This window comes from Pseudomonas sp. S35, assembly GCF_009866765.1.
Lineage (GTDB): Bacteria > Pseudomonadota > Gammaproteobacteria > Pseudomonadales > Pseudomonadaceae > Aquipseudomonas.
This window is the reverse complement of sequence record NZ_CP019431.1, coordinates 2,694,657-2,809,999: the sequence shown is the minus strand read 5'-3', so window position 1 is coordinate 2,809,999 and position 115,343 is coordinate 2,694,657. Positions and strand designations below refer to the sequence as shown.

Here is a 115,343-nt window from a genome sequence, read left to right as displayed (position 1 = left end):
TGGATGGCCAAGTCGCTCTTGCCATACTGTTCGGCGACCCGCGCCATCAGCAGGCGTAGCAGCCAGCGCTGGCGACCGGTGTGGATACCAGGGCGCGCAGCCAGCCAGGCGAGCGCCTGATCCACGCCGTCACTGTCAGCTTGGGCGATGGCCTCGCCTTCGAGCGACAGAACGTCGCCGTCGCCTGCCGCAGCAGCCACCGACGTGACGGGCAGCCACTGCTGGGGTTGGTTGCCGCTGACGTGCTGGGCAATCCATTCGCGGGTGGTTTCGTCGGCGAAGGGGCTGCCGTCGCTCCAACACAACACCTCAAGCCCCGGCAGGCGTTCGAGGAACATGCCCAAGTCATGCTTGGTGATATCGGCCCAGCGATCCTGGGGCGCAGCTTGCTTGCTCAAGGCCTGATACAGGTACCACTGCAGATCCAGCCAGAAATGGTTCACTCCTTCGGCGTAAATCCGCTCGACCTGATCGATCAACTCGGCCCAATTCTGTTGCAAGTACAAACGCTTGAGCTGTGCCCGATAGTCCCCTCTCGGCGGTGTCAGGCGCGTGTGGTTGTTCGCCTCTTGAGGCGGCGGCTGATGTACCGTGTCCCAGCGCAGGCTCTTCATCAGACGGTGAGCTGCCAGCCATCCCAAGGGTTGCTCACGCAGGTAGCCAGCCAGAGCCCGACCGCTGTCCAGCAGGTCGCGACCGGATTTGATCGGCATGCCGGGCGAGGCATTGGCTTGCACGGATGACACGTGGCTGGCGGTGTTCTGCGGCACCAGTGCCTCCGTCCCGCCGGACTGTGCCAGCCGCGCGGACAAGGCGCTATACATCGGTTCCAGGTTCGGCCGCTGCGCCTGAGGCCACGTATGCAAGCCATGCTCAAGCCAGGCAAGCGCCGCAGCGGTGCGCTCGGCTTCGGCCTTGACCACCTCCGGGTACAGCAGCAGTGTGTCCAGCACCTTGCTGCTGGCCAGCCATTCCAGGGCCATCTTGCGGCTTTGAGGGCGGGTCGGCAACACCGCGTCGGCAAAGCGCTCAATCAACGCCGCCAACAGGCTGAGGCCATCGGCCAACCCGACTTCGCCCTCCTTGTGCAAGCGCGCCCACAGGTAGTAAGTGGCAACGCGCAGGTCTTTGCAGCTGTGATGCAGTAGCTTTTGCGCCAGTTGGGCAACCTGCCCGGCATCGGCACCGGAGAGCTTGCTGACTTCCTCGCGCATGCGTTGGAAGTCATCGTCATAACCAGGGTCTTTGCCGACGGGAAACTCGGCGCTGATCGGTTGCAACCAGGGTTGCCAGTGGCCGGCATGTTCGTGGGCAACGCAGAGTGCATCGCGGGTGCCCAGGCAGCGGGTGATCAAGGTGCGCAGGCTCATGGGAAACTCCCGTTTTGTGCGTAGGCTGCCTGGCTGTCGGGCTCGCTGAGAAATATCTGCGCAGGCAATTTGAAGCCTCTTAACTTGAGCAACGCCAGCGGCCCTGCTTCCAACTCGGTGCGCAGGTGCCACGTCAGGCTTACGCCATCGGGCGCCTTGAGCAGCAGGCGATAGCGGCTGTCAGCGTCGTCCAGCGGCGCGACGTGGGCGTTTTCCAGCCAGCGGATCAGGCCCCAGGTACCGGGGTAATCGCCGAACAATCGCTCACCGGCATGCACACTGGTCCAGCTCAGGCTTACGCCGGGATAGTCGCTGTGGCCCGGCCATTGAAAACGCTGCCAGCTTTCCTTCTGGTTGAAATACTGATGCCGGTCGCCGTTGAGGATGAACGTGGTCTGCACCACATCACGCACGGCTTTGCCTTGCAGCTCGAAACTCAGGCCCATGCCGCCGTCGGTGTAGAGCACATCGGCAAGGTTGCTGAGCTGGTTGATGGCGCCGAGAAATTGCGGGTTGAAACGCAGGCCCTGGCTGTGGTGTGGATCGGCGACCCACTGGCTGCCCTCCTTGCGCAATACACCGCTCAGTTGCCGTTGCAGAAACTGCTCGATGCGCCCGGAGTCCGCGCGGATCATCTGCCCCAGCATCGGCAACGAGGCGTCGCTGGCCGTGGCTGCAAACGGGTAGCGGCTGGCGAAGGCCGCGTTCCACGGTTTGACGATGGAGCGCTGCCACTGGCTGTTCAGGCCGGCGGCGGACGGTTGCAAGACCCGCTGCCAGGCCTGTTCCAGCGGCTGCACGAACAGCGTCTGCGCCGCCCCGCTCCACTGCGCGCCCAGGCTGGCGGCCAGCAGGCTGCCGTAGGCTTGGGTGTCGGTCAGCTCAACACGGCGGCCTTGAAACACGGTTTGCGCCAGGGCCTGGGTCATCTCCAGCGGATCGGGTGCGGTGCTGACTTGCTGGAGTTTTAAGCGCACTCGCGTCACTTGGGTGAGGAATGCCTGGAGGCTCAGGCCGTCCGTGTTGTTCTTATCCAGCAGTGCCAACAACGGGCCGAAGGTCGCCACCAGCGGGCCCTTGATTTCGTGCACCGCAACCTTGTCCTGGCCGATCAGCTTGTGTGCGGATGCCACCAGGGAGTCAGCCAAGGCCTCGGTGCGAGTGCCAGCCTGCGCTTGATAGGCCACGGTATTGATCAGCGCAATCAGCGGCGATTGGCGCACATCGCTCATCAGCGTCAACTGGTCGATGGACTCGTCAAGGCTCGCGGCCGGCTGCCAGCGCAGACTGTTGAGCAGGTCCAGCCAAGCGCTGGCGTAGTCCTGGAAGTAGCGCTCGGTTAGCCTTTTGCGAAGCTGGTCGGGGCTCAATCGGGTGTCGATGTCGGCGGGTTGATCGCTGAGGACCCAGTCGATTTCCTCACGGCGGGCGTCGGCGATGTCATCGATCGCTCTGCGCACCTGGCCCTCCCAGGCCTGCCGGGAAAAGACGCCAGGCACGCTGGCATCGGTGGAGAACAGCGCGAAGGCATCGGTGTCGCCGACCAGTTGGTGCAGGTCCAGGGCCGGATAGTGAGTGGTGGTGTCATTGAGCAACTGTTGGTACAGGTTGGCCTCGGCATTGCGCTGGCCCAGTTGGCCCAGCAGGATCTGCCGCGCATGCGCGACCAGCCGCGTGTCAGGCTCGATGCGCCAGGCTGGGTTGGCGGCCAGGTGCTCGGCGTAGAATCGCCAAAGCGTGGGCGACTGGGTATGCCAAACACCTGGCTTAACACCTGGGCGGGAGGACTCAACGTTGCCCAGGGTTTTGACCAACAGATCGGCATCAGTTTTGTCCGGACGCGCCATCATCAGGTAGGCCTTGAGCGGGTCGTAGGCCTCACGGGCGCGCACGGCACGTTCGGGGTTGTCCGGGGCTAGCTTGACCAGCCCGTTGAGCTGCTGACGAAGAGCGGCGGCGGCCGGGTCGCGGATCAGGCGGTTGTTGGCCTCGACGTAGCGTGGCCACAGCGTTGCCAGCAGCGCGGGGTTTTGATTCAGACCGAAACGCTGATACCACGGCGCACCGTGTTGAACGCGATCATCCAAACGCGCCAATTCGCGGACCAGTTCGTTAAGGGCCAAGAGCTGTTCATCAGCATCGCAAGCGTGCTGCAAGGCCTCAATTGAGGCTTGCACCTGCTGGATCTGCGCGCGGTTGCTGATAAAAGACAACAGCAGCCCTGCGCTCCACAGCATGGCCACGCCGAGGGCCAGCGCATACCCGATTCGCGGCGCGCTCCAGCCGAATCGACGGTGGTTGAGGGGCTTGTCATCGAGAACACCCTGCCAGGCGGCATCCACCGGCCAGAAATGTTCGGGCATGTTGTTGATCGGCAACACCGGCAGACTGAACCACACCCCACGCAACGGCACACCCGCGGCCAACTCGCCGGCCAGGGGCGTCAGGGTGTGACGCCAACGGCCAATGCCCTCGCCCTGCATATCCCGCGACAAGCGCAGCAGGAAGTCATGGTTCATGACCTCGCTCATCTGCGCCAGGCCCTCGCGGCGCAACGGCGCAACTAGACGCGCCAGCGCATTTTCCAGCATCGCCGGCGTAAAGCGAGCAGGCAAATGGCAGCCGACCGGCTGCGTCTTGCGCCCGGCCTGAAGCCATTGGCTGTCGCAGACCTGCCACAGGTACAACGGCAATTGCCAGCCAAGGCGTTTGGCCAGGCGTTGCAACTGACGCACACCCGCGCCCATCGCCGCATCGTCGGCGGCCTGGGTTTTGTCCAGCGCCCAGACCACCCCGTCCAGCGCACGCCCGCGGCTCAGACCCTCCCAGCGCTCGGGGAATGATTGATCCAACGCCGCCTGGGCACTGCCGCCCCAGAGCAGAACGGTGCGTTGGCCTTCCAGCCAGAAGCGCTTGGTCAGGGTTGGGGCGACGGCTTCGATTTTTGTGGGTTCGCCGATGACCAGCAATAGGCGGGTTTTGGGGCGCCAGAAGAGGCCGTTGCGATGGCGCAAATGGGTACGCAGCTTGCCCACCTCTGGCGCATCTGGCGCATCTGGCGATTTCGATTCCGGGCCCAATGGCTGGGTCGGCACTTCAACGGCCAGGCTTACCATCCGCAGTGCCTGGCGAACCGCCAAACGGTCCCACGCCAGCAGAATGACCGGACACAACCAGCAGAGTGCGAACCACACCCCCAGGCTCAACAGCGCCAACTGCTTGATCGAAACCTTCGGCCAGCCCAAGTAATCGCTGCACAGGCCATACAGCAGGGCTCCCAGCAGCACCAGCAGCGTCATGATCAGCACATAGCCCAATCCCACGCGTACCAAAGAGCCTTTTCCAACGTCCTTAACGTTTGCCATAAGGCATCGCCACTCCCATCGCTAATCGCTTGGTTCCATCCTGGCTCAGCCAACCACATGGCTGACCAGCCTCCCCGGCTTGCAGCAATGCCAGGGACATCCCGATAAACGGCGTCAAATCCGCCAGCACGCCCCATTGCCCAGCCAACTGATGCTCGACCGCCGACCAGCCGCCAGCCAAAAATCCTTGCTGGCTGGTGCTATCCAAGGCCAGGCAATGAGTCGGCGGTGCATCCAACGCCGCATAACGCTGCACCTGCGCGCACACCTCGGCGGGCGACTCGCTTGCCAGGTATTCACCGCGATGCAACAACTGCCGCCCCTGCCAACTTACCCGCCAGGCAAAACCCGCCTCCCCTGGTAGATCTCCCTCTTCGGCGTGCGCCACCGACACCACACCGGCGCACAACAGCCAGTCGTCCTCGCCACGAAAATCGCGGTAGAAGGTATCGATCAGGTCATCCAGGTCGGCCAGGTTGTGCAAGGGCAAACGCGCCTCAGGCAATGCCACTTCCGCACGGGCCAACGTCTCCACGAACGCGGCATGGCTGCTCTCATCCCCTACCCAGGCAATCGCCCGAAGCTGCGGCCAACATTCGGACCGGTCCGGAAGCGCCAAGGTTAAACGCGCGAGATGCCGCGCCAGCGCCGTCTCACGTTCGGTGATCACGCTCAACGACAAGGGGCAGCGCAGCAGGGGCTGCGTGGTACCGGGTATCGAGCAAGGGATAGCCAGCGGGACGTCTTTCATCATGCTCAGGTAATGCGTTTGCACGTCGCCTGCCGGCCCCAGCAACACCACATCCTGCACCGGCAACCCCAGGCAACGTCGCCGCCACCACACCTCGGCAGCCGCTTGCCGTGTGCGCAAGTACACCTTGCGGTTGAACAGTTCGATCTGCCGCACCAGTACGCGCAGCGCCAACAACAGTGCCCAACCCAGCGGCAGCACCGCGCTCCAAAGCCAACGTTCCAGGTTCCGCTGCTCGTTGGGCCACAGGATCAACAGGACCGCCGATTGCAACCCAAACAGCAGCCCGAACCCCAGCCACCAGCGGCGCCAGCGCGGCTCGCTCGGCTCGATAAAATCCGGATATTCAGGAGGACGGTTCATGGCGCAACCGTCATCAAGCTGGCCGCTAGGCTGCTGACTAACTCGCAACCACAGGCACAACGATGACCGTGCAGCGCCACCGGTCTGCCGTCCATGGTGGAACCTGAAGCGCCTTCGGCGATGCGCGTCATGCCATGCAGATTGCAGCGGGCTTGATCATCCACGCAGGCCACCGGTTTACCGAAGGCTTCGTAATGCCCCTCCAGGACTTCGCCGCCAAAGGGCTGCAGCGCGTCACCCACGCGTATGAGAGGCAGCATCAGACCACCCCGCCATCGAGCTCGAACAAACTGCCGGCCTTGCGCAACATGGCGCTGGTCTGCTCGATGCGTTGCAGGTAATCATCCTGTGCAATCTGGCGTTTGAGCTCGGCCGCCACCTGACCCACATGGGCGGTCGGTTGCAGGAGTTGCTCGGCGCCCGGCAAGAACGGCAGCACCACGCCGCGTGCCTTGTCGATGACCTGATAACCGATGGTCGCCCCGCCGATACCGACAGCCAACCCACCCAGCCCACCCGCCACGCCTTTTCGCTTGATGCCGTATACCGTCGCTCCGGCCAGCATCGCCACACCCAGCACCCGGCCGGCCACCACCACTGGCGAGAGATCCCGACTGTTGTCGTTGCCGAAATAGGTCATGCGATAAAAGAAGTAACCCGCCCACATCTCCCGGGTTTTCAGTGTGTCGTACATGAACCATGCACGTGAGTCGTGTACCTGATCATCGAACAACGCCACCAGCAAGGCCATATCGGGATCAGCACTGGGCGTGCCTTGGCTGTCACGGAACAGCTGCTCACTGCGGCGCTTGCCCTCCGCGCTGAGGGCCGCGTGATCCTTGGTTTCATCATCCTCATTGAGCAGATAGACCGCATCGCGCAGCCACACATCGGTGACGGTACCGGCCAGGCTGGTTTGCTCACGTTTCCTGCCCAGGTAATCAGACTTGAACTCAGCCGCAGCCTGGCTGAGCTGGGTCTGATCGATCTGGGGTTCATAGATCGGTGGGCCGGGGAACTGAGGGTTAGTCACGCGTGCTTTCGCAGCGTTTACCTTGTTTTTTTCATATTGCTTGCGGTCCTCATTTTGCCGGTAAGGCGTCGCCTCGTTGGCCTGGGTGAAGAATGGCTGGCGCTTGAAACTGTCGTTGTCATCTTGCTCGTCATTGACATAACGACCAATGCGCCAGCCCGTGATCCAACCCAGTTGATCGGCCAGGGTTTCTTCTACAGTGGTGTTGAGACGTTGCGGGGTGTACTCCCACGGGGGGGTGTTGGTTGATTTTTCGGCAGCGATGCTTGGGAGGGTTTTGTTTCGCCAGGCGTTGAAGCGTTCGATTATGAGAGGGCTGATATCAAATTCCGTATTAGTCGCCTCAGACATAACGCGCCATAGCCGCTGAGTAAGCAGCGTCTTCGGCAATACGGCCTCAGGTACCTGCAACGGCGCACCCACCGCAAAAGCAGCGGCATACAAATCATGTAGGACAATCTGAGAAACCAACTGTTGGGTACCGCCACGGGCTTTACCCTGATCATTCTTCGGGTATCCGCCGCCCACGTCAGAATGTACGCCTGGGTAGACCACTTCATAAGTATTTTCCGGGTAGCTACCGTCCTCGTTACGGATAGAGTCCAACGGGAAACACGAGCGCTGTTCAAAGCCCGCGACAAAATGCCGACAACACTTGACCAACTTCGGAAAACGCTGCGCATCCGGCAGCAACTGGCTGTCATCAGCCCAATCCATATGCCCGGCAAAAAAAGGTGCCGCATGGGCAATGCCCACCGAGGCCACGGTGTCCAGTACGCCGAGAAACTCGACGCTGACGGGCAAACCGATCAGGCTTTGATCGGGCTGCGTTGCTCCAGGCGGGGTGTCGAACAACTGGCTCAACCAGGTCACAAAGGTACGGGCTTCGGCTGCTCCCCGTGAGAAGCCGTACACAAACAGTTTGACGCCCAGCACGCGAGGCTTGGCCAATTCCGTTTTGCCCTGCAACGTGGCTAAAAAACTGTTTATCGTCCGTCGGCGATTACCCCGCCCCAGCGCACTCATCAGCGGAGCCTTCCAAGTGCTCATGGCGTCGACCATGGTTTTGGCAACGGCGTTATCTATTTCTTTTTTATTGTTAAGTGCAAATGACAGTGCGCTGGCTACCTGCACCAATGCCCAATTGATGCGATCTTCACCACCTGTGGCATATTGAAGCCCGCTTTCGCTGTAGTCCAACTCGCCAATTTCGGGAAAAGGGGTGCCGACACCTGGCATGTAATAAGAAAAATAACCTGACATCATGGCCTCATCATCTTGAATTGATGCGTGATAGAGCTTGGCGATATTGCTCGGATGATTTTTCTTGGTATCGTTTTCATCATTATTATTAGTACCATCAAAAAAAAGACTAATATGCAAGCTATGACAGCATTCAGAATGTCGCCTTTGACCTCTTGCATTAACACCTTGACGAAAAAAATTTTCCTCACGAGTTTGCTTCTCGTAGTTATCAGACACGACCAGCATTCTCGTCGGAAAACGGCCACCCAATGGAAAACCAGGAGGAACCCAAACACTACTATTGGGCTCTTTTTTTATTGTGGACATATAGAGGGCTCCTTCATTTGCTTAGGTTCTTTAATTGGGTTTTTCGGTGAACCATAACCCCAACAAGAAGTTGTGACTTTAATCTGATTACAAACCAAAAAATGCACTTTTAAACCACAAGACTCAGTACCCGACCACTCAGGAATATCAACTACAACTTTATTGCGTCGATAATTATCTTTGTGTTTAGCTTGAGCGGCTCGATAACCATCCGTTCCTAACGGGGGCCATTTTGAATATGCAAAAGGATCCGGATCAACCTCCCACTCGACATAGGCTTTTAACCCAGGCCGCCATTTAATCGGCATAACAATGCAGCATGAACTTCCACCACCACCATGCGCCCTATAGCCATTGACCGAAAACCAATTAATTGCGCCCAACGTGTGGTTAACTGCCCGTATATTCCCTCCCGCCATTTCATTATCGGCAGAAGAACATCCAAACAACGCCAGTCCAAAAAAGGCGTACACACCCAGTCTTATAACCTTCATAATCATTAGCCTTACTAATCTGCCACCCTCTAAATCCAACGCAAACGCCATGAAAAAGCCCTCTAGCAAAAAATTCTTTTCATGCTCTCTACAAAACAACACAAACCTTCATCATCTACACTCCTTAGGCACCACCGCCAACCAGAAAAACCACTTCTTACAATCGAATTGAATCTTAATTTTTACATACGGCCGGCTCCTTCATTTGCTTAGGTTCTTTGATTGGATTATTGGGCGAACCATACCCCCAACAAGAAGTTGTGACTTTGATCTGATTACAAACCAAAAAATGCACTTTCAAACCACAAGACTCAGTACCTGACCACTCTGGAATGTCCACTACGGCACTGTGCCGACGGTAGTTTGCTTGATGCTTCTGCATAAACAATCTAAATTCGTCTGTCCCTAAAGGCGGCGAAGGAGCAAATGGATCCGGATCAACCTCCCACTCGATATGGGCTTTTAACCCAGGCCGCCATTTAATCGGCATAACAATGCAGCATGAACTTCCCCCACCACCATGTGCCCTATAGCCATTGACAGAAAACCAATTAATTGCGCCCAACGTGTGGTTAACTGCCCGTATATTCCCTCCCGCCATTTCATTATCGGCAGAGGAACATCCGAGTAACGACACTCCCAAAAACCCGTACAGACTTCGCAACAGCATCCTTCTTATTGATAAACCCATAACCTGAAACCTCCGCTGCGCAAGAAAATTTATCGCCCTTGTACGTTGCATCGCCTCACAACCCGTAATTACTTCCACCCGAACAGAACGACACATCAAGATCCCGACTTCTGAGTTCAGCCTCATCCGGACCACCCTCGTTGCGGCAATACTTATCGCGAAAATAACTATTGAGTTCCCGCTCCCATGCAAGCTTGTTTTGATGGTCGCTATACAACATCACGGTATCGACCACAAAATCTGCCGGCATGCTGAGCAACGTAGCAAAAGGGCACACCACACCTAGATAACAAAACATGGGAGTATAGTCGTAGCCACCGCGCCCCTTCAATGTAAGCAGCCGCCAGTCATATTGAACGCCGAGGTAGTAATAGCCCGACTGCCCATAAGATTTAGACTGCTCACCTCGTTCCATGAGTGTTCCGCAGCCAGCAACAGTGGTTAGCAGGCCAAACAATATGATCAACGCCAACCGTTTAAGCACACCCACCTCTTGCCTGGTAAAGAATTCAGCATTCCGAATACGCTGTGTATCCGATGGTATGGATTTGAATCTCACAATTTCCCCCTTACGTATTCAGTTAAATCACCAAAATAATTGTCCTCATTTGCTTGCACGATAAACGCGTACAAAGTGGCGAAACTTGATTCCTGGCTTGTTTCCAAGTGATCAAAATTCCCACCCACCAGCAGGTTCTGCGCATCACTGATACAACCGATCAAATCGCATTGCTGATCACTGAGGTCCATGGCCGAGCCAACTTGAACATGCTCCTCGTGCATCTGGCAGTTACCTTGCAGCCAATGCGGCTGCTCGTCCCTGTCCAGCCAGCCCCAATAGCTCGCGAGCCTTAAGTATTCAGCACGTTGCTCATGCGTGAGGATCCGGTTCATTAACAACGGAAAGATGCGCGGGTCGTAATAACGCAACAGACCCGCCTGACCACCCCACTTGATTTGCAAGAGGACTTGTAGAGCACGGCTCAGGGCATCAAACGATAACGGTGAGATCAGCACCAGCAAGCGAGCATCCGTGGCGCACCGGGTTATCAGCTCTTCAAACCAGGCTTTATGTTTCCACTGCGCAAGATCCAAGCGCATTAACAAAGGCGCCTGCTCCAGGAGTTTTTCTTCCGGCGTGCCGCTGAACAATGAGAACCATGGAACGTCTGGTCTCAGCATTTTCATCGCAGGGATAGCGCAGTTGTCCCAGGCGGTTTGGTCGAGCAATACGTCAACGTGTTGTATGCCGACTCTGGCACCTACCCGCTCGATCTGTTCTTGCCATTCTGTTGGCGTTGCCATCTTCATGCCCCCTCTCAATCTTCGCGCATCAGTAAACCGGCGGCCTTGTTGCGCGCCCGTTCAAGGCACTCCTGGCAGACCGACCGCGGTAATTCAGGCATCGGAAAACGCTGGCTCGCCGGTTTTTCCCAGACGTGCTGTCCCTTGAGGTTGAGCTGGCCGGGGCTATGGATATCGATGGCGCCACTGGCTGTGATGCGGATATAACCCCCACCACACCCCAGGGTGATGCCATTCTTGGCCGTCAATTGCAGGTGACCTTGCACGGTCTGCAGGGTGATATCGTGCTGGGCGATCAGCTTCATCACGTCGCCGTGGGATTCGATTTCCAGGGGGCCCTTTCCGGAAACCAGGCGCATGCCTTCTTGCTGGGCCAATAGCGAGATGGCCTGGTTCGCGTGTATAGACAGGCGTTCGGCAGCGGCCAGGTTGATCTCGTCGTCACTTTGCACGTAGAGCGCTTCACCGCTTTTGAGCAGCAGGCTCGCAGGCGTCACCGCGCCAATGCCGTTGGGAGCGCTGAGCAGCATGGCCGGAGCGCGCAAATCTTTTGCATCGGCCTGAAACTGGTCCAGGCCCTCGGTGTTGGGGCGGCGGCTGTGGTGGGCCTGGGCAATTGTCTGCCATTCGGCCAGCTGTGCTTTCGCACCTTGGACGAGGGCAGTGGCCGGCTCCATGCTCAGTACATCACCCATGGCTTTCGCCTGTTCATCAGCACTGATAAACACCCCCTTGCCCCCCCGAATCGCGCCCCAACCATCGCTGCGCAGCTCAAACCCCTCCCCGCGCTTTTTCCTCTTGCCATCCACCAAATGCCCAAGATTCAGCTGGCTCTTGCCACTGTGCTCGGTACTGAGCTTGATGTGCTCCTGGCCCCGTGTGTCGTCCAGGCGCAGTTTGTTATTGGTTGGGGTGCGCAGGACGTTGCGTTTGTAGTTGCGCAAGGTCACGTGGTCGACGTGCTGGCTGTCGTGCAGGGCGTGGGCGATGTAGGGGCGGTCGGGGTCGCCTTGTTCGAAGGCCACCGCCACTTCGGTGCCGGCGATCAGCGGCAGGTGCAGGCCGTGGGTGTCTCCGGCGTAGGGCCGGGCCAGGCGCAGCCAGAGGCTTTCCTGGCCGAGCGTCCAGCTGTCGCGGTCGAACAGGAAGTTCACTCGATAGCGCCCTTCCAGGTCGATATGGGCGTAGGGGTCGTTGGCCTGGTTGCTGGTTACGCGGGCGGGGATAGTGCCGGCGATCAGGGGTTTGTTCTTGAGCTCTGGACGAAAGCACACGCTTTGCGAATAAGGGATGGCCTCGAAGGTGGCGATGAAGCTGCTGTCACGGGCGGCGACGGTGGTCAGGCCGGTAATGACCGCCCCTGGCTTGAAGGCCTGGGGCGCGCCGCCGGTGACTTTGAGCACCTGGCCTGGCGCCAGGGTGGCGCTGCTGGTGATGCCGCCGAGGTGGGTCTGAGCGTTGAGGTAGCGCTCGTGGCGCAGGCGTGCGTAGAAGTAGCCGCTTTCGCTGAGCAGGTCTTCGTCCTGATCCAGCCGGTCGCCGAGCGCTGTGTAGGGTTCGGCGTAGTGGTAGGCCTCGCCGTAGGTGGTTTTGGCGCCGCGGGTCTGGTCAATCTCGCCGCTCAGGTGCGCGTGGGCTTCGCGGTGGTGGTAGGCGCGAACATGCACTTGTTGCTCGACCACCTGGTGGTTCGATTGCAGGTTCCACACGCCGTCCTGGGCAGTGCTGCTAAGGCCCGATTGCGGGCGGTAGGGCAGTTCGACGTTGAACTGGTACAAGCGTTGGTCGTCGCAGAACTCAACCACATCGATGCCCAGGCGTTCATCGCTGCTGAAGCGGTACCAGATGCCCACCTCGGCCAGCAGGCGGGTGATGAACGCCAGGTCGCTTTCGCCGTATTGCATGACCTGTTCGCGCTTGGGGTAGTCGCGTTTGAGGCTGAACAGAAAGTCCTGGCCTTCAAAGTCGTGGCGGCTACGCAGGATGCTGTCGACGATCTGCGGCACCGATTGGTGCTGGTAGATGCGGAACTGGCGGCCGCGTGCGAGCAGGGCCAGGCGGGGCTGCAAGGTGATTGCATAACTGGCCTGGTCGTTGGAGCCGCACTGACGTTTGAAACCGGTGACCACGCCGCGCAGGGTACGCAGGGGTTTTATGGGGGGCGGCGTTATCCCCAGCAAGGGCAGTTTTTGTGCCGGGGCGTGCAGGCTGAAGCAGGCGTTCCGGCCGAGCAGGGTTTCGGCGGCGAGGTCGCGCTCGGTGCTGGTGAATTCGATGTGGTAGGCGAAGGGTTCGCTTAGCCGTTCCTGGCTGTTGAAGGCCAGGACGTCTAGGTGGGCGTTGACGTTGCGAACGCTCAGGGTGTGGCGGCTGTGGTCGAAGAAAGTCAGCATGTTCACACCTGCGAGGCGACGGACTGAACCGTGTCGTGAAGGTCGTCGAAGTGCAGGCTGATACCGTCTTCGGCGCTATAACCGAAGCGCACCCCCTGGGTGCATTGCTGGGCTGCTCGACGCTCCAACAGTTGCTGGCTGAGTACCGGCAGGATCTGCTCGTTGAGCAGGCTGTCGATGTTGCGTGCGCCCGAATCAGGCAGCAGGCAGGCGGCAACCAGCGCGTCATTCAGGGCGTCATCGATCTGGCAATCCAGGCCGTAATGGCGTTGCAGGCGTTTGGCGACCTGGGCCAGCTTGATGGCCACGATGCGCTTGAGTGCATCAGCTTGCAGCGGGCGATAGATGAGGGTCTGGAAGCGCGCCAGCAGCGCAGGTTGGAAGTGGTCGCTCAGGATCGGCCGCAGGCGTTCGTGCAGCATGCTGTCCGGTGCGTCGGGTTGCGCCTGCACACAGCTGTGCAACAGGTCGCTGCCGAGGTTGGAGGTCATGAGAATAACGGTGTTGCGAAAGTCGATCTCGCGGCCTTCACCATCACGCATGAAGCCGCGATCAAAGACCTGATAAAACAGGTTGAGTACGTCGCGATGAGCCTTTTCCACTTCGTCGAGCAGCACGACGCTGTAGGGTCGTTGCCTTACCGCTTCGGTTAAGACCCCGCCTTGACCATAACCGACGTAGCCCGGTGGCGAGCCTTTGAGCTGGCTGACGGTGTGGGCTTCCTGGTACTCGGAAAAGTTGAGGGTGATCAGCGATTTTTCGCCTCCGAACAGGCTGTCGGCCAAGGCTAGGGCCGTTTCGGTCTTGCCTACGCCGCTGGTGCCGACCAGCAGGAACACACCCAGCGGCGCCTTGTCATCGGTGAGCCCGGTTTTGGCCGCTCGCAGGCGCTGTGCCATGACGCCCAGTGCCGAAGCTTGCCCGATCACACGTTCTGCGAGTCGCTGTTCCAACATCAGCAGGTTGGCCTGTTCGTCCTTGAGCAGACTACCCAGCGGCACGCCGGTCCAGTCGGCGATCACGTGCGCCACGCTGCGTGCGTCCACATCCAGCGACAGCAGCGGCTGGTTGCCCTGGATCTCGCTCAATTGCCGTTGCAGGTGCGCGCAGGTCTCGTGCTGCGGTGGCTGCGCCTGGCGCGCATCTATCAGTTGTTGGGTGAGGTCGAGTTCCTGTCGGTATTGCTGCTCCAGATCGAAGTACTGGCGTTGCAGGTCGGCGTGTTGTGCGGCAATCACCGCCAGGCGTTCATCTGCCTCCTGGCCGCCCAGTCGCTGATCCTGTTCCAGCGCTTGCCCCTCCAGTTCCAGGGCCACTTGCCGGGCGCTCAGGTGGGCCAACGCCGGCGGTTCGCAGTCCAGGCTCATGCGTACGCGGGCGCTGGCGGTGTCCAGCAGGTCGACCGCTTTGTCGGGCAGTTGCCGGCCGGTCAGGTAGCGTCGCGACAGACTGACAGCTGCCTGCACCGCCGCATCCTGGATATGCACACCATGATGGTTGGCGTAGCGCGCCTTGAGGCCTCGTAGCATCAGGCAAGCATTCGTGTCATCCGGCTCATCGACCTTGACCCTTTGGAAGCGCCGTTCCAGCGCGGCGTCGCGCTCGAAATACTGTTTGTATTCGCTCCAGGTGGTCGCGGCGATGGTGCGCAATTCGCCACGGGCCAGGGCCGGCTTGAGCAGGTTGGCGGCGTCGGCGCCACCTGCCTGGTTGCCAGCGCCGATCAGGGTATGGGCCTCATCGATAAACAACAGCACCGGTCTTTCGGATTGCTGTACGGCATCGATCACGTTTTTCAGGCGTTGTTCGAACTCGCCCTTTACCCCTGCCCCGGCTTGCAACAGGCCCAGGTCAAGGGTGCGCACACTGACCGACTTGAGGCTGTCCGGCACCCTGCCCTGGGCAATGCTCAAGGCCAGGCCTTCAACCAGTGCAGTTTTGCCGACGCCAGGCTCGCCCACCAGAATGGGATTGTTCTTGCGCCGACGACTGAGGATGTCGATGACCTGGCGAATTTCGTCGTCGCGGCCAAATACCGGGTCGATCTTCCCTCGCGCCGCCTGGGCAGTGAGGTTGTGGGTGAATCGGTCCAGCACTGTTTGCAACGTATCATTTGGGCTGACACAGGGCGGGAGTATGGCGAGCTCGCCGGAGGGGTCAGCGGCACTGCCCGATGGGGCAGGCACTTGCAGTTTTGGACATTCCTCGGACGTGTGATCCAACAGTCCCGAGAGACGCTGCAGTTGGACCTGGCTGAGGCTGAGCAAAGGCCATGCGGCCTCACACGCCAACAGGCCAGGTGTTTCCATCAACGCCCCCAGAAGATGTACTGAGCGCAGGCTGTCGTTGGTGTCGTCCAGCGAGGCGAGCACCCAGGCATTTCTGATCAGTTGCTGCAGCGGCTCCGACAACTGCGGTTTGCTCTGCACACTGCGCGGCAGCTGATCAATATGTTCGAGCAACCCATACCACAGCGCCTCCAGATTCCACTCGTAGCGACGGGCTATCACCGTCAGGTCACCGTCCCCCTGGCCCAGCAGCTTGAGCAGCCAATGCTCAACGGTGATCTGCGCATGTGCACGGTTCTGGCACAACGAAGCCGCTGCACTCAATGCCTGTGCACAGTAGGGATTGAGACGGCGAAGCAAGCGGGTGGAGTTGGGGGCCATACGGTTGCATCCTTATTCGAAGAGTCATCAATAAATGGCGTCTGGCATCGATGGGATTGGCTGCACGTCCACGAACGGACGCTCAACCCAGCACACCGGGAGCCGGCAGGCGATACCCCGCCTGCCGCTCCATGCGTATCAAGCGCTTTGGCGTTCGTTCCAGGAATCGGAGTGGATGATGTTGCCGTCCTTGTAGGTCCAGGTGACCTTCTCGTAGCGCAACTCAATCTGTTCCAAGTGGTTGTGTTTCTCTTTGCTCGGGTCTTTGACGTCGTGCATTTTCGGCGCGACTTTCACCACCTTGACGTTCTCCAGCTTGGTGATGAAGTACTCGACTTCCTGCCCGGCGTCGTCGATGCGGTACCACTTGAACTCGGCGCTCTTGAGGGTTTGCCCGGTGGTCACGGCCTTGTAGAAGTAGGGGCTGGACGCATCGATCTCCTTGGTGAACAAAAAGGGGGTGTGAACCCGCGCGCCGGTCAGCTTCCCGGTGTTGTTGTCGGTGGGGATGTACAGGCTGTGGTCCTGGGCGACCACCTCGATACTGCCCACACGCTTATCGACATTCACCGAGCCTTTGATTTCGGCACCACCATCGTCTTGCAGCCAGAGGTAAACGGGAATTGCCATGTGAAGCTCCTTTTCTCGGAAAATTAAACGTCGCGGGATGCGACAGGGGGTTGTCTGCCCGGACCAGGAGTGGCGAGCTCGCAGGCCCCCGCCTCTGGTACCAGGCGGATATCGACGCGGCGATTGGCGGCACGCCCCGCCTCGGTGTCATTACTCGCTATCGGATGAGTGGCGCCGAAACCCTGCACTGCAAAGCAACTGGCGGGGATGCCCCCCATGTGCTGCATCCAGGCATGCACGGCGGCGGCGCGGGCGTGGGAAAGCCGAAGGTTTTTTTCGGAATCGCCGGTGGCATCGGTGTGCCCCGCGATAACGATCAGCCAACCTGGCTGAGCCTTGATATCGACCAGCGCTTTGATCAGGACGTGGGTCGAGCCCGGTTTGAGCTGGGCACTGCCGGGAGCGAACAACGACAGGCTGTCCAGCCGTACTGCACTGGCGCTCCGCTCGGGTTTTCCAGCCGGTGGCGGCTCACTGTGAGCAGCCAGCACGGCCTGGAGCGGTGCGCGCAACTGCTCGCCGCGATACAGGCCCAAGCCAAATGCCAGGGGCACGCCGTGTCGGTAGTAAGCGTCCAGGCGCTGGGCGTGCTGGCGGAGCACGCTCACCGCATTTTCACGCCAAAGAAACTCACGTTGATGACGTTGGGTCGGCTGGGGGATAGCCGAATAGCGCCGCAGGTCATCACTGATCTGGCGCGCCAACAGAGTGTTCTGCCAAGCCGAACTGGCCAGAGCGATGACGACTGCGCCGGTGAACAACCACAGCGCAACCACGCTAGCGCGTTGCAGTGGGGTGCGTAGCGGACGCAGTGCAAGCAAGTTGAGCACTGGATCGGGAAATGGCAACAGCACATCCGCCGTGACCTGCCGGTTACCCGCAAGCGCCACCCTGCTGCGCAACCATTGCTGCCACAGGCCTCCTGGGACCGCCTGGGGCAGTGACGCCATCAGCTTGATCGCACACGTCGTTGCCAAGCAATTGCGCGAGTTGCGAATAACGAGGTAGGGCAGCACCGCTTCATTCAACCAGGCCACAGCGCTGTTCAGCTGTACGCTCGCATGCATCCGTGCAGCCTGTACGGACATATCGGCGCGCTGCCGCTGCCATTCATCCAAACCGACACATGCACCGGCGTTACGGACACGGACTTCGGCGTGGCCGTTGTCCCAACAGAACCATGGTTCCTCACCCTGCAAGGTTTGCAGGTAGCTCGCCAGCAACAGCGGCAGCGCAATGCCACGCTTGCGAGCCTGGGCAAGCTGATGGCTGAAACCGCGCACCTTGCCGGCGAGGACTGCGCCGTCACTGTGAACGCCTGGACTGACGATAAACATCACGCCCAGTTGCCCGGCCCACCCCGGACGCAGCGCCAACAGCCCGTCGGTGACGGCTGGCAGTTGCTCCACGTTCGGTACACGCACATAGCAACCCAAGGCCGTAACCCGCAGGGCCAGTTGCTCGGCCGGGATCTCACCGAACAGATTGTCCAGGCAGTCTCCGCAGACCAGTACCACTGGGTAACGAAACGACGTCGCAGGCAATGCCATGTTATCGGCCAACCTGAACGACCCAGGCGGGCGCTCGGCCCGGCGGTTCTGCGACACCCACGCCCAGGCGACACAACACACCGCGATCAACACCCCGAGTGCACGCGCCCACAGCGCAAGCGGAATGACGACCAGTAAAGCGAAGGCCAATAAGCCCGCCCACAGGTAAAGGATTCGATACAGGTTGGAGGTCATCGTGCCCTCACCCCTGACCAGGCATGAGCGAAGCCATCGCGTCGTTCAACAGGTGGTCCAACCCCCACCCTGTAGCCGCAAGCAACAAGCCCATCGACAGGATCTGGATCAGCGGCGAGCGCAGCCAGGACAGGCCCGCAAGCACACATCCACTGGGCGCTTGCGTAACAAGGGTATGCCTGACCTTGAGTGGCGTTACCCGCGCGTCAAGGGCGACCTGTAACTGCTCACGTTCAGGATCCTCCAGGTCACGGTAGCGCCCGCGAAAACCCAGCATCAATACCCGCTGAAATGCAGTCAGCACATGCTGATCAGGCGCCGCTCCACGCAATACTTCGCGTAGGTCTTCATACAGAAACTCACCCGCCTGGTGACGGTTGAAAAACTTGGCCTGCAACGGTTCGCTGGCCCAGGACGCCCGCGCCTCATCGCTGGCGAAGGTCAGCACAGTCTCATCGAGCAACGCACATTGCGCGTGGCTGATGTGATCGATGCTACGTTGACCAAGACCCGCCAGCTTGAGCTGTTGGCACACCTGCTCCACTTGCGCTGTGCAAAGCTGCGCCAGCTCGCGGCTATTCTGCACCGAGGCTCCCTGGCGCAACTCAACCACCAACAGATAGGTGTCCTGCAACAGCGCATCGATATCCACCGCTGCCGAATTCCGCTCTTCGAAAGACGTCACTTTCATGAGCGCAGCACCGCGAACAGTTCAAGCTTGACGTCGGCCAATGTGCTGGGGACGTAGAACGCGCAAACGCCTTCGTCCAGCATCGCTTGCCCGCTGGGATGGCCGAGATCAAGGGCGAAATATTGATTTTCCAGGCGCAATGGAATCGCCGCCGGCACATGGCTGAGCGACTGCAACGGCACCCCATCGAGCGCAGCATTGACCAGGTAGTTGACAGCGTCGGGTGTGCCGATCTTGCATAAGCGCGGGAACTGATCCTGCAACTGCGCCGCCGGCAGCCGGCAACGCACTGACAGATAAAAGTCGGCAGCATCCCGTTCACGCAAGCGAGGGTCATTCAACGTGACTTGCCAGCGATTGGCCCCACGCTCCTGCAGTAGCAAGGCAATGACCCGCGACGGCAGACTGGCCTCCAGCAGAAGGGAAATGCTGTGCATCAAGGGCGGGAATACGGCATCCAGGTGCGCGTGTCGATAAGCCGGAATCTCATCGACATCGTGTTCCAGTGAAAACGTCAGCAGCCCGCCCGCCAGCTTGATCAGCGCTTGATAGACATGCTCGGGATGCCGCGCCGGAAACGCGCGCAGATCCGCCAGTACGGGCTCATAAGTGTTCAAGGCATTAAGCAGCCAGAACAGCGAGACATCGGCAACGGCAAAGTCGGCCATGCGCTGATTGCTTTCCCGTCGCATCCCCATGAGTCGTTGGCGCTTGGCAGCCAATTGCGTCAACAGGTTGTCCAGTTGATTCAACAACCCAGGATGCGCGGCGAAGCTGAGCAATGGCGGCACGTAACCGGGGTCGAGGCTCCAGGCGCCTTTCCCGTCTCGCACCAGACGTGCGACCGGACACGTTACGTAGTCCGCGTTGTCGTCACTGTGCAAGCGCAGACTCAGCGCGTGTTCCAGCACGCCAATCGACTGCGCCTCGTCTGCGTAGATATCCTGTACCTGGCGCCAATCCTGATGATAACGGGTTGGCCGATCGACTCTACCGCCTTCAAACACGCAGTTGCTGCCGTTGGCTTGCTCTAATGGCAACGCCAATAGCACAGTCACTTCTTGAAACTCATCGGTCAGCAGGGCCGCCAGTTCCAACGCAGAAGGCAGCCGATCCAGGCATTCGCTGTCGACCCATGTGCCGTCGGGCATTCGCACCTGCAATCGAGTGGCCTTGAGCTTGCCCAGTCCTAAGGCATCCAAGTCAAACTCCGCAACCTGCACACCCCAGGGGTGTATCCAGGTCAGTAGTGCAAGCTGGTTATTGGCCCAAGCCTCATAGCGTGTCTGCTGCTGAAATTGCTGCGGCGACAGCAATGCGCCGGCGGCCCATAACGGGCGATCGATCTTCATGGCATCGTTTCCCTACGATTGAATCAGGCCTTGGCCTTGGGCATCTGCGAAACCAACGACAGGTTCACGTCCATGCCCTCGACCTGGAAGTGCGGCACGGCGTACAACTTGACGCGGAAGAAGCCCGGATTGTCCTCAATGTCTTCGACCGTCACCTTGGCATCGCGCAGTGGGTGCGAGGCCTGCAAGTCATCGCCGGGGTCTGTCATCTCGGTGACCAGCCCGCCAATCCATTTGTTCAGCTCAAGCTCCAGCAGACGTCGGTCCTTGGTGGTGCCGATGTTTTCGCGCTGGATCAGCTTCAGATAATGGGCAATCCGTGAGAGCAGGAAGATGTAAGGCAAGCGTGCATTGATTCGACTGTTGGCGGTGGCGTCGGCCGTGTCGTACAGCGCCGGTTTCTGCGCGGAATTGGCCGAAAAGAAACACGCGTAGTCGCGATTCTTGTAGTACGAGAGTGGGATGAAACCGAGATTGGCAAATTCAAACTCACGGGTTTCGGGGATCATGACTTCGGAAGGAATCTTGACCTGATTACCGGTGCCCAAGTCGTACAGATGGATCGGCAGTTCCGTTACCGCACCGCCCGATTGCGGCCCACGAATCTGCACGCACCAGCCATTGGCGATGAAGCTCTTGACCATGTTGGCCGCAAAGGCAAATGAGGCATTGGTCCACAGGTATTTACCGTGATCCGGCCCCTTGACGCTTTCGATGTAATTGAAATTGCGCACTGGAATGGTGTCGGGCCCATAGGGCAAACGCCCAAGGACGCGTGGCATGGTCAGGCCGATGTAACGCGCATCGTCACTGTCGCGGAACGCCTTCCACTTGATGTATTCAGCACGGTCAAAGTAGTTGCCGATGTCCTTGATCGCGGCAACCTCCTCCATAGTCTCCTTGCCGAAGAAGGCGGGGCCGACAGCGCCCACAAACGGCATATGCGCGGCCGCCGACACTTTCGAGATATTACGCAGCAGGGCGATATCCTGAGGGCTTCGGTTGAACTCGTAGTTGGAGATAGCTGCTGCAATCGGCTCGCCGCCGGGAGTGTCGTACTCCTGGGTGTAGGTGTGCAGGTACAAGCCACTCTGGGCGATTTCCGGCGCATCCTCGAAGTCCTGCACGAGGTGATCCTTGCTGATATCCAACAGTTCGATGCGCACGTTTTGACGGAAATCCGTCTGATCAATCAGCGACTTCACGCCACGCCAGGTCGACTCGACACGCTGGAAATCCGGATGGTGCATGACCGCGTCAAGCTGACGGCTGATCTGCATGTCCAGGGAGGCGATGTGTTCGTCCAGCAGAACCTTATCCAAGCGCTCGACTTTCTGCGGTGATTGCTTAAGCAACTTTAAAAACACACTCACCGCTGCGGTTACCCGCTCATCGGCTGACACTTCAGACAACGCCTCAGCATTCTGAAAAACGTCTATACCACCCAGCGTTACTATCGGGTTCAGATTAATCTTGTTAAACAGCGCGCCGTAAATGCCTGCGCACGGCTCAGTTAATACAGTGGCACTGCGCGATTGCTCGCTGGAACTTTCTATAGCCATAACGAAACCTTCCTTTAAAAAATTCGAGTTAAATCAACGATCTTCCATAGGCGCCAAGGCAGCCAACTCCGCCCGTAGTTCATCACTAAGCGCATCATCTTTAAGAATTCGTTCTAACTCGTGACGGAAGGTCACGTTATCCAGCAGATTCGATTTGAGATCGCGCAACAGGTTGCGCATAGCCAACAAGGCCCGCAGTTGCGGGATCTGCCGCGCGACTTGCTCGGGTTCAAAGTCCTTCATGCATTGAAAGTTCAGCTCGACCGAGGCATCAGATGCCTCGTCGCTCAAGGTATCGGGAACGGCGAGCCTCAGGCTGGGCGAGAAGTCCGCCAGGACGCTGTCAACGTTGTTTTTATTGATATTGACCTTGCCCCGTTCGGACAGCGGACGCTGCTCCTTGCCGTTGCTGTAGTCACCCATCACCATCAGTTTGAGTGGCAGTTCAATCTTTTTCTGCGCACCGCCGGTATGCAGGTCAAGTTTGATATTGATCCTGGCTTTGGGCACTTCATTTTGAAAGCTGCTTAAAGTCATAACTCCATCCGTAAGTCACCTTTTCAACAGCACGCGTAGCCATTGAGAAAGAAGAAAGACCGAAACCCACACACAAAAAAATGGATTCCTTACTGAAGAAACCAGCGCACTACACGGCGACTGGAAATCTCTTCGCACTTAGGATGAAGTATCGCCCTTTGTATTTGCCACCCCCCAAACCACGGGCAAGAGCTTTCTGTAACGCTTTGCGGAAACATCCCACAAACCACCCAGATGCCCCCTATTCCTATCAATATTTAATGTTTAATTACCTACATAAGAACACTCCGTCAGAGCTTCAAACTATTTGTAGGCAATCAATGTAGGATTTTTATAAAAACAACAAAGCAGCGGCCACTCTCTTACATCCATAGGCATTGCGCTTATAACGTAAGAGGCGATCAAGGAGGCGCACTTATACCGTTCAATCACAAGAAAACGCTTCAGTGCCGTCGAACAAGCACCGAGGCATAAGCGCAGACGGTTCAGATTACTGCCCGCCACCGCAGGCTCATATCGTAAAAATTGAAGTTTGCGGGTGTGCCGTTTACGCGTCCCGCGCCCTCACCCTCAAATGCCGCGCATACCAAGGACGCCTAGGCACACGCTTGAACAACCCGTTGAGAACATCTTCATCCGCGCCAAACGTAATGCGCAACGCGAGCTTCATGGTCTCCGGGTCCATCTCCATCGACTTGCCCATCTGCAACCCCGGTGCGGTGCTGCAGCCATGGGTGTCCGGGCCGAGCCAGGGATCGCCGACTTCCACCCAACGTCCTGGCGCAAACCACGCGACACCGTTGACTTCCAGCCGGCTGACTTCACCTGGATTGAAGCGCTCGTGGGCGCGGAACCAGTCTTCGATGCGGTCATCGATCCAGCCGTGGAAGTGCCAGAACACCGGGTTTACGTGGGAGGAGAATGGGTCGCCGAGGAAGTCGTTTTCGGCGGCATACCAGCGTGCGGCAAAGTCTGCAGGGTCTCGGGCAAAGGGCACTGGCGCGCCGTTGGAGGGGTCGCGGGGCACCGAGGCCCAGCGCATGTGCAGCCAGTCGTGCAGGCCCAGTTCCATTTGCGAGCCCAGTTGCCCAAGGGTGAATTTGGCCAGGTAACGCGGGTCGCGGTATTGGGACTCCCAGACCTGGAAGTTGCTGTGGTAGGTCTCCTCCGATTTGATGTCGCTGACCCACTGGGTGTATTCGCTGTCGTCCGGGGCCGACCAGGTGGGCGGCAGGGCGAAGCCGTCGTGGTTGTCGAAGTAGCGCACAAAGCCCAGGCGGTCACGCTCCAGCGCCGGTTGCGGTTCGGGGAAGGCGGGCCACGAGGGCAAGTCCTGCATGGCGCGCGCGGCGCCGAGCATGTGCCGGTGCATGAAGAAGAAGTCGATACCCGAGCCGTTGCGGTCTTTGCGTTTGCCGCGGGCATCGCGCTCCTGGCCTCGTGGGCCGGGTTGCCAGCCGATGCCGCGCAGGGCGTCGCGTTTTTCTTCGGAGAGCTTGTGCCATTGGTCGCGGGTGGCGTGCCACAGTTGGTGGAACAGGCGGTGCTCGGGGGCGATCAGCCAGGCGAGCAGGGTCGGATTATGGCCGATGCGCTGGCGGGCTTCGGGGAACAGCTGTTTGTGGGCGATAAAGCGGCTGTCGCGTTCGGTCATCGCCAGGGGACGATCCAGGTCAAGGATCTGTCCGCTGAGTGTGCCGCTGCCGGCGTTGCCGAAGTCGGCCCAGACTTCGTCGAGGGTCATCTTGAACTCATAGGCGGGCCGGCCATCGGCCGAGTCGCGGTCGATCAGGCGCCAATAGAGCAAGGCGCCCTCGCCCGTCAGCACATCACCCAATACGCGGTAGCGCGGTTCGCCTTCGGCACGCAGGTTGGCGGCGGTGTCCAGGTAGCCGCGCAGGCCTCGGCCACGAGGTGCGATGTCGAGCAGCAGTTCCAAGCCCTGCAGCGCCAGCCCCTTGAGGCCAGCGTCATGGCCTTCCAGGCGCAGGCTCCAGACTCCGCGCAAGGTGTTCGCCAAATGCTGGCCAGCGGTGTCGGCCAAATCTACCGTGGCTTCGCCAGGTGTGATCGGAAATTCTTCACGCGTCAACTCGCGATGGGCATAGAACGCTGCCGGCACAGCGGCGCCAGTGAGCGCGAGGCCTGCGATGAACCCACGTCGAGAGATGGTCATTGTCTACCTTAGGAAACGGCTTGATCAGAGCTAGAACGTTTGCTGGCAGGGGAAATTTACCGCCGCCGTCTCGCCCGCCTAAATTTCCCGGTTCATCGCTCGTTCTTCCCAGATAGCAAAGGCCTCAACTGACTGAGATGGCAATGACAAAATCACGTTCGAAAAAGGCGCTGTATATCGGCCTGCCGCTGGCGCTGGCCGTCGGCGCTGGTTGGCTGGTCTGGGATCACTGGTTCAGAGGCAATGCCGGCTACTCGCTGGAGGTGATCAAGCAGGCCAACGAAATGCAGGACCGCCTGCTGTCGTTCGACAGTCACATCACCGTGCCGGTGGATTTCGGCACCGCCGGAAAAGAAGCGGACAAGGACGGCAGCGAGCAGTTCGACTTGGTCAAGGCCAGTCGCGGCCGCTTGTCCGGTGCCGCCCTGACCATCTTTGGCTGGCCGGAGATCTGGAACGGCCCCAATGCGCCACACAAGCCTACCGAAGGGTTTGTCGAGGCGGCACGCCAGGAACAGGAAGTGCGCTACAAAATCATCAGCGCTATGGTGCGCGACTTCCCCAACCAGGTCGCCATCGCCTACACCCCGGATGACTTGCGGCGCCTGCATGGCGAGGGCAAGTTTGCGATCTTCATGAGCATGCTCAACGCCTACCCCTTGGGCAACGACCTGAACCAACTGGACCTCTGGGCCGCGCGCGGCATGCGCATGTTCGGCTTCAGCTATATCGGCAACAACGCCTGGTCGGACTCGTCGCGCCCACTGCCATTTTTCAATGACAGCGCAGATGCCCTGGACGGCCTGTCGGACATTGGCAAGCAAGCAGTTCATCGCCTCAACGACCTGGGTGTGATCATCGATGTGTCGCAGATGTCGACCAAGGCCCTGGAGCAGGTAGCACAGCTGAGCCGTACGCCGATGGTGGCCTCTCACTCGGCACCGCGGGCATCGGTGGATATTCCGCGCAACCTCAGCGACAAGGAGTTGCAGTTGATCAAGCACAGCGGCGGCGTAGTGCAGATCGTGGCCTTCTCCGCCTACCTGCGCCCATTGAGCCAGCCGACCCAGGACAAGCTCAACGCCCTGCGCGCGCGCTTCGACCTGCCGCCGCTGCCCAACCTGGCCATGGCGCTGATGCCCGGCGATGCAATCATCGCGGCCTGGCCCGAGCATAAGTTCGGCGAGTACGCCGGTGAGCTGTACGGCATCCTGGATAAAGAACCCAAGGCAACCCTCAAGGACCTGGGGGATGCCATCGACTACACCGTACGCAAGATCGGTATCGATCACGTTGGCCTGTCTTCGGACTTCAACGACGGCGGCGGCATCGACGGCTGGAACAACGTCGGCGAAATCCGCAACGTCACCGCCGAGCTGATCCAGCGCGGCTACTCCGAAGCCGATATCGCCAAGCTGTGGGGAGGCAACTTCCTGCGGGTGTGGGACCAGGTACAAAAAGCCGCCAAACCATTGGCCAACCGCTAACCACCTAGAAGCCAGTCCATGACCGACCGCCGTACGTTTCTCAAGCAGGCCGGGGTATTTGCCGCCAGCCTGCCGCTTGGCGCTGCCATCCTGCCTCACGCACAGGCAGCCACCACGCAAGACCCATGGACGGGACTCAAGCAACTGTTCAACCAGGACCCGGATTACCTGCACTTCTCCAACTTCCTGGTGGCCTCACACCCCAAACCGGTTCGCGACGCCATCGAGCGCTACCGCGCACAGATCGACCGCAACCCTGGGCTGGCCATGGACTGGGACCTGCAGGAAACCTGGAAGCGCGAAGGCCAGGTGCGCGAATGGGCCGGCCACTACCTGAAGGCTACGCCCCCGCAGATCGCCCTGACCGGCAGCACCTCCGAAGGGCTGGCGATGATTTATGGCGGCATCCATGTGCGCCCGGACCAGGAAATACTGACCACCACCCACGAGCACTACGCCACCAACTACAGCCTGGACTTTCGCGTGCGCAAGCAAGCCACCCAAGTCCGCAAGATCGCGCTGTTCGACACCGCCAACCGGGTGTCCGTCGACGAAGTGCTGAGCAATATCCAACGCAGTATCCGCCCCAACACCCGCGTGCTGGGCATGACCTGGGTGCAGTCCGGCAGCGGCGTCAAGCTGCCCATCGGCGAGATCGGCAAGCTGGTGGACGAGCACAACCGCAATCGCGACGACAAGGACCGCATCCTTTATGTCGTGGATGGCGTACACGGCTTCGGCGTGGAAAATCTCGATTTCCCGGACATGCACTGCGACTTCTTCATCGCCGGCACCCACAAGTGGATGTTCGGCCCGCGCGGCACCGGCATCATCTGCGCCCGTTCGGCGCAGAACAACGACGTGACGCCTATGGTGCCGACCTTCTCCGAAGATACCGACTTCGCCACCACCATGACGCCGGGCGGCTATCACGCGTTTGAGCATCGCTGGGCGCTGGATGAAGCCTTCAAACTGCACCTGCAGTTGGGCAAGGCGTCGGTCCAGGCGCGCATTCATCAGCTCAACAGCGAGCTCAAACAGCACCTGCTGGCGCACCCAAAGGTTGAGCTCGTAACCCCGCAAAGCCCCGAGCTCTCGGCGGGGTTCACCTTCTTCCGGATCAAGGGCCAGGACTGCGACCGGTTCGCCGCAGCCATGATGAAACACCGCGTGGTGATCGACGCGGTCGACCGCGATGCTGGCCCGGTCATCCGCACCGCGCCTGGCCTGCTCAACAACAGCGACGAAATCCAACGCTTCATGACCTTGCTCAACCAACAGGTCTGACGCACTTTTTTCCTTTGATCGAGAGACCTGCATGAACACTGTCACTCACCTGAAACTACTGACAGCCCTGCTCCTGACCCTCCTGTGCGGCGCATTGCTGCCAGGCCTGGCCCACGCCGCCGAATCCCAGCCAGGCAAGGTCTTCAAGGACTGCAAGGATTGCCCGGAAATGGTCGTGCTGCCCGCCGGCACCTTCACCATGGGTACGCCGGACGATGAAGTCGGTCGCGAGCCCGACGAAGGCCCGATGCACCCAGTGACCTTTGCCAAGCCTTTCGCCATGAGCCGCTTCCATGTGACGGCCGGTGAATGGGACAGCTACCTGCGCCAGAGCGGCGTGAAGATCGCCAACGGCGACGAACGCCCCGGCCGCGAGTGCATCGCCAGCAAGCCGCGCTACGCCCAGGGACCGCGGCAACCGGCGGTGTGCATGAGCGTTGACGATGCCGAGAAGTACGTCGCGTGGCTGTCGAAAAAGACCGGCCAGAAATACCACCTGGTCAGTGAGGCCCAACGCGAATACGCCGCCCGTGCGGGCTCCGCCGGTCCTTTCCCATTCCCGTTCGATGAAGGCACCCAATACAGCATCGCCAAACACGCCAACACCTACGGCCCGACTGACGGCTACAGCTTCAGCTCGCCCGCCGGCAGCTACCCGCCCAACGCCTTCGGGATGTACGACATGCACGGCAACGTCTACGAGTTCGTCGCCGACTGCGAGCACAAGAACTATGTCGGCGCGCCTGCCGATGGCAGCGCCTGGATCGCCGACGGCGACTGCAAGGCCCGTCAGATCCGCGGCAACGACTGGGGCGAAGCGCCAGTGTTCTCGCGCTCCGGCAATCGCAACACGATTTGGGTCGAAACCCGCGGCGATTGGCTCGGCTTTCGCGTAGTCCGCGACCTCTGACCCCGCCCCGCCATCGACGGCCCCGTCGTCGATGGCCTGCTCCACCTCCTCCCTCCCGCCCCACCCACTCCCTTCGCACCACTGCACGAGTCGCGCATCGCACACTCGCCGCTAAATTCAGGACCTGCCGCTTCGTTCCATAAAGGTTCGATACCACGGACCCACCGCAAAACCCCAAACGCCGAGGAACGTTTTACATGACTGCCAAACCACGCAGCGCCTTTCGAGAAGTGCTCAGTCTGCTCAAGCCTTATTGGGTCACGCTGAGTATCTCAATAGCCCTCGGCATCCTGGGCGGCTTGTGCGTGACCGCGCTGCTGGCCACGATCAATACCACCCTGCACACAGAAGGCGGACTCAACTCCAGCATGGTCATGGCCTTCGCCGGGTTTTGTGTACTGGGCCTGGTCAGTTCGATCGTGTCCGACATTGGTACCAACTATGTCGGCCAGCACGTGATTGCACGCTTGCGTAAAGATCTCGGCGCCAAGGTGCTGTGTGCACCGGTTGAACAGATCGAACGCTACCGGGCCCATCGACTGATTCCGGTATTGACCCATGACGTCAACACCATCAGTGATTTCGCCTTCGACTTCGCGCCACTGGCGATCTCGTTCACTGTGACCCTAGGCTGCCTGGGTTACCTGGCCATGCTGTCGTGGCAGATGTTTTTGCTGACCACCATCGCGATCATCATCGGCAGCGCCGTGCAGTACCTTGCGCGGCAAATGGGCATCAAGGGCTTCTTCGCTGCACGCGAAGCCGAGGATGAATTGCAGAAGCATTACAGCGCCCTGAATGCTGGCGCCAAGGAACTGCGTATTCATCGCCCGCGCCGCTTCCGCATGTTCAGCCACCGCATCGAAGGCACGGCGAACAAGATCCGTGATACCCATATTCGATCGATCAACATTTTCGTGATCGCCAAGACGCTGGGTTCGATGCTGTTCTTCGTAGTGATTGGCCTGGCGCTGGCCTTGCAATCGTTCTGGCCAAGCGTCGACCAGAAAATCATGAGCGGCTTCGTGCTGGTGCTGCTGTACATGAAAGGGCCACTGGAACACCTGATCGGCACGCTTCCGATCGTCAGCCGCGCCCAGATCGCCTTCCGTCGCATCGCCGAACTGTCGGAGCAGTTCTCGTCACCGGAGCCGCATCTGCTGATCAGCGACCAGCCCCATACCAAACAGAGCATACAAAGCCTGGAGCTGCGTAACGTCAGCTACGCATTCCCGGCTGTAGAAGGTTTCGAACCCTTCAAGCTGGGCCCGTTGAACCTGAATATCGAACAAGGCGAAATCCTGTTCATTGTCGGTGAAAACGGCTGCGGCAAGACCACCATGATCAAACTGCTACTGGGCCTCTACACGCCACAGGAAGGGCACATCATGCTCAACGGCAAGGCCGTCGATGCCCACAGCCGTGATGACTATCGCCAGCTGTTCACCACCATCTTCTCTGACTATTACCTGTTCGACGAGTTGGTGCAGGGCGAGCACGGCAAACAACTGCCAGCAGACGTCGACCAGTACCTGGAGCGCCTGGAGATTGCTCACAAGGTCAGTGTGCGCGACGGCGCCTTTACCACCACAGACCTGTCGACCGGCCAACGCAAGCGCCTGGCGTTGCTCAATGCCTGGCTGGAAGAGCGTCCGGTGCTGGTGTTCGACGAATGGGCGGCCGACCAGGACCCGACATTCCGCCGTATTTTCTATACCGAGTTGCTGCCAGACCTCAAGCGCCTGGGCAAGACCATCATCGTCATCAGTCATGACGACCGTTACTTCGATGTCGCCGACCAGTTGGTACGCCTGGAGTTGGGCAAGGTGATCCAGGCCAACAGCCTGGCCTGACCCCGACACACCACCGGCCCATCGGCCCTGACTCAACGCCCGAGACATGCAATGACTGCCACTCACGATATTCAAGACGACGAACTGCTGGCCCTGCTACTGGGCGACGAGGCCACCGTGCCACGAATCCGCCCACGCGACTCGGCGCTCCCGGCGCCGTTGTCGTACGCACAACAACGCTTGTGGATCGAGCAGCAATACGACCCCAGCAGCAGCGCCTACAATCTGCCTCGGGCGTTTCTGCTCAAGGGCCAGTTGCACGCCCAGGCATTGGAAAGCGCCCTGGCACACGTGATCGAACGCCATCAGATCCTGCGCAGCCGATTTGTTGAGATCAATGGCCAGCCCTTCCAGGAAGTCGATCACCAGGCACGGTTCTGCCTGGATCGCCAAGACCTGCGCACCTACCCGGCCGCCGAGCGCAAAGCCATGCTCGACCGTCAGGTCCAGGCCCAGAACACTGAGCCCTTCGACCTGTCCCGAGGGCCGTTGCTTCGCGCGCAACTGTTGCAGTTGGCCGATCAGGAACACGCACTGCTGATCACACTGCACCATATTGTTTCCGATGCGTGGTCCAACGCGATCCTGGTCCAGGACCTGTGTGAGGCCTATCGCATCAGCACCGGCGCCCGCCCACACCAACAGCTGCCCGCACTGGCGGTGCAGTACGCCGATTACGCTCAGTGGCAGCGGGACAATCAGGCCAGTGGCCAAGGGCTGGAAAGCGGCATCGCCTACTGGCAGAGCTACCTGGGAGATGACTTTCCGGTGCTCGAACTGCCCACCGACCAACCTCGCCTGAAGACGACCGGCCAGCCCGCCGCGCACTGTCATATCCAACTGCCCCAAGCGCTGAAGCAGCAGGTCGACAGCCTTTGCGCACGCGAAGGCATCACGCCGTTCATCGTGTTCCTGGCGGCCTGGCAGATCCTGCTCAGCCGCTACAGCGGCCAGCAAGACTTCTGCGTCGGCGTCCCCAACGCGACACGCCATCTGGAAGAGACGCAGGCGCTGGTTGGGTGTTTTGTCAGTACCCAGGTCTACCGTACGCGCCTCGACTCACGCATGAGCGCGGTCGAATTGCTGCGTCGTTTGCGCAAAGAATCGCAGGCCGCCTTGCAGCATGCCGACATCCCCTTCGAGCTGCTGCTGGATAACCTGTCCTTCGAGCGCAGTGCCGAACACGCACCTATCTTCCAGACGCTGTTCAACTGGCGGGTCGAGGACAACACCGCGACGTTGCTCCAGTTGGGTGACCTGGTGCTGGAGTTCATCGACAGTGACTTGCCGCAGGCCAAGTTCGACCTGTCGATCGATGCCGGCAGCAGCCCCACGGGCTTCTACGCCAGCATTGAATACAATGCCGAACTCTTCGACGCCGCCACCGTGCAACGCATGGCGCAGCATTGGCAGAACCTGATTCAAGCCATCAGCCAACAACCGGAACAGGCACTGGCCGATCTGGCATTGCTCCACCCTCTGGAGCGTCAGCAGATCCTGGTGGACTGGAACCCGCCGGCACTGCATATCAGCAAGCTGCCCGTGCATCAGCGCATCGCGGCGCAAGCGGCCCTGACCCCTGATGCCGTGGCGCTGCTGCTGGGCAATGAGCGTCTGAGCTATCGCCAGCTTGAACAACAGGCCAATCGCCTGGCTCACCGGCTGATCGCCGAAGGGGCTGGGCCGGATATACGCGTTGGCGTAGCCTTTGAGCGCTCGATTGAGATGGTTGTCGGCTTGCTGGCGATTCTCAAGGCCGGCGGTGCCTATGTGCCACTGGACCCGGAGTATCCGCAAGACCGCCTGACCCACATGATGCAGGACAGCGGCGTCGGCCTGCTGCTCACCCAGGCGGCCATCGGCGCGCGCCTGAGTATCCCTGGCCACATCAAGGTGATCCACCTCAGCCTGGACGCTGGCGACCTCAGTGCCTACGCCACCGAAGCCCCGGCCACCCATGTCGACCCGCTGAACCTGGCCTACGTCATCTACACCTCCGGTTCCACCGGCATGCCCAAGGGCGTGGACATCAGCCATGAGGCGCTCACCGGTCATACCGATGTCGCCATCGGCTACTTCCAATTGAGCGCACAGGATCGGGTGCTGCTGTTTTCTTCACTCAATTTCGATGGCTTTATCGAACAGCTGTTTCCAGCCTTGTGCGTCGGTGCGGGCGTTATCATTCGCGGCAATGAGGTCTGGGACAGCGAAAGCTTCTACCGCGAAGTCATCGACAATGGCATGACCGTGGCAGACCTGAGCACCGCCTACTGGTTCCTGATCGCCCAGGAATTCGCCCGCAAAGGTCCCCGCGACTACGGCCAGCTACGCCAGGTCAGTGCCACTGGCGAGGCCATGCCGCCAGAAGGTGTGAAACTGTGGGCCCAAGCCGGGCTCAATCATGTGCGCCTGCTCAATACATACGGTCCGACTGAAACCACTGTGACCGCCAGCTTCCTGGACTGCGCCGAGTACGTCTCAGGCGTCCGGTCGCTGCCAACGCTGATGCCGATTGGCACCCCTTTGGGTGGCCGCAGCATGTATGTGCTGGATGACAACCTGGAGCCGGTCCCGGCCGGGGTGGTCGGCGAACTGTACATCGGCGGCCCATTGCTGGCGCGTGCCTATCACGATCGCCCAGCACTGACCGCCGAGCGCTTCGTGGTGGATGCTTTCGGCCAGCAGCCGGGCGGGCGGTTGTACCGCACGGGCGACCTGGTGCACTACCGCGCAGATGGCGTGATCGAGTACATCGGGCGCGCCGACCATCAGGTCAAGATCCGTGGTTTTCGCATTGAGCTCGGCGAGATCGAGGCCCGCCTGCTGCAATGCGCCGAGGTCCGCGAGGGATTGGTGGTGACACTGGACAGCGCCAACGGCAAGCAACTGGCAGCCTATCTGGTCCCTTGCGACCCAACGCTGGCCAGCGCCGACCTGGACACCCAGAAAGCGCGCCTGGCAGACGTAAGGGCGCAGCTCAAAGCCAGCCTGCCGGACTACATGCAACCGACGTTCTGGGTGCTGCTGGCCCAATTGCCACTGACCCCCAACGGCAAGCTCGACCGCAAGGCCCTGCCCGCTCCCGACCCGGCACTGGCCCATAGCGACTACGTGGCTCCGGCTACAGAACTGCAAACCCGCCTCGCGCACATCTGGCAAGAGGTGTTGAAAGTCGAGCGGGTCGGCCTGCACGACAATTTCTTCGAACTGGGTGGCCACTCCCTGCTGGCTACGCAAGTGGTGGTCCGGGTACGTGAGCAGTTAGGCGTGGAGCTACCGATCCGCGATCTGTTTGGTGCCGAGCATTTGCTTGAGCTGGCCGAAAAGGTTCAGGGCCTGCAAACCGCAGCCAACCCCCTGCAGGACGAACTCGCCAGGACCCTGGCGCTGCTCAAGAGCCTGTCCAGTGACGATATTGAAGATTTGATTTCCCAATAAGGAATTTTCGCGTGCAAGAGTTACTAGCGTCCGTCGGTTCGCTGTCGTCCAAAGAGCGCAAGGCGCTGGCGACATTGCTCAAGCGCCAGGGCATCAACCTGTACAACGTGGCCCCGATCTTCAAGCGGCACAGCGAGGAGCCGGCGGTATTGTCTTACGCACAGCAGCGCCTGTGGTTCTTCTGGCAGTTGGACCCCGACAACACCGCGTTCAATATTCCGGCCGCCCTGCAATTGCAGGGTCCGTTGGATATCGAAGCGTTGCGCCACAGCTTCCAGGCGCTGATCAGCCGACATGAAAGCCTGCGCACTACGTTCACCCAGGCCCAGGATCAGGCAGTGCAGGTGATCCATCCAGCCGGCCCATTCAGCCTGCATGTTGAGAACGCCGAAGGTCTGCCGCCTGCCGAGCAGCGGGTGCAGATCGACGGGTTCGTCGAACGCCTGGCCAGCCAGCCTTTCGACCTGGAGCACGGGCCACTGCTGCGTGTCAGCCTGTTGAAACTGGCCGAGGATGACCACGTGCTGGTGGTCGCCATGCACCATATCGTCTCGGACGGCTGGTCGGTGCCGATCATGATCGAGGAGCTGATTGCCCTTTATCAGGCGCAGTTGCGTGGTGTGGAGGCGACTTTGCCGGCGCTGTCCGTACAGTATGCCGACTACGCCGCCTGGCAGCGCCAGTGGATGGAGGCCGGCGAGCAGGAGCGCCAACTCGCTTACTGGCAGACGCAACTGGGCGGCGAACAGCCGGTGTTGCAACTACCGGCCGACCGGCCGCGTTCGGCGGTGCAAAACCAAGCCGGTGCCGATCATGAAATCCCCATCGATGCAGCCTTGGCCCACCAGCTCAAGCAACTGGCCATACGGGAAAACTGCACGCTGTTCATGGTGCTGCTGGCCTCGTTCCAAGCCTTGCTGTATCGCTACAGCGGCCAGCCACAGATTCGCGTCGGGGTCCCCGTGGCAAACCGCACCCGGGCCGAAGCCGAACGGTTGATCGGGTTCTTCGTCAACACTCAGGTACTCCAGGCACAGCTACACAGCCAGATGCCGTTCAAGGAGTTGCTGGCACAGGTCAAGGCCTGCGCGCTTGGCGCCCAGGCCCATCAGGACTTGCCGTTCGAGCAGTTGGTGGAGGCGCTGCAACCGGAGCGCAGCTTGAGCCACAGCCCGCTGTTCCAGGTGATGCTCAACCACCAATACGAAGAGGCCGGCGTAGCACCGGCGATTGACGGTTTGAAGGTCAAGAACCTGACCTGGAAGCGCCAGACCGCCCAGTACGAACTGACCCTCAATACCCTGGAACAACCCCAGGGCTTGAGCGCCACCCTGAGTTATGCCACTGCCCTGTTCGATGCCGCCACCGTGGAGCGTATCAGCGGCCACTGGCTCAACTTGCTGCACGCGGTGTGCCGCAACCCGGCCCAAGCGATCGGCGAGTCACCGTTGCTCAGCCCCGGGGAGCTGCAAACCCTGCTCCATGACTTCAACCGCAGCCATTACACCGGTGGCCACGGCGACTTTGTCCAGCAGACCCTTGAAGCGCAGGCTCGACACACGCCAGATGCTGTAGCACTGCTGTTCGGCACGCAGTCAATGAGCTACGCCGAACTCAATCGCCGGGCTAACCGTCTGGCACACAAACTGGTGGAATTGGGCGTCAAGCCAGAAGTCCTGGTGGGCATCGCCCTTGAACGCTCGATGGACATGGTCATCGGCCTGCTGGCGATTCTCAAGGCCGGCGGCGCCTACGTGCCGATGGACCCGCAATACCCTCGCGACCGCCTGGCCTTCATGATCGAAGACAGCGCCATCCAACTGCTGCTGACCCAACATCACCTGCTCGACGTGCTGCCGATTCCCGACGGCGTCAGCAGCCTGATACTTGACCAGGACAGTGACTGGCTGGAGGCGTACGGCGACGACAACTTGCCTTGCCGGGTCGAGCCCGAGCACCTGGCCTATATGATCTACACCTCCGGCTCCACTGGCCGGCCGAAAGCGGTGTGTGTCGCTCACGGCCCGTTGACCATGCACTGCCAGGCGATCGGCCAGTTATATGGCATGACCGCCCAGGACTGTGAGCTGCACTTCATGTCGTTCGCCTTCGATGGTGCCCATGAACGCTGGCTGACCACCCTGACTCACGGCGGCCGCTTACTGATCCGCGACAACAGCTTGTGGTCGGTGGAGCAGACTTACGCCGCGCTGCACGAGCATCAAGTCAGTGTCGTCGCCTTTCCGCCGGTGTACCTGCAACAGCTGGCGGAATACGCAGAACAGTTCCCCGAACCGCCACCGGTGCGCATCTATTGCTTTGGCGGTGACGCGGTGCCCAATGCGAGCTTTGAGCTGGTCAAGCGCGTGCTGCGCCCCCATTTCATCATCAACGGCTACGGCCCCACCGAAACCGTGGTGACCCCGCTGATCTGGAAAGCCGGTCGCGATGAGAGCTGCCAGGCGGCCTACGCGCCCATCGGCAAAATTGTCGGCACTCGCACAGCCTATGTGCTGGACAGCGACCTCAACCCTGTACCGTTGGGCAGCGCTGGCGAACTGTACCTGGGCGGCGAAGGGCTCGCCCGTGGTTACTACCAGCGCCCGGATATCACAGCCGAACGCTTTGTAGCAGACCCGTTCAGCCACGGTGGGCGCCTCTACCGTTCCGGTGACCTGGTGCGTTTGCGTGCCGACGGCGTCACCGAATACTTGGGACGCGTCGACCATCAAGTGAAAATCCGCGGCTACCGTATCGAGCTCGGCGAAATCGAAGCGCGCCTGCAAGACCATCCCGCCGTCGGTGAAGCAGTGGTACTGGCAATGGATGGCCCCACCGGCCGGCAACTGGTGGGTTACATCCTGCCGCTGGACCCAAGCCGCAGCCACGCCAATGCCAAAGACCAGGAACTGCTGCGTACCGAGATCAAGGACCACCTCAAGGCGTGCCTGCCGGACTACATGCTACCCAAGCATCTGGTTCTGCTGGACAGCCTGCCGCTGACGCCCAACGGCAAACTGGATCGCAAGGCCCTGCCCGCCCCGGACTTGAGCGTCACCCAGCACACCTATGTGGCACCGCAAACTGATACCCAGCAACGTTTGGCGAACATCTGGCAAGACGTGCTCAAGGTCGAGCAGGTTGGCCTCACCGATAACTTCTTCGAGCTGGGCGGTGACTCCATCGTATCGATCCAGGTGGTCAGCCGGGCCCGCCAGGCGGGCATTCGCCTGACACCCAAGGATGTGTTCCAGCATCAGACCATTCTCGGCCTGGCCGGCGTCGCCCAGGCCATCGACACTCGCGTACTGGATCAAGGTCCGGTTCAAGGGGCCTCACCGTTAACGCCGGTACAGCATGTGTTTTTTGCCGAGGCGGTACCTGAACGCCAGCACTGGAATCAATCGATCCTGCTGATACCGTCCCAACCGGTCGATGCCGACGCATTGAGCCAGGCGCTGGAGCATCTGCTGCGCCATCACGACGCACTGCGCCTGGGCTTCACTGCGCAAAGCGGCCAATGGCAAGCAGGTCACCGCCCGATCACTACGGCCGGACAACCGTTGCTCTGGCAACGACAGGCCACCGACAGTCAAGCATTGCTCGACGCTTGCAACGAGGCGCAGCGTAGCCTGAACCTGGAAGAGGGCCCGCTGCTGCGGGCGCTGTTGGTGAACGTGGAAGACGGCAGCCAGCGCCTGTTGCTCACGGTTCATCACCTCGTGGTTGATGGCGTGTCCTGGCGCATCCTCCTAGAGGACCTGCAAACCTGCTACAGCGCTTTGTTGCAGGGGCACGCACCCAAGCTGCCGGACAAAACCAGTGCCTTCAAGGCCTGGGCCGAGCATTTGCAAACGTATGCCCGCGGTACGGCGTTGCAGGAGCAGCTGCACTATTGGCAAACCCAGTTGCAGGATGCCAGTGACGCGCTTCCGGGCGCCCGGCGTAACGCCAGCCTGGCCGGTAACCAGGGCCAATTCGTCAGTACTCAGCTTGATCCACAGCTGACCCGGCAGTTGTTGCAAGAAGCGCCGGCGGCTTATCGCACCCAGGTCAACGACCTGCTGATGACCGCATTGGCGCGTGTCATCTGCCGCTGGACCAAAGCCCCTTCGGCTTTGATCCAGTTGGAAGGCCATGGCCGAGAGGACCTGTTCGACGCACTGGACCTGACCCGCACAGTGGGGTGGTTCACCAGCGTATTCCCGGTAAAGCTTACCCCAGGCGTGCAACTGTCCGACTCCATCAAGGCGATCAAGGAGCAGCTGCGCAACCTGCCGGACAAAGGTATTGGCTACGGTGCGCTGCGCTTTCTCGGTGACCCGCAGACCCAACAAACCCTGCGCGCCCTGCCCACGGCGCGCATTACCTTCAATTACCTGGGCCAGTTCGACCAAAGCTTCGACGAACACGCCTTGTTCAGCCCTGCCCCCGAAGACAGCGGTGACAACCAGGACCCGAGTGCACCACTGGATAACTGGCTGAGCATCAATGGCCAGGTCTACGGCGGTCAATTGCAGTTGAACTGGACGTTCAGCCGCGACATGTTCGATGCATCGTGCATCCAGCAACTGGCCGACGATTACCGTGACGAACTGCACGCCCTGATCAACCATTGCCTGAGCCCCCAGGCGGGCGCAGTCACGCCTTCGGATTTTCCCCTGGCGAACATCTCCCAGGGACAATTGGACGCCTTGGCCGTGGACGCACGCCAGCTGGACGACCTGTACCCACTGTCGCCCATGCAGCAAGGCATGTTGTTCCATTCAGTGTATGAGGACCGTGGTGATACCTACGTCAACCAACTGGCCGTGGACATTGACGGACTGGACGCGCCGGGTTTCATTCGCGCCTGGCAAACCGTAATCGAACGCCACGACATTTTGCGCAGTGGGTTCCTCTGGGAGGACGGGCTGGTTCAACCGCTGCAGTGTGTCCACAAGCACCTGACCTTACCGGTCCGTGAGTTGGACTGGCGCAACCAGGCGCTGACTCAAAGCGCACTGGAGGACTTGGCCCAGGCAGATCGCGAGCAAGGCTTCGACCTGCAACAGGCGCCGCTGCTGCGCGTGACCCTCGTGCGCCTGGATGAACGCGCCTACCACTTGATCTATACCAGCCATCACATCCTGATGGACGGCTGGAGTAATTCGCAGTTGATGGGCGAAGTACTGCAAGCCTACGCACACCAGCCCCTTGCGCCACTAACCGGACGTTTCAAGGACTACATCAGTTGGCTGCAACGCCAGGATCGCGCAGCCAGCCAGGCGTTCTGGTCCGAGCAATTGCAGCACCTGACTGAGCCCACCCGAGTGGCCAACGCCTTTGGCGGCCGGCACCAGAAGGGTGCTGTTGCACAGGGCCACGGGGTACATCTGCACACGCTTGGCATCGACAGAACCCAGGCCCTGGAGGCGTTCGCCCGGGACCACAAAGTCACACTCAACAGCGTGGTGCAGGCAGCGTGGTTGCTCTTGCTGGCCCGCTACAGCGGCCAGGATACCGTAGCGTTCGGCGCGACCGTGGCCGGGCGCCCGGCAGACCTGCCGGGCGTCGAAAGCCAGCTGGGGCTGTTTATCAATACCTTGCCTATCGTTGCCACACCGCAGCCGAACCAGAGCGTGAGCCACTGGCTGGCGCAGATCCAGGCGCAGAACCTGAACCTGCGCGAGCACGAACACACGCCACTGCATGAGATCCAGCACATGTCGCCCCTGGGCGCGCAGGCGTTGTTCGATAACATTCTGGTGTTCGAGAACTTCCCCGTGGCCGAAGCGTTACAGCAAGCCGCCCCAGGTGAACTGGTGTTTGGCGAGGTCAAGGATTTCGAGCACACCAACTACCCACTGACCATTGCAGTCTCTCTGGGCGACACACTGTCATTGAGCTTCGAGTATGCCCTCGCCGATTTCGCCCCAACGACTGTCCAGCACATGGCCGAGCACTTGGACACGTTGTTGCAGCGCATGCAGGCGCATCCGGACCACGCGCTGGGACAACTGCAGGTGTTAAGCGATGAACGACAGCGCGGCTTGATCAGCCATGCAGAGGGCGGCGTAATCGACGCCACTGCCCAGCAGTGCGCCCACCAACTGATCGAGGCTCAAGCCGCAAAAAACCCCGACGCAGTGGCCATCGTCCTTGACGACCAACAACTGACCTATGGCGCCCTCAACGCGTGGGCCAACCAGCTCGCTGGCAAGCTGCGCGCATGCGGCGCCGGGCCAGACCAATTGGTGGGCCTGGCGGTGGAGCGTTCACTGGACATGGCCGTGGGCCTGTTGGCTATCCTCAAGTCTGGAGCCGGCTACGTGCCTCTGGACCCAACCTACCCACAGGACCGGCTCAGCTACATGCTCGCGGACAGCGGCCTGAAGCTGCTGCTGATTGAAGATTCGTTACTGGCACACCTGCCGGTGCCTGCCTCGATACACACCCTGAACCTGACCGATGGACTGGCGGACTTTGACGTTGAAAACCTGCCGCATCAGGTAACTGCGCAAAACCTCGCGTATGTCATCTACACCTCAGGTTCCACCGGCCAACCCAAGGGCGTGGCCATCACCCACGGCGCGCTGACCGAGTTCTGTGGCATTGCCGGCGACTACTCGCAATTGTGTGCCGACGATCGAGTCCTGCAGTTCGCAACCTTCAGCTTTGATGGTTTCATCGAACAGTTCTACCCTCCTCTATGCCGGGGTGCCCGCGTGATACTGCGCGGCCCAAGCGTGTGGGACACCACGACCTTCTACGAACAGATCTTGCACCACGGCATCAGCATTGCCGACCTGCCGTCGGCGTATTGGCACCTGTTTGCCATGGATTGCGCCGCGGCCGGCCCACGCACCTATGGCCAGTTGCGCCAGATCCACGTCGGCGGCGAAGCCATGTCGGTCGAAGGCCTGCGTCATTGGCAAGCCGCCGGCCTCGGCTCGGTGCGTCTGCTCAATACCTATGGCCCTACGGAAGCGACAGTGGTGTCAAGCACCCTGGAATGCTCGAACCTGGACCCAGACACCTTGTCCGAGCACGGCATTCCCATCGGTCGCGCCTTGCCAGGTCGAAGCCTGTATGTGATGGACAACGCGTTCTGCGCCGCCCCCAGGGGTACGGTAGGGGAACTCTACATTGGCGGTGCCGTCGGCCAGGCGCGGGCGTATCACCAACGACCTGCCCTGAGCGCCGAGCGCTTCGTGCCCAACCCGTTCGTGGTCGGTGGCGAGCGCCTCTACCGCACCGGTGATCTGGCGCGCTACAACGCCGAAGGCAACGTGGAGTATGTGGGCCGCATTGACCATCAAGTGAAGATCCGTGGCTTCAGGATCGAGCTGGGCGAAGTGGAAACCTGCCTGCAAGGCTGTGAAGGCGTACGCGAGGCGGTGGTCATCGCCACCGACGGTCCAACCGGCAAACAGTTGGTGGGCTATGTCGTGGCAACCGTCGCCGCACAGGCAATGGGGCAACGCGCCTTGCTCGCGGCGCTGCGCAGCCACCTCAAGGATCAACTGCCCGCGTATATGGCACCTGGGCATTGGGTGATCCTGGACCGATTGCCGCTGACCCCCAATGGCAAACTCGACCGCAAGGCCTTGCCACCGCCGCAAGACGTCCTGTCGACGGCCCCTACCGCTGCGCCACGTACCGCGCTGGAACAGCAAATGGCGCGTATCTGGCAAACCGTACTCAACGTTGACGCAGTGGGCTTGCACGACAATTTCTTTGAACTAGGTGGCCATTCGTTGCTGGTGTTGCAAGCCGTCAGCCTGATCAACCAGACCTACGGCACCCGACTCAGCCTGCACGACTTCATGGGATACCCGAACCTTGAGACGCTGTGCCAGAACCTGCAGACGCCGTCAGCCCAACTGACCGTGCGCCTCAACCAGCATCAAGGCCCGCAAGCGCCCTTGTTCTGTTTCCATCCGATCTTCGGCATGGTCCACAGCTACCAACCCTTGGCAGTGGCGCTGCGCGAGCAGGCGCCGGTCTACGGCGTGCTCTGTAAAGCCTTCATCGACGGCGCCTGGCACGATATCAGTTGGGCCGACATGATTGAGTTGTATGTGGCCAATATCCGCAACGTCCAACCCCACGGGCCCTACTCCCTCGCCGGCTGGTCCCTGGGCGGCAACCTGGCCATGGAAGTTGCCCATCGCCTGGAAGCTGCGGGTGAGACGGTGGCATTCCTGGGCTTGATCGACACACCGCCACCCGCCTCGGTCGAGGTCTTCTGGAAGACCGTGCAGGCACAGAGCGGCGCGTCTGCGGCGCCTACGCGCAATGCACTGGAATTGTTCAAGCGGTTGTTCCCGGCACAGGCCCAGACGGCTGAGGCGCACTATCAGCAACTGCCGGCGCTTGAGAAGCAAGCGCGCTTCATCGACTGGGCCAAAATACAGTTAAAGGACAGCCCGGAACACCTGGCGAGCCTGTTGCTGGGTGAGCGTGAACTGGCGTTGGGCGAAGTCGTGAGCCAGAAGCTGGACGTGCTCGCACAGGACTTTCGTTATCGCCCGTTGAATGTGCCCCTGCACTGCTGGTGGGCGGGACAAGACAAGTCCCCGGCGCTGGTCAACCTGCTGGAAGAACAGCTCAAAGCGGCATTTGGCGAGAAGTGCCTGGCACTGTCGATGACCTTGGCATGCGATCATGAAGCGATCGTTACCGAGCCTCTGCTGGTTCAATCCCTGAGCCAATCGTTGCTCGGCGCTCGCTGAGTTTCACACCCTGCGGCGACATCAATTACGGTGTCGCCGCGACTTGCTGCAACTCGCCACCGCCCCTTTCATCCACGCAAAAAAATACCCCCAGGCCTTGCGGCCTGGGGGTATCTGGGTCATGCACCAGGATTAGAACTGGTACTTGAGCCCTACCATCACGTTGCGCGGATCGCCGCTGTAATAGCTGTTGTAGAGGCCGTAGCCCGAGTAGTACTGACGATCAAAGATGTTGTTGAAGTTGAGTGAGGCACTCAGGTGCTTGTCGATGTCGTAGCGCGCCAGCAGGCCCACCACGGCGTAACTGCCTTCCTTGGCCTCCGCTTCCAGGGACCCGTCGACGTAGTACGTCTTGCCCTGCCAATTGAGGTTGCCGCCCACGGTCAGGTCTTTGAGCGCACCGTCGAGCTTATAGGTGCTGGCCAACTTGAACTGGCGCTCCGGGCGTTGCGCATCGATACGCTGGTGCTGTTCATCCCGCGGCTGGGAATAGGTAAAGCCCGCCAACACCTGCCAGCCCGGCAACACTTCGCCGGAAGCCTGCAACTCGAAGCCCTTGGTGGTGTTGGTCACGCCTTCATAAGCGTCAAGCCCGTCGTCCGTGCTGCCAACGTACTGTGCGTAGTTGTCCTGCTTGGTCTTGAACACGGCGATGCTGGTGTTCAGTGCACCACCGTAGAACTCAGACTTCAGACCAGCCTCGTAGTTTTTGCCTGCCATCGGCTCCAACACTTTGCCACTCATGTCGATGTTGCTTTGCGGCTCGAAAATATCGGTGTAGCTGACATACACGGAATGCTGCTCGGTCAGGTCGTAGACCACGCCGGCATAAGGGATGACCTTGCCGGTTTTCTTCGCGTCGTCATGGTCTGGGTTCGCTGGGTCTGAGTTGTAGCCCAGTTCGCCTTCGCGTTTGTAGTTGACGACACGGCTACCCAGGATGACGGACAGATCGTCGGTAGGCTTGAGGCGCACCGCGGCAAAAGCGCCGACTTCCTTGATGTGGTAATCCTGAGTAGTCCAGGTGGCGTATGACGTTGGCTTGGGTGGATTATTGCCCCAGCTGTCGAAGTCCACGCTCAGGCGCGCGGAGGTCAAGTCAGCGTTTTCCGAGTAGTAGTCCGAGCGACGATCGCTGACGTTCAGGCCCAGGATCAGGTCGTGGGAGCGACCGAACAGGGAAAACGGCCCGGTAGCATAGGCATCCACCGAGTCGGTGTTGATGATGTAGGTCTTATGGCTGCGGAACAATTGCGCCTGGCGCGTCGTTCGATCTGGGTAAGGTCCCCAGCCGATAATGTTGCCCTGCAGTTGTTCGGTATCGCCTTTCCAGTGGCTGGCTTCGACACGCAGCATCCAGTCATTGTCGAAATGATGCTCGACACCACCAAAGTACTTGGTGCTTTCACTGTCGGCGTAAGCCCATTTGGCAGCCGGGCTTTTCGAACGGGAAAAGTCGGTGCGAGTGCCGTCGGAGTAGAACAGCGGCAACTGGCCAAAGCTGGAACCGTTGGAATTGATCTTCTGATAGTCGATACCACCATAAATCATGGTGTTATCGCTGATATCCGCCTCGCCGATGGCGTAGAACACGTTCTTTTTCGAAGAGTAGTAATCGATGAACGAGTTGGAGTCGTCGTACGCCGCTACCACGCGACCGCGCAACGCGCCGTTGTCAGTCAGGGGCCCGGACAAGTCCATCTCGGTACGATAACGATCCCAAGTGCCGCCGCTGCCGGAGATGTAGCCCTGGAACTCTTTGGTAGGACGCTTGCGTACCAAGTTGACCACACCTGCGGGGCTGCCGACGCCACTCATCAAACCGGTGGCACCGCGAACGACCTCAACCCGGTCGTAGATCGCCATGTCCCGCACGCCCAGGCCGTTGGTGTTGGTGGTGAAGTCTGAGGTGGGCACGCCGTCATACTGGAAGTTATTGAGTGCAAAACCACGGGAGTAGAAGTTGAAGCGCTCGGTGTCATCGTGCATCACTGCCACGCCTGGCGTTTGCTGCAGCACCTCGGAAATAGTACCCAGGCCTTGGTCCGTCATTTGCTGGCGGGTAATCACGGTGACCGACTGAGGCGTTTCACGCAGGCTCAGTGGCAACTTGGTTGCAGTGGTGGCAGCACCGGTGGTGTAGGAGCCCGTGTTTTCTGTGGTCTGGCCCATTGCCAAACCGCCAATTTTCACGGCATCGAGTTGAAGCGCACCGTCTTCCGGCGGCCCACTGAGCAATACCGTATTGTCTTCAATACGATAGGAAATCCCCGTCCCCCGCAGCAACTGCTGCAACGCCGAGGACACATCCAGGTCGCCGCGCAGCGCAACCGCACGCTTGCCCTGGACCAATTCAGGCGAATACAGGATCTGCCGACCGGATTGCTGGCCCAACTCACGCAATGCCCCTTCCAGGGACTGGGCGGCGATGTTCAGCTCTGCCGCAGCCAGGGAGCCGCAGAGGCCCAGGGACAGACCGAGAACTGCCGCGGTGAAGGTAGAACGCCCCATGATTGAATCCAAAGACCGCTGCAGTGCGGTTTTGTTGTGTCGTTCAGCAGACATTTATATGCCCTATTAGAGTGAATATTCGGTAGCAAGCGTTACGAATGAGAATGCTACTTGTTTGAAGTCAGAAATGAGACGAATCATCATCACAAAACCGGAAAGTTTTTTTCACATTGAGGAAGTCGTCAAAAAAAAACCTGCGCGCCCTTGAGGGCGCGCAGGCTGCGAACTCACGCGGTAGCGCTGGCCCGGGATTTGGCGAGCAGCGCTTCACGTTGCTCCGGTGACAGGCTGTTGAGCTTCAGACGCACCTGGGCGGTACGCTCCAGAGCACCGGGAGCGGCCTCGTCGCGAGTCAGTGCGGCGGCGAGTTCAGCGACGCTCGGGTGGTCGAACACCACGCCGGGGTGCACATCCAATTGCAACTGCTTGCGCAGCGCCGATACCAGCTTGATCACCAGCAACGAATGGCCACCGATGGCAAAGAAGTTCTGCTCGACGCTCAGCCGTTCAATCCCCAGCAACTGCGCCATGCCCTCCGCCAGCAGGGTTTGCAGCGCGGTGCTGGGCGCTACGTACACCTGCGCCGTCAGCAGTGACTCGGGCGCCGGCAACCCCTGGCGATCCAGCTTGCCGTTGGCCAAGCGAGGCAGATGCTCCAGGGCGAAACAATGGGTGGGCACCATTGCTGCCGGAAGGCTCGCTGCCAGCGATTCGCGCAGTTCATCGAGCCAACCTTGCGCCGGTGTGCCCTGCGCCTCGATATACGCGACCAACTGCACATCGCCCTCCTCGCTGGCACCGGCGCGCCAGGGCACGACCACGGCCTGGGCGACGCTTGGCAGCGCCAGCAAGGCCTGCTCGATCTCGGTCAGCTCGATACGGAAACCCCGCACTTTCACCTGATGATCACGCCGCCCCATCAACTGCAAGCCGCCCTGAGGCAGGTAACGTCCCAGGTCGCCAGTGCGATACAGGCGCTCGCCAGGATGGCGCGGGTGCTCGATAAAGGCTTCGCGCCCCTGCTCATGCAGATAGCCTCGGGCGACCTGCTGGCCACCGATGTACAACTCGCCAACGGCGCCCACAGGCACCTCGCGCAGGTGCTCATCGAACAGGTAGACCGCGCAGCCGTCGAACACTCGGCCCAACGGTACGCCGGCGCTCAAGTCACTGTCGCGGGACAGCGGCTGATACAACACGCCGACCGTGGTTTCTGTCGGCCCGTAGTGGTTGAACAGCCGGCATTGCGGCGCAACCTTGAAGATCAATTCAACCAGGCCTGGCGCCACGGCTTCGCCCCCCAACACCAGCGTGCCTGGCAGGTAAGTGCTGTCCTGATCAAGCAAGGCACTGAGGTGCGACGGCACTATTTTCAGGCAGTCGACCCCATGAGTACGCAGGAAATCACTGAAGCGCGCCGCGTCCTGCATCTGTTCATCAGCGCCAATGTGCAGCGCTGCGCCCAGGTACAGTGCGCCGAACACGGTCGTGTGCCCCAGGTCTGCCGCCACCGTGGAAGTCATGGCAAACGAGGTGCATGCAGCCAGCCCAAGTGCAGCCGTGGACGCCTGCACGTAGTTGAGCAGTTGCCGATGTTCGACCACCACGCCTTTGGACGTACCGGTGCTGCCGGAGGTAAACAGTACGTAAGCCGGATGGTCCAGCGCTGCCGGCTGCCAATCGAATGAGGTGGCAGGATCAATCGGCGGCACCTGGTCGACGCGCACCAGCGCCGACTCGCCGCAAACGTGATCCGCATCGCTGAGCACCCGCACGGCTGCGGCCTGTTCTATCACCAGCGCCCGGCGGTTCGCCGGCCATTGCGGGTCGATCGGCACCCATGCCGCACCGGCGCGCCACACGGCGAGCAGCGCGACTACCAGTTCCAGCGAGCGTGGCAACACCACGGCGACCACGTCCGTCGGCTGCACACCCTGGGTGCGCAAATGCCGGGCCAGTCGCTCCACACGCTCGTCCAACTGCCGGTGAGTCAATTGAGTCCCGGCAAAACTCAAGGCCGGTGCCTCAGGCGTGCGACGGGCCCATTCGGCAATACGTGTGGCCAGGTTCGGTCCCTCCAGCAACAACGGTGCACCCATGCACTGCTGTTGAAGCGCCTGCTCCCGTGGACTGATCAGTGACAGGTCTGCCAGCGCCTTTTCGGGGTTTGCCACCAAGCTGCACAGCAGGGTTTGGTATTGCTCCAGCAGCGCCTCGGCGGCGGCCTCGTCGTAATGCGCCGGGTCAAAGCGCAATTGCAACGCCTGGACCTGCGCATCCGCCTCGACCCAGCGCAGTTCGAGTTCAAAGGGGGCGACAACCTCGTCCAGCGCCACCACCGACCATCGGCCCCCGACGACCTCCAAGGGCTGTACTGCGGCTTCACGCGCAACGCCACAGGCCAGATGCGCGACGCTGGGCGGCGCTTCAATCGGCCAGTGTTCCTGCCAGGTCAAGTGCGCCTGGGCCTGCGCGTCCAGTACCGGCAACCATTGCCCGAGGCGCTGTTGCAACGGCACATCGATCAGCATCGGCAAGGTTTTTTCAAACACGCCCACGCAGTCGGCAAAAAACTCGTAGTCCAGCCGGCAGTCATGACGCCAGCCCACCTGCATACGGGTCTGGCCGCTGATGCGCGCCAGCAATCCCCACCAGGCCGCCTGCAGAACCTGCCCCAGCGGCTGGGCCACCGCCAGCGCGTAGGCGCCAAGGCTTTGTTGCAACGCAAGGTCAATGGCCACCGCCAGGGTCTTGCATGCAGGCGCAGCGGCCACGCGGTTACGTCGACCGGCCAAGGCTGGGGCAATCCCGGTGCCCAGTTGCCGCCAGTAATCGCGACCGCTTGCGGCGTCTTCGTCCTGGGCCATTTCCCCACGCCATTCGACGTACTGCGCGTACTGTGCAGCGTCCTCATCGACGGCAGTGGGCTGATCCGCGGTATACGCCAGGTGCAACGCGCGATAGAACACCTGCAACCCGTTGCGGTCGCTGAGCAGCGCCGAAATACGCAGTGCCAGCACATGGTGCTGATCGCCCAGGCGGCACAGGTGCAGCACCGCCAATGCCTGCTCGTCTTCGGCAAACCCGTGTTGCTGGAGTTGGCGCATGTGATGGGCAAAGGCGGCTTGATCCTGCATCGCAGCCGACTCGACCACCAGCGGCCAGTCGGAACGTTGCGCAAGGGACTGACGCACGCCGCGATAACTCGGCACGCGAATCAGGCGGGTTGCCAGGATCGGCTGCTGCGCCAACACCTGGTTGGCGGCGCGCTGCAAACGCGCCAGGTCCAGCTCGCCACGTACCTCGATCAGCAACAGCAAGGCAGGATGGCGGCCATCGGCGGCACTGCCCAGGGCGACCTGCTGTTCCGGGCTCAGGGCCTGGTCATGGGAAGCGCTCATTGGCCCACCTCCTCTTCCAGCGCCTGGCGGTGCGCAGATGTCGCGCTCGCGTTCAGATCGGCGCGGTCAAACATATCGCCCATCGCCACCACGATCTTGCGCGGCCCCTCGAACGGGTCGCGTGCATGGGCGGCCAGCATGTTGTCCATCAACACCACGTCGCCCTGCTGCCAATCGAAGCGCACCGCGCACTCCTCGTACAGTTGGCCTACCAGTTCCATGACCTCATCCTCGATGGGCGTACCGTCGCCGTAGTAAACGTGGCGAGGCATGTTGTCGATGCCGAACAGGCCGATCAGGTCGTCGCGCACGTCGGCATCCAGGCAGTGGATATGGTGCAGTTGTACCTGGTTGAAGAACGAACGCGCGCCGGTCAATGGGTGACTGATCACCGCCGGGCAATGGGTACGGGTCTGCAATTCATCATTGTCCAGCCATTGCCACTGGATACCCGCCGCGCGGCACCGCGCTTCGACCTCTTCACGGCTGTCGGTCTTGAAGAAATGCCGCCACGACACATCAAGCTTGTCGGTGAACGTGCGCACGTACAGCAGGCCTTTGCTTTCGAATTTCTGCAGCAGGTCCGCAGGGAGCCGGCGGCACATCTCACGGCAATCGACAATTGGCGTCGCGCCGCCCACGGGCGACGGCAGCTCGCAGTAGAACATCTGCTTGCGCGGCCAGCGGTCCTGGTGGGAGCTCTCGTTATGGAACAGGATCATCTTCTTTTCCGGGTACGGCGTGGAGCGGTAGGTATTCTTGCCACCGTCCTTCTTCGGCAGATCGCCGTAGTTACCATAGAGCCCCGGCTGCAGCGCTTCGGCGAACTGCTCGAACTCCTCGATGCCGTTCAGGGCAAAGCCGCGGAACAGGATGCTGGCGTGACTGGCGAGCTTTTCTTCGACCTGGGCGCGGTTGTTGCGCACCCATTCGATGACGTCCAGGCCGCTGTCCGCCGGCTGCGCCAGCAACGGGAAAACCTGGTCCGGGCGCAACGGCGAGAAACGCACCTGAGCCCCGCCGACCGCTGCTGCAGCCGGCCCCTTCTTGAGGAACTTGTTGAGCTTGTCGAACTTCTTGCTTGCGACCTTTTCCGTGGCAGGCACTTGTTGTGCAGCAGACATGACGAATTCTCCTGAGAGTGTGTGTCGGTCCTGCACCGCTTGCTCGAGAATCGCGATCCAGCTGCGCATCATCCTTTCGATGCTTTCGCGCCGGAACAGAGCGACGGCGTAAGACCAATGACAAACAAGGCTATTTCCTAGTTCTTCAACGAACAGGCCCATCTCGAATTTCGAGTGGCGCTCTTTTATTTGCAGGGGCTCCAGTTCCAAACCATCGACCCGCAAGGTCGCGTTGGGCGTGTTATTCATGACGAACAACACCTGGATCAGCGGGTTGATGCCCTTGATACGTTCGACCGCGCAGGCATCGATGATCAGGTCCAGTGGCAGTTCCTGATGCTCGAAGGCCTGCAACGCATCGCGGCTGACTGCTTGCACGTAGTCGCTGAACGGCTGCTCCTGCACCAACCGCGAACGCATCGGCAAGACGTTCACGAAGAACCCGATCAGGCCTTCCAGCGCCTGTTGCTGACGGCCGGCGATGTCCGTACCGATCACCAGGTCCGAGGTCTCGCAGGTACGGTGCAACATCAGTTGGAACGCCGCGAGCATCAGCAGGTAAGGTGTGCAGTTCAGTTCCTGGGCCAGGGTCTTGATCGATTGATACAACGGCGCCTGCAAGCGGAACTCCAGGCCATCGCCGTCATGGCTCGGCTGGGCCGGTCGCGGGAAGTCATGGGGCAGCGGCAAGCACGCAGGCGCACCGCGCAGAGTGTCGCGCCAGTAGCCCGTGTCGGCCGCCAGCCAGCCTTCGTTGAGCAAGCGTTGCTGCCAGAAGCCGTAGTCGAGGTACTGCACCGGCAACGCTGGCAGTTGCACCGAACCGTCGTACAGCGCCAGCAGCTCCTGCACGAGCACGGCCATCGACCAGCCGTCGGAGATGATGTGGTGCATGGCGAAGAAGATCAGGTGCTCGCCAGGCCCCTGGCGCATCAGATGCACACGCAACAGCGGCACCTGTTCCAGGTCGATGCGCTCGGCGGCACAGTCGAGCAGCCATTGCTGCTGCGCGTGCTGCCTTGCGTCGCCGGCCAGGTCGCTGATATCCAGCAGGCGGATCGGCAAGTCCACCTGCTGCGCGACCCGCACCAGCGGGTTGCCGTCTTCATCTTCGTGATAGCTGGTGCGCAGTATTTCGTGACGTTCCATCAACTGCACAAAACTGCGCTGCAAGCGATACAGGTCCAGATCACCGCGTACCGTCAATGCGGCCGGCAGGTTATAGGCCGCGCTGCCGGTGGAAATACGCTCCACCAGCCAGAGCCGCTGCTGTGCCAGTGACAGCGGCAACACGCCCTCGCGGGGCTGGGCCGTCAGGGCCGGCAATGTGCGTTTTGGCTCGCCCTGCAGGCGGCGCTCTTCCAGGCGTTCAGCCAATGCCCCCAGTTGCGGGCATTCGAACAAGTCCCGCAGTCGCAATTCGTCCAGCCCTTCGGCGTGGGCACAGGACACCACGCGAGTGGCCAGTAGTGAGTGGCCGCCCAGCTCGAAGAACTGATCCCCCAGGCCCACCTGCGGCACCTGCAAGACCTGCTCCCAGATCCCCGCCAGTTGCTGCTGCAACGGTGTGATCGGCGCCAGGTACGACGTGCGCCCCTGGCTCAGGTCTGGCAGCGGCAGCGCCTTGCGGTCCAGCTTGCCGTTGGGGCTCAGCGGCAGGCCGCCCAGCAGGATCAGGTGAGTCGGCACCATGTAGTCGGGCAACAAGGCCTTGAGGTGTGCCCGCAGGCCATCGCGCCAGGCGCACTGCACCTCGGCCTCGGCGTGCACCAGCGCCGCTTCGCGCGGCACCAGCCACGCGGCAATCTGCAACCCGCCGGGCCCTTCCAGCGTCATGACCAACGCTTCGCGAACCCCCGGATACTCCTGCACACGGGCTTCGATTTCGCCGAGTTCGATGCGAAACCCACGGATTTTCACTTGATGGTCGGCACGTCCGACGTATTCGATCACGCCATCCGCACGATAACGCGCCAAGTCGCCGGTACGGTACAAACGACCGGGACCGAAGGGGTCGGGGATAAATTTATCCGCACTCAGGGACGGACGGTTGAAGTAACCGCGTGCCAGCAATTCACCGCCGATCAGCAGCTCACCGACGACACCAACCGGGACCGGGTTAAGCGCATCATCCACCAGGTAGATCGAGCGCCCATCAAGTACCTTGCCGATCGGCATCACCAACGGCAGCGCCGCGGCACCGGACACATAGTCCGCGCAGTCCAGGGCCGTGGCGGTGACGGTCGCCTCGGTGGGGCCATAGGTGTTGTACAGCGCGATGTGCCCAAGACCGGCCTCGCGCCAGGCGTGCAGGCCTTCCGGCGGCATCGCTTCGCCACCGGCGTGGACCTGGCGCAGGCGCCCATAGCTGCGCGGCCCGACGGCTGCGAAGTCGCGGGCCAGCATGTGCCAATAGGCGGTCGTCACGTCGGCCACGCTGATGCCGTGGGCCATGACCTGCTGGTAGAACGTCGCGCTGTCCCACAACTCGCCGCCGCGCAGGACCACGCAGGCCCCGGTGCAGAGCGCCGGATAGAGTTGCTCGACAAAACCATCGAAGTTGAACGTGCCGAACTGCAGCACGCGGTCTTCAGGCGTGAGCTTGAACAGCGCCTGCATGACCTCGACGTGCCGCGCCACAGAGCCGTGGTTGATCCCCACGCCTTTGGGGCGACCGGTGGAGCCGGACGTGAACATCACGTAGGCGAGGTGGGCCGGCTGGGCCAGGTTCGTCAGGTCATTGGAGGGGTAATCCACTAGCCATTGCTCGCGGGTATCCAGGCACAGCACGTGGACATCGGCGGGGATCGGCAACTGCGCCTGCAAAGGTGATTGCGTCAGCAACAGTTGCACACCGCTGTCCTCGATCATCCAGCCCAGGCGCTGGCTCGGGTATTCAGGGTCAAGCGGCACGTAGGCGCCACCGGCCTTCAAAATCGCGAGCAGGCCAATGATCATGTCCAGGGACCGGCCCACCGCCACGCCCACCAGCACGTCCGGGCCAACGCCGAGTTCGCGCAGTTTGTGTGCCAACTGGTTGGCGTGTCGGTTCAGCTCGGCATAAGACAGCTGCTGCTCATCCAGGATCAGTGCAGGTGCCGCGCCGTGCGACTGGGCCCTGGCCTCGAATGTCTGGTGCACGCAGGCATCGCTCAGGGCCTGATGTGCCGGGTTCCAGTCATGCACCATCGCCTGATGCTCGACCGCCAGCAACGTCGGCAATTGACCGAGCGCCTGCTCTGGATCGTTGGCAAATTGCTCGAGCATATGACTCAGATGGCCGAGCAAACCGTCGATGGCCTGCTCGCCGAAGCGTTCGCGCTGATAGCCCAGGCTCAGTGACAGACGCTCGCCGCTGTACACGGTAAGGGCCAGTGGGTAGTTGGTGTGCTCGTGGTTCTGCGCGGCGCTGAACCGCAGTCCACCTGCGCTCCCGCGTTGCAGGCTCTGGGCGACCGGGAAGTTCTCGAACACCAGGATGCTGTCGAACAACGCCTCGCCCGCCGAACCTGCCCAACGCTGAATGTCGTACAGCGGCGTGTGTTCATGCTCGCGTAGCGCCAGGTTCAAGGCCTGGACCTGGGCAATCCACTCGCCTACCGACTGCTGCACCTGGGGCTCGGCGATCAGCGGCAAGGTATTGATGAACAGGCCGATCTGTTCTTCGATACCGGGCAACTCTGCCGGACGCCCCGAGACCGTGGTGCCCAGGGTGACGCAGCGCTGGCCGGTGTAGCGTTGCAACAATAGCAACCAGGCAGCCTGCACGAGGGTGTTCACCGTGACCTTCTGCTCACGGGCAAATTCCGTCAGGCGCCGGGTAGATGAGGCCTGCAGCAGCACATCGGTTTCTGCATAGCCCTGGGCAGGCACGCCCTGGCGCGGCAGGGCCGAGGCCAACAGCGTCGGGCCATCCAGGCGACCAAGACGCTCCATCCAGAAGGCCTGGCTCAAGGCGCCATCCTGGCGTTGCAGCCATTCAATGTACTGGCGATAACGCACGGGCGCCTGGGCCGGTGGCTCACCGGCATAGCGGGCCAGCATTTGCGCCAGCAACTGCGCGTTGCTCCAACCGTCCATCAGGATGTGATGGTTGGTATAAATCAGGTGATAGCGCTGCTCATCCAGGCGGATCAGGGTCAAGCGCATCAACGGCGCCTGGGCCAGGTCAAAGCCTTGCTGGCGGTCCTGGGCAGCGAACGCCTGGACATCCTGCTCGGCAGGCGAACGGTCGCGCCAATCCAGCACGCTCAGCGGCAGTTGGACCGCACGCTGCACCACTTGCAGCGGTTGTTGGCTGCCGTTCTGCCAGATAAACCCGCTGCGCAAAATGTCATGGGCCTCCAGTGTCGCTTGCCAGGCCTGGTGAAAACGCGGCACGTCCAAGCCTTCGACATCGACCGCCAGTTGGTTGACATAGGTGTCGTCGCCCTGGGCATAAAGGGTGTGGAACAGCATGCCCTGCTGCATTGGCGACAGTGGGTAGATATCGTCGATGCCCGACCCTGCCAGCGGTAACTGGTCAAGCTGCTGCTGCGTGAGCTGCGCCAGCGGGAAGTCCGATGGCGTGACTTGCCCGTCTGGGGTGGCGCAGCAATGGTCGATCAGGCCTTTGAGCTCGACCGCGTAATCGTCGGCCAACTGTTGGATCGTCGAGGCCTGGAACATCTCGCTGCTAAAGCCCCAGCTCATCGACAGTTGCCCACCGTAGACCTGGCCTTCCACGGTCAACCAGTTGGCCAACGGCGCCTGGGGGTCCTGTGCCAGCCCGTTGCCTTCGGTAGACGGCGTGAACAACGCCTGCTCGTCGAACTGACGGTCGAACTGCCCCAGATAGTTAAAGGTGATGCGCGGCTGCGCCAGGCCAGCCAACGTCGCGGCGACCGCCGGCTCAGCGAGGTAACGCAGCACGCCGTAGCCCACGCCTTTGTCGGGCACGGCTCGCAGTTGTTCCTTGACGGCCTTGATCGAGGCCGAGAGGGGCTCGGCAGGCGTCAGGTTGACCGGAAACAGGCTGGTGAACCAGCCCACAGTGCGCGTCAGGTCCACGCCGTCGAACACGTCCTCGCGGCCGTGCCCTTCCAGTTGAATCAAGGTGCTGCCCTGCCCGCTCCAGCGGCACACCACTCGGGCCAGCGCAGTCAGCAGCAGGTCGTTGACCTGGGTGCGATAGGCCGCCGGGGCCTGGGTCAGGAGCTGGCGCGTGGTGTCGGCGTCAAGGGTGCAACTGACTTTGCGCTCCAGGGCCTGATGCAAGGCGCCTTGCGGGTTGTCGCAAGGCAGTTCGCGGTGCGATGCGCCGTGGAGCGACGCCTGCCAGTGCTCCAACTGCGGCAGGAAGCGAGGTACAGCCGCTTGCAAGCGCGCGTTCCATTGCTGATACGAAGTGGTTTTGCTCGCCAGCGCAGCCCCTGTGTAGAGCTGCTGCAGGTCTTCGAGCAACACTCGCCAGGACACCCCATCCACCACCAGGTGATGGATGGCCAGCAACAGGCGCTGGCTCCCGTCCGGCATCTCCACCAACAGCGCACGCAGCAACGGGCCTTGCTGTAAATCCAGGCTGCGCTGGGCCTCGGTGCACACATCCAGCAGTGCGTCGGCGCTGTTTACCTGGCGCTGCCACAACAGCGGTGCGTTGCTGTGTTCAGCATATTGTTGCTGCCAGCCATCGGCGCCAAGTTGGTAGCGCAGGCGCAGGCCATCATGGTGCTGCACCAATTGTTGCAGCGCCGCTTCCAGGGTTGCAGCCAGCACGGGCTCGCGAGGCACCAGCAACAGCGACTGGTTCCAGTGATGGCGCTGGGCAATATCCTGGGCAAAAAACCATTGCTGAACCGGGCCGAGGACCACAGCACCACTGGCCAGGCCCTGGTCGACCTGTGGCTCAACGCGCTGGTCGGCGACTTGGGCCAGGCTGCGCACGGTCTGATGCTGAAACACATGCTTGGGGCTCAGGCCGATGGAGGCCTGGCGCGCACGACTGACCACCTGCATGGAGACGATAGAGTCGCCACCCAACTCGAAGAAGTTATCGTCAAGCCCCACGCGCTCCAGGCCCAGTACCTCCTGCCAGATCGCCGCCAGTGCCTTTTCTACCGGGCTGCGCGGCTCTACATGCTGGCGCTGCGGCTGGCTGGCGTCGATGGCCGGCAGCGCCTTGCGGTCGAGTTTGCCATTGGGGGTCAAGGGCAGACGCGCGAGGAACAACAGGTGATTGGGCACCATATAGGCCGGCAACACCTGCTTGAGCGCTGCCTTGAGCAGCTCCCGCAGGCCTTCCTGGCCTGCGGCATCCTCCAGCAAGCCTGCGTTGGACGGTACGATCCAGGCCACTAACTGCTGGCCACCAGGACTGTCCTGGGCGAGTACCGCCAGTTCGCGTACCCCGTCCTGCTGCAGCAAGCGCGCTTCGATTTCGCCCAGTTCAATGCGGAAACCGCGCACTTTGACCTGGTGATCAATGCGCCCTTGGTATTCGAGCACGCCGCCATCCTGGTAACGCACCAGGTCGCCGGTGCGGTACAGGCGCTCGCCATCGATGGCGAACGGGTTGGGCACATAGCGCTCAGCCGTGAGCGCCGCGCGCCCCAGGTAGCCACGGGTAATCCCCGCGCCCGCCAGGTACAGTTCAGCGGCCACGCCCTGGGGCACGGCCTGTAGCTGCGCGTCCAACACGTAACCGGCGGTATGGGTGATCGGTCGACCAATGCTGGCACGACCGCCCGCAGTACGGCGGGCGTATGTCGAGTAAGTGGTGTCTTCCGAAGGCCCGTAGAGGTCGTAGACATGCTCAATGCCCGGCTGTTGATACAGCGCGTCCACCAGTGTTTGCTTGAGCGGTTCGCCGGCCAGGTTGATGATGCGCACACCCGCCGGGATCTGCGCAGTGCGCTGCAAAGCAGCAATGGCGGACGGCACGGTGTTGATCAGGCGCACCTGGTCACGCGCTGGCAAGTCCGGCAGTTCCAGGGCATTGCGCGCGATGATCAGCGAACCGCCGAGCGCCAGGGTGACGAACAGTTCCCACACCGACAGGTCGAAACACACCGACGTCGACGCCAGGACGCCTTGCATGTCTTGCTGGCTGTAGACGCGCTGCGACCAATCGATCAGCGCCAGCACGTTGCAATGCGCAATCGCCACGCCTTTGGGCTTACCCGTGGAACCTGAGGTGTAGATCACATAGGCCAGGTTTTCCGGGACCACACCGCTGGTGGGCGCGGTCACCGGCCACGGGGCTAGCATGGCGGGCACATCATCGAGCAACACCACCTGGGTGCCGGCGATAACCGGCAGGGTCGCAGCCACTGCCTGCTCGGTGAGCAGCACCAAGGCGCGGCTGTCTTCGAGCATGTAGGCCACGCGTTCAGCCGGGTAATCCGGGTCCAGGGGCACGTAGGCGCCGCCGGCCTTGAGCACCGCGAGCAGCGCAATCAACAGGTGCTCGGAACGGGCCATTGCCACACCGACGCGCACTTCCGGGCCCACGCCTTGGGCCGCGAGCAGATGGGCCAATTGGTTGGCCTGCCGATCCAACTGCTGGTAACTCAGGGTCCGAGTGCCGAAGGTCACTGCCAGCGCCTGCGGCTGTTGCGCTACTTGGTCGGCGATACGCTGGTGGATGCACGCGTGCCGGGCAAACGTTTCCTGGCTGGGATTCCAATCGACGATGATGCGCTGGTACTCGACCGGGTCCAGCAGCGGCAATGCACCAATCGTCTGGCGCGAGTCGGCAACCATCCCCTTTAACAGGCTCAACCAGTGGCCGGCCATCCGCTCGATGGTGGCCGGTGCGAACAAGTCATCGGCATAGGTCAGCGCAGCGTGCAGGGTGCCGGATTGCTCATAGGTGTCCAGGGTCAGGTCGAATTGAGTGGTGCGCCCCTGCCAATGCACCGCACTCAACGCCAAGCCCGAGGCGGTACTGATCGTGGAGATGTCCGCCACCTGAGGCTGATGGTTGTACATCACCTGGAACAGCGGCGTGTGGCTCAGGCTGCGCTCGATGTTCAGCGCTTCGACAAGCCGCTCGAAGGGCAGGTCCTGGTGCGCCTGGGCGCCCAGCGCTGCTTCCTTGACGCCTCGCAGCAAGTCGTCGACGCGCGTTTGCCCGTTCAATTCGGTACGCAAGACCTGGGTGTTGACGAAGAACCCGATCAAGCCCTCGACTTCGCCCCGGTTGCGGTTGGCAATGGGGACACCGACGCGAATATCGGTTTGGCCGGTGTAGCGATGCAGCAGGGCATTGAACGCGCCCAGCAACAGCATGAACAGCGTGACTTGGTGCTGTTGGGCCAAGGCGCGCAATTGCTCGACCAACCCAGCCTCGACCGCGAAGGTATGGCGGGTGCCGCGGTAGCTGGGCATGGCTGGGCGGGGGTAATCGGTGGGCATTTCCAGCACGGGATGGTGCTGACCCAGGCGTGCCTGCCAGTACTCCAGCTGGCGCGCCTGCTCCCCCGCTTCCAGCCAGCGCCGCTGCCACAGCGCGTAGTCGCTGTATTGGATCGGCAGGGCCGGCAATTGCGGCGCTTCGTTGCGCTCATGGGCGTCGTAAAAGCGGATGAACTCCTCGATCAACACGTTCATCGACCAACCGTCGGAGACGATGTGGTGCAGGGTCAGCAGCAGTACGTGTTCCTGCGCGTCCAGCTTGAGCAGTTGCACACGCAACAGCGGGCCATGCTCCAGATCGAAAGGCAGCACCGATTGACGGGTCGCGGCGTCATTGACCGCCTGCTCACGCTCGCCAGGCGCCAAATCGCTGAAGTCCACGACGTCCACCGCCAGCGATGGCTCCACGGCTACCTGCAATAAATGCTCATCGGCCTGGCGCTGGAATACTGTGCGCAGGGTTTCATGCCGCGCCACCAGACTGGCGAACGCCTGCTCCAGCGCCTTCACGTTCAGCGCGCCCTTGAGCCGCACCGCTCCCGGCAAGTTGTAGGCACCACTGGCCGGGTCCAATTGCCAGAGAAACCACATGCGCTGCTGCGCGTAGGACAGCGCCTGGCGATCCTGCGCCTCCACCCCTGCCGGAATCGGAAACCGGGAAAAATCCACCCCTTCTTTTTGCAGCGCCTGCAGGAACATCTGGCGTTTTTCCAGGGGCAACCCGATAAACCGGCGAGCAAGTTTCAAGGAGTCTTCAGCATTCATTTGTTGGAGTCCGGAGCAATAGGCAGGAAGCACAAAGGCACGTCGTCCCTATAAAACGAACCGGCGAAGGAAAAATTAGCGGCCGCTGGCGGAGCTGTGCACAGGCCCCACCCCGGCAACGAACTGAAGCACTGCATTCGACGCCAGATCATCGAACAATTGCGATCAGGAGCACGGATTCCGAGAAGCGCCGAATGAGCGCGTTGTGTTTTGGGTCAAACCTTCTAGATTTAAGCATCAAACACCTCTCATCTTTCCTGCTTCTTGGTCCGCAGTAACGTCCAATGGCACTGACACTTCGGAGTCTTGCTATGAACGACATCCGCTCCCCATCGCCCGACGCCCCTGCCCGCCTGCAAATACCGGTGCTCGAATACCCAGCACCGGTGCGGATGGATGAGGCACTGGGCAATCACGTCAACGACTTGTTGCTGTCCTGGGTCAAGCGCGTGGGCATTTTCAAGGGCCAATGGGAACAGGTGAGGGGCTCGAATTTCGGCCGATTTGCCATGTTGTGCCACCCCGGCACCGACAACCCGGACCGCCTGCTGCTATCGGCTAAATGCATCGCTGCGCTGTTCGCAGTGGACGACCACTACTGCGATGATGAGCGAAGCGGCTCCAACCCCAGGTTACTGGGCCCGCGCCTGTCGTTGGCACTGGCCGCGCTGGACAAGGCGCATTTGGCCCCGCCGCATGACAGGGCACTGGAGCAGGCGCTGAAACGCGATCCGGTGCTGCGTGGATTACGCGGCTATATGAACCATTTGGCGCGCTTCGGCACAGCGTCCCAGATGGCTCGCGTCCGGCTGGAGACCATTGCCATGTTCGTGACCATGAACGCTGAAGCCACATGGCGCATCGAACACAGCCTGCCCTGTATCTGGGAATACCTGGCACACCGACAGGTCAACAGTTTTTTACCCTGCATGGCCTTGATTGATGTGGTTGACGGCTATGAACTCGACGCCGAGACTTATTTCGCGGCTCCGGTACGAGAAGTCGTTACCCTCGCCGCCAGCGCGACCATCATCGCCAATGACGTGTACTCCGCCCCCAAAGAGAGCGTGCCTGAAATAGGCGACTTCAACCTGCCTATGTTGCTGGCCCACGAACACCACTGCTCGTTGCAGCAAGCCTTGTGGCTGACAGCTCAGATGCACGACGACATCGTGCACCGCTATGAAGCCAAAGAGCGCCGGCTACTCCAGCATGCGCAGCCGTCACTCAAGCGTTTTCTGGGCGGCGTAAGAGGCTGGCTCGCAGGCAATAATGAATGGCACCGACACAGCGGACGATACCTGGTGTGAACTCAGCCAAGCCGGCGATAACCCAACACCGCCGAGCCCATAACGACCGCGCCCGCCGCCAACGCCACCCAGAACCCGCTGGGGGCGCCAAAGTGGTCGATCATCCAGCCGGAGCTGGCGGCACCGATGGCCACGCCGATGCTGAGGCCGGTGATCAGCCAGGTCATGCCCTCGGTGAGGCGGCTGGGTGGCACGACCTGCTCCACCAAGGCCATCGACACGATCAGCGTCGGGGCGAAGAACAGCCCGGAAATAAAGATCGCTACCGCAAGGCCCGGGATGTTGCTTACCAGCAACAACGGCAAGGTGGTCAACGCGGTGGCCACGCCACAGAACAGGAACTGCCGGGGCAGCGATGCCTTGAGCTTGAGGGTGCCAAACGCGAGCCCCGCCAGGCACGAGCCAATGGCGTACACCGACAGCACGATGCTCGCGGCCGCCGGCTGGCCTTGGTGCTGAGCGAAGGCCACGCTGACCACATCCACCACACCGACGATCACGCCCATGGCCAGCAGCAAGATCATCAGAATCAACACCGAAGGTGACGTGATCAGCCAACCGGCGTGGTGATCCTGATGCTCATGCACTGGCGGTTCGGTCGCCCGTTGCAGCACAAAGGTGGTCACGCCCACCGCCAGCAACAGCGCCGCCACCAGCGGCCCGGCTTCCGGGAACAGCACCACACTCAGGCCGACCGAAATCGGCGGGCCGATGATAAAACACACCTCATCGAGCACCGACTCCAGGGCAAACGCGGTTTGCAGCTTGGGCTGGCCCCGGTACAACTCGGTCCAGCGCGCCCGTACCATGGCCGACATATTCGGCATGCAGCCCGCCAGGGCGGCGAACAGGAACAGCGTCCAGTTCGGCGCCTGCAAACGGGTACACAGCAACAGCATCAACAAGGCTGCGCCGCCAAGCAACGCTGCGAGCGGCAACACCCGGCCCTGGCTGTAGCGGTCCACCAGCCGTGACACTTGCGGTGCGCAAAATGCTGTGGCCAGGGCAAACACCGCCGCCACCGAGCCGGCCAGGCCGTAGCCGCCATGCACCTGGGAGAGCATGGTGATCAAGCCGATACCCGTCATCGACACCGGCATGCGCGCCAGCATGCCGGCCAATACAAAAGCCCGTGCGCCAGGGACCTGGAACAACTCGGCGTAAGGGTTTGCCATCCTGCGTGACCTCTTCCTGAATGCCCGGTACTTGCGATCCGCAACTGACAAGGCAAAATACATACGGTGCGTATGTGGCAAATCATGCGTAACATACGCAGCGTATGTCAATCACTCACTTGCCGATTGCGAGCCCCACCCATGAGCCGAGCCCGTACCGAAATGATCGAAGACACCCGCTCTCGACTGATTGCCAGCGCACGCCAGGCCTTCGCCACACACGGCTATGCGAACACCTCGATGGACGACTTCACCGCTCATGTCGGGCTGACACGGGGGGCGTTGTACCATCACTTCGGTGACAAAAAGGGCTTGCTGGCGGCGGTGGTCGCTCAACTCGACAGTGAGATGGACGCGCAACTGCAGCACATCAGCGACCAGGCCCCATCGCCGTGGGCCGGCTTTTGCGAGCGCTGCCGGGCTTACTTGCGCATGGCCCAGGAGGGCGAAATCCGGCGCATCGTCTTGCAGGACGCACCGGCCGTATTGGGCGATACCGGCTCCGAACAGCACTGCGTGGAATCGTTGCGCTTACTGCTCGAAACCCTGATGCAGACAGGCGTCATTCAACAAGTCCCCAGCCGCGCACTGGCGCAGTTGATCAATGGCGGGCTGGTCAACACCGCGCTGTGGATCGCCCGGGATGAACACCCAGGCACGAAGCTGGATGAAGGTTTGTTGGCCCTCGACCTGATCTTGCGCGGCCTCAAACAGTAAGCCTGTTCACACCAATCGCTTGATCTGCTTATGCCGCCAAACCAACCGATAATACGCCGTCTGCAACCCCAACATCGCCAGGTACGTCACCGGAAACGCCATCCACACCCCTTCCAGGCCGAAGTGCGCATTGAGCAGATACGCCATCGGCAACTGCACGCAGAGCACGCAGAAGATCGAGATCGCCACTGGCATCAGCACCACGCCGCTGGCGCGCATGATCCCGCCGATCACCGCCTGGAAGCCGAACACCAGGATGCTCCAGAGCATGATGTGCAGCAGGTGTTCAGCCTTGACCCGCGCTGCGTCGTCGGTGATGAACAGGCCCAACAGCCAATGTGACAGCGCGTAGCCCAGCACGATCAGGCCACCGGTGAGGCAGGTGTTGATCAGCAACCCGGTGCGCAGGATCGGCCCGATACGCTCCAGCCGCCCGGCGCCAATGGCCTGGGCGCCGAGGATCGAAGCGGTGATGGCAATCGACAGCGCCGGGAACTGTACGTAGTTGACGATCTGCGTCACCGCACCATAGGCCGCCGTCGCCTGGGAGCCGTGACCGTTGACCAGGGCCAGGATGACCAGTTCCGACAGTGACAACACCACCATTTGCAAGCCGGTGGGCAGGCCGATGCGCAGGACTTTGCCAAGGATGACTCGGTCCAGGCGCAACGCCGCAAGCAGTTCGCGGTCCGGCGCCATTACGTGGTGTTTATGGCGCAGACGCAGGATCAGAAACAGCATCGCCAAGGCGTTGCCCACGAAGCCCGCGTACACCGCGCTCTGGATGCCCAGGGGCGGCAGGCCGATCCAGCCACGAATCAACGCAGGGGTCAGCAACAGGCCGACCAAGGTCGAGACTATCAACGCCAGCAACGGCGAAATCGTATCGCTGACACCGCGCAGCAACTGGGTGTAAAGGATGAAGACCAGCAACAGCGGCATGATCAACATCATCACCTGGGCATAGCCCACCGCATCGTCGAGCACGTCGACCGGCGTGCCCAGTGCCTGCAACGCCGGGCGCGCAAACAGACTGCCGAGCACCGCCGCGATCAAGCCCACCAGCGCACCGAGGGTCAGGGTGGCGCCGGTAATCGACTTGACCATCGCGGTTTCCTGCGCGCCCCACGCTTGGCCGATCAACACCGAAGCCCCCGCCCCCAGGCCGATCACCAGGGCGATAAAGAAAAACACGATGGGAAACATCCCCGACACCGCTGCCAACGCCTGGGTGCCGAGCATCTGCCCGACATAGATGCCGTTGAGCGTGCCAGAAAAACTTTGCAGGAAGTTGGACAGCACCATCGGTGCCAGAAAGATCAGGTAGACCTGCCAGAGCGGGCGTTGCAAAGGGCTTTGCATGAAAAACAGGGCCTCGGAGAACTAAAGCGTGCGAGGGTTATACCGTAAGTGGATCCAATGTTCCTGTGCTTTATCAAGGTACGGGATCGAACATCAGGCGGCGCTCGCTTGGCATGTGACTGCCCGCCCAAGCCCCTCCTCCCTGCCTCTTGGGGGAGGGAGGAGTGACAAGGATCGCATCGAGTCAGCTTCGCGCAGACCGGCTAGATGTCAACGTTGATCATCACAATACCCCGCAGCGTCGCCACCACCACACGCATGCCCCCCAGGAAGGCAAGAGCTCGAACCGGCGCCGTCACGTTGACCTGCATTAAGGCATTCAAGTCGCTATCCCAGAACCTGACAACGCCGTCGCCGCCGCCCGACGCCAAGAGCAACTGTTTGCGCTCATCGCAAAATGCAAGGGCCGTCACATCACCGTTGAGGTGAGCGCCTTTACGCTGGGCGAGCCGCTCCAGCGACGGCACGTGCCACATCGCGATCTGGCCTTCATCCGTGCCCGCCGCCAGAAACACGCCATCTGCGCTTTGGGCGGTCGATAGCACGCGGGCTATCTGGCTGCCTGGAATATGCAATGTCCTGAACACTTCAGGAATTAGCCGGTGATGCCTGACCGGCGGGTACTGCGCAATCATGACTTTGGAGTATTTACTGGCAAATACGATCCGCGTAGAGGCCCCGTCTGCCTGACAGGCCAGGCTCAGCAACGGCTTGTCCTCCTCGCCTGTCGTGAGCTGATAATTCCACGCCGCCTGGGGCCGACCGGCGCGGGTATCGAGTTCGATGCGTGTACGCAAATTCCAGGCGCGAATCGCATTGACATGCCCTTCGCACACAGACGCAAAGGCCACAGGCTCGCCGTCGTGCCATACGACATCCAGCTTAATCACATCGCCCCCAGCCTCAATGGTCTGGACTGGAGCTGACGCATCGCCAACGCAGACGAGATAGAGGCTGCCCTGGGACGCCGCAACCAACGTGAGCCTTCCCGCATCCACATAGCCTGATAACGAGCGGATCTGATACGGCGCATTGAGGCTGCGCTGCCAGGCCTGCCGTCCGGTCACAACGTCAACCGCGACTAAAACGCCCCGAGTCGTGCCACCGTAAACGGACGCCGTACACCGCTCGTCGATGTACATGCAATGGATGTCATCGGGGGGAAATTCGGGCGCCTGCGCCACTCCTTCCCGTGCAGACGCATTGTTCAGCGTCCAAATACTCACCGAGCCGACGGAGGCACTGATAACGCAAGGGGCTCCCTCTATCGTGACAGGGGCAGACCAGAACCCGTCGCCGGCACCCCCTTCCAGGCAACATTCAGGCTCCTGCGATACGACCCGTGCAGAGGCGCCTTCCAGGTCCAGGCTAAACCGTTCGAAGCGCTCCGCCCGCCGGACCTGAAGGGTTACCGGCATGGTGTCGCCCAGTAGCCACGCGTCATTGACGGTCTCGCTAGCGCAATACAGCGGCGTGAGTCCTTCGCTATGGGCTCGCCATACGCGGTAAGGGCGCATGGAATCAGCCGTAACGGCGTAGGTCACACCGGCTATCTCCCTCAGTTGGATAGTTTCTACATCTTCACTGTCGATCGTCGTTGGCGTCTCCCACACCACGTCAAGGTCCATCGTCCAAAGACGTAGACCAGGCGCACATCTGGCCCCAGAAAAATGGGTATACCCTCCCGATAGAAGCCGCATGCCGGCGGAGGATTTGAATGCGACAAGTTGGCAAATAGTTGCCAACGAGGCGCCTGTTTTGTGTCGAACCAAACTGAAGTCCGCAAGGTCCCAGAGGTACAGGTCGTTTTCGCAAACGGCTATTTTCGGCAGTTTCGCCGGGTAATACTTGCCTTGATGGGCACTCACACAAAAGTGGCGGCCGTCTTGCTCAACAAGCGTGAGGGCAGTGATTCTGCCGGCATGGGCATCAGCAGGCATCAACGCAAATCGATCCTGCTGATGCCTCAGGTTGGTAGCCCCCAGTTGCGCCCCCCAACTTGCGACCAGCACCTCACCTTCCGGCGTCTGGGTGAGCGCCAGGCGGGTCACCTCCTTATCGAGAAACGGTGCCCAGCCAGCCAACTTATGACCATCGCTGAGCCTGAACACCTCAATCTGCCCGTCTGCACGCCCGACTAAGGCGACAGGGGTATGGGGGTTCCACAACCCCGTACTCAACGCGGTCACGCTGGAGTCACGCGCATCTATCAGCCCGCTGTTCTTCGGGCGGTTCCAGGCCGCCCAGGCCGGCATCCACTGACTGCGCGCTCCGTTGGGAGCGCTTGGCGCCAAGGGCGGTAACGCCCTCTGCATAAGGGCCAGGGCCAGGTAGGCCCTGCGCTCGGGTTCAGGTAGCTCGCGCAACGTGCCAAAAATGCTCAGGTACGTCTGCTCCAGGGAATAACTTGAGGCCGCGCTTACCTTGAGATGACTGCGCAGTATCTCGGGATCGCTGGCCAACAAAAATTCTGGATCGGTGATCAACTCATCAAGCACACCGGCCTTGGCCGCAAACGAGGACGCATGGCGCTTGAGGTAAGGATGAGCGTTGGCCCACAGGCGTTTTCCAATGCTGTCGATGGGCACCGTGGCGAGCAGCGCGTCCCACAATCGGCGGTAGACCCCAGGCTGCTTGCCGGCGATCTCGCGCAGTTGTTCGGCAAGTTGCTCATGGTACAGGCGATACACCGAACGTCCGCTTTCGATGGACTCCACAATGAAAGGGGCGGCAAAGCCCCTGACCTGAATGATGTCTTCATCCGTGATGACGCGATTGCTCAGCGCACTGGCAGCAGCAGGCCACAACTCGACCCACGGCATGCCCTCCCCTTGAGCGAACGCCAACGCGCTCAACACCGTGTATACCGTGGCCGAATCCAAGGCAGCAGCGGGTTTGTCCAGCAAGGCCAGGTACTGCCTGAACGCTTGCATGAGGCCGGTGGGCAGTTGATCTATCCAGCCTTGGCGCGAAGTGTCGACGGCTTCCCCCATGTTCAACAGGGCAAGCACCACCGTATGAGCTACCAGGTAGACATGCCCGGCACGTGAGGCAACCGCCAGGGCGACCTCCCTCGCCAACTCCGACTCTTCCCGGTAAGGCGAGTAACGGCCCGGCTCCGCCTCGGCCCTGAGCCGGCGCTCGACATACAACGCAACGTCGCCGGACTCGAGATGACACGCCTGGTCAAGATTGATCTCAAGGGTATGGGTGCCCAGGGCCTGAAAGCGTTGCTCGCTCGCCGTTGCATCAGGACGAGTGCCGACCAACAGGAATACATGCTGGAGCTCGGACAGAGGCAAGAGCAATTGACGTGCGACGTCCTGGCTGTCATCAGCTTCGTCAAGCGCGTCGATCACAATCACCGTCTTTCTCTGGCGCTTCGCCAAAGACTCCAGCACTGACGCCACATCACGCTCGGGCAAACTGAACCCAGCTGCTATTTGTTCAACGATCTCGGCCAGCACTTTGTTCCGCGCATGCACCGCCACATCGACAATGCCCTCGGGCACGTGGGCGTAGAGGTGCCCTTCAAGCGCTTGCCGTTGTGTATCCTGCGGATCGCGCGGGTTGGCAGACAACGTCACGACACGGCCCAGCAAAGCGGACTTTCCGGTTCCCGCCCCGCCGGTCACCACCAGCACGCATCCCTGTTCGTCCGGCAATGCCAGCCAGTCGCCGATTTGCTGCAGTGCCTTGGCTCGCCCCGTGAAGTAATCCCCGCAGGCATCGAGCTCTACGCCGCGCGCTTTAGGCGACCAATGCATTTCGAACGCCCGCTGACTGGCCAGATCAAGGCCTGCCTTGAGATTCGGCCGATGTCGAGGGTTCGGAAACAGCAGGCAGAGACCGTCTGAATGCAGGGAGCAATACTGCGCCTGCTGCTTGGGAAAGTTAACCCGCAAATACTGTTTAACCGCCTCCATCACCTCTTCCATCGCCAGGTAAGGCTGGTTGGCCCCACCCAAGCGACAGTCAGGATTGCTCAGCGCCAACGCCAATGCCGCGCTCAAGGCACCTTCATCGGCCTGTTCACTATGGCGTGCCGCTGCAATCACGTACGTGGTTGTCTGTACGGGGAGCGTATCTGCCAATGCCACGGCGACTTTCAAAAAGTCCCCAGCGCCAGCCCCCGCATGACACACATCCAATATCAGCAACACTTGGGCAGCGTTGGCCCTGGCGATAATTCGCGCCATGTCGTCAAGGGCGATGGCGGTGGGAAGAAGCTCAGAACACGCCAGCTTCGTCTCACGGGTCAACAGGTAAAAGCGATCCGTTCGTTCCCCATGGCCGGTGTAATAGATCACCAGCAAATCCTGCTCATCGCAGCTGGCGCACGCGTGCGCCAACCACTCTTCCATTTGCCCGCGCGAAGGCGACACGCCGGCTTCAATCAACTGGTAGTTCAGTGAGGTAAAGGCAGCTTTTACCGTGTCCAACTCTTGCGGCACGCGAGAAAGTTGCCCGTGGTATAGAAAGTCACTGGTGCCCGTCGCCAATAAACGTCGACGGTAGTGATCAGAAGGCGGCAGCAATGGCATTCCCCACCTCCTGGGTCGTCAAGTAGCGACAAGCATCGTGTGCTTTGGCGCCGTTACTGATACTGAGATCAACGACGGTTGGCATGAACAACGGTTCAAGTGTCTTGGTCAGCGCAACGATATCGTCGCCTGATGAGATATTCGTCCAAGACTTCACGCCACCCGGCCAGTGCCCCTTTCCATTTGTTGGCATCGGTTCCAACGCGTCAAAGATCAGGTTGCGCACGCCCAGCGGCGACCCCAGCGTAATCAAATGGGTGACCGGCCACTCTGGGTTGGCACACAGCGCCTCGTAGGCAACGACCGAGCCGAGGGAATGGGCCACGATCACGCGAGTGTCCTCGCCGATCAGTTTCGCAATGCTGGCCTGTGCTTTCGCCCGTACGACATGATCATGAAAATAGCGAAATACCTGCCGCAGATCGGCGAACATCAGGCTTTCCAGAATACCGCTGAAGTATTTCGCATTCGTCAGGGCGCTCAGCGCTTTGTGTGCCCCGGACGTGACCCAGGACTTTGTCGCCTCTTCGGGCCCCCGAACGTTTGGATAGGTCCGCGCAGCCTCCTCCCACCACATCTGAAGTAACTGCGCTTCCCATTCACTCGCATCGGACGCGTCATCCGCCGTGCCCGCCGACTTGCCTGCCGGGCGGAAGACATCGCCATAAAAGGCACAGTCAAACGAGAAATCTTCCGGCAACTGATGGCCGGCCAACGCCACTCCATCCTTCAGTGCCGGCAGCCATTGTTCACGCAGCGAATGGGCGCCACCAAATTGGTGGCCGATGCCATGCACCCCAATAATTTTCGTCATCTCTTTATTTGTCCAAATTAAAGATTAACGGAAGCTACGTTTAAGCCGTCCGTGGATATCAATGAAACTGCGGCCAATGATAGCCAAGTGACACTCTCCCAGCGCAGCTTTCTTGCTTCCTGCAAAAAGCAACGTTGGCGGCGGTCGATGGGGGTTGATCAAACCGGAGCAATCGGCAGCGCACGCTTGTGCGCGGTCTTGCTGTACGCGCCTTCGACAATCGCCCTCACCCGCTCACTCACCGGCTCGCCCATCAGGTACGCATCAATCTCTTCGTACGTGCAGCCGTATGACTGCTCATCCAGCTTGCCCGGTGCCAGTTCTTCGAGGTCGGCCGTGGGGTGCTTGTGCACCAGGTTCTGCGGGGCGCCGAGGGCGCTGGCCAGCAGGCGCACCTGGGTTTTGGTCAGGCCAGAGAGCGGTGCCAGGTCGCAGGCGCCATCGCCAAACTTGGTGAAGAACCCCATCAACGCTTCGGCGCCATGATCGGTGCCGACCACCAGGCCGTTGTGCAGGTTGGCCACCGCGTATTGCGCGATCATGCGGGTACGGGCCTTGACGTTGCCCTTGATGAAATCGACGTGGGCGGCGCTGGCCTCGGTGGCGGTGAGGCTGGCCATCAGGCCGTCGACGCTGGCGGCGATGTTGAGGGTGTCGATGTGGTCCGGGCTGATGAAGCCCAGGGCGGCCTGGGCGTCGTGTTCATCGGCCTGGGTTCTGTAGGGCAGGCGCATGGCGATAAAGCGCGCGGCGTAGTGTTCGCTGCGCAGTTGCTCCACGGCCAATTGGCATAGACGGCCTGCGGTGAGCGAGTCCACGCCGCCGCTGATGCCCAGCACCAGGGCCTTGCAGCCCGACTGCTGCAACGCGGTCTTGATGAAATCGATGCGCCGTTGGATCTCCTTGGCCTCACCGCCTTTCACCAGTTGCCGGTCGATATTCAGTTCCTGCGCGATACGATCTTGCATGTCACACCTCCACCTTGCCGACGTTGAACACCTTGGCCGCATACTGCAAAAACGAGGCGTCTTCGCAGACGTTCTTGATCGGGTCATCGGAAAACTTCACCACCGGTTCGCCGTGCACCCGCACCAGTTTCATCACAATGCTCAGCGGCTCTACGCCGTCCACGTCGCAGGCCAGACTGGTGCCCATGCCAAAGCCGAACTTGGCCTTGCCACGCACGTGGCGCAGGATCGGCAGGCATTTTTCGAAGTTCAGGCCATCGGAGAACATCAGGTCCTTGGTCATGGGGTCGATGCCCAGTTGCGTGTAGCGGGCCAGTACCTTGTCGGCCCAGGCGATGGGGTCACCGGAATCCTGGCGCAGACCGTCGTAGAGCTTGGCGAAGTACAGGTCAAAGTCCTTGAGGAAAAAGTCAGTGCTGATGCAGTCGGTCAAGGCGATGCCCAGGCGACCACGGTATTCACGCACCCAGTTTTCCAGCGCCGCGTTCTGGCTTTCGCGCAGGCGCCCCAGTTGCTGGTGCACCATCAGCCATTGGTGGGCCATGGTGCCGATCAGCGGCAGGTCGAACTCGTAGGCCAGGTGCGCGTTGCTGGTGCCGACGAACTGGCCGGGGAAGTCGCGGCGCATGATGCCCACCACTTCGCGCTGGGCCTTGAAGGACAGGCGACGGCGGGTGGAGAAGTCGGAGACGCGCAGGTCGGCCAGTTCATCGCGGGTGAGGTTTTTCTCCAGCCAGTCGAACTTCTGGTAGAGCTTGCGGGTGACGTCCTCCAGGGTCACGTCGGGGTATTTGTCGCGGTTGCGCAACTCGCTGACCAGCGCCAGCACGGGCTGCTCGAACATGATGCAGTGCAGCATCGGGCCGACCACGCGGATGTTCAGTTGGCCATCGACTTCGCTGACGTGGATATAACGCAGGTTGAAGCGAAACAGGCCGAGGAAGCGCTCGTAGTCCGGGGTCAGGTATTCGCGAAAGCGCGGGCTGAACAGAAAGCGCAGCTCGCCATCACGCATGTGCAGGCCGGCGAGTTTTTCCAGCTCATCGCGCAGTAGCGGGATCAGGTGGCCGAGCTTTTCTTTGGAGCGGACGATGAAGTTGTATTCCACATCCACATTGGGGTGCTGGTGCAACACCGCCTGCATCATGGTGAAGGTGTAGTAGTCGGTGTCGAGCAAGCCTTGGATCACCGGGTTTTCGTAGTCGTAGGCACTTTCCATGCTGTGTCTCCTTAACGCGCGGCCATCGCGGCCAGTTCTTCGCGGGTGCGGCTGATGCCGGCACCGGCCTTGAGCAACTCATTGACGGCCTGTACACCGCCCTCCTCGCTGATACCGCGGCATGCCGGCAGGTGCAGCACCACTTCCAGGCCGGCCTTGAGCAGTTGCAGGGCGGTGGTCTTGACGCAGAAGTCCAGGGCCAGGCCACCGACGATCACACGGCTGACGCCTTGGGCCTTGAGGTACTCGATCACGCCGGTGGACAGCTTGTCGTGCAGGTCGTGGTAGCAGGCACCGTAGGGGTGCAGGTCGGGTTCGACGCCTTTCCAGATGAAGTAGTCGTAGTCATAGGGCGTGGGCAGCTCATCAAGCAAGGTAAAGCCTTCGGTCCCCGGTACGCAGTGGCTGACCCAGGTGAGGTCGGCGTGCACCAGGCCGGTGGTTTTCATCATCTCGCTCGCGTGTGTGACCACCCAAGGTGCGTGCGGGGTGTGCGCGTCTTTGCTGCCGACGCGATGGCCGGCAAGGCTGGCCATGTAGTTGAGTTCGGCACCGATCTGGTCGCCACCGGCCACCGGCAACTCGTTGGGGCACAGCGGCGTGAAACTCTTCTGGGCGTCGACGTCGAATGAAGCAAGGGCGGTTTTCGCGAGGGTCATGGCGGCTCTCCTGTGGCCTGGAAACTAAAGTACATGTCATGTACTTTCATTGCAAGAAACTTTTATCTGCCTATGCTTTACTCAGTACATGACATCGTCGTTCGATCCGTTAGACTGTGCCCCTCCGCTGTTCAGAAGGACCTCACATGCCCCTTAGCGCCTACCTCCACACCGTCGACCTGTGCGTGCTGTTTTACTGCCGTGCATCGGGCGAACTGAAACTGCTGCTGAACAAGCGCGACGCCGAGCCTTTCGCCGGGCATTGGGCGTTACCGGGCGTGGTGGTCAACGGCGGTGTGCAAGATCTGAGCCTCCAGGATGCCGTGGAACGCTTGCGCGCCAGTGACAAGGTCGGCCTGGCGCTGGCCTGGAGCGAACAAGTGGGCACGGTGGGCGATGCGTTTCGCGACCCGCGTTGCTGGTCGTCGTCCACCTACTACCTGGCGATCCTGGCGCATGAGGTGGCCTTGGCTGACCATCAGGCTTGGTTCTCGTTGAGCGCGGTGGCCGATGGCAGCCTCAAGCTGCCGTTCGATCACAACCTGATCGTGGCCGCAGTGCAGGAGCGGTTGGTGTCGAAATCGCTGTACAGCAGTTTGCCGCTGATGTTCCTGGGCGATGAATTCAGCGCGCCGCAAGCGACCACGATCTTTTCGCTGGTGCTGTCACGGCCGGTGTTGAAGACCAGTATTCGCCAGCGGTTATTGAAGCTGACTGAGGCGGGATATTTGCGCGAGACGGGGCGCAAGAAGCAGGGAGAAGGTGGCAGGCCCCAGGCAACGGTTGAGAATGTGAAGCCTGGAGAGATTTACTTTTTTGATCGCAGTTTTGCCGACTAGCTCCTTCCCAAGGGTAATGAGGAGCCGATGTGGGATAGGCTTTCTGTGGTGACAGGGGAGAGTGTCAGATTTTTTGTGTGCGGGCCGGTTACGGCCTGCCGTCAGGCAGGCCCTAGCTTTACCAGGTCGGCCTGATAAATCGATCTCCGTACAGAATCGAAAATTGATTCATCGCGCTCTTCCAATCATGAGCTGCGCTGCCCCAGTTCGCGGTGATATTTCGCAATGCCAGCCAGATTAGTTTTGTCGCGGCCTCATCCGTTGGGAAGTGGCCTCGCGTCTTGATGATCTTGCGCAACTGGGCATTGATACTCTCGATGGCGTTGGTTGTGTAGATCACTTTGCGTATCGCCGGGGGAAACACAAAGAACGGTATAACTCGATCCCAAGCACGTTTCCAAGCCGATACGACCGTCGGATATTGCTTACCCCAAGGCCCGGCTTCGAAAGCCAGTAGCGCTTGTTCTGCAGCGTCAACATTGAGTGCTTGATAGATCGGCTTCAGTGCCTTGGCCAGCTCACGGCGCTTATCCCACGGGGCGTAATCGAGGCTGTTACGGATCAAGTGGACGATACAGGTCTGCAATGTCGTCTCAGGAAATACAGCACTCAGCGCTTCGGGCATGCCTTTGAGACCATCAGTCACCGCGATCAAGACGTCTTCGACACCTCGGGTTTTCAGGTCGTTAAAGACCTTCATCCAAAACTTGGCGCCTTCGGTTGTTTCAATCCAAATTCCCAGGATATCTCGCGTTCCGTCCGGCAATACTCCCAGTGCCAAGTAAATCGCTTTGTTGCGAACCAGGCCTTCGTCGCGAATTTTGACTCGCAATGCATCGAAGAAAATTACCGGGTACATCGGTTCAAGCGGTCGCTGTTGCCAGGCGGTAACCTCCTCCAAAACTGCGTCAGTGACAGAACTGATGAAGTCGTGGGAGACGTCTGTTCCGTACTGTTCCGAGAGAAACGCCCGGATTTCGCGAACCGTCATACCTCGGGCATACATCGCGATGATCTTGTCATCAAAGCCTGTAAAACGGCGCTCATGCTTAGGGATCAAGATCGGGGCAAAGCTTCCATCGCGATCTCTGGGAATGTCGAGACGCAACGGGCCGTCATCGGTCAGCACCGTTTTGCCACTTTTGCCGTTGCGTTGGTTGCTCGATTCCTCAGGGCGCTCCGCGCCCTGAGGGTAGCCAAGGTGGTGGCCCAACTCGGCACCAAGGGCTCGCTCGATAAGTGCCTTTTTAAACGCCATCGAGGCATCCTGAATGGCTTCGGCACTCATCGGGCCGCTGACGAACTGGTCGATCAGCTCTTTTGGAATAGATGGAAGGTCTCGCAGGGCCTCACGGGCCGGTTTCTTTTTGGTCGGCATACATGCACCTCTATCAACATGTTATGCCCGAACACAAAATTTATGACAGTCCCTGACAGGGCTTTCGCTGACGATCCAATGGGGCTGCTTCGCGGCCCAGCGCAGGGCAAGCCTGCTCACCACAGCAAGCCCCTCCCATACGCTGGATCAGTGCATGGCTTAACTCATCCAGTTGCCGCCGTCGACGTTGTAGGTCTGGGCCACCACATAGTCGGCCTCTTTGGACGCCAGGAAGATCGCCATCCCGGTCAGATCCTGCGCCGTCCCCATCCGTCCGAACGGCACCTCGGCCCCTACCCGCTTCTTCTTCTCGCCGGGCGCCAAGCCCTCGTGCCTGGCAAACAGCGCATCCACCCCGTCCCAATGCTCGCCATCAACCACACCCGGCGCAATGGCGTTGACGTTGATGCCCTGCTTGATCAGGTTTTGCCCCGCCGATTGCGTCAGGCTGATCACCGCCGCCTTGGTCGCGCAGTACACCGCCACCAAGGGCTCGCCGCGCCGCCCGGCCTGGCTGGCCATATTGATGATCTTGCCGCCGTGACCCTGGCGGATCATCTGCCGCGCCGCCGCCTGCAGGGTGAACAGCGTGCCGGCGACGTTGATCGACAACAGCCGCTCAAAGCTCTCACGGGTGATGTCGACGATGGGCGCCAGGTCGAACAGCGCGGCGTTGTTGATCAGGATGTCGAGCTTGCCGGCATGGGCCACCACGGCGGCAATCGCCCCGTCGATAGAGGCCTGGTCGGTGACATCCATCGCGACCGCGTAAGCCTGGGGGCCGAGTTCAGTGGCGGTTTCCTGGGCGCGTTGCAGGTCGATGTCAGCGATGGCAACCGTCGCGCCTTCATTGATATAGGCCTGGGCAAACGCGCGGCCAATCCCGCGCGCTGATCCGGTGATCAGCGCGCTTTTACCTTCGAGTCGTTTCATGGGTCTTGTCCGTCAAGGTTACTTGGGATAGCCGGCGCGTTTCATTTCGCGTTCGGTGGTGGACTGCGCCTGCAGCAAGGCTTGGTCAACCGTCATGCCGCCGGTGAGCGCTGCCGAAAACAGCTTGCCGACCGAGGTACCGATCGCCTGGAACTCCGGGATGGTCACGTACTGGATGCCCACGTAGGGCACGGGCTTGGCTGAAGGGTTGGCGGGGTCGGCGTGCTTCATCATCTGCAGTGTCACCGACGCAAACGGCGCGGCCTGGAGGTACGCCTCGCTGTAGGTGGACTGGCGCGTGCCCGGCGGCACGTTGGTGATGCCCTCTTTGTCAGCGACCAATTGGATGTAGTCCTTGGACGTGGCCCAAGTGATAAAGGCCTTGGCGGCGTCCTTGTGCTTGGAGGTGGCCGGAATGGCCAGGGACCAGGCGTACAGCCAGGAGGAACCTTTGTCCGTCACTTCAGTGGGCGCGGCAGCAAAACCAACGCTGTCGGCGACCTTGCTCTGGCTGGTATCCGTGGTAAAGGAGCCGGCGACGCTGGCGTCCACCCAGATCGCGCATTTGCCGCTGTTGAACAGTGCCAGGGTTTCGTTGAAACCATTGCTGGACACGCCCGGCGGGCCGTATTGCTTAAGGGTGTTGACGTAGAAGTTGGCGGCCGCCGTCCACTCGGGGCTGGTCAGCTCGGGCTTCCATTGCTCATCGAACCAACGTGCGCCAAAGGCATTGGCCATAGTGCTCAGCAGTGCGATGTTCTCACCCCAGCCAGCCTTGCCGCGCAGGCACATGCCGTATTGGCCTTGATCCCTGGCCGTGAGTTTGGCGGCGAATTCGCCGAGCTGGGTCCAGGTGGGATGCGCAGGCATGCTCAGACCCGCTTGCTTGAACAGGTCCGTGCGGTAATAGGTGACGGTACTTTCGCCATAGAACGGCAAGGCATACAGGGTGTTATTGACCGACAGGCCTTGGCGGACCGAAGGGAAAATATCTTCGGCGTCGTAGTCGGCCGGCAGTCGGGTCAGCGGCTCGAGCCACTGCTTGGCGCCCCACAGTGGGGTTTCGTAGGTGCCGATGGTCAGCACATCGAACTGCCCACCCTGGGTGGCGATGTCGGTGGTGAGGCGTTGGCGCAGTACGTTTTCTTCGAGTACCACCCAATTGAGCTTGATGCCCGGGTGCTGCTGCTCGAACACCTTGGACAAGCGCTGCATACGGATCATGTCGCTGTTGTTGACCGTGGCGATGGTCACCGTTTCGGCGGCATGGCTGGGCATGGCCAAGGCCAGGCCGCACAGCAGGAACAATGCTTGGGGGAGCTTTGACATGGCGGTTTCCACCTGTTGTTTTTGTTGTTGAGGGCCGATTACAGCAGCTTGGCCAGGCCCTCACAAACGCGTGGCGGATGCTCGGATGGTACTTTTTTAACCGCCACACCCCGCGCAAAAAAGTATCGGTGCCGCACGAAACAGGAGGTAGCGCCCAGCGGCCCAGGGCGCGTATTTTGATACAACCCAATCAAAAAGAGGCAGCACCATGCCCGTCAGCCGCGCCGAACTGTTCGAGCATCGCCCCGCCGAACTCGAAGTGATCCTGCCCGAGCCGGACCACTGCTTCCGCTGGTTCGAACACGATTACCCCTTTGAGCTGGCACGCTGGAACCATCACCCCGAATTCGAAATCCACCTGATCCGCCAAGGCAGCGGCAAACTGGTGGCGGGCGACTATATCGGTGCGTTCAGCGCAGGCCATCTCGCACTGATCGGCCCGGACCTGCCCCACGACTGGATCGGCGAGCTGGCCCCCGGCGAGCACCTGAGCGGGCGCGATGTGGTGCTGCAATTCGACGGCGCCGCCCTCCTCGCCCTGCGCAAGACCCTGCCGGAGTTGGGCGATGTGCAGCCGCTGTTCGAACAGGCCAGGCGCGGCCTGGAGTTCAGCGGCGACACCGCCATACAGGCTGCACGTTTGATGGAAGACATCGGCAACGCCTACGGCCTGCAACGGCTGATCCTGTTCCTGCAACTGCTCGACACCCTGAAAAACGCCCCGCCCACGCAGGCAAAGGCCTTGGCCAGTGCGTGCTACGCGCCCACCCTGGACGTGCGCAGCGCCGAGCGCATCAACAAGGCCTTCGACTACCTGATGCGCGAACTCACCGGCGACCTGCGTGTGTCCGTGATCGCTCAGCAACTGGACATGAGCGAACCGGGCTTTTCGCGGTTCTTCAAGCGCAACACCGGCCACGGTTTCATCGACCTTATGCGCAAGTTCCGCGTGCAGCGCGCTTGTCGGCTCTTGCTGCAAAGCGACCGGTCCGTGGCGGATATCTGCTTTGAAGTCGGCTACGCCAACCTGTCCAACTTCAACCGACACTTCCGGATCGAGATGAACCAGACGCCGAGCGAGTACCGCCGCGAAACGGCCATGCACTCGTTCAATCGCCTCGAAAAAATGACACCCAGCCATTTCTGATCAAAAGGTCGACTAATTCTGCTTTTTCCTAGGCCATTCAAGCCATTGAGCAAAGTTGGTACAGCCTATGCAAACGTTTGCGGTACGAACTTGACAGCCAAGTTCACCATGACCTGAGGAATCGGGTTCAAACCGCGTACGAATAGGGATTTTCAATGCACTCCACCTCAAGGCCTCATGCCTGCCTCGGTGTTTCCTTGCTACTGGCCGCCGTTACGGGAGTACTCAGCGCACCCATTTTGGCGCAGGAATCACCCGTCGATGACTCAGCACAGGGCGAAACCCTGAGCCCTGACGCCACCCCCTCGAAAAAAGGCCCTTACCTCTCAGAATGGTTCAACCAAGACCTGACCCTGATCGGCAGCAAGGACATCAGCTTCGGCCCCAAGCCGTCCGATGACATTTACCTCGAATACGAATACTTCGGCCGCAAGGGCCCTTTCGAGCTGTATGGCTACATTGACGTGCCAAAGATCCTCGGCATCGGCAACAGCAATGACAAAGGCGTGTGGGACCACGGCTCGCCGGTGTTCATGGAGCATGAACCGCGTATCTCCATCGACTACCTGGCCGGTCGCAGCCTGGCCATCGGGCCGTTCAAGGAATGGTACGTGGCGTTCGACTGGATCTACGACCACGGCAGCAACAAGGAAAACCGTGCCAACACCCTGTACAGCGGCCTGGGCACCGACATCGACACCCACTCACGGGTCAACCTGTCGGCCAACTTCTACGGGCGTTACCAGTGGGAAAACTACGGCGCCAGCAATGAATATTCCTGGGACGGCTACCGCGCGCAGATGAAGTACATCGTGCCCATCGGCAAATTCGACAACGGCGCCTCGCTGACCTACATCGGCTTCACCAACTACGATTTCGGCTCCGACCTGCACAAGGACAACCCGGCGCGCACCGCCAACTCCCTGGTCGCGACCAACGTGCTGCTGTACGCGTTCACCCACCTGCGCTTCACCCTGGTCGGCCGTTATTTCCACAACGGCGGCAACTGGGAGGATGGCAGCGAGTTGAATTTCGGCGAAGGCAACTTCCGTGCACGCTCCGACGGCTGGGGCTACTACGCCGGTGTCGGTTACCAATTCTGATCAAGGAGCATGAGATGAACACCTTTACTCGCCTTTCGATAGCCGTCGGCCTGGCCCTGCTGCCGCACCTGGCGCTGGCAGACACGCCGGCGCCGATCAAACCCAAAGTGATGCTAATCACCATGTTCGCCCCCGAGGCGCAAACCTGGATCGAGCGCCTGCAACTCAAGCAAGCAGTACGTGTGCCGGGCTTGTCCGCCGAGTACCCGGTGATCCGCTGCAACACCCAGGACGTGTGCCTGCTGGTGACCGGCATGGGCCAGACCAATGCCGCCGCCTCCACCCTGGCCCTGGCGCTGTCGCCCAAGTTCGACCTGCGCCAGAGCTACTTCCTGATCGCCGGGATCGCCGGCATCAGCCCCAAGCACGGCACCATCGGCACCGCTGCCTGGGCCCATTACCTGGTGGAGTTCGGCACCCAGTGGGAGCTGGATTCGCGGGATGCGCCCAAGGATTGGCCGACCGGCTATATCGGCATCAACACCAAAGGCCCCAACGAAAAGCCGCCGCTGGACTACAAGACCGAGGTGTTTGAGCTCAATCCCAAGCTGCAAGCCAAGGCGTTTGCCCTGTCGCAAACAGTCGAGCTGACGGAAAGCAAAGAGTCAGCGGCCTGGCGCAAGCATTATCCTGCGGCCCCAGCCAACCAGCCGCCGCAAGTCACCCGCTGCGACACGCTGGCGGGCAATACCTGGTTCTCCGGCACGCGCCTGAGCGAACGCGCCGAGGTCTGGACCAAACTGCTCACGGACAACAAAGGCGAATACTGCACCACCCAACAGGAAGACAACTCCACCTACGAAGCGCTGCTGCGGGCCAGCCGTGAGGGCCTGGTGGATATCCAACGCCTGGCGGTGGTGCGCGCGGGCTCGGACTTCGACCGACCGTACCCTGGCTACAGCGAGGTGGACAACCTGCTCAAATACGCAGACCAGGGCGGTTTTGCACCTGCGCTGGAAAACCTGTACCGCACGGGCAATCCGTTGGTACAGGCGATCCTCACGCACTGGTCAGCCTGGGAAAAAGGCGTTCCCGAGGCATGACCGGTGGAATCAAGGCAGCAGGATGATCTTGTCCGCGCTGCCTTGGTTCACGTCCGCGTAGCCACTCACCCCATCCGCCAGCGCCACTTCGCGCAGACCGGTCGGCAGTGGTAGCAAACCTTCGTCAAAAAACCGCCCGAACTGCTCCAGCATCACCGCGCACTGCTCGCAGGTGTAGAGCAACGAGTTGATCCCAACCACCGAACCACCCTTGCGGTACAGCGCCAGGGCCGGCAGTTGCACGTGGCCGTCCACCGGCGCGGCGATGATGGCGATACGGCCGAAGGGCGCGAGACCGGCCACGGCGGCGGGCAGCCAGAAACCGGTGGTGTCGAAGATCACATCGGCACCGCCGTTGAATACGGCATTCACCTGCCCACCCAGGTCTTCAGGGTTGCCCAGGGCCATCGCCGCGTAACCTTGCGCCTGCAGCCGCTCGACTTGTTCGACCTTGCGTACCGCTGCCAACACCTGGGCGCCACGGATTTTCGCCAGGGCCAACGCCGCGCTACCCACCGCGCCGTTCGCGCCGATCACCAGCAACCGCGTGCCCTTGCCCACGCCACTGCGCTCCAACGCATCCCAGGCGGTGGTATACGGCACCCCCAGGCTCGCCGCCTGGGCAAAGCTCAAATGTGCGGGCTTGTGGGCCACGCCCCTGGCCGAGACCGTGAGGTATTGGGCGTGGGCGCCATCGGCGAAAAAACCCAGGTCGCGGCCCGTGCCCCAGACCTCCTGGCCCACCAGCGCCTGCGAGCCCTCAACCACCACCCCGGCAAAATCCCGGCCCGGAATACGGGGCAACGTGGTGTAGGGGAAACGCCCGAGTACGTTCTTTACATCGCTGGGGTTAAGGCCCGCAGCCTTGATGTGTACCAGTACCTCATCGGCAGCCGGCACCGGTGTGGCAACGTCGACGAAACTCAGGCTGTTGAGGTCGCCGGTGGCGGAAAATTGCAGGGCTTTCATGGGCAGCACATCCATCGAAGAGAAAAAGGCATCAGGACAACCAACCGCTGACCAACTGTCGCCCCACGGGCCAGAGTTTTTCGCCAACCAACATACCCATCAGGCCGAGCAGAGCAATGGCCGGCGGTGCAGGTGAGCGGAAATCCAGGGCACCATAGATCACACCGACCAACAGGCCGATAGCGAGGGAAATCAGGTAGTTCATGGGGGCTGCGCCGTGTGGGTGGATGGGCTCAGTGTAGGGAGCCCGTCCCGAAGGCATCGGCCAAGTACTTCAGGATTTCGGCCAAACCTCAGCCGGTGTACTGCGAAGGCGCGACACCGAGCTCACGGCGGAACATGTCGCTGAAACTGCTCGGCGAGTAGCCCAGGGACCGGGCAATGCCACTGACCGACTGGCCCTGAATCAACTCCGCCACCGCCGTTGCCAGCTGCACCTGACGGCGCCATTCGGCGAAGCCCATGCCCAGGTGGTTCTGGAACAACCGCGCCAGGGTGCGCACGCTGGCACCGGCCACGTCGGCATGCTGCTCGAACGGGATGTCCAGGGACGGCGTCGCCATGACAGCCTGGCAGACGCTGATCAGGCGGCGGTCGGCCTCCACGGGCATGGCGATGCGGATCTGCGAGCGGCGTGCCCGTTGCAACTCCAGCAAGGCCAGGCTGACCACGGCGTCGTAATACGCCGCATCGCCGCTGTCACCTTCGTCCACCAGCGTGACGATCAACTCGCGCAGCAACCCACCAACCTCGATCACCTGTACCTGGCTGTCCAGCGTCGCCGCCAGCGCCGGACGCAGGTAGATATTGCGCATTTGCAAATCCGAGACCACGCGAATCCCGTGCTCCACCCCCGGCGGCAGCCATACCGCACGCTGGGGCGGCACCACCAGGGCTTCGCGTGGCGTCTCGACCCACATCACACCGCTCATGGCGTAGAGCAATTGGCCCCAATCGTGGCTGTGGGGCTCAACGTACAACCCTCGCGCGTAAGTGCGCGCAAGCGGCTGCACGGGGACGGCGTGATCACTGAGGTCGGGGGGCGCGGCCAGGGCCATGATGGGCACATCAAGCAAGGGTGAGCCGCCATGGTAATGACCACCGCTCGACAATCCGAGTGAATTTTTACCCGCCCCAATGATCACTGACTTATACCCCCCACGTGCAATGGCGCCGCTGGGACGCGCGCGCTCAGGCTTGATCAAGGAGAACATCCTATGGCTTTACCCACACAGGTCAACGGCAAGGCGCGGATTGATTACACCCAGGACACGCTGTTCGGGCCACTGGCCAGGCATGTCGAGTGCCAAGTTAGCGTGCAGCGCAGACCCGGCTGGCTGGTACTGAAAGTGTTCCAGCCGCTGCCGGATGATCTGCAGTCAGCGCAAACACTGGTATTGGCGCTGGAGGGCAAACGGACCAGCGGGGTAGTGAAGGACCGCAAGCGCCTGTCCGACCATAGCTTGCGGCTGGAGTTGGAAACCGCTTAATCGGCCTGACGGGTAGAACTGCGGTACATGAACACCAGTGCCAGGGCCAGGCACCCCATCGCCAGCACCCGACTGCCCGACAGTTCAATGGCCGGGTTGCCCAGCCAACCGAAATTGTCGATCAGCATGCCCATGCCCAACTGCCCGGTGATCACCGCGACGGTGGCAACGGCCGTGCCGACAACCGGCACCGCGCCGACCATCACCATCATGTACACCACGCCAAATAGCGCGCCGGTCAACTGCCACTTGGGCACGTCCAACAGGCTTACCGCCTGGGCCGGTTCGAAGAAGAAAATCAGCAACGCCGTGACAAGGGCACCGACCCCGAAAGTCACCAGGCTGCTGCGCAGTACGCCGACCGTCTGGCCGAGCCGGCCGTTGATGGCCGCCTGCACGCTCAATACTGCGCCCGCAGCCACCACCACGACCAACAACAAAATCAGATTCATCGCCTTACCCTCGTGCAATCAAAACAAGTGCCACCACAATCAACGCCAGGGCAATCCAGCGCTCACCGTTGACGCGCTTGCGCGTCGCACCGAACCAACCGAAGTGGTCAATCAACACACTCTTGCCCACCTGCCCCGACAGAATCGCGATCATGGTCATGGCAATACCGATATGCGGCGTGGCCAGGGTCAGCACCACCACATAGATCGGGCCCAGGAAGCCGCCGATCAACTGCCAGCGTGGCAACTCGGTGAGCGCCGGGCCTTTTTGCGGGCCGCTGAACAACAGCAGCAAAAACAGGATGGCCGAACCCACGCCAAAAATGCTCAAGGTCGCCCACAAATGCCCCACCTGCTCGCCCAAGGGCCCAAGTAAACCGGCCTCCACCGACAGGCCCATACCGGCCATGATCACCAGCGGCAACAACAGCAACCTCAACAGGTTGTTTTTCGGCGCGGCTTGCGCCACACCCTCGACAGAACTGGCCTGCATACATCACCTGCGTTTGAACAAAGGATTGGATGGCGCGCATTATCCAGTGGCCGTCCTGTGCGATAAATGGGAGCATGCCGACAACACCTTTGCGCAAAACGCACAGCACGGAGCCTCAATGCAGGGTTTGAATGAACTGAGTTTCAAGGCACTGCGCCTGTTCGTCGCCGTGTTGGACCACGGCAGTTTTTCCGAAGTGGCGCGCCGCGAAGGCTTGGCGCCCTCCTCGATCTCGCGCCAGATCCAGCTGATGGAGCAGGCGCTCGGCCAGCAGTTACTCTACCGCCACACTCGGGCGGTGAGCCCTACCGAGGCTGGGCGCCTGTTGGGACGGCATGCGCGCTTGATGCTGCAACAGTTGGAAGCCGCCGGTCAGGCCTTGCAGGAGCAGGACAGCGAACCCGCCGGATTGGTACGTATCAATGCGCCGATGGTGTTCGGCCAGCGCCACCTGTCACCCTGGCTCGGGGAGTTGTGCCGGCGCTACCCGAAGCTGCAACTGGATATCCAGCAAACCGATACCTACGTCGACCCCCTGCAAGATGGCACCGACCTGCTGTTTCGCATCGGCGTGCTCAACGACTCCAGCATGCAGGCGCGTATCTTTGCGCCCCAGCGTTTTCGGATCGCCGCCAGCCCGGCCTACTTGAAGCAACACGGCACGCCCCAACACCCTGACGAGCTGATCAACCACCAGTGCCTGGCCTACAAAGGCATCACCGGCCAACAACGCTGGTTCTTGCGTCGCAACCAGGGCAACTGGACACCCTACAGCGTCAAAGGCCCGATCACCGGCAACCACGCCGACACGCTCACTCACGCCGCCGAACAGGGCCTGGGGCTGGTGGTGTTTCCATCCTGGCTGATCGGCGAAAGCCTGCGCGCCGGTACCCTGCAGGCCGTGCTGACGGAGTACGAGGTCGCGACCACCCTGGAGCCCCAGCAGATTGCGGCGCTATGGCCTGGGAGTCGGCGGTTGTCGCTGAAGGTGAGGACGGTGATTGATTACTTCGTTGAGTGTTTTGGTGCGGTGCCTTACTGGGATCGATGACTTAAAACACCCACTGGCCAATCAACCACGCATTCGCCCCACTGATCACCGCAAACAGAAACCACGCCAATAGCCGGGTAGGCAACCGATTGACGAACGGCCCCATCAGTTGCTTGTCGCTCGTCATGCGGATCAGTGGGTACAGTGCAAACGGCAGTTGCAGGCTCAGCACCACCTGGCTGAGGATCAGCAACTTGCCAATCGCATCGTCGCCCATCAGCCACACCCCTAGAAACGCCGGGATCAGGGCCAGCCCACGGGTGATCAGGCGGCGTTGCCAGCAGGGAATGCGCAGGTTCAAGTAGCCTTCCATGATCACCTGCCCGGCGATGGTGCCGGTAAACGTCGAGCTTTGCCCCGACGCCAGTAACGCAACGCCGAACAGGATGCTGGCAAATGCACCGCCGACCAGCGGGTCAAGCAGGTGATACGCGTCCTGGATTTCCACCACGTCAGTGTGGCCGGTTTTGTGGAACGCAGCCGCGGCGAGTACCAGGATGGCCGCGTTGACCAGCAGGGCCAGCGCCAGGGAGCCGATGGTGTCGATACGCGCCAGCTTGACCGCGTCCTGCTTGCTGGCCAGGTCTTTGCCGATCAGCCGGGTTTGCACGATCGAACTATGCAGGTAGAGGTTATGGGGCATGACCGTGGCACCCAGGATGCCGATGGCCAAGTACAGCGGCGCGGCATCGCTGATGGCCGACAATGACGGCGTGAAGCCACTGAACACATCCGGCCAATAGGGCTTGATCAACACCAGTTCGATAAAGAAACACACGCCGATGGTCGCCACCAACGCCAACATGATCGCTTCCAGGCGACGGAAGCCTCGGTTTTGCAGGGCCAGGATCAGCAACGTATCGAACGCGGTGATGACAATGCCGGTGGTCAGCGACACGCCCAACAGCAAGTGAAACGCCAGGGCGCAGCCGAGCACTTCGGCCAGGTCGGTGGCGATAATCGAAACTTCCGCCAGCAACCACTGGGTGCGCGCGGAGCGTTTGCTGTAGCGCTCACGGCACAGTTGCGCCAGGTCCTTGCCCGTGGCGATACCCAGCCGCGAGCACAGGCACTGCACAGCCATGCCTGCCAGGCTGGCGAGCAATACCACAAATAACAAACTGTAGCCGTAGCGCGAACCCGCCTCGATAGCCGTGGCCCAGTTGCCTGGGTCCATGTAGCCGATGGAAATCAGCAGGCCGGGACCTGCGAACATCAGCATGCGCTTGAAGAATGAAGCCTTGGGGTCAACGGCGACAGAACCGGCCACCTCCGGTGGGCAGAACGGAGCGGTAGCGATTTTCGGCAGGTTGAATTTCACGCGGTATCCCAGGCAAACACACTAGACAGGGGCGTAGCTTATCAGTCGGACACGACCGTGCGCATCACCGTATCCCGAGGCAGATCAAACGCCTCCACCGCTTGCACTACCAGGTCCATCTCCTGGTTCAGCGCTTCCCGCTCCATGCGCTGGCGAATCACCCCGACCACCAGTACGGCCAGGGTGGTGATGGAATACGCAGGGCCAGAAAACGCCCGCACACCGCTGACCAACAGCATCGCCGCCGCTAACGCCTGGCCCACCACAGGGATAGCGGTGGCCGCACCACGGCGCAGGATAAACCCGGTCAGCCCCGCCAATGCAGTACCGCTAAGCGCCGTGGTGGCCGAACGACCGACATCAATGCGATTGAACAACCCCTGCTCTTTTTGCGCGGCCGCCTTGAGTTCGGCGTCGAACACCTGCCGGTCCGCATTGCTGAGTTTTTCCTTGTACTGCTGGATCAATGTCTCTGCGACCCGGGCTTCAACCTCTGCCAGTACCACGTTTTCAAGGGCCTCATCGAACTTGATTCCCAGGCGCTGCGCCACCTCTTCGGCGAGCTGGCGATAACTCACGCCATGACCACGGGCCAGGTTCATAAAGGTATCGCCGCCCATGCGCTGCAACTCGATGGCCAGCTTGAGCGGCTCGCGCACCGTAGCGTCGATCGACGCACTGCGCTTTTGCGCCATTAACTCGGCGAGAAACTTCAACTCTTGCGGCCGTGCCTGCATCAACACCGGGAGCAGCTCCACGTCCTCTTCGGCAAAGCGCACCTCGCTGCTGCGCTGGTCGGAACGGATCATGCCGCGCCGCTCGTGTAGCAGGTCGGTGTACTGCACCACGGTCTGCAGTTGTGGCCAGTAGGCGGCGTGGTCGAACGTGGCCAAGTGCACATTGGTCACCTTGGCCTTGAGCGCCGGCGTGACCGGGATCGCGTAACGGCCGATGCAACGCTCGGTGTCCGGTTTCAGGGCCAGGGCCCAGTCCTTGCTGGAATGGCAGTTGATCAGCCGCCCCTTGAGCGGCGCGGACACCTCATCCCACGGGCTCGACGTGCAGATCGCCCCACCCATCAACAACAGGTTGTCCAACGGCAGCTCCCGTGCGGTTTCGGGGCTGGCCAGCAGGCTCTTGACCAGAATCCGCGCGCCCAGGGAATGGCCGATCAGGTTGATACGCCGCACCTGCAGCGACTCCCCATGCAGGTAAGCGGCCAGTTCCGGCAGCAAACTCCTGGCCACCTCATCCACCCGCGCCTCGACACTTTTGTAGTGGTCGAGAAAATAGCCAATCGCCTTGCCTACCCCCACCGTGGCCGCACCCACGCTGCCGCCGCCGAGCATCGCGGCGATCACGTCCTTGAACGGCGCAAACAGGTTTTCCAGAAAATGCCCCGCCGGCCAGAACAGCATCAGGTTGGTCGAACCGTCGATGCCCGCCAACTGGGCCTTGAAGTTGCCCAGTTGCTGCCGGTTGAAGAACGCCGAATAGCCGTGCACGTAGAGATTGAGCACATCCCCCTGAGGCTCGCCACACAGTACGAACGTGGGTTTGCGGGTGCGGTGCATTTCATCCCACTGGTGTTGCATGGGCCGGTGACTCCTGGTGACAAGGGCGGGCGATAGTAACAAAGGCAGGGCCACTGGAAGGTGAATCCTGACCGACGTGGCGGCTGCCAAACGATCAGAACGCAGCCGCCGCCTTGGATTTTGCCAGGTAACGCGCAGGTGAATCGCCCAGGTTGCGCCTAAACACCGACGTGAAGGCGCTGGGGCTGCTAAAGCCCAACCCGAACGCTACATCGGTAATGGACACGCCGTGGCTGAGGCGTGCGGTGGCTTCCAGCAGGCACACCTGCTGGCGCCAGGCTACAAACGTCATGCCGGTGTTCTCCAGGAAGTGCCGGGTAAACGTGCGGCGACTCATGTTCGACCAATCGGCCATATCGTCGATGGAGAGTGTCTGGGTGGGCGCTTCGAGAAAACGCTGACAGGCCGCTGCAAGCCGCACCTCGCTGGGCAACGGGGCACTGAGGGGCAGCTCGGGCATGGCGCCCATTTCATCGATCAACAGCGTCAGCACGCAATACTGCCTGACGCTGGCCGGCGCCGCTGGTCCGATGGCCAATGCCGCTTCCAGCAGATGCCTGAGCAGTGGCGAGACGTCAAATACCTGGCAGCGCTCCGGCAGGCCGGCACGCGCCGCCGCCTCATCATCCAGATAGGTGTTGAGCATCACCACATCGCCGCGCATGTGCATTTCATGGGGCACACCGACGGGCACCCAGATCGCCCGCTGCGGCGGCACCACCCAGTTGCCCTGGTCAGTGAACATGCGCAGGGCGCCACAAGAGGCATAGGCGAACTGCCCGCGCGCATGGGTGTGCCGCTCAAACACGGTGCCTGCCGGGTATTCACGCAAGGTAACGAGCGCTTCGGGGCTATTGGAATCAAACGTCGGAATCATGGCCCGATACTGTCAAATTACGACCTGAAAGCGCAAGCGGGCCATTGGGTTGTTTTCTAAAATCGTCGCCCTCGTCACTGCCACAAGAGAAGGTTCATGCACAAAAAGCATCTGGTCCTGGCCGTGCTCGTCACGCTGGTCTGGGGGGTCAATTTCCCCATCACCCAGTTAGGCTTGCGTTCCGTCGACCCCTTTGTCCTCACGGGCCTGCGCTTTGCCCTCGCCGCCCTGCCACTGGTGTTTTTCGTCAAGCGCCCCGCCGTGCAATTTCGCTACGTCGCCGCCTACGGCTTTATCTTCGGGCTGGGGATGTGGGGCGTGATCAACTACGGGATTCAATTGGGTGTAAGCCCCGGGATCGCTTCATTGATCATTCAACTCAGCGTGTTTTTCACCATGGGCTGGGGCTTTTTGCTGTTCAAGGAAAAAATCCGTGGCGCACAGAAGCTCGGTGCCTGCCTCGCCCTGGCCGGACTGGCGGGGATCATGTGCACCCAGGCAGGCAACCACGCCCTGCTGGGCGTGCTGCTGATCGTGCTCAGTGCCGTGGCCTGGAGCGTGGGCAACGTCATCATCAAGCAATCGGGCGTGAAGGAGATCTTCTCGTTCATGGTCTGGGCCAGCCTGTTCCCGCCGCTTCCGTTGTTTCTCATTGCCTGGTTGATGAAAGGCAGCGCCGCGTTCGCAGGCTTGCACGAAAGCCTCGACCTGACGGCAACCCTGTCCATTGGGTTCCAGGTGTACCTGGCCACGCATTTCGCCTATTGGGGCTGGAATTCGCTGCTCAGGCTGTATCCCGTGTCCACGGTGGCACCGCTGTCGTTGTTGATCCCGGTGTTCGGAATCACCAGTTCGATGTTGATCATTGGTGAGCGTATTTCCACGCCAAACCTAATCTCGATTGCGATCATCATTGCCGGGCTGGCGGTGGGCTTGTACCGCGGGCGCCTTGCCGTGATGCCGACTGAAAATAATCGCCGCTGAAAAAAAGCCCGACACTTGGCCGGGCTACTGCGACAGGTTCAATACGCAAAATTGTCGATCTTTACCTGCCCATCAGGAAACGTCGCAATAATCTCCAGCTCTGCGCCCATTGCGCGGATGTAATCACGCAAGGTGCTGATGTACATGTCTGTGCGCCGCTCCATCTTGGAAACGGCGGCCTGGTTGATATTCAGCGCTTTGGCCAGGCTCTCCTGGCTCAGTTGCTGAGCCTTGCGCAGCTCGTGCAGCGGCATTTGCTTGAGGTGCAGCTCAAACAACTGCTTGGCATCGGCACGGGCCTGCGGCGTCATGCAAGCTTGAAGTTCGGCGAATTTTTTAGCCATGGTTACGGCCCTCTTGACTCAACATATTCAAATGTACGTCGTACAACTTTTCTGCCAGCGGCACGTGCTCCTCATACCATCGGTGTTGTCCGGTCTTATCTCCACCGATCAGCAGTAACGCGTATCGCCGTGGATCAAAGGCTTACAACACTCGGTTCCGTGTATTCAATGTCCCAGCTCATGCAAATATGCCACCCAAGGAATATAAACTCAAAGGCATAAAACCAGGTTTGAAGTTGCCAGACTTCCACTCGCAATCCACGGCAAATTGTTTGCATGACCTTCCAAGACGCCAGCAAGCAGCTCATTGCCCGGTAACGAGCCGCGAGACATCGGCCGGATACGCAGCAAAAACACAATTTTCAACATGTAAAAAGCGCTCTAATACGCACCTGTTGATTGGTTTTCAAGATCCTGGAGTTCGCAATGCCCCATGAAGGCAACCTGTTACAAGCAGCCGTGGTGTTCCTGCTCGCCGCCGTGCTGACCGTGCCCCTGGCCAAACGCCTGCAATTGGGTGCGGTGCTGGGCTATCTGTTCGCCGGAGTGATCATCGGCCCGTCGGTGCTGGGCCTGGTGGGCAACCCGCAGAGCGTGGCGCAGTTTTCGGAACTGGGCGTGGTGTTGCTGCTGTTCATCATCGGCCTGGAACTGTCACCCAAGCGTTTATGGGTGATGCGCAAGTCGGTATTCGGCGTCGGCCTGGCCCAGGTGCTTTTGACCGGGCTGGTGATGGGCGCAGTGGCGCTCTGGGTATTTGGGCAGGCCTGGAACAGCGCCATCGTGCTGGGCTTGGGCCTGGCGCTGTCGTCGACTGCGTTTGGCCTGCAAAGCCTGGCCGAGCGCAAGGAGCTTAACCAGCCCCACGGGCGCCTGGCGTTTGCCATCTTGCTGTTCCAGGACATTGCAGCAATTCCGCTGATCGCCATGGTGCCGTTGCTGGCCGGCAGTGATCATCCGACCACCGAAGCCCAAGGCGTGCAACACGTCCTGCAGATCCTCGGCAGCATTGCCGTGGTGATCATCGGCGGGCGTTACCTGCTGCGGCCGGTGTTTCGCATCGTCGCCAAGACCGGCCTGCGCGAAGTGTCCACCGCCACCGCGCTGCTGGTGGTGATCGGCACCGCCTGGCTGATGGAACTGGTCGGCGTGTCCATGGCCCTTGGTGCCTTCCTCGCCGGCCTGCTGCTGGCGGATTCGGAATACCGCCACGAACTCGAGTCCCAGATCGAACCGTTCAAGGGCCTGCTGCTGGGGCTGTTCTTTATCAGCGTGGGCATGGGTGCCAACCTCAGCCTGTTGCTCAGTTCGCCCCTGGTGGTGATCGGCCTGACCTTGCTGTTGATCGGCCTCAAGCTGCCGCTGCTCTACGCCGTGGCCCGGCTGGTGGGCGACCTCAATCGCGAAAGCGCCCTGCGCCTGGGTGTGGTACTGGCAGCCGGCGGTGAATTCGCCTTTGTGGTGTTCAAGATCGGTCGCGACCAGGGCCTGTTTGAACCGCACCTGTACGACATCCTGGTGCTGACCATCACCCTGTCGATGGCCGTGACGCCGCTGCTGTTGCTAGTGTGCCCGAAGCTGTTCAAACCCAAGGTCAAACCGGTGGAAGTGCCCGAGGAATACCGCGCCATCGAAAGCGATGCGCCGCGTGTAGTGATCGCCGGAATGGGCCGTATGGGCCAGATCGTGGCGCGGATCCTGCGGGCCCAGAACATCTCGTTCATCGCCCTCGACACCTCGGTGGAAACCATCGAGCTGACCCGCAGCTTCGGCGGCATGCCGGTGTTCTACGGCGACCCACAACGCCCCGAGATCCTGCATGCGGCCAAGGTCGACCAGGCGGAGTTCTTTGTGATCGCCATGGATGACCCGGAGATCAACATCAAGACCGCCGAGTTGGTGCGCAGCCTCTACCCCCACATGAAGATCATCGCCCGCGCCCGCAACCGCCAGCACGTGCACCGCCTGGTAGACCTGGACGCCTCGCCGGTCCGCGAAACCTTCTACTCAAGCCTGGAAATGAGCCGCCGTACCTTGGTGGGCCTGGGCTTGACCCAGGCCCAGGCCGATGCGCGCATCACCCGCTTCAAAAACCACGATCTGCAAGTGCTCGCAGCCCAGCACGCGGTATACGACGACGCAGCCAAGGTGATGCAAACCGCCCAGGAAGCCCGCACAGAACTGGCGCGACTGTTTGAAATGGACAGACTTGAGGAAGAGTCCGACAAGGTGTGAGGCCACGGATGAACGATATTGCGATTTTTCTGACAGAATACGCCGCAATTTCGTTCATCCCTGGAGCGCTTCATGGCCACTTTCACCAAGACCGCTGCCCTGCTGGCCCTTGCGCTTACCGCCGGCAGCGTATTCGCCGCTGCCAAGCCGACCACCCAGACCATCTCCACCCTGGGCGGCAAATTCACCTTCAGCCTGCCCAAAGCCTACACCGCCGACACCCTGCCGGCCGGAAAGGCCGAGGATGGCACTGCCGACACCCAAGGCACGATGTACGCCAACCAGACGGCTAAAAGTGTGGTGATCGTCGCCGAAACCGTGCGTAACGACGGGGTTAAGATCGGAGACAACGACCCGCAGTTCCTCGACGGTGCCGTGGCCGGCTTCGTCAAAGACCAGAGCGCCGCCCTGCCCGACTTCAAAAAGCAAAGTGAGAAGAAACTGACCATCAAGGGCCTGGGCCTGCGCCAGGTGGACAGCACCGCCACTCAAGGCGGCGGCAAGACCTTGAACTCCACGTTCCTGGGCGGCTCGGGGAATCACCTGCTGGTGATCCAGGCGATCTCACGCGCGGATGATGCAAAGGGACATGCTGAACTGGTGAAGCAAATCACCGGCGGCAAGTGACCAGACATCCAAACACTCAATACCCACTGCGGGAGGGGCGTCGGTATCTACACAACTCTGTGATGAGCGCATTTTTTTCTGTGGTGAGCGGGCTTGCCCCGCGCTGGGCTGCGAAGCGGCCCCCATAAAGGCAACGGGATTTTTCTGTTAGAACTCAGCGCCTGGTTTTGGGGCCGCTGCGCAGCCCGGCGCGGGGCAAGCCCGCTCACCACAACAGCTTGTTTGCCAGAGATTCAGCACCCATTGGACGTTATGTAGATACCCAAGGCCATGCGGACGTCGGTATCTACACAACTCTGTGATGAGCGCATTTTTTTCTGTGGTGAGCGGGCTTGCCCCGCGCTGGGCTGCGAAGCGGCCCCATCACCGCCACCCAGTTTTTCCAGACACACCGAGCGCCCTGGTTTTGGGGCTGCTGCGCAGCCCGGCGCGGGGCAAGCCCGCTCACCACAACAGCTTGTTTGCCAGAGGTTCAGCATCCATTGGACGTTGTGTAGATACCCAAGGCCATGCGGGCGTCGGTATCTACACAACTCTGTGATGAGCGCGTTTTTTTGTGGTGAGCGGGCTTGCCCCGCGCTGGGCTGCGAAGCGGCCCCATCAACGCCACCCAGTTTTTCCAGACACACCGAGTGCCCTGGTTTTGGGGCCGCTGCGCAGCCCAGCGCGGGGCAAGCCCGCTCACCACAACAGCTTGTTTGCCAGAGATTCAGCATCCATTGGACGTTATGTAGATACCCTTGGCCATCGGGGCGTCGGTATCTACACAACTCTGTGGTGAGCGCGTTTTTTTTGTGGTGAGCGGGCTTGCCCCGCGCTGGGCTGCGAAGCGGCCCCATCAACGCCACCCAGTTTTTCCAGACGCACCGAGTGCCCTGGTTTTGGGGCCGCTGCGCAGCCCAGCGCGGGGCAAGCCCGCTCACCACAACAGCCTGTTTGCCAGAGATTCAGCATCCATTGGACGTTGTGTAGATACCCATGGCCATCGGGGCGTCGGTATCTACACAACTCTGTGGTGAGCGCGTTTTTTTGTGGTGAGCGGGCTTGCCCCGCGCTGGGCTGCGAAGCGGCCCCATCAACGCCACCCAGTTTTTCCAGACGCACCGAGCGCCCTGGTTTTGGGGCCGCTGCGCAGCCCAGCGCGGGGCAAGCCCGCTCACCACAACAGCTTGTTTGGCAGGGGTTCAGCATCCATTGGACGTTATGTAGATACCCTTGGCCATCGGGGCGTCGGTATCTACACAACTCTGTGGTGAGCGCGTTTTTTTGTGGTGAGCTGGCTTGCCCCGCGCTGGGCTGCGAAGCGGCCCCATCAACGCCACCCAGTTTTTCCAGACACACCGAGTGCCCTGGTTTTGGGGCTGCTGCGCAGCCCGGCGCGGGGCAAGCCCGCTCACCACAGAGTTATATGCCAGCCTTTAAGAGGTGTCTAGATACCTATGCGCCGATGAGGGATTGTCAGTTAATGCAACTGATCACTGACCCACCGCCATCCACATTTTTGACCGCATTCATTTCAGGCTCTTTTCCAACCAGGCCTTCAAATCCCGCACTTCTACCGCACTGACCGTGTGGTTCACCCCCGTATAGCCATGAAACTCTGGCTTCAACCCAAGCCCCACCAATACGTCATTCGCCCGCGTCGCCGACGCATACGGCAGCGCCTGGTCCAACGTGCCATGGCCGATAAAAATCGCCAGTTCGCCCAGTCGCTCATCCGGCTTCAGCTCGGCCTTGAGAACAGGCAACAGGCTGCCGCTCAACGCTGCAATACCGCGCACCAACGCAGGATCACGCAACGCAACTTCGTAGGACATGATCGCGCCCTGGCTGAACCCCACCAGGAACACCCGGTCACGCTGGGTGTGATACTTGGCAGTGGCCTTCGCTACAAAGTCTTTGATCAGCGCGGCGCTGCTGTGCAAATCGGCGGTCACACCGTCGTAATCGCCATCGCCCGGCGTCTTGGTAAACCAGCGGAAGCCGTCGGGCTGAACCGGCATCGGCGCGCGCACCGACAAGTAGGTCCAGGTGGGCGGCAGCACGTCCTTGATGCCAAACAGGTCTTGCTCGTCGCTGCCAAAGCCGTGCAAAAAAATCACCAACGGCTGGTTGCGTGCTTCGCCCTGGGTCTGTTCCAGGTACGACAGTGGCAAATCAGTGTGCAGGTCAGCATCGGCGTGAGCGACACCGGCCACCAGGGTCAGCGCCAGGGCAAACAGTTTGAGCATGGGACGTTACCTCAGGGTTTGCGCAATAAATACGTGTCCATGATCCAGCCATTGGCCTGGCGCGCCGCCTTGCGCACCCGTTCGATCTCTTCAGCGACATCGCTGACTTTGCCGCTGATCAGGATTTCATCCGGCGTGCCCAAATAGGCGCCCCAGTAAATATCCAGGTCCTGATCGGTCACCGTGCGGTAGGAATCTTCGGCATCAAGCATCACCACCAATGTATCGGCATCACTGGCCTGCCCCGCCGCCAACCGCCGCCCGGTGGTGATTTCAACCGACTTGCCAATGCGGTTCAACGCCACCTTATGCTGGGCCGCCAGGGCCTGCACGCTGGTGATGCCGGGGATCACTTCGAATTCGAACGCACACCGGCCGCCGGCCAGGATCGCCTGCAAGATGCGGATGGTGCTGTCGTACAGCGCCGGGTCGCCCCAGGCCAGGAACGCGCCGACTTCGCCGTCGGCCATTTCCTCGTTGATCATGCGTTCGAAGGTTGCCTGCTTGTCGCGGTTGAGGTCCTGCACGGCGGTGGTGTAGTCGATCTCACCGCGCACCCGCTCGGGGCACTCGGCCTCGACAAAGCGGTAGCCGGGCTCGGTGATGTAGGTCTCGCAGATCTCGCGGCGCAGATCGATCAGCTTGTCTTTGCTCTGGCCCTTGTCCATCAGGAAAAACACGTCGGTGCGGTTCAGCGCCTTCACGGCCTGCATCGTGATGTAGTCAGGGTTGCCGGCGCCAATGCCGATGATCAGGATGCGTTTCATGGGTTGCTCTCATTGCGGGGCGTGGATTTTGCCATGTTCACGCACTCAGGCGTGAGTTTCCAGGCGCAGGCGCCACACGCCATTAAAGCGCAACTCAGTGGCGGACAGCGGTTCGACGTCGATCAAATAGAACATCGACACTGGACACTGCATGACATACAGCAGCGCGGCGCGAATCACGAAAGGATGAGTGATAGCCACGACATGGCCCGGTTTGGCTTCAAGGGATTGTATCCATTGCGCCACCCGCGCGCAGACCTGCGTCACCGACTCGCCGCCGTGGGGGACGCTGGCGCTATCAGTAAGCCACTGCGTCAATTCATCGCGATCAAGCTCATCGATGCCCTTGCCTTTCCAGTGACCTACATCAGCATCACGCAAGGCATTTTCGATCACAGGCGCACTGGCGAACATGCCTGCGGTCTGCCGGGCACGGGCCTCGGGGCCGCACAACAGACGTAGGTTTTTCTTATAGCGGTCGGCAAGGGACAACGCCGCGCTTCGCCCATTAGTCGTGATGGACTCATCGTCGGGAAAGCGCCCCTTTTTTTGCGAGGGGGTTACGGCATGACAGATCAATGTCAGACGGGTGGCTTGCATCTTAGTCACTTTGCCTGCGTCGGCGTATTCAAAGTCCGACAGGTTAACGCAATCTGCGTCTCAGAGTGCCAGGCAGCCCACCCGTGACGAACGTGTAAAAAACACCAGACATACATTTGAGGGAACGGGACAGCCTAAACAACCGACATAACAGGCGCATCAAATAACGACCCCTGTGTCAGCGTCCAGTCACGCATTACCTCAAGGCTTTTTATGAAAGTAACATCACACGCACCACGCTTCGAAACGCACCCCGCACAGACTCAATCGCAAACACCCGTACAGGACGACCCGGCTGCGACCCATCACATCTCTCGACGGGTACTACCACACACTTCCCCGACACAAATCCAGGAACAAGCCGCCCAATTGGTAGAAAGAAGCGACGGTGAAATGGCCGAGCAGTTTAGCGCTGCGTTGATGAGTCAGATTATTTACAAGCGCAATGTCAGGAGGACGGAAACCGAAGCTCCCACGGTCACTAACATTCCACCGTTTTCCACCTTCGGCCAAGCCTGGGCGCGCTTCACCCAGGCCCTCAATCAAGAACCGTTTGCAACGTTTGCCAAAGACAACAACATCGACCGTTCCAACCTCAGGTGGTTTCCCGACTCAGGAGGCATGGAATGCACCATCAATGGCCAGACCAAAACCTTTTTGAACCAGACTCCTGGCTGGACGCAGGCCGCCTCCGTCGTTGCCGCGGCCGCCAGAGACTTGGTCGCAGATCAAACACGCTCGTTCCAGTACACCGGCGGACACGAGGCGCCCATTGCCTTAGTCGGTGACTACTACGCCGTAGAAAGGGATGACTATGAGGACGATCCTTTTAAAGTCGTCAAATCTCTACAGGATTCCGGTGAGTTCGACTCCCTGAATATTCCCAATGGCCCTCTGCCGCTGGACACTCCATCGCAAACCCTGCGTATCCGGCAAGCACAACGCACGGCGAAGGAAACCATTGCCACAGCGACCTTTGAGCGCAGCGGCGGCATTGCCGACTCAAGCCGAACACCGACACCCTCGGAGCGTGTCGATGAAGCGGACCGTGAACTTGCACGCATTTGCAGCAGAGTCCTGACAGCGTTCAGCAGCTCCAGTCAGTGGCGACTCACAAATATCCCTGATATTCCTGCTGACTCATCCTATATACACGCGATCGAAAAATACCGGGAGACGCTATCCACCGACACTTTTCTAAGATTTACGCGAGAGCACAACATCATTCCGTCAACGGTTGTCATCGATGTACCTTCGGGTGATTTGCAATGCTTCGTAACAGACCCAAGCGGCAAACCTAAAAGTGCTAAGTTCACCAAAACCTCATCTGAGCACTGGGCGGCCATTGAACGTAACATTACCAATGCAGCCCGTAACCTTGCACCGGGCGGTTCGTACAGCGTAGAGACCCCCGACCAGATTTTACGCAAGCCAGACATCTATCAGATCTTGAACTTCTACGGGGCGAAGCCCGAGAACGGCTCACAACAACAGTGGATGGCGCAAAATGCCGGGCTTATCCGCGCAGGTTTCCCCGCGCTGGTAAAACACAACCCTGCGATGGACGACGTCTCTCGCGCGGTTCGCAACATGCAGCAAGCCGCCGTGCAGGCAGTTACGATCGCGGAACACGCCAACACGCGACGACACCGTATTGACGCACCTAGTGCGAAGGCCGCCCCGCAAACACCAGAAACCGCAAAACCTGCTGCCGTCGGCCCGGTGAGCGCCATCGCCCGCAGTCTGTTTGAGGGAGAGCCAGGCCTGCAAACCGTTGTAGCCGGATTACTCAAGGACACCCTGAGTCAGCTATCACCATCACTGAAAGTCGATGTTGAGCAACTGGCCTTTGCAGAGCCCGATCCGACAAACCCCGGCCAATTCAATCAAACGCAACTGATGGAATTGGCCATTGACTGCATCGCCGGCAATGACGCACCGGTTTTCGCCAGCGAAGGTAAATTTGTCGACACCCGAGCGAACGCTCTGGCACTTACCGGCACCCCAGCAGGTACTGCGCTTGCAATCGACAAACCGGCTCTGCAACGAGCGATGAGCGAGTTGTCGGGCAAGCTGAACGTCGCGCTCCAAACAGCGCGGCTCGACTACTGGGGCAAACCACCTTTCAGCGCGCCCGCACCGGGTTTTGGCGCCGATACCTCGGTGAGTGTCACCCCCATGTTTGCCGGTGATCGCCGCTTGATGCTCAGCGACCTGGTGCGCAGCAACCTGCGCCTGGCCAGCTTGAAACATCCAGGACTCAATGACCTGCAGCGCGAAACCTTGGACATGGCCGTGAGGTATCCCCACGGATCGACACGCCCTAAGCTTGCCGACGGCTCGCAGATAACCGTATACGCCATCGCCAGCACTGAGCGCGCCCATCCAGACAACCCGGACTACCTGACGCCCAACCTGATCATCGAACGCAAGCTCGCAGGGCACCCGGTTGTGCTGGTGTGCGAACCGAGCGGCAAGGTGACGCCTTACACCTCCCTGGCCGCTGCCAAACAGGCATGGGAGCAAAACCTGAAAACACAACTGCCCGGCGATACGTTCAGCACGTCCCTGACCAAGTTGGAGGCGGATGCGTTCTATATCCAGGCAAGTGTCGTTATCAACAGGCGAGTAGCAGACGCCGTGAACACCGAGCCGACACTGCTCAACCCGCAACAGCCGGATCAGTCCCAGCAAAAGCCGTCCGAATGGATGAGGACGACCTCCGATGCCAATCGCTTCATCTTGCATGACCTCACCCTTGAATTGGCGGACTATATGCGCCGCAACAAGGAACACACCTATAACAGCGATATCCCGGACATCCGGACGTATACCCAGAACCAACTGAATGCGCTGTCACCGCCCCCCGTCCCTTATGACATCAATGATGTAGAAGTGCTGTTTCACACGCCGTATGGCGGCACGGGGGCCGGGTTCGGATTCGGAGCCATCCGGACCACTAAAATGGCCCTGAGCGACGCGTTCATCCAGAACCTTGCTGGATTACCTGGCGGTAGCATAGAGGTCCGCCACAAACCAACGGGAACGCTGATACCGGCGCTGGGCAAAGAAGGCGCCCTCAAAGCGTTGATTGAAAAAGTCAACGTCGGAAAGAACTACCCAGACTTGCTTAAACGCGAGTTGCTGGATGACCCTGCAAAAAAAGCAGAACGTCAGCTACGTTTTGTGCAACAAGTACCGATTGAACTAAAGATGAAGGCGCTGGAGTTGACCGCCAAAGGCGCGTCTGGTTTCGATAACGCCATGGGGTTTCGTTACCTTCAAGCGGTACTTGACCCCACTCCCGGTACCAAGTCCGTCAATGGCAATGAAATCACGATGCGCCCATTGGCATTCGTGCCCGAACCTGGCGCATCGCCTGACATCGTCGAGAACATGTACCTGATCGAACCCAAGGACAGCAGCGTCGGTCCGCATGTTCTCTATCGCCCGCTGATGGCCGATGCTCCACTGATGCAGTTTCCTTCTCGCAAGGCATTGATGGAGGCCATCCAGAAACCCGGAAAGTTACAAAACGATATTCTGGCCTGGATGCCCGATGAAACGACCCGCACAGTCTATGCCCACGGTGGTTTCAGCGAACCTCACCTGCACCGTAACAGAGTGTTTATTGATGACTTCACTATACCGAGCACACCGGCGGCCCCCACGCTCGCCACCACCGGCGCCGGGATTGATGACATAGGGGCAAAACTGCAAGCCGGGCAACTGATGAGCCACCTGTACGAGGCTAACGCCAAGACCGTGACAACGCTGGCCGAACGGCAAACGGTGTCAAACGCGGAAAGTCGCTGGGCAACCCTGAAAGAAGGTGGGTTTCTCGTCCTCAACGCCGTCTTGCCCGCCCTTCGCGGCCCCGGAGCGCTGATCGGCCTGGCACTGCAGACGCAGGGCATTCTCGGCGATATCGAAATTTTGACCAATGAGAAGGGCGGCAACAAGGAAGCCGCCCTGATAGACCTGTTGACGAACCTGGCATCGTTGGTCCTTCACGCCAGTGTACGGACGTCGAATAAAACACCCGCAGCCCCATCAACCGTGAAGCCTGCGCCCGGCACGTTATTGCCTGGGGATGTTCCGAGCAGGCCATTGACGAATACGCTGGTTACATTGGGCGGGCGCGTAGAAAACATCAAGGCCATTGATGGGGACATCCAATACTTCGAAGATATCTATAACGGAGAAAAACGCATCAATATTATCGGACATGGCTACAAACCAAAACCGGGTGCAGGCACGAGGATATTAGGAGAGGGAAAAAAATTATCAGGCGATGACGTTTATTATGAGCTGTTAGCCCGAGGCGTGGACTTCAAGCAGTATAAAGAAGGGCGCATCCTTACATGCTACTCTGCGGCCGGAGGTGATAACTCCCTCGCGGCCCAACTACATAGAGCGACAAACTTACCGTTCAAAGGCTTTGAAGGGACTGTCATCGGAAAGGCCGGCGGACTAACAGAGCTACCTGACCAAGTATTTAAAACAAGCAGGGCCGGCTTCGAACAAGAATTCCCTCATCTCTCCCACGCTGATATCGACAAGCTCGCCGGCATCCAAATGAAGTTCAGGTTCATCCAAAACTACGTTACCATTAAAGCGGTAAAACCTCACGGATCCACTGCTTATGTGAATATCGGAACTGCAGAAAAACCTGTAATCGTACCCGTCACCGTCAATTATCAGCCTGCACGTTTCGGCTCGCCCAAAGTCAAACTATCACCCGACGCCCCCAATTTCATACCGACGCGGCAACCTTCACAGCCGCGCGATTTCAGTAGCTACGAAAACTTTAAAACAATGTCTCATACCGAACAAAAAGCCAATAGCATTTTATTGTCTTCTTCTGAGGGCGAACAGTTCGAGTTCTTCATTGATGGGCAGGGTAGCAACCCGAAAAACCGATTGAATATCCTGGGGCACACGGATAAAGCGGGTAACTTTGAAGGGAATCTGCGTGAGGACACACCTCAAACCCCTGAGAGCCTGGCTGCACTCATCGCCCCTCTGCGCACAAAAACAAACGCTGACACGCTGCGACTGATCAGCGACAAGGCAGCGCAATCAGACCTCCCCCAAAAGCTAGCCAACGCCACTGGCCTTCAGGTGGAGGCGCCTATGGGGTACGTCCCTGTGTTTCAAGTCACCGAAGACCGGTACTGGTTATTGGCCCAGAAACAAACCAAAAATAACCCTGACGCCAATACCTGGAAAACCTTTACCCCCGAATCCTGAATAGGGTGAATGCCGGTCGCCGCCTGAACGGCGGCGGCCGGCCGCGCATCGCTGCGGCTTCAATCAAACCACTCGCGCCGCCCCTCGAACGTACCGACGATCAACTCAACGATCATCTGCACCGCCTCGGCATCCCGCACCTGGGCATTCACCGCCAGCCACACCTGGCGCTGCATGCTCTCGGTCAACAACCCCGGCAACGCCACCAACCCGCGGTCGAAGCTGCTCATGTAATGGGGCAGCAACCCGATGCAGGCACCGCAGCGGATCATCTCCAGCATCAGCGAATAGGCATGCACCTGCACCACGGCGGCCAGGCGCTGCTCCACCACCTGGTTCCATGGCTGCAAGGCAGCCACCTGTGCGTCGGGTTGCCATTGCACCAGCATGTAGTCAGCGAGGTCTTGCACACTGTCCGGGCGGGTGGCCAGGCGCGAATAGCGCTTGGCGATGTGCGGCAAATACTGCAGGCGTGCCAGGGCCCGGGGCGGCTCGGTGATGAAGCTCGGGCCGGGGGTCGGGCCGTCGCTGTCTGCCAACCACAGCACCACGTCCACCTCCACTGCTTGCAGGGACAGGTGGCTGTCGATGGAGATGATCTCCAGGCGCACGCTGGCGTTGCGGCGCAGCAAGGCGATCAGGTCACGGCCGAGGATGTCATGCAGGATCGGCTCAGCCACCGCCAGGCGGATCAGCGGCTGTTCCACCACCGGCAGGCGCCGCTCGTGGGCCAGGGCGATCAGTTGGGCCCGCAATTGCTGGCCGTCATGGCTGAGCACCAGGCCGTTGCCCTGGTAGCTGAACAACGCATGGCACAGGTGTTCTTCCAGTTGCGCCAGGCGTTTGCGCAGCAGCGTCGCCTTGACATTCAAGCTACGCGCCGCCTGCATGAAGCAGCCGCAACGCGCACTCACCAGAAAGTAGCGCGCCACCTGCGGGTCGATTTCATGGGCCAGGGCCAACCAATGGCTGCGCGGCTCGGCCGATGCAGCATAGGTGGCGCCCTGAACGCCGGACGGTTCCAGTAATGCCATGGGAGACTCCTTGTCTTATGGGCCAGTGCTTCCAATGCGGATTGACGGGTGTTACTCCAGCACCTTGTTCAACTCGGCGCCGTCAATGCTCAAGGTCGCCGTGTTGAGCATGCCTTCAAGGTAGGCCTTGGCGATCTGTTCCTGGCGCTGGGCACGCAAGGCCTGGGTCAAGCGTTCACGCAGTTCGTCGAGGGTCGCGGTGCGTGCCGGTTGCTGGCCGATCAGCTTGAGCACATGGAACCCGGCCGCGCTTTGTAGCGCGTCCGACACTGCCCCCACCTTGAGCCGCGCCACCGCGTTCCGCACCTCAGGAACCAGTTGCTGCAACGGCTGCATGCCCGAGTCGCCACCGCGCGCGGCGCTGTCCGGGTCCTGGGAAAACTGCGTGGCCAGGGCGGCAAAATCGGCCGGTGCGGCCTGGGCCTTGCGGCTCAGTTCCTGGGCCTGACGGCGCACCGCGTCGACACTTTGCGGGTCGTTCACCGCGAGGAAAATCTGGCTTACCCTATACAACGGCGGCGTTACCCATTGCGCTTTGCCGCTGTCGTAGGCCTGTTGCAGCTCAGTCGCGCTGGGGTAGTCGGCGGGTACTTGGCTGACCGACAGCATGTAGTCGCGAAACACAATCTGCTCGGTGGCGGCGCGGGTCTGCTGTTCCACTTCCGGGCGCTGGCGCCAGCCCTGGGCGTCGGCCTGCTCGAGCACGGCCTTTTGCGCCAGCCGCGAGCGAATCCAGGTTTCCAGGGCGCCACGGTTGCCGCGCAGTTGCTCGCGGGACTCGGCTGGCAGGCTGGCCAGTACGCTTTTCAGTTCCGGCAGGTCGATCTGCTGATTGCCCAAGCGCGCCACTGCCGTCCCGCTTGATGCCGGGCTGATCACCGCCGCCGGTTGCTGCGCCGCCACCGGGTCGCTGCCCGGTCGCAGGCTCAAGCCCACCGCCACCACCAGCAGGGCCAACGCACCCACGCCGACCATCAGCGTTGGCCTTTTCACAGGACCGGTGCCTCTTCGCCAACCGCGGCGGCCTGCAGTTGTGCAGCGTGCTGGCTGTACTCACGCAGGTAGACGATAAATTCCTGCAGCAGGCGGTCCCACAGCTCCAACTGACTGCGCAGGTGCGTGGCGCCGACGCCGGCCACCACCACGTCCATTTCCATCAGCAGGAACTCACCCTGCACCGACAACCGCGCAAAACGGCGCGAGGCGTTCCACACCTGGGCCAGGCCTTCCGGCAATTCGCCCTGCACCCGCAGCGCGCAGCTGTAGGTGAAGTCCACGTAGTTGCCCTGCTCTGCCGCCGGGTTGCCGAAGCGCACGGCGAAGCCGATGCCCTGGCTGGCGCTGAGCAACTGCACGATGCCATTTTGCTCGCTCTGGTTGACCCGGTAACCGGCTTCCTGCAACAGCTCGGTGAGGCTCTGGACGCTGACGCTGGTGATCAATTCGCTCATGGTGTCTTCCTTGTCTATCAGTGATTGGCGGTTGCCTGGGGCGCATCAAAACGGCTCTTGTACAAATCGTCGCCAAAACCCTGGGCCAGTTCCTCGAACTTGACCCGCGCGCTGCTGGCGAAAGGCTGGCGAATACTCATCACCTCGGCCACATCGATTTTTTCGTAGGCAGTGAGTAACTGCTGGGCCACGCCGTACATCTGTTGATTCTTGACTGAACATTGCTGCACTTGTGTGTCACGTTCGCTCAACTGCGCCTGCAATCGTGCCCGTTCGGTTTCCTTGCCCTTGGCCAGCACCAGCAACTCGTCGTAGGCCTTCTTGAACTTACCGATTTGCTCGTTGCTTGCGTTCACCTGGGCTTGTGCCTGGCTGTGCAGGCTCTGTTGCTGGCCGGCCAGTTGCTCGGCCATGCCACGGGTTTTTTCCAGCTCGGCGGCCAATTGCTTGATCTGTGCCTGGGCCTGCTTGGCCTGGTTTTCGGCGGCGATACGCGCAGCACTGGCCTGGGCCTGTTCGCTTTGCAGCGCCTGCAATTGCTGGGTCGTGCTGCGCAGTTGCGTGCGCAGGCGCTCCTCCATGCCTTCGGCCGAGGCACCGGTCGCTACCAGTAGCAGCAACAGCCCGCAGATTCGCGTGTTCATGTGGCATCTCCCTGCGCATCAAAAGCGCGTGTTGAGTTCCAGTTGCATCACATCGACTTCGAACGGCTGGCCATACACTTCGGAGGCACTCAACCAACGCGCACTCGCGTAGATATTCTTTTCGATGCCGTAGTTGGCGCCAATGAAGTACCCCTTGGCGTTGGTGCCGCCCAGGTGAAACGAGGAGTCGTTGAAGCCGTCGGGCAAGGCGTCGGGCTGGATGTACTTGTAGCCGGCCAACACGTTCCAGTCGCCGCGCTTGCGCATTTCCAGTGCACTGCCGAGGGTGAACGAGACCATCAAGGCATTGCCGCCACTTTCAAACTGGCCGTCGCTGTTGATGTTGTTGAGGATCTGGCCTTCGCTGCGCTGGAACATTTCGCCCTTGTCGTAGGCCAGGTTGTGGATGAAGTTGCCTTGGCTGCGCAGTTTCAAGTCGCTGGGCAACTCGCTGTCCCAGACGGCGTTGAGGTCCAGCACGTTGAACTTGGAGGCCAGGCCGACGTATTGCGGCTCCGGCGTGAGGCCGGGTGTGGCCGGGTTGGGGGTGATGTCACGCAGGTGGAACACGCTGTTGCCCTTTTGCATGAAGGCCACGCGCGAGCCGTCTGTGTCGCAGCCGGGCTGACCTTGCCACGGTTTGCAAGGGCTGGAACGCTCGCCTTCGATGTCCTGGAACTGGTAGTAGGCAGCGGCAAGCTTGAGTTTGTTGCTGCGGTTGATCTTCCAGTGCGCACCGATCTGCCCGCCAAACAACCATTTGGTGTCGCTGTCTTCCTTGTCCACACCGTTGCTGCTGGCAGTGTCGGAGGTGTACTCGACCGGGAACGCGCCAAGGGTGCCGAACAGGCCCCACTCGCTGTTGAGGCTGTGATTGAAAATCGCCGCCACGCCGTCGAAGTTGAGGTCGTTGGAATACATCATGTCGGTGGAATAGAACGGGTTGCCTATGCGCCCGCCCGTCAGTGTCACCGCGTCGGAGGCTTTCCAGCTCAGGTAACCCTGGTCGAGCCAGATGTCTTTCTTGCCGAAACCACCGCCCAGGGTCTGGGTGGTGGACACCGGGTTATTGTCCGAACCGGTACCCAGGCGAATACCGGCGGTCCATTCCGGCGAAATCACCGCTTTCATGCCCAGGCGGGCACGCAGGCGGAACAGGTTCTCACGGTCCTCACGGGTATTGAGCAACGGCGGGAAACGCGTATTGGTGCCAGGGTTGACGTCATACGGGCCCGAATCGTTGAGCTTGGCGTAGTCGGTGACGGTGTCGTCGTTCTTGCCCGAGAAGTACCGCGACTCGTCGCGCAAGCGGATATCGCCATCAAAACTCACCCGTGACACCCAGTCCGGGAAGGTGTTGGGCTGCGCCCAGTTTTCCTGCTTGGCGGTGGCCATGACTTCGGCCTTCACCTGGTCGCGGATCTGGTCACGCACCGCTTGCGGCACGTACTGCACCCGCACATCCCCAGGGGCCGCAGCCGGGCCGCTGGCAACCACCGGCGCCGCATTGGCCTGGCGTGCCTGCAAGGCTTCTTTTTCGGCCTGGGCGATCAAGCCGTTGGCCGTGTCCTGGGTCAGCACACCCTGCTGCACCAGCAGGCGGATCAGGTTGATGGTGACATTTTCCGAAGGGGCAACCGGGGCTGCCGCCGCCTGGCCGACCAGGGTCGCGATGACCATGCCAACCGCCAGGGTCAGTCGATTCACGGGGGAAATCATGTGTACGCAACTCCTGTAAAAAACCGTTGAAAAATGCAGTTGAAAACGTATGTGATCAATCTGGGCGTCGGCCCTTGAGGGACAGGCGGACCGGCATCGTCACCGAGGCCGGCACCCGTTGCGTGGCATGGGGCGCACGCAACGCGGCCAGGACCTGGGCATCGGTATCCGCGTCGCCGCTGGACTTCGCCAATTCGGCCCGTGTGACCGCGCCTTCGGCGTTCAACCACAAGTCCGCCTGCACCGTGTAAGCCTTCTTGCGTAACTGCGGGTCTTCGCGCAGCAGCCGTTGAAACACCCCGGCCAAGTACTGCTTGTACGTGCCTGAGCCGAGTCCACCGCCACCGGAGCCAGCCATGCCGCCGCCCTTGCCGGCACCGATATTGAAACCGTCGTTACCCGACTGGGCATCGCCATCGATCTGCATCGGGTTGGCCAAGTCATCGGCCGGTGAAGGCGGCGCTTGCTCGGCCGGCTTGACCTCTTCCGGTTCCGGGGTGGGCACCGGCTCAGGGATTTTTTCTTCCACTTGGGGTTCCGGTTCCTTGGGCTTTTCCGGGGGTGGCGGCGGCGGTGGCGGCAACGGAATAATCGTCGGCACCTTCGGCGCTTCGCGGCGTACGCCACTCATGTCATTGGCCCACTGCCATAAAAACCAGGCCGCCACGGCCGCCAGCAGCAGGCCGGCGCCCCACTTCAGCGGGCGCAATGGCAGGGTCTTTTTGACCGGCAACGGCGTGATCGGGATCTGTGCGGTCATGACTCAGCCCTGGCCCGGTTTGCCGGTGACCAGCCCGACCTGGGACAGCTCCAGCCGGCGCAGCAGGTCAAGCACTTCGATGACCTTCTGGTACTGCACCATAGCGTCGCCGCGCACGATCACCGGGAAGTCCGGGTTCAGCGCTTTCTCGATGCGCAGGCGTTCTTCCAGCTCGCCGAGGGTCACCGGGTAGGCATCCAGGAACACCTGGCCGCCATCGTTGACGGAGATCGCCTTGGTCTTGGCCTCCGACAACGACACCGAGGCGCTGGCCTTGGGCAGATGGATCTGGATGCCCGACACCTGGGCGGTGGCGGTGAGGATGAACATCACCAGCACCACCATCAGCACGTCCACCAAAGGCGTGATGTTGATGCTGTCGACCGCCGCATCATCGTCATCGTCGTGGGAGGTATTTACGGAAGCCATGGCGATTCTCCTCAGGCCGGAACCGATGCGTGATGTTCGCGGCGGTGCGCGGCTTCGCTGTGCTGGCTCTCGCCGTGCATCTCCGCCAGGCGGGTGATGAACTCGTCGACGAACACGCGCATGTCCGCGCTGACCTCCTTGTTACGCGTGATCAGGCGGTTGTAGCCAAACAGCGCCGGGATCGCGACGAACAAGCCCATGGCCGTGGCCAGCAAGGCCGCCGCCATGCCGGGGGCGATGGCGTTGATGTTGACGTCACCGGCCATGGCCGTGCCGAGGAACACCACCATGATCCCCAGCACCGTGCCGAGCAGGCCGATGTACGGGCCGCCGGCAATGGCGTTGGAGAGGGTCGAAAGTTTGGAACTGAGTGCCTGGTTCTCGCGGGTGCGCACGCCATCCATGGAACAGCGGATGGCTTCGATGGTGGCCGCCGACACCGATGAAGTATCAGCGCCTTGGGCACGGCGGGTGCGGATCTCCTTGACCGCCACCAAGTACAGGCGCCACAGCGAGGAATGGCTCAAGCGCTCACCCAGTGGCGCGTCGTCGGCGTACATCTCCAAGCGCGTGCCGATCTGCGCGAAGTGTTCGCGGAACACCTCGTTGGCACTGCTCACGCGGCTGACCTGGCGGTTCTTGCGCAGCATGATGACCCACGACTGGAACATCATCGCCACCAGGACCAGGATGATCACCCAAGCATCCACCGGCACGGCGTTGAGCAAAAAGCCGAGGCTGCCAAAGCCCATGCCGGACTGTTCTTCATCCACCCCGTAAGCCACCAGTTTCGACTCGGCCCCCTGGGCATTGGCATCGGCCAGCAACAGGGCGGCCGGGCGCGCCACTTTGGACAGGCGCAGCTCATCCATCGCACCGGCAAACGGCAAGTGCGTGCTGCCCGCTTGCGGCAGGTCGGCGCCGACGGCCAGTTGCGTGTTGAACGCGGGCAGGGCCACGGCAAGGCTGGCGGTTTCGCGACCATTGACATACAGCGCGACTTTTTCACCCTCTGCGGTGAACGCCAGGTGCTGCCATTGGCCGGGGTTCAGCGGCTGCGTCGAGACCGCACGCTGGCCGTCGACGTCCACAAACGGCATGCCCTGGTTCAAGCCCAGCAACAGGCTATGGGTGCCGTCGCGACGGGCCAGGACGATCTGTTCGCCACTGGCCTGGTCCAGGCGCAGCCAGGCGCTGGCGGTGAACGCACCGCCCGCGGCATGTTGCAGCGACGGGCTGGCGGGCAGCAGCAGCGGCTCGCCGGCGAACTGCAAGGCACGACCGATCACACCGTCGATGCTTGCGCCGGTGGCATTCAGCACGGTGTTGCCATAGGCGGTGGTGTCCCGTGGCGGCGTGGCATTGGCGCCGTCGAAGTGATAGAGCGCGGTGTAGTTGGGGTCAAACGTCAGTTGGCCGTTGGCGGTGGCCACGGCCTTCTGGTTGCCGTAGTACATCCACAGGTCCTGGCGCTGGCCGCCCTCGACCTTGGGCACATCGACCCAGATCAGCGCCATGCCCATCAGCGGGTCGAAGCTCTCGATCTGGTGGTTGAACACGGTCTTGTCATCGGCGCTGACAAAGCGCAGGTCGGCGCCGTCGTCCTTGACCCCATCAAAGGTGAAATTGCCGGTGTGCAGGCGCACCAGCAGCGCGGTGCGGCCCAGCGCCTGGTTGATGGCGGCGCCTTGGGCGGTGGTGTCTACCGAGATCTGTTTACGGTAGTGCCAGTCGTCTTGCCACCAGGCATGGGCGGTGGCCGGGAGCGCGAAGCCCAGGCAGATCAACAGGCTCAGAAATAGGCGTTGCATGGGTGAAGTCTCCGGAAGAAAAAGTCAGAACGTCGCCTGCACACTGAAGTGCAGTCGCGAATCCTGTTTCTGGGTGTTCGGTCCATCGAGCAGCGGGTAGCCCCAATCCAGGCTGCCAGACAACCACTTGCTCAAACTGGCGCGGGTGCCCAGGCCGACACTGGCCAGGCTGTATTCGTCTTCTTGCTCGGGCAGCGGGTCGTGCAGGCGCAGGCGCGCGCCTTCGGCGAACGCATAGAAGCGCCACTCCTGCACATAACTGCCGAGGAACTTGGCCAGGGACGGCGTGCGCAGTTCCTGGGACAGCAACACGCCCTCATCACCGGTACGTTCCGCCGCCAGGTAGCCGCGCACCGACGTGGCGCCACCGGCCGAATACTGTTCGTTGGACACCAGCGGCCCCGAGGCCAGCTGGAACGCGGCCTTGGACGCCGACTGCCAATCGTTGGCGAAGGTGTAGCTGTAATTCAGATCGCCCTTGAGCACCGCAAAACTGGCGCTGGCCTTGTAGCGCTTGTAGTCGAATTCTTCGGCGTCGCTGCCGTAGCCAAAGAAGGCGCGAGTACCGACGACCAGGTTCAAGCCCAAGCCCAACTGGGATTGCTCGGTGTAGCGATAGCCGTTGTAGCCGAGGGTGAACGGCGCGTACTTGAGCGGCACCTGATCGCTGCTCGCGCCGAATCTCATCTGCTCGTCGAAGTCTTTGAAATCGATACCGAACGAGAAGGAATTGGCCCAATTGCCAGCGGCCGGCAGGTTATAGATCGCCGACACCCCGTAGGAATGGCCCTTGCCCAACACGTTGCTGCCGCCGATGGTGGCGATGTTGCTGTCGGACTGGTAACCGGAGAACTGCAAGGTCCAGCGCTCATCCAGCGGCGCGCTGTAGGAGCCCGACCAGACCTTGGCGTTGTCGGTGTCCTGGGGCGCGGTAAAGAACGTCAGGGAGATGCTGTGGCCCAGTTGCCACAGGTTGTCGTAGCCCAGGCTGGCGACCGAACGCAGCTTCTCGGTGTCGGCGCTGTAATCGTTGTTCAGGCCAAGACTGGCGTGCCAGGGGTTCTGGTCCTCCACCTGCAGATCCACATCCATAGTGCCGGGGCGCTGGCCCTCGCGCACCAGCGGCGTGACCTGGCGCCCGGCACTGCGGTTGAGCCCGGCCAACTGGGTTTGCACGCTGGCAAAGTCCGGTACCGCGCCCTCCTCCAGGCCCGGTACTTGCTCGCGGATCTCCACCGGCGAGTAATGCTTGGCACCCACCACCCGCACCCGGCCGACCTTGGTTTCGCTGACCTGCAGGTAGACGATGCCGTCATCGACCTTCTGCTCCGGCAGCTCCACAAACACCGATTGGTAACCGCGTGCCTGGTAGATCTTCTGCAGCGCATCACGGGCGCCTTCGATATCGTCCAGGGTCTTTTGCGGGCCCAGGAACGGGTACACCGCCTCCTCGATCGTCGCCGCATCGAGCACGGTATTGCCGCGCACGAAATACTCATTGACGTCCACTTTGCGTGCCGGTGCCGCGTCCTCCGCCAACGCGGGTTGGGCCATGCCCCCCAGCGTCAAGCAGCACAGCACCAGCGTTGATTTGAACAGATGTTCCACACCGCCCCCTGACGTTCTAATGGTTTTCGCCGCCACCGACACGGCGTTCGGCCGGCTCAATTGCTGGCGATCGAGGTATTGCCGTGGCGTGCCAGCCAGGTGTGCAGCAAGGCGAAGTTCAACGAGAACTCCGGCATGTGCAGCAAGGCGCCACAAAACACGTCACCGACGATTTTCTGGATGAGTTGCACCGCACGCGGGTTGTTGAGCAGCGTGGCGATGTCACGGGTCAGCACGTGAATGCTCCAGACCTTCTGGTTCAGGTCCAGGCCAACGAACCAGCGGAACAGCAGGTTGTAGTTGAGCTGTTCGTGCAGTTGCTGTTCGCTGGGCACCGAATACAACAGTTGCAGCAGCAGGATCTGCAACACGGTCTGCGGTGCGATCAACATCGACGGTTCGGCCACCAGCCAGTCGCGGTGCTGGTCCAGCACGTCGTCGATCTGCGGGCGCAGCAATACCAGGGAATGGCCGGCGGGGATGTAGCTGGAGACTTCCTTCAACGCGCCCTGCCAATCGTCCTGGGAGACGATCCACACCCAGGGTGCGCCGTAGCGATAGACCGACACCGGCTTCTTGCGCGCGGCTTCGACGATCTTTGACAGGCGCTGGTCGAGCTCCTGCATGCCGACTTTTGAATAACGTTCCATAGATCCCATTGCCCCACTCCTGGCGTCCTGCTGGCGGCTTTGAAAACACCTGCGTGGTGTTCTTGAGCGCGTTACACAGGAGAGACGGGGGTGGGCGTTGGCTACCGAACTTTTGTCATGAAAGCTTCATTTTTCTGCTGTTTGGAGATCCAACGCGGGAGGGGGCAAGCCCCCCCAACATTTGAACATCGATAAAAAACGGGGCAATCAAAGATCGCCCCAAAGTCCAACGAGAGGTCCGTGATCTACAAACTGATCTGCTTGCGCTCCTCATCCGTCAACCGCGCCCGCGCCTGTTCGCTCAGCGGTCCCGCACCCAACACCTGCACCGGGCTGTTCGGGTTATACCCCGACGTTTTTTGCCCGTCTTCAGGCCCCCGCTGCACAGGCTCCGAACCAAAACTCAACACCTCCACGGTCACGATCGAGGCCCTGCCCTGCTTGGCCGCCGCCTGTTGACTGCGCGCTGCGTCTTCTGCCGCCTGGGACGCCGCCGCCCCCGCCGCGCTGGCCGAGCTCATCGCACCGGTGTTGACAGAGGCCGTCACGGGCACCCCGGACGACTTGCCCTGGGTCTGGATATTCGCCGCGTTCACCACCCGCAACGCCGCGATGTTGACGTTACCCGACACCCGAATCCCTGCCTCGCCCGCATCAATGGTGCCCAGCGGCGCGATCAGGTCGATGTCCCCCGCTGGCACTTGCGGGATCGGGTTCAGCGTGGCAATCCCCGCGCCGGTACTCGGCACCGACGGCGACAGGCTCACGTTGCCCCAGTTGTCATAGACGCGCTTGGGCGGCGTGTACACCACGGTGGTCTTGGAGCCGCGACCAGCGTTGATGTCTCCCTCGGCGGTCCAGCCCATGATCGAGCCGCCAAAGGTGGTCATGATGCGGCTCTGCCCCAGCAGGATGCTGCCCATGGAATACAGCTGAATATCACCGGCACCCTGGGTGATCACCCCCGCCGTGGACGGTGGCGCCGCGCCTTCGATGCCGAAGGTCTGGCCGCCGCCGGGGGTGAGCATCTGGATCGAGCCGCCGGCATTGGTGTGCACGCCCGAGCCGTTGAACAGGGTGATGTCGCCCAGGTAAGTGATCGGGTTACCGGCCACGTCCTTGGCCGGGAACAACGCCGCTATCGCCGCACGGCCACGCAGGTAGCTGCCCTCGCGCACGCCACCGTCCTGGTTGTACTCGCGGCCGGCAGCCTTGAGTTCAGCGAAATACACGTCACGGGCAAACACCCGCTGTTGCTCGGCGGGCAACGCGGCGTAATACGCCCGGGCCTGCTCGCTGTCGCCGGCAAACCCGAAGCGCTCGGCCAGCCAGGTGACCAGTTCGTCCTCGTAGGTCTTGGCCACCTTGGTGCCCTGCAAGGACTCGCCCACCTGTGCCTGGTTGAGCGGGTTCAGGTAGGTCTGGACGAACCGCTGGTAATCCGGCCCATTGGCGCCGACACCGGCTTGCATGACGATGCTCGCACCCGGGCGGTTATCGCCCGGCAACACCGCGCCGAGGCTGGTCACGCTGTGCTCGCCGCCCGTGCCTGTCAGCAGGATATTGCGCCCGGCCGACACTTCCAGCAGGCCAGGGCCGGCGACCTGGAAGTTGCTGTAGAGAATGTCGCGCCCGGCAGACACGATGGAGATGTCCTGAGTATTTTGGTGGATGAACAGATTGTCGCTTGGCGCCGCGACAGCAAAACCATCGGTGCCAAAGGTACGGCCACTGCTGACGATATCCCGCCCCGCCATCATCCGTACCGCGCCATTCCCTTCATACCAGGTCTCACCTTCATGCACTGCCCCGACACTCTTCTGGAACGTGATGATCCGACCACTGCTCACCCCGATCAGGTCGCCGTCCATCGCATAAAACCGCGCCGGTTCAGCACTGCGGACAGAGGACGCTGTGGTGCCAGCCCCGAATGCGAACAACGCCAGATTGCCCGCGTTGCCCGTGATCGACAGGTTGCTGGCAACCACGGCATTGCCAACACGGCCTTGATACGCAGGATTCCACGGCGTCGCCATCGCGCTGTTCGCCGTGCCGGACTGGCTGACAGGCATGCCGCCGGCGTAGATCGAGTCCTGGGCGAGGAACTGCAACTGGCCATCCTCGCCTGGCGCCAACAGCAAGGGGTAGCTGTAGGTGTTGTCACTGTTGACCTGCGCCTGCGCAGCTTTACCGTAATACAGACTGCCGCCCGCGGCGGTCGCCCTGAGGATGGACGGGTAGACCACCGCCAGGTCGACCGTCGCCTCGGAGCGGCTGAAGGGGGTGAGGTTGCCGCCCAGTGAAAACAGATCAATCGCCGTGTCTTGGGTCCACAGCGTAAACCAGCTTGCGCCGCTGCCGGGTTTTTCGGCTTGCACAAAAGGTGACGCGTGAGAGAGCTGTACCCGGCCCGGGTCTTCGACGTTCTGCACCACCAGGTCACCCAGGGTCTGCAGGTTGAAGGTGGCATCACCCGGCACCAGGGTCATGCCGCCGCGTGCAACGCCACGGGTCGCGACCAATGGGTCGAACGCTCGGGTCTCGCCAGGGCTTTGGCTGCGAGCAATACTGCCGTACAGCATGTCGACGCTGCCCACGCTGGCGCTGCGCAACTGCACATCACCGCGCAGGTTGACCAGCACACCATCGCGATGGTCCGCCGTTGCAGCCACGCTGGCCGGGTTCAGCGCACCACCGATGCGTACGCGCAAATCGCCGCCGCCGGTCAATTGCTGACTGCCATCGCTGGCGATCCGCCCCGTGCTGCCGACGGCCAGGACCAGGCCCTGGCTATGGGGGTTGGCCCCGGAGCCATTGAGGTCGTAACCCAAGGTATCCAGCACCCCGGCATCGCCGCCCACGTTCACGTCCAAGTTGCCGCCGCCGAGGGTGCCGAAGCCAGTGAAACCGAGCATTTTGTCTGCCGCAGTGGTGGCGGTGTAACTGCCAAAATTGATCCACCACGCGGTAGGTTGAGCTTGCCCGCCCGTGGCGACACCACCACTGCCCTGGCGCCACAGCCAGTTGCCGACCGCAGCCGAGTCCACCCCGGCATCCTGAGGGTTGGGGCGCGTGCGGCTGGAGGTAGTGCTGGTGATATTGCCGGTCAGGTCACCGCCGACATTCAGGGTCACATTGCCCCCCGCTTGCGGGTACCAAGCCCGGTAGCGACTGGTGGGTGAGCCGTTGACGAACTGTTCAAAGTAGCTGCCTGGATCGTTCAGCACGGCGCCCGACGGCTTCGCCTTGGGCAGGTTGTAAGGGTCGCCTGCGAAAGTGCCGGTCGAAGAAGTACCGGCGGTGTACACACCGTACAGCGAATCCATGCGCAAGCTGCCCGCGCTCAACAGTTCCAGGTCGCCGCTGCCGGTGCGGATCACACTGAAGCGTGTGCTCGAAGGCGTTGCTGCATATTCGGTCTTGCTCTGGGCCGCACAGTATTCGGGAGCGATGGCGCACACCTCTTCCACCGTAGGCAATTGCAGGCTGGCGAGGAACTCATTGGTGATCACCGCCCCCACGGGAATGATCACGCCGGACTGGTTCAACAGATCATCGGCCGCTTGCTGAGTCCACACGTAGGTGACTTTGATCGCGCAATACTCCGGCGCACCGGCACAGAAATCCTCAATCGACCCCAGGCTCAAATCATTGAGCAATTGCTGGTCGATAGGGTCGCCCTCTTTGATGTCCAAACCCGCCTCGGTCAACACCGCTACCGCTTCGGCGGTCCAGGTCTGGACGCCCTTGCTCGGCAATTCCTTGGCATACATGCCGTAGTGATTGTCCGCCAGGTGAATATCACCGCTGCGCGGGTGGGCTTGCAGCAAACGGCTGTCCGCCGCTTCGGTGTCGGCACCGGCCACCAGGCGCAACGACCACGACTGGGTGCCTTCGGCCAGCATCGGCGAAATGGCCCACACCTGACCGGCATCGCCGGACACCCCCACTCGCAACTGCACCGAATCCGCCCCGTTGGGCAACTTCACATCGGTGCCGGCGGGGATCAGCGCGCCCTTCGGCAAGTCCTTGCTGCCACTCAGTTGCACACTGTTGTTGGCCAGGTTCGCACCGTGCACCGTCGGCAGCGGCACGCCTTTGGGCCAGGTCATGTCTTGCAGGCGGGTGCCTTGGGTCAACAGTGTGCCGGCGCCCAGCTGGGTGCCCGCCACCAGGGTCTGCGCCTCACCGAGCAACGTACCGGCGACGAACAACAGGTTGCCACCGGCATCGCGTACGTCAGCCGCCAATACACTGCCTGCCGGCAGCACCACGTCTTGGCCCAATGTCGCGGCCACCGGCAAACGGGTGCCGGCGGCGACCGTCAGGCCCTTGATCGGCAAGTCGTAGTTCAACGTACTGCCCGCCGGGAAGGCTGTGCCGTCCGCCAGGGTCACGCCATTGCCCGGCACCACGATGGTGCCGCCGCTGAAGTCCACACCGGGCAGCAGCACCCAGCCCTTGTCATCCTCGGACACCGGCGGTTTGGCGAAGCCATCGTTGATACTGCCGTAGATATTCAGGTCACCGCCGGCGCGCAGGGTCAGGCTGCCGGACTCACCGGAGCCGTAGACAGTGTCTTGCTTCTGGCTATTGGGATTGAGGCTGGCATAGCGATAACCGGACAAGTCCAGGTCACCCTGCACCACCAGGTCGCCGTCAGCGGTCTTGCTGACGATTTGCACACCGGGGCGCAAGTGGAAGGCGTCGGCGTAGGTGGCGTTGTTCAAACCGGCGAGTTTGTTCTGCGTCAGGTGTGTGTTGAGCAAGGCGGCATCGATGAAATCGCCGGCCAGCTTGTGTTTCTTATCCAGATAATCCT

General features: G+C 61.0%; 72 protein-coding genes and 1 pseudogene (2 of these 73 cut by a window edge). 18 read left to right on the top strand and 55 right to left on the bottom strand.

The features are described 5' to 3' along the window. The 18 genes from tssA to PspS35_RS12495 form a co-directional block, all read right to left on the bottom strand. A protein-coding gene (gene tssA / locus PspS35_RS12580; protein WP_159934900.1) for a type VI secretion system protein TssA crosses the window boundary here: on the bottom strand, positions 1-1,370 show its 5' portion. Its footprint begins 217 nt before the window's first position; the window shows 1,370 of its 1,587 coding nt (coding positions 1-1,370); its start codon is at positions 1,368-1,370; its stop codon lies off the left edge, out of view. Next, positions 1,367-4,735 (bottom strand): ImcF-related family protein, encoded by a 3,369-nt coding sequence (locus PspS35_RS12575; protein ID WP_238786038.1) that lies wholly within the window; start codon positions 4,733-4,735, stop codon positions 1,367-1,369. The genes tssA and PspS35_RS12575 overlap by 4 nt, the downstream gene beginning before the upstream one ends. Beyond that, positions 4,722-5,849: a hypothetical protein gene (locus PspS35_RS12570; RefSeq protein ID WP_238786037.1), complete on the bottom strand. Its 1,128-nt coding sequence runs from the start codon at positions 5,847-5,849 to the stop codon at positions 4,722-4,724. The genes PspS35_RS12575 and PspS35_RS12570 overlap by 14 nt, the downstream gene beginning before the upstream one ends. After that, positions 5,846-6,109 (bottom strand): PAAR domain-containing protein, encoded by a 264-nt coding sequence (locus tag PspS35_RS12565; RefSeq protein WP_159934898.1) that lies wholly within the window; start codon positions 6,107-6,109, stop codon positions 5,846-5,848. The genes PspS35_RS12570 and PspS35_RS12565 overlap by 4 nt, the downstream gene beginning before the upstream one ends. Then, positions 6,109-8,454, bottom strand: a complete 2,346-nt coding sequence (locus PspS35_RS12560) for a DUF2235 domain-containing protein (RefSeq protein WP_159934896.1) — start codon at positions 8,452-8,454, stop codon at positions 6,109-6,111. The genes PspS35_RS12565 and PspS35_RS12560 overlap by 1 nt, the downstream gene beginning before the upstream one ends. Beyond that, positions 8,442-8,948 (bottom strand): DUF3304 domain-containing protein, encoded by a 507-nt coding sequence (locus PspS35_RS12555; RefSeq protein WP_159938037.1) that lies wholly within the window; start codon positions 8,946-8,948, stop codon positions 8,442-8,444. The genes PspS35_RS12560 and PspS35_RS12555 overlap by 13 nt, the downstream gene beginning before the upstream one ends. Positions 8,949-9,123: 175 nt before the next feature. Further along, a complete protein-coding gene (locus tag PspS35_RS12550; protein WP_159934894.1) occupies positions 9,124-9,639 on the bottom strand; it encodes a DUF3304 domain-containing protein in 516 nt (171 codons plus the stop codon). Between the two features lie 55 nt (positions 9,640-9,694). Further along, positions 9,695-10,123, bottom strand: coding sequence for a YceK/YidQ family lipoprotein (locus PspS35_RS12545; protein WP_159934892.1), 429 nt, complete (start codon positions 10,121-10,123; stop codon positions 9,695-9,697). Between the two features lie 71 nt (positions 10,124-10,194). Further along, positions 10,195-10,950 (bottom strand): DUF4123 domain-containing protein, encoded by a 756-nt coding sequence (locus PspS35_RS12540; RefSeq protein ID WP_159934890.1) that lies wholly within the window; start codon positions 10,948-10,950, stop codon positions 10,195-10,197. An 8-nt stretch (positions 10,951-10,958) separates the two neighbouring features. Then, positions 10,959-13,337 carry a type VI secretion system Vgr family protein gene (gene vgrG, locus PspS35_RS12535; protein ID WP_159934888.1) on the bottom strand — a complete coding sequence of 793 codons (2,379 nt, stop codon included), beginning with the start codon at positions 13,335-13,337 and terminating at the stop codon, positions 10,959-10,961. Between the two features lie 2 nt (positions 13,338-13,339). Continuing rightward, on the bottom strand, positions 13,340-16,006 hold the full coding sequence (gene tssH / locus PspS35_RS12530; protein ID WP_159934886.1) for a type VI secretion system ATPase TssH: 2,667 nt from the start codon (positions 16,004-16,006) through the stop codon (positions 13,340-13,342). A 138-nt stretch (positions 16,007-16,144) separates the two neighbouring features. Then, positions 16,145-16,636, bottom strand: coding sequence for an Hcp family type VI secretion system effector (locus PspS35_RS12525; protein ID WP_159934884.1), 492 nt, complete (start codon positions 16,634-16,636; stop codon positions 16,145-16,147). 23 nt (positions 16,637-16,659) lie between these two features. Continuing rightward, the gene (locus tag PspS35_RS12520) at positions 16,660-18,381 is read right to left on the bottom strand and encodes an OmpA family protein (protein WP_159934882.1); all 1,722 of its coding nucleotides are present in this window, start codon (positions 18,379-18,381) and stop codon (positions 16,660-16,662) included. Positions 18,382-18,388: 7 nt separating this feature from the next. Continuing rightward, entirely contained in the window at positions 18,389-19,072 is a 684-nt protein-coding gene (gene tssL, locus PspS35_RS12515; protein ID WP_159934880.1) for a type VI secretion system protein TssL, short form, read from the bottom strand. Further along, the gene (gene tssK / locus PspS35_RS12510) at positions 19,069-20,424 is read right to left on the bottom strand and encodes a type VI secretion system baseplate subunit TssK (RefSeq protein WP_159934878.1); all 1,356 of its coding nucleotides are present in this window, start codon (positions 20,422-20,424) and stop codon (positions 19,069-19,071) included. The genes tssL and tssK overlap by 4 nt, the downstream gene beginning before the upstream one ends. 23 nt (positions 20,425-20,447) lie before the next feature. Next, on the bottom strand, positions 20,448-21,986 hold the full coding sequence (gene tssC, locus PspS35_RS12505; RefSeq protein ID WP_159934876.1) for a type VI secretion system contractile sheath large subunit: 1,539 nt from the start codon (positions 21,984-21,986) through the stop codon (positions 20,448-20,450). A 33-nt stretch (positions 21,987-22,019) separates the two neighbouring features. Further along, positions 22,020-22,523, bottom strand: a complete 504-nt coding sequence (gene tssB, locus PspS35_RS12500; protein ID WP_159934874.1) for a type VI secretion system contractile sheath small subunit — start codon at positions 22,521-22,523, stop codon at positions 22,020-22,022. A gap of 547 nt (positions 22,524-23,070) precedes the next feature. Next, entirely contained in the window at positions 23,071-24,699 is a 1,629-nt protein-coding gene (locus tag PspS35_RS12495) for a PvdJ/PvdD/PvdP-like protein (protein ID WP_159934872.1), read from the bottom strand. 143 nt (positions 24,700-24,842) lie between these two features. Between PspS35_RS12495 and pvdM the strand changes: the two genes are divergently transcribed. From pvdM to PspS35_RS12465, 6 genes are all read left to right on the top strand, one after another. After that, positions 24,843-26,186: a pyoverdine-tailoring dipeptidase-like protein PvdM gene (pvdM, locus tag PspS35_RS12490; RefSeq protein ID WP_159934870.1), complete on the top strand. Its 1,344-nt coding sequence runs from the start codon at positions 24,843-24,845 to the stop codon at positions 26,184-26,186. Between the two features lie 18 nt (positions 26,187-26,204). Continuing rightward, positions 26,205-27,473 (top strand): aminotransferase class V-fold PLP-dependent enzyme, encoded by a 1,269-nt coding sequence (locus PspS35_RS12485; RefSeq protein WP_159934868.1) that lies wholly within the window; start codon positions 26,205-26,207, stop codon positions 27,471-27,473. Positions 27,474-27,504: 31 nt separating this feature from the next. Continuing rightward, positions 27,505-28,383, top strand: coding sequence for a formylglycine-generating enzyme family protein (locus PspS35_RS12480; RefSeq protein ID WP_159934866.1), 879 nt, complete (start codon positions 27,505-27,507; stop codon positions 28,381-28,383). Between the two features lie 197 nt (positions 28,384-28,580). After that, positions 28,581-30,236 (top strand): cyclic peptide export ABC transporter, encoded by a 1,656-nt coding sequence (locus tag PspS35_RS12475; protein WP_159934864.1) that lies wholly within the window; start codon positions 28,581-28,583, stop codon positions 30,234-30,236. A gap of 51 nt (positions 30,237-30,287) precedes the next feature. Then, complete coding sequence (locus PspS35_RS12470; protein ID WP_159934862.1) at positions 30,288-33,674, top strand: non-ribosomal peptide synthetase; 3,387 nt, start codon at positions 30,288-30,290, stop codon at positions 33,672-33,674. 11 nt (positions 33,675-33,685) lie between these two features. After that, positions 33,686-42,391, top strand: coding sequence for a non-ribosomal peptide synthetase (locus PspS35_RS12465; RefSeq protein ID WP_159934860.1), 8,706 nt, complete (start codon positions 33,686-33,688; stop codon positions 42,389-42,391). Between the two features lie 132 nt (positions 42,392-42,523). On the opposite strand, the gene PspS35_RS12460 is transcribed toward PspS35_RS12465, so the two are convergent. The 3 genes from PspS35_RS12460 to PspS35_RS12450 all read right to left on the bottom strand — a co-directional run bounded on the left by PspS35_RS12460 (position 42,524) and on the right by PspS35_RS12450 (position 58,586). Continuing rightward, positions 42,524-44,902, bottom strand: a complete 2,379-nt coding sequence (locus PspS35_RS12460; protein ID WP_238786036.1) for a TonB-dependent siderophore receptor — start codon at positions 44,900-44,902, stop codon at positions 42,524-42,526. 227 nt (positions 44,903-45,129) lie between these two features. Further along, positions 45,130-48,303 carry an amino acid adenylation domain-containing protein gene (locus tag PspS35_RS12455; RefSeq protein ID WP_159934857.1) on the bottom strand — a complete coding sequence of 1,058 codons (3,174 nt, stop codon included), beginning with the start codon at positions 48,301-48,303 and terminating at the stop codon, positions 45,130-45,132. Next, positions 48,300-58,586, bottom strand: coding sequence for a non-ribosomal peptide synthetase (locus PspS35_RS12450; RefSeq protein WP_159934855.1), 10,287 nt, complete (start codon positions 58,584-58,586; stop codon positions 48,300-48,302). The genes PspS35_RS12455 and PspS35_RS12450 overlap by 4 nt, the downstream gene beginning before the upstream one ends. Before the next feature lie 311 nt (positions 58,587-58,897). Between PspS35_RS12450 and PspS35_RS12445 the strand changes: the two genes are divergently transcribed. Further along, positions 58,898-59,896, top strand: a complete 999-nt coding sequence (locus PspS35_RS12445; protein WP_159934853.1) for a Camphene synthase — start codon at positions 58,898-58,900, stop codon at positions 59,894-59,896. Between the two features lie 2 nt (positions 59,897-59,898). Here PspS35_RS12445 and PspS35_RS12440 read toward each other — a convergent pair whose 3' ends face one another. Next, positions 59,899-61,071 carry an MFS transporter gene (locus PspS35_RS12440; protein ID WP_159934851.1) on the bottom strand — a complete coding sequence of 391 codons (1,173 nt, stop codon included), beginning with the start codon at positions 61,069-61,071 and terminating at the stop codon, positions 59,899-59,901. Between the two features lie 141 nt (positions 61,072-61,212). Here PspS35_RS12440 and PspS35_RS12435 point away from each other — a divergent pair, with 141 nt between their 5' ends. Next, a complete protein-coding gene (locus PspS35_RS12435; protein WP_159934849.1) occupies positions 61,213-61,788 on the top strand; it encodes a TetR/AcrR family transcriptional regulator in 576 nt (191 codons plus the stop codon). A gap of 6 nt (positions 61,789-61,794) precedes the next feature. Here the strand turns inward: PspS35_RS12435 and PspS35_RS12430 are convergent, their stop codons facing one another. The 6 genes from PspS35_RS12430 to PspS35_RS12405 all read right to left on the bottom strand — a co-directional run bounded on the left by PspS35_RS12430 (position 61,795) and on the right by PspS35_RS12405 (position 71,354). Continuing rightward, positions 61,795-63,150: an MATE family efflux transporter gene (locus PspS35_RS12430; RefSeq protein WP_159934847.1), complete on the bottom strand. Its 1,356-nt coding sequence runs from the start codon at positions 63,148-63,150 to the stop codon at positions 61,795-61,797. Between the two features lie 203 nt (positions 63,151-63,353). Beyond that, positions 63,354-67,694 (bottom strand): AAA family ATPase, encoded by a 4,341-nt coding sequence (locus PspS35_RS12425; protein WP_159934845.1) that lies wholly within the window; start codon positions 67,692-67,694, stop codon positions 63,354-63,356. Next, a complete protein-coding gene (locus PspS35_RS12420) occupies positions 67,672-68,508 on the bottom strand; it encodes a hypothetical protein (RefSeq protein WP_159934843.1) in 837 nt (278 codons plus the stop codon). The genes PspS35_RS12425 and PspS35_RS12420 overlap by 23 nt, the downstream gene beginning before the upstream one ends. A gap of 158 nt (positions 68,509-68,666) precedes the next feature. Next, entirely contained in the window at positions 68,667-69,476 is an 810-nt protein-coding gene (gene nadE, locus PspS35_RS12415) for an ammonia-dependent NAD(+) synthetase (RefSeq protein ID WP_159934841.1), read from the bottom strand. A gap of 1 nt (position 69,477) precedes the next feature. After that, positions 69,478-70,695: a nicotinate phosphoribosyltransferase gene (pncB, locus tag PspS35_RS12410; protein WP_159934839.1), complete on the bottom strand. Its 1,218-nt coding sequence runs from the start codon at positions 70,693-70,695 to the stop codon at positions 69,478-69,480. 11 nt (positions 70,696-70,706) lie between these two features. Next, entirely contained in the window at positions 70,707-71,354 is a 648-nt protein-coding gene (locus PspS35_RS12405) for a nicotinamidase (RefSeq protein ID WP_159934837.1), read from the bottom strand. Positions 71,355-71,500: 146 nt separating this feature from the next. On the opposite strand from PspS35_RS12405, the gene PspS35_RS12400 reads away from it, so the two are divergent. Further along, positions 71,501-72,193 (top strand): NUDIX hydrolase, encoded by a 693-nt coding sequence (locus PspS35_RS12400; RefSeq protein ID WP_159934835.1) that lies wholly within the window; start codon positions 71,501-71,503, stop codon positions 72,191-72,193. 118 nt (positions 72,194-72,311) lie between these two features. On the opposite strand, the gene PspS35_RS12395 is transcribed toward PspS35_RS12400, so the two are convergent. The 3 genes from PspS35_RS12395 to PspS35_RS12385 form a co-directional block, all read right to left on the bottom strand. Then, the gene (locus tag PspS35_RS12395; protein WP_159932780.1) at positions 72,312-73,571 is read right to left on the bottom strand and encodes an IS256 family transposase; all 1,260 of its coding nucleotides are present in this window, start codon (positions 73,569-73,571) and stop codon (positions 72,312-72,314) included. A gap of 159 nt (positions 73,572-73,730) precedes the next feature. Continuing rightward, positions 73,731-74,504, bottom strand: a complete 774-nt coding sequence (locus PspS35_RS12390) for an L-iditol 2-dehydrogenase (RefSeq protein ID WP_159934833.1) — start codon at positions 74,502-74,504, stop codon at positions 73,731-73,733. Positions 74,505-74,522: 18 nt separating this feature from the next. Next, positions 74,523-75,833, bottom strand: a complete 1,311-nt coding sequence (locus tag PspS35_RS12385; RefSeq protein ID WP_159934831.1) for a sugar ABC transporter substrate-binding protein — start codon at positions 75,831-75,833, stop codon at positions 74,523-74,525. 208 nt (positions 75,834-76,041) lie between these two features. On the opposite strand from PspS35_RS12385, the gene PspS35_RS12380 reads away from it, so the two are divergent. The 3 genes from PspS35_RS12380 to PspS35_RS12370 all read left to right on the top strand — a co-directional run bounded on the left by PspS35_RS12380 (position 76,042) and on the right by PspS35_RS12370 (position 79,126). After that, positions 76,042-76,980 (top strand): AraC family transcriptional regulator, encoded by a 939-nt coding sequence (locus tag PspS35_RS12380; RefSeq protein ID WP_159934829.1) that lies wholly within the window; start codon positions 76,042-76,044, stop codon positions 76,978-76,980. A 155-nt stretch (positions 76,981-77,135) separates the two neighbouring features. Continuing rightward, positions 77,136-78,083: a nucleoside-specific channel-forming protein Tsx gene (locus PspS35_RS12375; protein ID WP_159934827.1), complete on the top strand. Its 948-nt coding sequence runs from the start codon at positions 77,136-77,138 to the stop codon at positions 78,081-78,083. Positions 78,084-78,097: 14 nt separating this feature from the next. Continuing rightward, a complete protein-coding gene (locus PspS35_RS12370; protein WP_159934825.1) occupies positions 78,098-79,126 on the top strand; it encodes a purine nucleoside permease in 1,029 nt (342 codons plus the stop codon). A gap of 9 nt (positions 79,127-79,135) precedes the next feature. Here PspS35_RS12370 and PspS35_RS12365 read toward each other — a convergent pair whose 3' ends face one another. The 3 genes from PspS35_RS12365 to PspS35_RS12355 form a co-directional block, all read right to left on the bottom strand. Next, positions 79,136-80,095: a zinc-binding alcohol dehydrogenase family protein gene (locus PspS35_RS12365; protein ID WP_159934823.1), complete on the bottom strand. Its 960-nt coding sequence runs from the start codon at positions 80,093-80,095 to the stop codon at positions 79,136-79,138. A gap of 31 nt (positions 80,096-80,126) precedes the next feature. Next, complete coding sequence (locus PspS35_RS12360) at positions 80,127-80,300, bottom strand: DUF1427 family protein (RefSeq protein ID WP_159934821.1); 174 nt, start codon at positions 80,298-80,300, stop codon at positions 80,127-80,129. 88 nt (positions 80,301-80,388) lie between these two features. Continuing rightward, positions 80,389-81,153, bottom strand: a complete 765-nt coding sequence (locus PspS35_RS12355; protein WP_159938036.1) for a helix-turn-helix transcriptional regulator — start codon at positions 81,151-81,153, stop codon at positions 80,389-80,391. 159 nt (positions 81,154-81,312) lie between these two features. Here PspS35_RS12355 and PspS35_RS12350 point away from each other — a divergent pair, with 159 nt between their 5' ends. Further along, on the top strand, positions 81,313-81,585 hold the full coding sequence (locus tag PspS35_RS12350) for a hypothetical protein (protein ID WP_159934819.1): 273 nt from the start codon (positions 81,313-81,315) through the stop codon (positions 81,583-81,585). On the opposite strand, the gene PspS35_RS12345 is transcribed toward PspS35_RS12350, so the two are convergent. Next, positions 81,582-82,037: a DMT family transporter gene (locus tag PspS35_RS12345; RefSeq protein ID WP_159934817.1), complete on the bottom strand. Its 456-nt coding sequence runs from the start codon at positions 82,035-82,037 to the stop codon at positions 81,582-81,584. The genes PspS35_RS12350 and PspS35_RS12345 overlap by 4 nt on opposite strands. Positions 82,038-82,041: 4 nt before the next feature. Continuing rightward, positions 82,042-82,530 carry a DMT family transporter gene (locus PspS35_RS12340; protein WP_159934815.1) on the bottom strand — a complete coding sequence of 163 codons (489 nt, stop codon included), beginning with the start codon at positions 82,528-82,530 and terminating at the stop codon, positions 82,042-82,044. A 118-nt stretch (positions 82,531-82,648) separates the two neighbouring features. Between PspS35_RS12340 and PspS35_RS12335 the strand changes: the two genes are divergently transcribed. Then, the gene (locus PspS35_RS12335; protein WP_159934813.1) at positions 82,649-83,581 is read left to right on the top strand and encodes a LysR family transcriptional regulator; all 933 of its coding nucleotides are present in this window, start codon (positions 82,649-82,651) and stop codon (positions 83,579-83,581) included. A gap of 1 nt (position 83,582) precedes the next feature. Here PspS35_RS12335 and PspS35_RS12330 read toward each other — a convergent pair whose 3' ends face one another. The 3 genes from PspS35_RS12330 to PspS35_RS12320 all read right to left on the bottom strand — a co-directional run bounded on the left by PspS35_RS12330 (position 83,583) and on the right by PspS35_RS12320 (position 87,374). Continuing rightward, positions 83,583-84,902, bottom strand: a complete 1,320-nt coding sequence (locus tag PspS35_RS12330; protein WP_159934811.1) for an Nramp family divalent metal transporter — start codon at positions 84,900-84,902, stop codon at positions 83,583-83,585. 41 nt (positions 84,903-84,943) lie between these two features. Continuing rightward, entirely contained in the window at positions 84,944-86,497 is a 1,554-nt protein-coding gene (locus tag PspS35_RS12325; protein WP_159934809.1) for a DUF726 domain-containing protein, read from the bottom strand. 94 nt (positions 86,498-86,591) lie between these two features. After that, entirely contained in the window at positions 86,592-87,374 is a 783-nt protein-coding gene (locus tag PspS35_RS12320; protein WP_159934807.1) for a helix-turn-helix transcriptional regulator, read from the bottom strand. Between the two features lie 96 nt (positions 87,375-87,470). Here PspS35_RS12320 and PspS35_RS12315 point away from each other — a divergent pair, with 96 nt between their 5' ends. Next, a complete protein-coding gene (locus tag PspS35_RS12315) occupies positions 87,471-88,358 on the top strand; it encodes an EamA family transporter (RefSeq protein WP_159934805.1) in 888 nt (295 codons plus the stop codon). A gap of 38 nt (positions 88,359-88,396) precedes the next feature. On the opposite strand, the gene PspS35_RS12310 is transcribed toward PspS35_RS12315, so the two are convergent. Further along, complete coding sequence (locus tag PspS35_RS12310; protein WP_159934803.1) at positions 88,397-88,702, bottom strand: XRE family transcriptional regulator; 306 nt, start codon at positions 88,700-88,702, stop codon at positions 88,397-88,399. Next, positions 88,695-88,856, bottom strand: a pseudogene (locus tag PspS35_RS30300) (type II toxin-antitoxin system RelE/ParE family toxin); the annotation flags it as partial. The pseudogene PspS35_RS30300 and the gene PspS35_RS12310, both read right to left, overlap by 8 nt. A gap of 272 nt (positions 88,857-89,128) precedes the next feature. On the opposite strand from PspS35_RS30300, the gene PspS35_RS12305 reads away from it, so the two are divergent. Beyond that, positions 89,129-90,937: a monovalent cation:proton antiporter-2 (CPA2) family protein gene (locus PspS35_RS12305; protein WP_159934801.1), complete on the top strand. Its 1,809-nt coding sequence runs from the start codon at positions 89,129-89,131 to the stop codon at positions 90,935-90,937. 72 nt (positions 90,938-91,009) lie between these two features. Further along, complete coding sequence (locus PspS35_RS12300; RefSeq protein ID WP_159934799.1) at positions 91,010-91,564, top strand: hypothetical protein; 555 nt, start codon at positions 91,010-91,012, stop codon at positions 91,562-91,564. A 1,511-nt stretch (positions 91,565-93,075) separates the two neighbouring features. Here PspS35_RS12300 and PspS35_RS12295 read toward each other — a convergent pair. From PspS35_RS12295 to PspS35_RS12285, 3 genes are read right to left on the bottom strand one after another with little or no spacing between them, the layout of a single operon-like run. Next, on the bottom strand, positions 93,076-93,795 hold the full coding sequence (locus PspS35_RS12295) for an alpha/beta fold hydrolase (protein WP_159934797.1): 720 nt from the start codon (positions 93,793-93,795) through the stop codon (positions 93,076-93,078). A gap of 11 nt (positions 93,796-93,806) precedes the next feature. Beyond that, on the bottom strand, positions 93,807-94,562 hold the full coding sequence (gene cobF, locus PspS35_RS12290; RefSeq protein ID WP_159934795.1) for a precorrin-6A synthase (deacetylating): 756 nt from the start codon (positions 94,560-94,562) through the stop codon (positions 93,807-93,809). Positions 94,563-94,607: 45 nt separating this feature from the next. Next, entirely contained in the window at positions 94,608-95,162 is a 555-nt protein-coding gene (locus tag PspS35_RS12285; protein WP_159934793.1) for a histidine phosphatase family protein, read from the bottom strand. Positions 95,163-95,555: 393 nt separating this feature from the next. Here PspS35_RS12285 and PspS35_RS12280 point away from each other — a divergent pair, with 393 nt between their 5' ends. Continuing rightward, the gene (locus PspS35_RS12280) at positions 95,556-100,415 is read left to right on the top strand and encodes a hypothetical protein (protein WP_159934791.1); all 4,860 of its coding nucleotides are present in this window, start codon (positions 95,556-95,558) and stop codon (positions 100,413-100,415) included. 59 nt (positions 100,416-100,474) lie between these two features. Here the strand turns inward: PspS35_RS12280 and PspS35_RS12275 are convergent, their stop codons facing one another. From PspS35_RS12275 to PspS35_RS12225, 11 genes are all read right to left on the bottom strand, one after another. Continuing rightward, on the bottom strand, positions 100,475-101,449 hold the full coding sequence (locus tag PspS35_RS12275) for a LysR family transcriptional regulator (protein ID WP_159934789.1): 975 nt from the start codon (positions 101,447-101,449) through the stop codon (positions 100,475-100,477). A 51-nt stretch (positions 101,450-101,500) separates the two neighbouring features. Further along, positions 101,501-102,442, bottom strand: a complete 942-nt coding sequence (locus tag PspS35_RS12270; protein WP_159934787.1) for a peptidylprolyl isomerase — start codon at positions 102,440-102,442, stop codon at positions 101,501-101,503. Further along, on the bottom strand, positions 102,439-102,900 hold the full coding sequence (locus tag PspS35_RS12265) for a YbjN domain-containing protein (protein WP_159934785.1): 462 nt from the start codon (positions 102,898-102,900) through the stop codon (positions 102,439-102,441). Before PspS35_RS12265 ends, PspS35_RS12270 begins: the two co-directional genes overlap by 4 nt. A gap of 17 nt (positions 102,901-102,917) precedes the next feature. Beyond that, on the bottom strand, positions 102,918-103,544 hold the full coding sequence (locus PspS35_RS12260; protein WP_159934783.1) for a DNA repair protein: 627 nt from the start codon (positions 103,542-103,544) through the stop codon (positions 102,918-102,920). Positions 103,545-103,562: 18 nt separating this feature from the next. After that, the gene (locus PspS35_RS12255) at positions 103,563-105,263 is read right to left on the bottom strand and encodes a putative porin (RefSeq protein ID WP_159934781.1); all 1,701 of its coding nucleotides are present in this window, start codon (positions 105,261-105,263) and stop codon (positions 103,563-103,565) included. Between the two features lie 55 nt (positions 105,264-105,318). Next, the gene (locus tag PspS35_RS12250; RefSeq protein WP_159934779.1) at positions 105,319-106,023 is read right to left on the bottom strand and encodes an energy transducer TonB; all 705 of its coding nucleotides are present in this window, start codon (positions 106,021-106,023) and stop codon (positions 105,319-105,321) included. Positions 106,024-106,026: 3 nt separating this feature from the next. Next, positions 106,027-106,452 carry a biopolymer transporter ExbD gene (locus PspS35_RS12245; RefSeq protein ID WP_159934777.1) on the bottom strand — a complete coding sequence of 142 codons (426 nt, stop codon included), beginning with the start codon at positions 106,450-106,452 and terminating at the stop codon, positions 106,027-106,029. Positions 106,453-106,463: 11 nt separating this feature from the next. Beyond that, complete coding sequence (locus PspS35_RS12240; RefSeq protein ID WP_159934775.1) at positions 106,464-108,263, bottom strand: MotA/TolQ/ExbB proton channel family protein; 1,800 nt, start codon at positions 108,261-108,263, stop codon at positions 106,464-106,466. Between the two features lie 24 nt (positions 108,264-108,287). Further along, positions 108,288-109,871, bottom strand: coding sequence for a ShlB/FhaC/HecB family hemolysin secretion/activation protein (locus tag PspS35_RS12235; RefSeq protein WP_159934773.1), 1,584 nt, complete (start codon positions 109,869-109,871; stop codon positions 108,288-108,290). Positions 109,872-109,927: 56 nt separating this feature from the next. Next, a complete protein-coding gene (locus PspS35_RS12230; protein WP_159938035.1) occupies positions 109,928-110,521 on the bottom strand; it encodes a transposase in 594 nt (197 codons plus the stop codon). Between the two features lie 245 nt (positions 110,522-110,766). After that, positions 110,767-115,343, bottom strand: partial view of a filamentous hemagglutinin family protein gene (locus tag PspS35_RS12225; protein ID WP_159934771.1) — the end only. The gene runs 7,936 nt beyond the window's last position; only the last 4,577 of its 12,513 coding nucleotides appear in the window; its start codon lies off the right edge, out of view — the gene reads right to left on this strand; its stop codon occupies positions 110,767-110,769.

Coding starts and splice junctions, on each gene's coding strand:
- PspS35_RS12375 (WP_159934827.1), top strand. CDS start 77,136: ATGCACTCCACCTCAAGGCCTCATGCCTGCCTCGGTGTTTCCTTGCTA.
- PspS35_RS12425 (WP_159934845.1), bottom strand. CDS start 67,694: ATGCCATTGCTGCCGCCTTCTGATCACTACCGTCGACGTTTATTGGCG.
- PspS35_RS12395 (WP_159932780.1), bottom strand. CDS start 73,571: ATGCCGACCAAAAAGAAACCGGCCCGTGAGGCCCTGCGAGACCTTCCA.
- PspS35_RS12300 (WP_159934799.1), top strand. CDS start 91,010: ATGGCCACTTTCACCAAGACCGCTGCCCTGCTGGCCCTTGCGCTTACC.
- PspS35_RS12245 (WP_159934777.1), bottom strand. CDS start 106,452: ATGGCTTCCGTAAATACCTCCCACGACGATGACGATGATGCGGCGGTC.
- PspS35_RS12455 (WP_159934857.1), bottom strand. CDS start 48,303: ATGAGCGCTTCCCATGACCAGGCCCTGAGCCCGGAACAGCAGGTCGCC.
- tssC (WP_159934876.1), bottom strand. CDS start 21,986: ATGGCTATAGAAAGTTCCAGCGAGCAATCGCGCAGTGCCACTGTATTA.
- PspS35_RS12565 (WP_159934898.1), bottom strand. CDS start 6,109: ATGCTGCCTCTCATACGCGTGGGTGACGCGCTGCAGCCCTTTGGCGGC.
- PspS35_RS12260 (WP_159934783.1), bottom strand. CDS start 103,544: ATGAACACGCGAATCTGCGGGCTGTTGCTGCTACTGGTAGCGACCGGT.
- PspS35_RS12265 (WP_159934785.1), bottom strand. CDS start 102,900: ATGAGCGAATTGATCACCAGCGTCAGCGTCCAGAGCCTCACCGAGCTG.
- vgrG (WP_159934888.1), bottom strand. CDS start 13,337: ATGCTGACTTTCTTCGACCACAGCCGCCACACCCTGAGCGTTCGCAAC.
- PspS35_RS12355 (WP_159938036.1), bottom strand. CDS start 81,153: ATGGCCCTGGCCGCGCCCCCCGACCTCAGTGATCACGCCGTCCCCGTG.
- PspS35_RS12240 (WP_159934775.1), bottom strand. CDS start 108,263: ATGCAACGCCTATTTCTGAGCCTGTTGATCTGCCTGGGCTTCGCGCTC.
- PspS35_RS12570 (WP_238786037.1), bottom strand. CDS start 5,849: ATGAACCGTCCTCCTGAATATCCGGATTTTATCGAGCCGAGCGAGCCG.
- PspS35_RS12470 (WP_159934862.1), top strand. CDS start 30,288: ATGACTGCCACTCACGATATTCAAGACGACGAACTGCTGGCCCTGCTA.
- PspS35_RS12485 (WP_159934868.1), top strand. CDS start 26,205: ATGACCGACCGCCGTACGTTTCTCAAGCAGGCCGGGGTATTTGCCGCC.
- PspS35_RS12420 (WP_159934843.1), bottom strand. CDS start 68,508: ATGACGAAAATTATTGGGGTGCATGGCATCGGCCACCAATTTGGTGGC.
- nadE (WP_159934841.1), bottom strand. CDS start 69,476: ATGCAAGATCGTATCGCGCAGGAACTGAATATCGACCGGCAACTGGTG.
- PspS35_RS12400 (WP_159934835.1), top strand. CDS start 71,501: ATGCCCCTTAGCGCCTACCTCCACACCGTCGACCTGTGCGTGCTGTTT.
- PspS35_RS12310 (WP_159934803.1), bottom strand. CDS start 88,702: ATGGCTAAAAAATTCGCCGAACTTCAAGCTTGCATGACGCCGCAGGCC.
- PspS35_RS12370 (WP_159934825.1), top strand. CDS start 78,098: ATGAACACCTTTACTCGCCTTTCGATAGCCGTCGGCCTGGCCCTGCTG.
- PspS35_RS12305 (WP_159934801.1), top strand. CDS start 89,129: ATGCCCCATGAAGGCAACCTGTTACAAGCAGCCGTGGTGTTCCTGCTC.
- tssB (WP_159934874.1), bottom strand. CDS start 22,523: ATGACTTTAAGCAGCTTTCAAAATGAAGTGCCCAAAGCCAGGATCAAT.
- PspS35_RS12550 (WP_159934894.1), bottom strand. CDS start 9,639: ATGGGTTTATCAATAAGAAGGATGCTGTTGCGAAGTCTGTACGGGTTT.
- PspS35_RS12325 (WP_159934809.1), bottom strand. CDS start 86,497: ATGCAACACCAGTGGGATGAAATGCACCGCACCCGCAAACCCACGTTC.
- PspS35_RS12390 (WP_159934833.1), bottom strand. CDS start 74,504: ATGAAACGACTCGAAGGTAAAAGCGCGCTGATCACCGGATCAGCGCGC.
- PspS35_RS12315 (WP_159934805.1), top strand. CDS start 87,471: ATGCACAAAAAGCATCTGGTCCTGGCCGTGCTCGTCACGCTGGTCTGG.
- PspS35_RS12320 (WP_159934807.1), bottom strand. CDS start 87,374: ATGATTCCGACGTTTGATTCCAATAGCCCCGAAGCGCTCGTTACCTTG.
- pncB (WP_159934839.1), bottom strand. CDS start 70,695: ATGGAAAGTGCCTACGACTACGAAAACCCGGTGATCCAAGGCTTGCTC.
- PspS35_RS12555 (WP_159938037.1), bottom strand. CDS start 8,948: ATGAAGGTTATAAGACTGGGTGTGTACGCCTTTTTTGGACTGGCGTTG.
- PspS35_RS12405 (WP_159934837.1), bottom strand. CDS start 71,354: ATGACCCTCGCGAAAACCGCCCTTGCTTCATTCGACGTCGACGCCCAG.
- PspS35_RS12275 (WP_159934789.1), bottom strand. CDS start 101,449: ATGGCATTACTGGAACCGTCCGGCGTTCAGGGCGCCACCTATGCTGCA.
- PspS35_RS12445 (WP_159934853.1), top strand. CDS start 58,898: ATGAACGACATCCGCTCCCCATCGCCCGACGCCCCTGCCCGCCTGCAA.
- PspS35_RS12365 (WP_159934823.1), bottom strand. CDS start 80,095: ATGAAAGCCCTGCAATTTTCCGCCACCGGCGACCTCAACAGCCTGAGT.
- PspS35_RS12345 (WP_159934817.1), bottom strand. CDS start 82,037: ATGAATCTGATTTTGTTGTTGGTCGTGGTGGTGGCTGCGGGCGCAGTA.
- tssH (WP_159934886.1), bottom strand. CDS start 16,006: ATGGCCCCCAACTCCACCCGCTTGCTTCGCCGTCTCAATCCCTACTGT.
- PspS35_RS12540 (WP_159934890.1), bottom strand. CDS start 10,950: ATGAAGATGGCAACGCCAACAGAATGGCAAGAACAGATCGAGCGGGTA.
- PspS35_RS12380 (WP_159934829.1), top strand. CDS start 76,042: ATGCCCGTCAGCCGCGCCGAACTGTTCGAGCATCGCCCCGCCGAACTC.
- PspS35_RS12560 (WP_159934896.1), bottom strand. CDS start 8,454: ATGTCCACAATAAAAAAAGAGCCCAATAGTAGTGTTTGGGTTCCTCCT.
- PspS35_RS12255 (WP_159934781.1), bottom strand. CDS start 105,263: ATGATTTCCCCCGTGAATCGACTGACCCTGGCGGTTGGCATGGTCATC.
- PspS35_RS12435 (WP_159934849.1), top strand. CDS start 61,213: ATGAGCCGAGCCCGTACCGAAATGATCGAAGACACCCGCTCTCGACTG.
- PspS35_RS12340 (WP_159934815.1), bottom strand. CDS start 82,530: ATGCAGGCCAGTTCTGTCGAGGGTGTGGCGCAAGCCGCGCCGAAAAAC.
- PspS35_RS12575 (WP_238786038.1), bottom strand. CDS start 4,735: ATGGCAAACGTTAAGGACGTTGGAAAAGGCTCTTTGGTACGCGTGGGA.
- PspS35_RS12360 (WP_159934821.1), bottom strand. CDS start 80,300: ATGAACTACCTGATTTCCCTCGCTATCGGCCTGTTGGTCGGTGTGATC.
- PspS35_RS12495 (WP_159934872.1), bottom strand. CDS start 24,699: ATGACCATCTCTCGACGTGGGTTCATCGCAGGCCTCGCGCTCACTGGC.
- PspS35_RS12440 (WP_159934851.1), bottom strand. CDS start 61,071: ATGGCAAACCCTTACGCCGAGTTGTTCCAGGTCCCTGGCGCACGGGCT.
- PspS35_RS12475 (WP_159934864.1), top strand. CDS start 28,581: ATGACTGCCAAACCACGCAGCGCCTTTCGAGAAGTGCTCAGTCTGCTC.
- pvdM (WP_159934870.1), top strand. CDS start 24,843: ATGACAAAATCACGTTCGAAAAAGGCGCTGTATATCGGCCTGCCGCTG.
- PspS35_RS12335 (WP_159934813.1), top strand. CDS start 82,649: ATGCAGGGTTTGAATGAACTGAGTTTCAAGGCACTGCGCCTGTTCGTC.
- PspS35_RS12450 (WP_159934855.1), bottom strand. CDS start 58,586: ATGAATGCTGAAGACTCCTTGAAACTTGCTCGCCGGTTTATCGGGTTG.
- tssL (WP_159934880.1), bottom strand. CDS start 19,072: ATGAAAGTGACGTCTTTCGAAGAGCGGAATTCGGCAGCGGTGGATATC.
- PspS35_RS12250 (WP_159934779.1), bottom strand. CDS start 106,023: ATGACCGCACAGATCCCGATCACGCCGTTGCCGGTCAAAAAGACCCTG.
- PspS35_RS12295 (WP_159934797.1), bottom strand. CDS start 93,795: ATGCTCAAACTGTTTGCCCTGGCGCTGACCCTGGTGGCCGGTGTCGCT.
- PspS35_RS12350 (WP_159934819.1), top strand. CDS start 81,313: ATGGCTTTACCCACACAGGTCAACGGCAAGGCGCGGATTGATTACACC.
- cobF (WP_159934795.1), bottom strand. CDS start 94,562: ATGAAACGCATCCTGATCATCGGCATTGGCGCCGGCAACCCTGACTAC.
- PspS35_RS12430 (WP_159934847.1), bottom strand. CDS start 63,150: ATGCAAAGCCCTTTGCAACGCCCGCTCTGGCAGGTCTACCTGATCTTT.
- PspS35_RS12520 (WP_159934882.1), bottom strand. CDS start 18,381: ATGACCTCCAACCTGTATCGAATCCTTTACCTGTGGGCGGGCTTATTG.
- PspS35_RS12230 (WP_159938035.1), bottom strand. CDS start 110,521: ATGGAACGTTATTCAAAAGTCGGCATGCAGGAGCTCGACCAGCGCCTG.
- PspS35_RS12280 (WP_159934791.1), top strand. CDS start 95,556: ATGGCCGAGCAGTTTAGCGCTGCGTTGATGAGTCAGATTATTTACAAG.
- PspS35_RS12460 (WP_238786036.1), bottom strand. CDS start 44,902: ATGGGGCGTTCTACCTTCACCGCGGCAGTTCTCGGTCTGTCCCTGGGC.
- PspS35_RS12285 (WP_159934793.1), bottom strand. CDS start 95,162: ATGCAAGCCACCCGTCTGACATTGATCTGTCATGCCGTAACCCCCTCG.
- PspS35_RS12480 (WP_159934866.1), top strand. CDS start 27,505: ATGAACACTGTCACTCACCTGAAACTACTGACAGCCCTGCTCCTGACC.
- PspS35_RS12525 (WP_159934884.1), bottom strand. CDS start 16,636: ATGGCAATTCCCGTTTACCTCTGGCTGCAAGACGATGGTGGTGCCGAA.
- PspS35_RS12385 (WP_159934831.1), bottom strand. CDS start 75,833: ATGTCAAAGCTCCCCCAAGCATTGTTCCTGCTGTGCGGCCTGGCCTTG.
- tssK (WP_159934878.1), bottom strand. CDS start 20,424: ATGAAGATCGATCGCCCGTTATGGGCCGCCGGCGCATTGCTGTCGCCG.